Raw genomic sequence first — 107,002 nt, 5'->3', positions numbered from 1 at the left:
AGCCAGAGCCGACCCGAAGAGCCGGGGTCCTGCGCTTCGCTCCGGACTGGTTCGGGGTTTCGCTTCGCTCCACCCCGAACGGCCTGCTCCGCAGGGGCCTGGATGACCCCGTTTCACGGGGTCCGGGCCTACGGCCCGTTGGGGTGAGTCCGCTCCGCTCCCCCACCCCGTCCTTCCGGCTCCGCCTCCAGGACCAGCCCGCTCCGCGGGCAGCTGGCAGCTGGGGGTGGGGTTATGCCGCGGCCGGCTCCTGGCCTGCGGAGCTCCCTGGGCCGGCCAGGACGGTGCTGGACGCCTCCTGCCCCTCACCAGTGCAGCTGTAGCCGATGACGAAGTCCACTGTCATCTGCATGCCGATCCCTGCCCAGTCGGCAGGTGCAGGCTTACCAGGACCGGCCCCGCCATCCAGGGCGGTAGGCTGTTCGCGCCGCGGCGGGGAAGGTAGCGCAGAGGTCGACGCACCCTCTAGCTAAGAGGGAAGACGCTGGTTCGAATCCGGCCCACCCCGCCGCGCGCACTCTCGGCATGCTTCATTCTGTGAGTTGGATTGAAACTGGAAACCCGTGCTCGCACCCCTCCGAGTGGTGGGAGGTCAGCTACTGTCGCGGATCGGTGGAACTGCACACCACCCAACCAACCTGCACAACCAGGACCCGAACCCGGTGTTGGGGACCAGGCGGCTGAAGTGGGGGGCTCACGGTGGACCGCAGCCACGTTCCCGCCCCACACCGCCAGACGCGCACGGACATCCGCGCTCACACCAGTCCGCGCAGGCGTCCGGGCCGACAGACGCCCCTCACCCCGGGCCACCGACAGCCAGTTCCACACCGTCCGCTCGGACACGCCCAAAGCCGAAGCAGTCAACCGCACATGAGCAGAAACGAGTTCACCGCGACCATCGAGGGCCATCAGGCGCGTGAGTGCCGCCTCCCGCCCGACGACGGCCGACGCCACCCACTCAGCGAAGCAACCGGGACCGTCTTCAGCCATCAGCCCCTCCCGCCGACGCCCATGCCCGTCCCGGAAACGCTGTCCACGGCCACACACCCCACACCGACACGCCGGGCCACACCCCACCAACGAGTGACGACCACAGCGAGCCGAACCGTCAGGCCCTCACCCCAAGCCCTTACACACGCGACAGCCAACCTTCAGCGGGAAACGACACCGGCGTTCAGTAGAAAAACGACACCTCACAACCCACCCACCAGGCAAAACCCACCCTGAAAGCTCTGCCGCCAACCACTGCAACTCACACGTCGCCCATCACGCAGAAAGGCGCCTTACGAGTTGAATACAGCCGCCTTCAATCGGGCAATATAGTCATCGACTTCGGTCGGATTATATCCCGACCTGCCGATACGAGGAAAATCGGATGGTGTCGTCAAGAGAAATGTTTTCAGTTGCTCCATATCGGCCATGGCAAGCTTCTTTACCTCGGCTACATAACGATCGACTGGGTGCACTGAATAGTTCATGTCGAATTCTGGGTGCCCGTACACGAAGCGCACAGGCACCGAGTTGAGAAGCTCACGCCCTTGACGTTCTCGGCGACGCCGATCGGCTTCGGCAACAAGTTCGGCCTCGTACCTGGCGGCCTGGATCGTTGCCTCCATGTCACGCGCGGAGTGGACGACGGACAACACCTGCACCTTCTCCTCTAGTTCTGCCACTCGGCGCAGGGCATCCTCAAGCTTCTCCTCCAAGAGGGCGACCCGGTTCAGGGCCTCGACCAGCGGGTCGTAGGCAGCAGCCCCTCTTTCCGCCTTCGGACGAGCGTTGTTCACCCGATGCCAAGCTCTGGTCCAGGCAGCCTTGTCACCGCCGCAGATACGTACGAGCTCGTGGAGGGTCCCCTCCTGGGGAAAGCTCGTCCCTCTCGCAGCAGCCCGCACCGTGTTGGGCGCCAGGCCGGCAGCACTCGCGACCCGCTCCATGGTCTTGCCGCTGTTCAGGATCATCTCGTTGAGCGCCTGGGCCAACTGCTCAGGCGTACTCACCGTGTCCGGGCCAACCATGTCTCCCCCTCAGAGCTCCTCAATCCTGCGCAGATCGTAGGAAACTGAGGAGCCTCCCACCTGCGGTTTCAGCAGCTTGATAAGGGATCACGGCAACAAGGATCAGTTCTCCGCATCTTGATCCACACAGCCCCTGAGATGAGCGCACAAGCACTCGCACACCTCACGGAGGCGCTCATGACCTGGTCCGATCTCTGCAGCACCCTGCTCACCGGCCTGCTGGAACAGCTCCCGTCAACCGCGATCATGACCGTGGTAGGCACGGTCATCGCGTACCGACGACGCCAGAAGCCCAGTACTGAGGAACAGCGCGAAGCCGCGAACAGCAACACGGAACGTGCCGACTGACCCCTGGCCGGCGGTCCCGCCCAGGGGCCGCCGTCTCAACGCCGACCCCGCCGCTCCCGCCGCCCGCCCCGCCGACTCCCAGACGGCCACCAGCTGACCGGCCCCTCGGCAACGTTCTGGATCACGTCGCCGGGGTCACCTGCGATCTGCCGGTTTCATGTCAGTACACGACCTGCGCGCCTACCGCCCCATGCCCCCAAAAAAAGCACCGCCCGATGCCAATGAGACGAATCCGAGCACCACCTCCACCAGCACAAACGGCACTACTTGACACCATGTCACTGACACCCCCCACTGATATAAGGGCGGCGCATCGCAGCTGATCATGCGACAGCTTCCGCAGCTGCCCGGCCTCCAGCGTCCGGTGCGCGGCCCGGAGCGCCTCACCGAGCCGGAGAAGGCTGTCCGCTTCCTCGGGCCGGCGGCGGGGCGGCCGTCACGGCCGCGAGCGTCGGTTTCCGCAGCGCTCCGATCGCGGCAGCGAGCTGCTTGTCGCCGGCCTCGCGGGCCTTGGCCACGTAGGCGTCGCGGGCCGCGGCGAACTCCGACGGCCGCAGCCCGTACAACTCCAGCGCCACCGACTCCACGTCCATACCCGGAAGTCTCCCGCTACCGCCCCAGCCCGGCCGACACCCTCCAGGACACCGCGCGTCGGCCAGCCACACAGCGCCAGCAGCTGACACACGAGGGCCGCGCGCAGTGGGCCGGGGGCAGACACCGCCGTGGGCCGCCCGGCTCCAGGCTCACAAACAGCGCCGACCGCCCTGTCGGGCCACCACATCGGCAGCTCCGCCTTCTGACAAGGACAGGTGCAGGCACCAGGGACAATGACCCGATGGCTACCGAGCTTCGTCCTCACCAACGAGAAGCCGTCGACGCAGTCCTGCGCGCTCTGGATCTGCCCGCGACCCGTGCCGTTCCAGTCCACGGGCTTCGAACTCAGGTGATCATGGCAACCGGCTCCGGGAAGACAAGGGTGGCGGCAACCAGCGCGGAGGAGCTCCACGCGGGCCGTGTGCTGGTGTTGGTGCCCTCGCTGGACCTGCTCGCCCAGACGGAGGCCGCGTGGCGCGAGGGCGGCCGCCGGGGCCCGATGATCGGGGTGTCCTCGCTCCGGGGCGAGGAGGTGTCCTTCCCCAACACCACAGACGTGAGCGAGCTGGTGGAGTGGACCCGGGCTCTGGAGAAGGTCACCGTCTACGCCACGTACGCCTCCCTCGGCCTGGGCACCTTGGAGAAGGCACACAACGCCGGCCTCGCGGCCTGGGACCTCATCGTCGTGGACGAAGCGCACCGGACGTCGGGCCGGATCGGGAAGCCGTGGGCCGTCATCCACGACAACACCCGCATCCCGGCCCTGCGCCGGCTGTACATGACGGCCACGCCGCGGATGTGGCAGCTGGGAGACGATGAGGAGGCCGGCTCCCCCGGCGAGTTGGTCGCGAGCATGGACGAACACCCGGACAGCCCGTTCGGCAGCCGCTGCTACACCCTGTCCCTCTCCGAGGCCATCGACCGGGGCATCTGCGCTCCCTACCAGGTCGTCTGCGTGGACGTCACCGACACCCAGCTCCAGGCTGCGCAGCTCCTAGGCGCCGAGGCTCGCTCCGACGCGGTCCGCGGGGCCCGCATGGCAGCCCTGCAGACCGCGCTGGTGAAGGCGTCGGCAGAGGAGGGCTTCCGCAGGACGCTGGTCCTCCACCACGTCGTGAAGGAGGCTGAAGCGTTCGCGGCTGGCCTTCCCCCACGTCGCCGAGCAGCTCCACGCCAGCGACCCGGAGCTGTACCCGGCCACAATCTGGGCCAACTGGCTGTGCGGCGACCACAAACCGCTCCACCGCCGCCGCGTCCTGGCCGACGGCGGGGAAGGTGTTCCCGGACCGGGGTGCCCGCGCGGCCGCCTGCCGACTAATGAGCGCACCCCCGGCCCCCGCTTGGCTCCACTGCGGACACGGAGCCGATCCTGTGACGGACCCTGTCGGCTGCACGGGCGTTCATGTCGACGGCCACACCGGGTGCCTCGCCCACATCACCGCGCCTGACCGCCTTGGCCGCCGCGCGCCTTCACGTACGGACGCAGCCGGGGATCAGGCACTGCGGGGGCGGTAGACGCGCACCGTGCGCTCGGCGACGGCCAGGCGGCCGCCCGCCAGGATCATCGTGCGGGTGCCGCCGTGGCGGTAGCGCAGATCGGTGATGGCGACCAGGCGGCCGCCGGCCAAGACCTGGTCCCCGACGCGCAGTGGGCACGTGTCCCATCCTCTCTGATGGCTCACATTCGAGCGGCAGAGACGTCGGAACGGTTCACTTCGCGGCGACCGGGCCGCGCATCCGGTCGCTCATCCACTTCAGGTCACCGTTGAACAGGGTGTCCGTGTACTTGTAGCCGTCGTGGCCGCCCTCGAAGGAGGTCACCTTGGTCTCGATCGGGCCCTTGGTGATCTCCTGGCGGAGCTTGTCGAGCGCCGCGACCTCCGCCTTGGGCTCCTTCGTGCCCATCAGGAAGGAGATCGACACCTTGTAGCCGGTGGTGGGACCGGTCGCCGCCGAGGGCGCGGGGCTGTTCTTGGGCTTGGGGCTGGCCTTGGCGCTGCTGGACGGGCTGCTCGAGGGACCGCCCGCGCCGCCGCTCTTCTTGATCAGCTGCTCGGCCAGCCAGGCCGGGCTGTTCTCCTGCTTCTCCTTAGGGTGGCCGTTCCACAGCGGGGAGTCGGGGGCCGCATCGGGCCCGCCGGCGATCGCCACGCTGAACCGCTCGGGGTACTGGAGCACCATCTTCATGCCCACGTAGCCGCCGGAGGAGGAGCCGAAGAAGCCCCAGCCCTTCGGGTCGGCGTAGGTGCGGAAGTTCTCCCGCACCAGGTCCGGGACGTCGTCCGAGATCCAGGTGCCCATCTTGGGCTGCCCCGGTATGTCGCTGCCGTCGTAGTAGGTGTCCTTGTTGGCGTTCAGGACCGGCATAATCACGATGAAGGGCAGGCTCTCGCCCTTGTCGGCGGCCTCCCCTATCCGCTCCTGAAGGCGGAACTCCTTGGAGAAGAAGTAGTTCGTCGGGTAGCCCACGGCACCCGGAAGCGCCATCAGGACCGGGAAGGCGCTGTTCTTGTACTCGGGCCGGTCGTACTGTTTCGGGACCCAGGCCCACACCCGGCCGGTGAAGCCGGACTTCGCCCCCTTCAGGTCGACGTGCACCACCCGCGTCCCGTCCGCCAGCGTCCTCTGCGGGTCCCACGTACGCGGGTTGGTCGGCATCCGTACGTCACTGGCGACCTTGGTCTCCCCCGGCTTCGCCGACTCCTTCGGGGCAAAGGAGACGGGATCTCCGTCGCTGGAGCAGCCGGACAGCGCGGCGACGGCGGACAGGACGAAGGCCGCGCAGAGCGTGGCGGAACGGTGTTTCACTCGGACTCCGGCGCAGACTGAAGGATCTCGAACGCGGTCTCGAACGGACCTCGCAGGTAGAGATCGATACGGCCACATTTTGGTTCCATCGAAGCGCCATGAGGTTCGTCAGGGCGCGACCCGCTGCAGAACCGTGCGGGTGGCCGGGCCATAGGGGCCCGGGGGACGGCGGCGACGGCCGCCGCGACGGTGGACCGGCCGAGAGGATCGGACACCGGAGATAAGCAAGAGCATCAGCGACCCGGCCGGCCCCGCAATCACCGTGCCCACGCTGATCGTCGATCCGGAACTCCCCACCGACGTCCGCCACCAGCTCCACCACGCTGACTTGGCAGTCCTGCGGAACCCGGCCGCGTACCGGGGCAAGAGCCCTTGGCGGGGGGTGCTCGCTCCGGCGCGCCCGGCCGGAATCGCAGCGGCAGGGTGCACCGTAGCCTGGGCGACCCCGGAAGTCCGCGACGCCTTCGCCGCCCACCAGTGGTGGGGGCTGGGCATCGGCGCGGGCGTCACCATCCTGTGGTCCGCGGGAGCCGTGTTCGAACGGAAGACCGGGCAGGCGCGATTTGACCGGCTCCACGCGGTCCGGGACTGCGATCTCTCAGTTTCGTGTCAGTGCGCTACCTGCACGAATACCACCCGGTGACAGTGGCATCGCCCCGATCTCTCACATCAATGACAGCGAGCCCCACCCCGGAAACCGACACTGACCAGCACCAACGCACAGCCCCTCACTGTCTCTCACCCCACTGTCACGAAACCGAAAGATCGCACTTGGCGGCCGGGCTCGATGTTCGGGAAGCCGCACCGCCAAGGTGCTACGGATGCACCGCTCCCGGATCAGGCGGCGATCGGTTTGCGGTAGCGGACGTACTCGTTCTGGCGCCGGAACCCTACGCTCTCGTAGAGGTCGTAGGACCGGTGCGGATTCGCGGTCCCGGTGTACAACCGGGCGGTCTCTGCACCGTGCTCGCGAAGACATCGCAACCCGTCCAGCAGCAGGGCCCGCCCGAGGCCCAGGCGTCTCGACTCTGACCGGACACTCAATTCTTCGACTTCACCCACAGTGGGGTCCTGCCGGCGGATGGAGCACAGGGCGACCCCGGCCACATCTTCCCTGTCCCAACCAGCCCGCCAGCAGGTCGGGTCGGCAGTGGCGAGGAAGCTCTCGAACGTCCACCTCTCGGTGAAGGCGGCATCCGCATACGAATCGACGACCGTCTTCCAGGCCGCGCGGTAGCTGCTCGGATCGACCGCACCGACTCGGATGCCGGCCGACAACGGCTTTCCGTCGGGGAGTCGTCGGAGATCGGCCAGCTCCAGCTCCACCAGGCTGAAGACACGCCGGTATCCCGTTTCGAGCAGCAGCGCCGTTGCGTCCTGTTCAGAGGCCATGGCGTTCGCGCCGAGCACAGCCGTCTGTGTGGTTCCATGCTGCTGCACGAGCTGGCGGATACGGCTTTCTGCCCAGTTGAGCATGGCTGAGCCGATGCCCTGGCCTCGGTGCTCAGGCAGCAGGTAGCCGCGGTGCAGATACAACCACGTTCCCTCTCGCTCCTGCCACCACCTGATCGTCAAGTAGCCGACGACGCCACCGTTGTGCTCCACCAAGACCTGGTTCTGGGATGGGTCGTCGAGCTTGGCGGAGGCTTCGGCGATCTCGGCTGCCGTCGGGATTCCTTCCACAACCGAGCGGGCGTCGATCCGGTCCCGCTGCGCGCAGCCCAGCCGCACAGCGGCCATCGCGTCATGGTCGTCGTGGCCGCGATAGGGCCGGAAGACGTAGCCAGGCAACCGTTCCCACGATGCAAGGCCGCTGCCGCTGTTCACGTCCACATCAAAACCCCCGTTACGCTGGATATGTGGTGTCAGCGATCACGAAAGCGTAGGCCGTGGCGATCACACGGCAGAACCCGTTTTCCGCAGCATGACCGTTCGCGGGGACTTGACGGACGAGGCGTGGGACCGGCTGCAGCCGTTCCTGCCAATGAGTAAAGGTCGGTGCGGCAGGTGGCGGGACCACCGGCAGGTGATCGACGGCATCCTGTACCGGGTACGGACTGGGGTGCAGTGGCGTGACCTGCCGGAACTTTCTCGGCACCGTCACCGTCGCAGCCATCGTCATCTGGCTCCACACGTGATCGCCCGGACAGGTCCTTAGCCGGACTACGGCTACCCGGATGCTGACTACCGACCAGATCGCGGCTCGATGAGCAGTGCGTCCATGGGCTTGCTGCGATGCGGACGCAAGACCTCCACCCAGGTCACTCCATCGTCCAGGAGACGGCCCATGTATCCGAAGCCGTTCCACCCCAGATCGACGAAACAACGCTCGGCCTGCTGCTCCCGGCCGAACAGCCGCTGACCATGCAGCGTCACCTCCCCCAGATCCACGCCCCGCTGCTCCAACGCCACCAGGGCGCACGTCGCTGCGCGGCGCAGAGGGCTCGTCTCCACCCACCGCCGCCGTACATGCCAGGCGGCTTCAGGGTCTTCGAGCTCCCCGTCCACCAGCCTCAGCGGCGTAATGCTGATCTTTCCCTCCGTGTGCCGGCCGAACAGCTCGGTCCTCGGCGGGCGCGGCACGAGGCCCTCCAGCCCTTCGAACTCCGCAAGCATGTGGTCCCTGGGCGCAGTCCCCGCTTCCGGATCCGCTGTCAGGGAGGCAAGGCGCTCGCGAGCCAGGGAAAACGGCTCGCCCTTACGCCAGAGCAAGAACAGCTCGAAGCCCTCGTCCTGCAGACTGCTGCTGCCACGGAACTGGAAGGAAATCTCCGGGTGCGGCCCCTCAGGGCTTGGCGCATCCCCACGTACGAGTCACGCCCATTGATCGAGGCATGAAGCGACTCACCGAGCCAGCGCTTGTCCGTACCGTGCTCGATAACGACATCGACATCGTTCGGCTCCAGCGCGCCCCGCGCGTACGACCCGAAGACGTACACCTCCTCCACCAGACCCAGCGGCCAGCCGCCACCCTCGAGCCGCGTAATCATCCGCCAACAGACGCGTCGCACGCTCACCCTTCACCCGGCCGCTCCCTCGGCATAGGCAGCGCGGAACTCCTGCGCCACCACGAAAACAGAACCCGGCACCGCACGCGGCCTCCCGTCCTGCCACGTCCGCCCGATCACCTCCACCGAGGCCCTCCCCCGCGCCAACTGACACTCCTCGACAGCCGCGGCGAACTCCTCGGGAATCTCCCGCCGGTCCACCACACCCGCCACCGCAACCTGCGGAAAGGAACCCCCAAACGTCTCAAGCCGCGACCACCCCAGCGACCGGCCTGCCTTCCGCAGCGCCGAACGGATCAGATCTACCCCGCCCAACTCCTCCGCCTCGTCAACCCCGAGCCGAAGTTCGTACGACCCACCGAAGCCACCCCCGCCCGGCGGACACGAACGACGCAACAACGGCACCAACACAGCGACAAGACGCTCATGACGCGGATCACCCGCAAACGACGGCATCCACCGAGCGTAGCCAGACACAAGCCACCCCGACCCAGCGTTCCGCCACACCCACCCACAGGGACGACAAACACCCCACACACCAAACGACAACAGCCTTCACCGGTAAAACGACACCCCGGTACCGCCGCACCCCAGCCCAGCACCAGTGACAACCCATGACGCACACCCAGTGCACATCACACGACGCCCATCAGCCAGGAACTGCGCAGATTCAGTGAGCCAACACAGTCGCCAACTCACCCAGCCAACCTGCACAACCCCAGGTCAAAAGCATGGCGACTGGGCCGGCGACGACGGCCGCGAGGCCACGCACCGCCCCAAGATCAAGAAGGACCTGACGGAGTCCTGCTACTGGCCTCCTGCAGCGCGGCCCTACACAGGCAGCTCCAGACCACCCAGGGCTCGTTGGAGCTTCAACTCAAACTGCGGCAGGTGCCCCTGTTTCACGGGGTCTGAGCCTGCGGCTCGTTGGTCGAGTCCGCTTCGCCCTCCTGCCCGGGTCTTCCGGCTCAGCCTCCAGGAACAGCCCGTTCCGCGGGCGGCCAGCGCCAAAAGGACCCGCTGTGCTGGGACCGGTTCGGTAACGGCAGGTCCGATACCCCACCGCGCCAGGCAGACTCTTCAGACCGCGAGACCAGCCTCTCCGGACAGGGAGCCCCCGTGGACTTGACCTACGAAGACTTGATCTGGGCAGCCGCCCGCTGGCTCGCCTACGGAATCGGCGCGCTCATCCTCCTCGGAACCACCGTCATCATCGGCATAGCCATCGCGGTCACGATCAAAGAGCGCACGAAAACCCGACGGCAATGAGGGACACCCTCACGACCTCTCGAGTCCCGGCCTCATACTCGTGGGCCTGACCAGACCGAACAGCCACGCGTGATACCGGTCGCCACCGAACGACCAGGGAGAACCCAACCAGGACCACTGACACCCGCATGCCGAACAACCACTGCCAACCGAACACAGATCAATTGCCTCGCTTCTCTCCGGGTACCTGGGGCAGCCCCCGGAGAGGACTGCCTCGCTGCGCAAGCCACTGTGACCCCGTTTCACGGAATCCGGTCCCCCGCACGCGGGCCCTTCCGGGTCTGTCTCCGGGACCAGCCGGCTACGCAGGCTGAGGCCACCTCACGCGTTAACCGAAGCGATCGAGTGAAATTGGCATGTTTCCACCACTTGATGATCAATGCGGCGCTTCTGATCAGTAGATTCCCCACGATCGGCCCCACTCATTCAGGGCCTGATCGCAACGAACGCTCATGGACAGGAGTAACCAGCCATGACCACACACGGGTTGAAGCAGCAGATTTCCGCCCTCACGACCGTATTGGCACTCGGCATTGCACTGCCATTCACTCTTGCCACGCCCGCCCAAGCTGCACCGACCATGAGCATCAACAAGAGCCATGAAGGGACCTTCACACGAGGGGGGCAAGGCCTCTACCACATTGCACTGACCGTCAGCGGCGATGAGGGCGCCAGCGATATCACGGTCACGGACAACCTCCCGACTGGTCTCACAGTCGATAACCTCGGAGGGGACTTCGGGAGCGCCTGCCAAGCCATCAACGGCGGTACGGCGGTGCAGTGCAGCAACTTCGCCATCGGCAATTCCACTGCCACACTCGACGTCGTCGTCAACATCGCCAGCGACGCACCGTGCTCCATCGTCAACACTGTCACGGCCACCTCCCCAACCATTGGCTCCGCCTCGGACAGCGACCAGACCACGGTCGCCGGCGGCGACTGCAATGGTGGGGGAGGCAATGCCGGCTCGATCCTGCCGATCAACCTCAACGGCATCCTCACCGTGTTCAACAACATCAATACCAACAACAACATCAACAGCCCCGGAGCCGGCAACACCAACAACCAGGTCTTCGGCCTGAATGCGCCCTGACCTGTAAGCCGGCCCCTCAAAGCGCCAGCCTAAGTTCCACGGACCCTGCCGGCGCTGAAAGGACTGTCCGGACGGAAGACCACCAGGCTTCCGACCGTCCATGCATCTTCCTGGTAACTGCGCTCGTCTCTTTCGGATCTTGCCGGAGAGACGGCCTGGATCTCGTTGAAGCCGCGCGCCGCGTCGTAGATGTCGGTTCCGATGAAGAGCCTCGACCCGGTCTTCCCATGCAGCGCGCGTCACGGGGTCGTTCATGTAGGCGAGGTGACTGCCGGCGTCTTCCGGATCGGCGACGATCCTGTCGACGAGGCGCTGGAACTTCTCCCGGTCCGAGACAGGCATGTAGTCGCGAGACCGTGCGACCTGCTCGGTGAAGTGCACACGTCTCTTCATCGAGGCAGGAGCTCAGGGACACCGACCTTGCCGCGTTGGACGGCGACCGCCCACGCGACAACCACCAAGCGGGCTCGACCTACGACGAGCTCTACGAGCGCTGCCTGGAGGCGGATGTCGTCGTGCCTCCGGCGCCGCGCATCGCGCCTTCGCGGAAGCCCTCGTGCCGCGATACCCGGACGACGGTCTCAGTGTCGTATGGGCGTCACCGCCGGTCTTCGATGAGGTGGCGACCCGTTCACTCCTGATCCCTGCTGAGTTCAGGAGCCTTCGATCGGCCCTGCCCGGTCCCATCCTGGTGCCCGCACGTCGATCCTGAGGCTTCCCTGCTCGACCTCCTCGCCGCAGGTCCGGCATGTCGACTTCAGATCGAGGTCGTGCTCGGAGCCGGGGCCGCCGTGATGCCGGAAAGCGACCGGTGGGGTGTCCACCGCCCAGCGATCGCCCCAGGCCAGCAGCGCGTGCATGACCGGTGCGAGATCGCGGCCGGCCTCCGTGAGGTGGTATTCGAAGCGCAAGGGGCGCTCGCTGTAGGCGCGGCGCTCGACCACGCCCGCCTCTTCCAATGCGCGCAGTCTGGCGGCGAGGCGGTCGCGAGGGGCGCCGGTGTTGCGGACGATCTGGTCGAAGCGCTGGTTGCCGTAGAAGATCTCGCGGATCGCCAGGAGGGCCCAGCGTTCGCCGACGAGTTGCAGCGCGGCGGCCGCGGAGCACGGCCGACCGGGTACTTCGGGGTGCGGAACCGAGTTCTCGCCCTGCTTCGAGTTCGAGGTCACGTCCCCATCCTCTCCCGAGTCCGTTGTGTTTTCAAACTCGCACGGCTAGCCTCCGATCCATGACAGTTGGATTTTCAAACTCACCAAGAGCGTCTCGAGCCGTGTTCGCGACGGTCGCGGCCGCGGTCTTCATGTCGAACCTCGACCTCTTCATCGTCAACGCGGCCCTCCCGGCGATCGGCGGCTCGTTCGGCGGCAGCGGCCTCGGCTCCCTCTCCTGGATCCTCAACGGCTACGCGATCGTCTTCGCGGCGCTCCTCGTGGTCGCCGGCCGCGTCGCCGACCGCTCCGGCCACAAGTCGGTCTTCTTGACCGGATTGGCGGTGTTCACCCTCGCCTCGGTCGGCTGCGCACTCGCTCCCGGCGTCGGGACGCTGGTCGCGGCACGGCTCGTGCAGGCCGCCGGCGCCGCGCTGCTGATGCCGACGTCGCTCGCGCTGCTGCTCGGGGCGACGGCGCCCGAGAAGCGCGCCGGGGCGGTGCGGGCCTGGGCGTCGATCGGCGGGATCGCCGCCGGACTCGGGCCGGTGGCCGGCGGTCTGCTGGTCGAGGCCGGATGGCGCTGGGTGTTCATCGTCAACGTGCCGGTGGGGATCGCGGCGTTCGCGCTCGGTGCCAAGGTGCTGCCGTCGCCCGGACGCGCTGGGGCGGAGAAGGGTCCGCTGCCCGACCTGTTCGGCGCCATCCTTCTCACCGGATCGATCGCGACGCTCGCGCTCGGCCTGGTCAAGGCTCCTGACTGGGGTTGGACGAGTGCCGGCACCCTCGGCGGCCTGGCTGCCGCGGTGCTGTTCGGCGTCTGGTTCGTCCTGCGCTCGTCCCGCCATCCCGTGCCGATCGTCGAGTTGCCGCTGCTGCGGGTTCCGGCGTTCGCATCCGCCGCGGCCGCGCTGACGCTGTTCACCGTCGCGTTCGCCGGAATGCTGCTCGGCTCGGTGCTGTGGTGCCAGGGGGTGTGGGACTACTCGGCTCTGCGCACCGGCTTCGCCATCGCGCCGGGACCATTGCTGGTGCCGCCGGTCGCGTTGCGGATCGGGCCCGCCGTCGCCAGATTCGGTGCGGGCCGCATCGCGCTGGCGGGAACGGTCCTGTTCGCGGCCGGGATCCTGTGGTGGGCCGCGACGCTCGACACCGGCTCGGCCTACGCGGCCTCGCTCCTGCCCGGCATGATGCTGACCGGCCTCGGCGTCGGCATGACGCTGCCGGTACTGACCGGGGCGTCGGCGGCTGCCCTGCCGCCGGCCCGCTTCGCCACCGGCTCGGCCATCACCTCGATGGGCCGCCAGGTCGGCGCGGTCCTCGGCGTCGCGATCCTGGTCGGCATTCTCGGCACCCCGGCCCCCGGACACGCTGTCGCCGCGTTCCGGCACGGCTGGTACGCGGTCGCCGTGGCGTCCCTGCTCGCCGCGTGCGCGACGGTCCCGCTCGTCCGCAAGCCGCGACCGGCCGCCGCCGAGGTGGCCGACGTCGCAGAGGCCGCAGAGGCCGCCGCCTGAGAGACGGGTCCCGCCCTTCGCTGGACGGACGGGACTCGCACTCGCCCAAAGGGCCGCTGAAGGGCCGCGATCTCAGGAGCGGAGCGCCCGCGACCCGCATCAGCTCGCACGCGGAGCCGGCCGTTCCCCTGCCGTGCCGAGAAGTGAGAGCGGTGAGACACCCTCAAGCTGTGCAGAGACGACCTGCCACAGCGTGACCGGACCGGTCACGAGAGGAGCCTTGCTCGCTTCGCATGGCTCGCGCCAGGGGGAGGGGTGGGGTTCAGACCAGAGCCGCTACGGCGAGAGTGAGCGCGGAGCCGGCGAAGACCACGGTGTGGCGGGCGTTCTGCAGGATCCGGGTCCAGGCGGGGAAGGCGCCCTCGGCGGCTTGGAGGAAGGCGGGGACGTCGATGCGCAGCAGTTCCTGGTCGCCCTTGCGGCGGAAGGCGGCCCGAACGGACTTCGCGGCGCCGAGCTGGCTCTGCAGGATCGCGATGTTCGCGAGGAAGGCGATCGAGGAGAAGATCCAGGTCAGGGTGATGCCCCAGGAGCTGCCGGCCAGGTTGAACGCGGCGGCGGTGAGCAGGGCGGCGGCGAAGCTGCCCGGCGCCCACCACTCGTGGCCGCTCGCGTCGAAACGGAGCTTGTTCTCCTCCAGGACCTCGGGGCGCACGCCCTGCCGGCGGAGCTCGGCGACGGCCGCGGCCTTGGCGGCGGCGCCGAAGCGGTTGCGCAGCAGCGGGATGGAGGCGAAGGCCGCGGCGACGAGGATCTGGGCTGCGGCGGCGAGTGTGTTCACAGGGTTCTCCTTGTCGGTGGCGGCTGCGCGGCATGCGGGCCGGGGTTTCCCTCCAAGACTTTTACTTTGTTCAAGTCCCGGTGCCGAGAACTTTACGAGCGACTTGAACACTGTGCAAGTGTTCTCTTGAACTTAGTGCAAGTCGAGCTGTGGTGACCTATCGTGAGCGCATGCCGCGCGACACCCTGACCCGTGAACAGATCGTCCGTACCGCCGTCGAGCTGCTCGACACCGAGGGGCTGGAAGGCCTCAACATGCGCGCCCTCGGCAAACGGCTGAACTCGGCGGCCACAGCCGTGTACTGGCACGTCAAGAACAAGGACAACCTGCTGACCCTGGCCGGCGACCAGGTGTGGGACGAGATCCGGCTCCCCGACCTCGAGCAGGTCGGCTGGCGCGATGCGGCCGTCGCGATGGCCGGGGACCTGTACGCGATGTTCACCCGCCACCCCTGGCTCGTACAGGCCTTCGCAACACACCTCTTCCACGGCGTCGGCAAGGCCCGCCACGACGACCACAACCTCGCCGTCTACGAGAAAGCGGGCTTCGCCGGCCCGCAGGCCGACCAGGCTGCCGCCGCCGTCTTCACCTACGTACTCGGCAACGCGGCGCCCGCCGCTGCCACCACCTCACTCACCCGACGCATCGAAAGCGAGGGCGGCAACCCCGAGGAGGCCTTCGCCGCCGTGACGCGGGAGGCCATCGAGGCCGCCCGCGGGTTCCCCCGCCTGCGGGAGCGGATCGACTCCGCCGACTACGCGGACTACGCCGAAGCCCCGCCGGACACCTTCGCCTTCGGCCTCGGCTCTCTCCTCGACGGACTGGCAGCCCGACTGGAGAAGTACTGATGGAAACCTCACCCCCTCCCGCCACGGTCCACGACACCGGGCGGGCGCGCCGCGTCTCGCCCGGCATGCTGTGTGCTGCGCTGCTCGTCCCCGTCGTGGCCGCGCTCGGGGTCGTCACCTCCTGGTACGTCCAGGTCATCCACGGAGACTGGGTCGACAGGCAGCAGGAAGCATGCCGCCTCATGGCCCGCCCCCCGATGGAGTACGTCGCCGCATGGACGGGGCCGGCCCTCGGTGTGACGGCGGTACTCCTGTGCGTACTGGTCGCCAGCCGGATCCGGCGGCGCTACGGCCTCCGGGTCTGGGAGACCTGGCCGGGGCTCGTGGCCTACGTCGTGGTGTGGATCAACGTGCCGGCGATCCTGCTGGAGCTGTTCACGCTGTGGGCCACGTTCACCCCCGACGGATCGGGGTCGGTGCTGGGCGACTGCGGGTAGGCGCCACGGCGACCGGCGGCGCACCATCCATGAGCCGACAGCGCGAAGGGCCGACACCTCGAATGAGGTGCCGGCCCTTCGTGGCCATGAGTTCTTCGAGTTTCGCGCCTCAAGGATCGGCCACCGCACTCGATGGCGCCGCGGCAGTCCCGGAGGGCGGCGGATTACATGCTCAGCGCGTCAGCCTTGTCGTTCCACGTGCCACCGGTTACGTACCCGAGCGTGGTCAAGTCGTAGCAGGTGCCGGCCGGAATGGACATCGACGGGTCCGGCATGAAGTCCCGGAAGTCGATCAGAGTCCCGCCGAACTGCGGCCGGTTCACACAGATGGAGCTGGCCTGGTCGCGGAAGTTCCAGTTGCTGAGGTTCTTGGTGCCGCCTGCGCTCCACTGGAGGCGTCGACCGCTGTAGTCGGAGTGCTCCCACAGACAGACCCATCCGCTCCCACAGTCCCAACTCGAGGACGTCGACGCGGGCGCCTGCTGGCCGAGTGCCTTTCGGGTCTCGTTCGCCTTCTTGGCGACCGCGGCATTCTCCTTCACCAGGGACGAGTCGGCCTCGGCCTGGCTGTCGAAGCACTTGACCTCGCCACTCGGCACCTCGGCACAGACCTGAGCACCCTGCCAACCCTGGGCAAGGTTGATCTGCTTGCCCTTGTAGGTCGCGATGACGGGCTTCGACGCGGCGATCTCGCTGCTCATCTGCTGCTCTGCAGCCGGGCCGAGCGCCCCGGAAGCAGGCGCGGACGGCGACGGCGTGGCAGCCCCCGCCGAGGACGCCGTGATGAGCACGGCGCCGACTGCGGCAGTCACGGCAAAGCCGATACGTACGGAACGCATGGAACCACTCCCCCGGTTTCGAGCTACCTGACGGCAGCTCACATTCCAGACATGGGCGTGCAGTTGGGATCAACCCAGCCGCATGCAGCCGGAACAGTAACCAGGGAGTGCGGCGCTCCGCGTGACCGAGATCACTCAACAGCGTCCCCTGTGGGCGAGTCGGTCACACGATCGAATTCTTTGGCTTGAAGACGCCCTCTACTGCGTCGGCGTCTGTCCGGCCCTGTCCACGACCCCCCGGCCGACAATGGCCACGGATGTCACCGGCGTTCCGGCCTTCCCCCACGCACTGTCTTTGAGAAGCACGGTTCGCTCGCCCAGCAGGCGCAGGCTGCCCTTGTCGAAGATCCATTCGGTTCGCTCGCCCTTGTGGACACGGGCGATCGCGACGCCCGTCCGGCCGGCGGCATCCGTTGCCTCGGGCACCAGGATGACGCCGGGGATGCGCGCGGCAGCCCGGTAGAGAGCGGCGCTCACGCCAGGAGGGGCTTCCACGGTCCGCAACAGGTCACCGATCGCGACGAACGCCTCCTGGTCGGGGCCAGTGGTCGATCCCGAGTCGGCTCCGTGGTTGAGGCGGGTGTCGGCGTAGATCGTCTCCAACAGACGGTCGGGGTCAGTCGGGAGGGCTTCGAGAAAGCGGTAGGTGGGGCCGTTGAGGCTGGCCTTGTCCTTGCCGCGGGCCGGATCCGTCGCGTTGCCCTTCGCGTTACGGGTGAGTGTTCCGGCGGTCCCGTCCACGGACACCCAGCGCTCGGCCGATTCGTCCGTCCTGGCCGCTTCCATTCCTCCGCCCGCGGTCTCGGACAGGGACGTGGAGTGCCCGGTCGTCTTCGTGTACAGGAACTGGCCGTCCCGGACGGTCGGAGCGGGCACCTCCTGCGCCGCCAGAGCAACACGGTCCAGCAGCTGCACAGCCGCCGGCTCGGGCCGGGCGACGGGCGGGCGCTCGTCGAAGCTGTTCACGCCGAAGGTGACGGCCAGCGCTACGGCACATGTCGCGGCCCCGGCGGCGAGGAACAGGGCCAGAGGGCGACGGATCGGGGTACGGGCAGGTCGGGCGTCCCCTGCTGTTTCGCGCATCAGGTGCTCCTTGATCCGGCGATGTCCACTGAACGGCAGGTCGGTATCGGCAAGGCCGGGCAGGCGCCGGATGATCTCCGCGCCCTCGGACGGGTCGAGTCGTGCGTCGTCGGCGGCATTCACAGGTTTCCCTCCCGTGCGGTTGGCGACGCGGGGACGCGTCTGGAGGCTGGGGGCTCCGCGAGGTAAGCGGCTGCGAGTTTGCGCAGGCGGGCGCGGGCGCGGGAGAGACGCGAGCGCACGGTACCCACGGGCACCCCACATGCCTGCGCCACCTCGTCGTGGCTGAGGCCGGACCACACGTGCAGCAGGAGGATCTCGCGGTCCGCGCGTCGCAGCCGGTTCAGAACGGCAAGGGCGGCAGCGGCCTGAGCCGCGTCGGTGATGCGGGAGACGACATCGTCCGCCAGGTCGGGGACGGCGTCGGAAGGCGGAAGGCGGGCTATCGCGTCCCGGTGACGGCGCGCCGCCCTGCGGGTGTTCCGTATGACGTTGGTAGCGATCCCGAACAGCCATGCACGATGGCTGCTGACGCCGTCGAGCGTTTCGCGGAGCCGCCATGCCTCAAGGAAGGTGAGGGAGACGATGTCCTCCGCCCCGGCACGGTCGGCGGTCATACGGACGGCATGCGCGTACACGGCCCGGGCGTGTGCGTCATAGATTTCCGCGAACAGTTGGTGGTCCACACCGGGTAGTGTCCGCACCCGCGACTGCGTTGCATGTGACGTACGACACGCACCGGAAGGCTCCCGCGTGAACACGCCTCGAGCGTGTCTCTTTGATGGGCGGTCAGTCCAGGCGTGCCAGGATGCCGGGACACGACCGCGAGCACGTCGACGGGCAGGAGCCGGCCATGATCAGCGGTGCACATGTCATCCTCTACAGCCAGGACGCGGACGCGGACCGCGTATTCCTCCGTGACGTCCTCGGCTTTCCCGGCGTCGACGCGGGCGGCGGCTGGCTCATCTTCAAGCTGCCCCCGGCCGAGGTGGCCGTGCACCCGACCGACGGCCCGCCCCAGCAGGAGTTCTTCCTGATGTGCGACGACCTCGATGCCCAGCTCGCTGAGCTGCGCGCGCAGGGCGTCGAGATCACCCGCCCGGTCAGCGAACAGCGCTGGGGCAAGCTGACTGCGATCCGGCTGCCCAGCGGCGCCGAACTCCCGCTGTACGAACCCCTGCACCCCATCGCCCACAGCCTGTGACCCCACGGCACTCAGCTCGTCGTGACGAATCGGCCCGGCGCGCGACGCTCTGACGTCGTCGCACCTGCGCGAGCGGTTCGCCGTGTCTGCTGATGCTGATGGCGAAGTCGCGGCACAGGGCCCCGTGCGGACAGCTGACGAACGACACCGCGGAGGAGAAGCGATGGGCAGCATGCGGGACGACGGCGAACCGGGCGACAGCGGGGAGATGACCGCCGGAGCGGCCCGGATCGCTGCGGGGGCTGTCCGGTGACGGAGGGCGGTGCGGTACTGACGTTCGCCGGCGGCCTCCCCCCGGTGGACCTCGATGGCGCTCGGCTGTCCGTGTCCGCGCCGGGCAGCACGTCGCTGACCGGCTGGGCTCGGCCGGGTGCGCAGACTCCGAGAGGGGAACTGTGCCTGCCGCTGGTCGAGCACGGCGGCCGCCGCTGGGCGGTGGCGGACGTCCATGTAGCCGTCTCCTCCGGTGGAGGTCCGCGGGACCGGGTGGACGTCAGCTGGCACAGCGGCCATGAGCTGGAGGCGGTGGACCCGCACGGAAAGTTCCGCGTGGAAGTGGAGTGGCTGCTGCGGGCCCGGACGCTGAAACTGCTGGAGCTCGGCGACCTGATCGACCAGATCGCGCGGCACGCCGTCACCCTGGCCTCCGGTAACAGGGAGCCGCGGTGGGCGCGGCGCCTGGAGCTCGCCTGCAACGAGGTGGCCTCGCGGGATCCGCTCGTGACGCCTCGGCGGCCGCGCCGGTGCGCCGAGGCGGGTCCGGTGCGGCTGCTTCACGACGTCATGGCCGCCGGCGGGCACCTGGCCACCACCACGGGCACGGTGCGGGCCCGGGCCGAGAGTCCGGACCAGCTCGCGGGGCTGTCCCTGGTCACGGTTCCCCGACGGATGCCCGCTCTCCCGGACGCGCCGGTCCTGCTGGTCAACGCCCTGGCCCACACCCTGGGTCTGCTGCGGGCCTGCGAGGACGTGGCCAACGAGGAGCGGGCCCGAGCCCGGGCCCGTAGTGAGGGAGCGCCGGATCCCGTCACGTCGGCCGGGGACGCCTTCAAGGCGGAGTGCGAGGCGCTGCTTCGGCGCTACACGCCGCGAACCCCCTGGCTACGTCGGCCGTCGGAAGTGGGCCGGTGACACCCGGATTTCCCCGACCGACGCACGGGTTCAGAGCCGACCGGACAGGGCGCCGCACCGGGAACAGGTCGGGATGCCGGCCGCGACACCCGTCGTCTCCGGCGCCGGCCCTGCCGACCCTCCGCGCCGGGCCTGCAATGCGGCCACGTGCCGGGACAGGACGTCCTTGAAGTGTTGTGCGCGTCGTAGTTCTCGGCTGTCCGTGTAGTGCATACCGCCAACCCCTGATGACGTCCAAGCGGTGATTCCCGTACCCAGTGCAGCGCAGATCAGCACGATCCACGGTAGGGCGTCTGTCACAGCGGTTCCTTTCCGTGACTGAGGTGAGAGTGGCGCCCGTGGCCGGGGCCCGGGCGACACCTCGACATAACGCAGCGGCATATGACGAGTTGCGTTTTGTCAGCCGATTGCAGTCATGCGCGGCATTGCGTCGACCTTCGGCAGTTCGCATGCTTTGCATACGAACATTCAGGTTCGAGATGGGGGCGCGTGGCGGAACGTGAGCGCCGCGTCAGGGGCCGAGTGCGCTTCGCCGGCCGGCCCGGAGGCCGTGCGCCCATAGGTGGTCGCGGATTCCGAGGGCGCCCCGGCCTACGGCACTACTTGCTGCCGACGGGAATAACCGCAGCTCGCACGGGGTGCGGCTGCGGACTTCGCATGTGCATAACCGATAAGAGACACCTGTCAACCCGTGCCTGCCTCGCCACCCTCACCTGCATGGAGCACACCTTCCCAGGGTTCCGAAGCGTTGGGTGGACTATGACAACAGCAAACCACTCGGCAATTTTTCCGCAGGGCTCAGAGGGCGATGGCGGCAGGGTTCGCGTCGGGGCCACGAGGGTGGGGAAATGGACCTACACGCCGGTCTCGACGGACTGGGCACCGAACGAGAGCGCGACGCTGCACCGTGAGGGGAGGGAGGTCGACCTCCACTACTCGTCGTCGCTCTTCGAGGACTTCCTCGAGACGATGAGCGCGATCGAGAACGACTTCGGCCGACGGCTGCACGAGGCGGCTTCGATCAAGCCGTCCGTCGGCGAGCGATCCGGGCGGAACTCCCTTGTATGAGTACGGCCTTCACGACGCGAGTAGCTTCTACGGCCAGCCGGACGGGCCGGTGGCCTGGCCGGGGCCGGAACCCGCGCAGCACGCAACGCCCACGCAGCCGCCCCTCGGGCTGAGCGAGGTGAACTCCGGGTGGGATCCGGCGGAGGAGCTGGCCTACCTCCTGCAGGAATCCAGAGGAGCGAGGCACACAGAGCCGCTCGACCGGATCGGATTCCATGAATCCGCCGACACGATCAGCGCCGCCGACCTTGCCGCCGGACTGCCTCAGGGCACCCACGACGGGCCGCGCGCGGAGAACTCCCACGGGCACCGCCGGGTTCCACCGAAGGCGCCGATGCTGACCCTGTTCCGAACGGGCAGCCTCTTCTCCGCGTTGCTGGTCGCGATCATCGCCGCCGTGGTGAGCATCTTCAGCGGTCTGGCCATCTCCGAGGCCCTGCGCCAGAGCGCCGGACCGAGCACCGCGCACGACGTCGTCAGCTGGTGGCCCCTGCTGCTCTACGGACCGTGGATGGTTGCCTCCCTGTCCATCCTCCGGGCAGCCCTACATCAGCGTCGCGCCATCCATTCCTGGACCATCGTCCTCTTGTTCTCCACCCTCGCCACCCTGCTGTGCGTGGCCCAGGCGCCCAGAACCTTCGCCGCGCAGGCTGCTGCCACGCTTCCTCCCATCGCGGCACTGGCCTGCTTCCAGCAACTCGTCCGTCAGATCACACTCACGCGGCCACCCCGTCACCCCGTCCCGCGCCACCGGAACCGGACGGCCTCCCAGCTTCGGCCGCCGGCCACACCGAGCAGCCCGGGTACCCCGGTTTCCGAATACCCGGTGGTGGATCACAGGTCCGCGGGGCGTTCCACCCCCGGCTACAGATTCCGCTACGGGTCATGAGGGGGTCGCCGCTCCGGTGCGGGCGAAAGCCTGCTGCCCCCGCCGAGCGAGCCCCGTCGTCGTGGTCGTAGGGAGTCCCGCTGCAGATCGATGTGCGTCCTCTGCCGGGGGCGGCGTCGGAGGGGTCCGGAGCGAAGGTTCCACGGTGCACGGCGCCGTGGGGACGCGGTGCACAGCGGTCGAGCGTCGCTGATGTGTCGGACAACTCGATCCTTCCCGGGTTCCTACGCTCGTGATCACTTCCATCTCAGGAACGAAGATCGAAACCGATAGGTCACGGGCTGGGCACGGTCTCAGTCCTACGGGTCTACCGCACCGAACAGTCACGACCTGGGCATCAAGGCCCGAGCTGCACCCGGCGGAGCGCGGGGTGCCTCCTCGTGCTGTCGTGCGCCCGACCGCCCGAACCGTCCGCATCGGCAACGCGCTTGAGCGCCGCGCCCCGTTTCCCGTCCATCGCGAGAGGACAGCATCATGATCCACGACCTAGCCCGCGCGGAGCGAATCCGGTACGAGCGACGCCAGGAGGCCGCGTACCGGGCCGGCCAGGAAGCCGTCACCAACCTCCAGGCCGCACTGGCCCTCGCCGGCCTGGCCCTTCCCTCACTCAGCAACGACGGACCTGTGGGCTGCCGCGGTCTGGTCCGGCTCGGAGGGTGCAGCACCGACCTCGCCAACCAGCTCGCCGAAGTCATCGCGGCCGGGGCCCACGCCCTGCAAGACCGGTAACTCCGGGCCGTGACCGATCCCCGCCACAAGTGACACGCCCGCGGAGGTTCTTGCATGAACGCGTGGCAGCCTTCGTCCCACCTTCCGAGGGAGCCCCGAACGACACTCGACCCCTACCGGTTCCCGGGTATACGGGGCTTGTCGGACGCCGAGGAATCGAGCGCCCCGTGCCCCGGGGAGCCTCCCCCCGCCTCCGATCATCCTCCGGGCGGCCTGAGTCCCGCAGACCGCCGACGCCTCGATCTGCACGCTTGCCTCGTCGCCGCGGGCGTTCCGCCGCTCGTCGGCGACCTCCACGCCATCGCAGTACTCTCCACGGTCGACGACGAGACCAACGCAGCCGTCCGACGGTGGATCTCCAGCACGTTCTGACGCCGCCGTCCGTCCCTGCCATGCGCCCCACAGCACCGCAGCGGGGGCGCAGCCCCCGCCACCGACGGCCGCATTATAGGAACCGCGCCACCGTCAGCCTCCCGTCTTAGTCCGAACAGGTGGTGCTCATCATGCAGATGCGGACAGTGCCCGGCCGGGTATGCAGAATGCGATTTGCCGATGTCGGCCGTGGGGCGAGGGTGCCTGCGCGAGGTCCTTGAGCAGGAGGTGCACGGCCGGTGACGGCGAACGGAAGTCCCACGGTCAGAAGGCGCCGCCTCGGCGCGGAGCTTCGCCAGCTTCGCCGGGCGGCGGGAATGACGTCCGTCCAGGTGGCGAAGCACCTGCTCGTGTCACAGCCCAAGATCAGCCTCATCGAGACGGGGCGCCGCCCCATCAATCCGCGTGATGTGCGCGATCTGTGCCGACTCTACGGAGTCACCGAGCAGGACGTCGTCGAATCGCTGATGCGCATGGCGAAGGAGTCGGCTCGGCAGGGCTGGTGGGTGGCCTGCGGCGATGTTCCCTACGGCGTGTACATCGGGCTGGAGACGGAGGCCGCCGCCATCCACTCCTACGAGCCGCTGGTGGTCCCCGGCCTGCTGCAGACCCGCGCCTACGCAGCTGCGGTCATCGCGGAAACGATCCCTTGCCCCCCGGTCGAACAGGCCGCAGTCCGTCTCGACGTGCGGCTGCGACGCCAGCACCGCGCGCACCACCCTGCCCGACCACTGCGCTTATGGACGATCCTGGACGAATCCGTACTGCATCGCACCATCGGCAACCGAGAAGTCATGCGGGAACAACTCGAGCGTCTGAACACTCTCGGCGAACAGCCCCACATCACCGTGCAGGTCCTCCCCCACAGCGCCGGGGCCCACCCTGGGGTCACAGGGCAGTTCTCCACCCTCACGTTTCCCGACACCGACGCGGGAGTCGTCTATCTGGAGCGCTTCACCGGTGACCTCTACGTGGAGAAGCATGCCGACCGGCGCATGTACCACATCATGTACGACCACCTTCAGGCACAAGCCCTCAACCCTTGCGACACACGCCACTTCATCAACGACATGATCAAGATGTACGGCGGAGCGCCGGTGCCCCGTGAGCGTGCCGTGAACAGGTGGACGCCTGCTCGGGAGGCCCCGCGCGGCGACCTCGTGCACAGTCTCCGCTGACGCGAGTTGATACGAAACCGCCGCCGCCTCCGGCAAGGACCTCCCGAAAGGCCAGGCGGCCCCCCAGCCGTTTCGGGATCCCGCAGTCGAGACCTCGGCCCCTCGTCCACAGCCCCTCCGGACGGAACGCCTAGGCTCCGAGCACGGGGTAGTCGCTGTAGCCCTCCGGCCCGTGTACGTGCATCAGGAACTCCGGACGGATCTCGTTGAGCGGCGCGCCCGTGCGCAGCCGCTCCACGAAGTCGGGGTTGGCGAGGAAGCCCCGGCCCAGTGCCACGAGATCGGCGCCCTCGGACAGCAGGCGTTCGCCCCGGCGCTTGCCGCCGTCGGCCGCGACCTCCTCGCGGGAGAGCGCCGGGTTGGCGATCAGGGTGCCGGGCCAGTCCCGGCGGATCTGCGCGAAGCGGGGCCGGTCGGGGTCGGCGTGGACCTGGTGCAGGTAGGTCGGCGCCAGGTCGGCCAAGGCCTTGACCAGTGCCGGGTAGATCTCCTCGGTGTCGCCCTCCTCGATCCCGTTGACGTCCAGTCCGGGCGAGATGCGTACTCCGACCCGCTCCGGGCCGATGGCCTCGGCGACGGCGCGGACCACCTCGACGGTGAACCGGATGCGGTTCTCGACGGAGCCGCCCCACTCGTCGGTGCGGCGATTGGTGTTGCTCGCGAGGAACTGGTGCAGCAGGTGGCCGTTGGCGGAGTGCACCTCCACCCCGGCGAAGCCCGCCTCGACGGCGTTCCTGGCCGCGCTCGCGAAGTCGGCGATCGTGGACCGGATGTCGTCGGCGGTCATGGCGCGCGGTACGACGCCGTCCCGGAGGCCGCCGGGGGTGTGCAGCTGCTCGGGGAACGGCACCGCGGACGGGGCGAGCGGTACGTACCCGCTCGTCTCCGGGTGGCCGACCCGGCCGCCGTGCTGTAGCTGGAGGAACATCTCCCCTCCACCGGCGGCCCGCACGGCCTCGGTGACCCGGCGCCAGCCGGCGATCTGCGCCGGGGTGTGGATGCCGGGGATGTGCGGGTAGGTCTGCCCGACGGCGTTCGGGGTGCTGGCCTCGGCGATGATCAGGCCGGCCGAGGCGCGCTGTGCGTAGTACGTGGCCATGAGTTCGCCGGGGACTCCGTCGGCCCCGGCGCGATTGCGGGTCAGCGGGGCCATCACCAGGCGGTTGGGCAGTTCCAGGCTGCCCAGGCGGGCGGATTCGAAGAGGCGGGAAGCGGCGGGACCGTGCTGTGTCTGCGTCATGCCGGTACCGTAAAAGCTCACACTGGTGTCAGATTCAAGAGCAGGGGTGGGGCATGCGGATCGGGGAACTGGCGGCGCGCACCGGGGTCGGTGAGCGTTCGCTGCGCTATTACGAGGAGCAGGGCCTGCTGGCTTCGGACCGGACGCCCGGCGGCCACCGGGACTTCCCCGAGCGGGCGGTCGACCGGGTCATCCGGATCCAGGAGCTCTACGCGGCCGGCCTGCACAGCGCGAAGATCGCGCAGATCCTGCCCTGCATGCGGGACGAGGACGGCGGCCCGTCGGTGCGCGCCACCCCGGCGCTGGTGGCCGAACTGGCCACGGAGCGGGACCGGATCGACCGGATGATCGGCGATCTGATCCGCTCGCGCGAGGTGCTGGACGAGGTGATCGAGGCGGCGGCGGGCCACACGACGGCCGCCTAGGCCGTCTCTTCCGGATCTTGCCTGACCCGCGCGGTGCGGCTCGAGCGTCGAGCGCCTTCGGTGAATCCTTTTCCCAGTACGACTGATCCCCCCGCACGGGTGGTCCGTGTGCCGGACCTGGGCCCGGCCGATGGACGGCACCCCTATAAACAGGGTGCTTCCTTCTCCCGAATGCTTCGACTGATGGGTCGTCATACCATGCTGAAGGCCGCTCTGCGGGTCCTTGCCGCCACCTTCCTCCTCTCCGTCGTCGTCACCCCGTCCGCCACCGCGGCACCGGCGGCGGACGACGACACCACCACCGCGCCCTGTGGTCCGGTCGTCGAGTACCGGGCCTCGGACTGGTGGCGCACCACGACGAACACGCAGATCGCCCGTACGGTCGCGGCCACCGCGTCCAGCGAGCGCTGGCAGTGGCGCGAGGACGTCAACACGCTGTGGCGCGGCGACACGAGGGAGAACGTGGAGGAGATCTTCGGGACCGGCTTCACCCCGCGCGGCGACCAGCTGATCCCCCTCGCCGAGTACATCGTCAAGGGAGGCGGCCAGCTCAGCACGCACCTCAGCACCAGCTGCGACCAGTCGGTGGCCAAGAGGTTCGCGACGTACGGTGCGGAGAAGACCGGCTGGGTGTACGAGATCTACGCGCCCGGCGGCATCGACGTCAACGCGACGGCCCGTGTGAACAACTACCAGTCGCCGTACCTGTGGAACAAGGAGATCGACTTCCCCGGCGGCATCCAGGGCAACTTCATCAAGGGCGCGTGCAAGTACCGGCTGGCGTACACCGACCCGGTCACCAACGACAAGACCTGGGAGCAGCTCGGCTGCAAGGACAACGCCGGCTTCGCCCCCTACAAGACCGAGCCGGCCGCTTACGCCCTCGCACACTGACCGAGCCCGGCGGTCCGGCTCGTCGTGGCAAGGCGTCACGACGAGCCGGACCGCTGCGGCGGGGGCTGGACTGTCGGCTCAGGCGGTGCGGCTCTGGCGGCGTTGCGCGGTGATGGCGAGGAGGGGGATCGGCATCAACAGGCAGAGCAGCACGACGTGGCCCGGCAGTGATCCCGCGAGGTAGTCCGGCTGGCCGGCGATCGCCGCGCCGCGGACGAGCGTGAACGCCGCGACCGGGATGAGCCACCGGTAGTCGCCGGTGGCCGCCGTCATCACCCACGCGGCGGTCAGCGCGGCGACCTCGACGGCGAACTGGCCCCGCTGGAACCACGGATCGCCCGAGGTGATGTGCAGGGCCCCGGCCGCGAACAGGGCGGCCGCCACCGGGACGAGCCAGCCGTACGAGCGGCGGCGCAGCGGGCTCGGGCGGTGGGCCGCCAGTCCCGCGCAGGCGAGGAACAGGGTCCCCGAGAGCACCAGGTCATGGGCGCGCAGCGGAGCAGCCAGCCCGTAGTAGCCGACGCCCATCACGCCTTCGTCACCGAAGAAGGTCGAGCCGGCGATCCCGGATCCGACCACGAGCATCGCCGCTGAGGCCGGCAGCGCGATCCACCGCCGGCCGCGCAGCAATGCGACCAGGCAGATCAGCGGGAGCAGGCCGTAGGGCAGGAACCGCGTCCGGGTTCCGGGGCCCTGGGTCCAGGGGAACCAGCCCGCGCCCTCGAAGCCGACGGTGTGGCCGCCGGGCGCGGTGTGCAGGGCCCAGTGCCATACGTCCTGCAGGTACGGCACGAGCGCAAGGGCGGCGAGGACGAGGGCGGTCAGGTGGAAGCCGTCCAGCCACCACGGCCGGGACTTGTCCTCGCAGGCCGCGCGGGCGTGGGCCTGCACCCCTCCGCGGAGCAGTGCGACGACCTCCCTCGGGGGCGGCCAGGAGCGGCCCGGGTAGGCCTCGTCCAGGCAGCCCAGCACCTCCTCTCCCTGCCGGGTGCGGTAGTCCTTGGGGTAGGCGGCGAGCAGGATGCGGTTCATGCCTGGGCCACCCTGAAGGAGGGACGGCCGATGACGACGGCCGCCGCCTGCTGCATGCGCAGGGCCTCCTGCCGGAGTACGCCGTCGCCGTCCTCGGTGAGCCGGTAGTAGCGCCGTGCCCGGCCGTCCACGATCTCCTCGTGATCGGCTGCGACCCACCCGGACCGTTCCATCCGGTCCAGCGCGCCGTAGAGGGTGCCGACGGCGAGCTTGACCCGACTGTCCGTGGCCTGCTCGGCGGCCTTGATGATGCCGTAGCCGTGCAAGGGGCCCTCCTGAAGGGCCGCAAGGATGAAGTACTGCGATTCCGTCGGAGACGGTGATCGTTTCGTCATGTCCGCGAGCATATATCGGCCTCCGATATATGCATGACGGGGGGTCCGATCCGAGTCCGGGGTCAGCGGGCGCTGCCGATGGCGCGGTCGGCGTCGGAGCCGCTCAGCATCAGGGTGGTCTCCTCGATGCGGTGGAAGCGTCCGTCGGGGGCGAGTTCGGCGAAGACGTAGACCTCCATGGTGACGGTGGCGCCGTCGTTCTTGGTGATGTGGCAGGTGTGCCGGTCGGCGTACTTGTCGCCGTCGTACAGCTCGTCGTGGACCTCGACCGTGCCGCCGGCGACGATGCCGCGCAGGTGGCTGATGTGGTCGAGGAACTCGGCGCGGTCGGCCCACTCGCCGTCCGTGCGCTGGCGGTACCCGGGGGTGAAGTGGCGTTCGGCGGCCTCCTCCAGGGTGATGTCCCGGTTGAAGAGCAGGTCGTTCAGGGCGGCTTCGATTCCGGTGCGGGTCATGGTGATGGCTCCCTTGGGGGGTGGGTTCGGATTTGGGTTGGCGTTGGGGCGTTACGCGGTCTTGGCGAGGGTGGTGTCGAGCCAGTCGTAGATGCGGGCGAGGGCCAGGCGCATGGCGCCGGGGTGGCAGTGGGCGCCGGCGCCTTCTTCGGAGGTGAACAGCATCAGGGTCTTGGGGCAGGTCAGGGCCGCGTAGAGCTGCTCGGGCTGGCCCTTGAAGAACTCGTCCTCTTCGGCGTCGCACACGAGGGTGGGGCACTGGATCCGCTCGGCGATGCCGTCGGCGAGGGTGTAGTCGAGGTAGGAGGCGCTGAAGGCCCGGGGGGTTTCGACGCCCATCACGTACATGCCGTGGTGGATCGCCCAGCGTGCGGTGGCGTCCTCGGCCGTGATCTGCTCCAGGCGTGCGTCGAGCTCGGGGGCGGAGTCCGCGCGCAGGAGCCGTTCGGCCTCGTCGCGGTCGCCGGGGAGGTGGCGGGTGGAGACCTGGCCGAGGTCGTAGACGCCGTCGACGGCGATCAGGGCGGCGAGGCGGTGCTCGAAGGCGGCCGCCCTGGGGGCGAGCAGGCCGCCCATGCTGCTGCCGAGGAGCGCGATGCGGCTGTTGTCGACCTCGGGGAGCGTTTCGACGAAGTCGATGACCGGGGTGATGACGTTCTCCCAGTCCGGGCGGAAGACCAGGCCCTGGTGGTGGCGGGGGCCGGGCTGCCCCGGGCCGTCGAAGGTCAGGACGGTGTACCCGCGCTCGACGGCGGCCAGCGCGCCGCTGAAGTGGAGTTCCTCGGCGGTGCCGTCGAATCCGCTGTGCATGATCAGGGTCGGGCGGGGCGTGCCGCTGTCGTCGGCCCGGTAGAGGTAGCCGGGCAGGGTGGTGCCTTCGTAGGGGATGCGGACCGGTTCGATGCGGGGGGTGTGGAGCGCGGCCGCGGCCCGGAAGCAGGCGACGCTGCGGTCGTAGGCGTGGTCGTGGCGGGGGTCGCACGGGTGGCCGTGCTGGAAGAACTCCGCCGAGCGGTAGTAGTTCGAGGCGCGCAGGAATCCGTCCCGGGCGCTGATGGCGTGGCCGGCGTCGAGGGCCCGCTGGGCTTCGGCGGCGACCCGGTCGGCGGTCGCCATCCACTCCTCGTGCCAGCTGTCGTAGTCGCCCTCCTCGATGCGCTGACCGGTGGAGACGACCTCGCCGAAGTCGGCGCCGCCGTAGGCGATGTGGCTCATCGAGCGCAGGGTCTCGTACCAGAACTGGGTGTTGTCGGGGAACAGCAGCGGCTTCATCACACTCTCCTTAAGCACAGATCTGTGCGTACGGCAGGACTGTAGACCCTGCGGGCGGCGATAAGCAAATAGTTGTGCTTACGATGTGGGGGTGACTTCGAAACAACCGGCCCCGCGCCTTCGCAAGAGCCCCGAGCAGGTCCGCGCGGCGGTCCACCAGGCCGTCATCGACCTGCTGTCCGACCCCGAGGGCGCGGACCTGACCATCCCCGCCGTCGCGCAGCGCGCCGGGGTGAACCACACCAGCGTGTACCGGCGCTGGGGAAGCCGGGAGGCGCTGCTGGCCGATGTGGTCGTCACCCGCCTCGAACGGGACTGGCCGCTGGCCGACACCGGAAGCCTGCGCGGCGATCTGACAGCGTGGGTGGATGCCGGCGTCGCGAGCATCCGTACCGCCGAGGGGCGGCTGCTGATCCGCGCCGTCGCCCTGTCCATGCCGGGCAGCGCATCGGCTCAGGGCGAGCGGGCGCAGCAGTTCGAGCGCCGCATCGGCGCCATCGAGCGGATCCGCGACCGCGCCACCGCCCGCGGCGAGGTCCCCCCGCCCCTCGACCAGATCCTCGACCAGCTCGTCGCACCGCTCTACCTGCGGGCGATCTTCGGCATCGACCCGCCGGCCTCCGGCTACCCGCAACTCCTCGTGGACCGCCTCCTCGGCAGCGCGGACACGCCGCAGGCGACCTGAGCGGCGGGCTGCCCGGGGGCCTCTTCCACCGCTCGCTCCGCCGGTTCAGTGGGGGCGCCGGGTGACCCGGACTGCTTCACAGCGGCTTCCCGCTACCCCCGGGGGACGGCCACGTCCGTGAGCAGCGCGCTGCCCGCCCGGAGGTCCGACCAGGCGCCCTGCCAGCTCAGTACGGCCACCGCCGAGGTCGGGAACTTGGTGCGGACGCGCTCCAAGGCGTCCCCCACGGCCGCCCCGGCGACCAGCAGCACCAGATCCTCCAGGCCCGGGTTGTGCCCGACCAGCAGCAAGGTGCCGACCTCGGGAGGCACTTCGCGGACGACGCCGAGGAGGTCCCGCGCGTCCGCCGCGTACACGCGCGGGTCGTGCCGGACAGGCGGCGTGCGGTCCAGCTCCGCCGCGGCCAGGTCCCAGGTCTGCCGGGTGCGGTGTGCCGGGGAGCACAACACGAGATCCGGGACGCCGACGGAGCGGGCGAGCAGTCGGCCGGCGGCGGGCGCGTCGCGCAGCCCGCGGGGCCCGAGCGGACGGTCGTGGTCGGCAACCCCGTCCGGCCAGGCGCTCTTGGCGTGGCGCAGGAGCACGAGTCGGCGCGCCGCGCCTTCCGCCGCTGCGTTCCGTACGTCCTGAACCTCGTCGGCGGCCTGGTCGCGATGCCTCATGCCCCGAGGGTAGAGCCCAGGGGGCCCGATGCCGAGCAGTGGCTTCCGGTGGAGCGGAAACAGGGCTGAACCCGCCACGGGCGCCGGCGGCGCGCGCCCGCGCACCGGACGCCGCGAGCCCGGCGTGATCCACAAGACACCCCCTAGTCCTCGACCGGCCGGCCCTCGCCGGCCATGAAGCGCCAGACCAGGGCGTGCCCCAGCACGATCAGGCCGATCAGCATCAGTGCCTCGGCCTGGATGGGGCCCAGCCCGAGGGGGCCGGCGAGTTCGGGGGCGGCGCCGACCACGGCGATCAGGGCGTAGAGCAGCGTGGCACCGGCCTGCTGCCAGGTCAGGAATCGGTCTCCGCCCGACCGGGCCAGCAGCCGCAGGGTGCAGGCGCAGCCGATCAGCGCGAGGACGACGAAGGCCGCCCGCCAGATCTGCGGTTGCTCGGTACCGCCGACCTGGGCGAACAGACCCATCAGGGCGGGCAGCAGGAAGGACAGGTAGATCCCGCCGACGACGCGCCGCAGGGCGGGGTCGCGCATCCAGTCGTGGTGGCCCTGCACCACGTTCCACCACAGGCCCACCAGGGTGAAGCAGGTGGCGGAGAAGAGGGCGTAGAAGGTGCTGACATCCATGGACGACCAGAATGGCAGCATTTGTGTCCCCCGCGGCCGCGCCTCGCCCCCTCCTCGACCGGTACGCCGTCCTTCACCCGTGCGAGGCAGGACCCGCCGGAGCCGACGCCCGGGATTCGGCTCAGTCCTCCGCCTCCGCGAGTGGCTCGTCCGGGTCGGCGGCCATGGCCAGCTGGGTGATGTCGCAGCCGTCCGGGGTGCGGACGTCGATGCGGTACAGGCCCGGGGTCGGGGCGGTCGCCGTTGCGGTGGCCACGCCGTCCTCCCAGGTCAGGGTGAGTGGGATCGGGCGGGTGGGGTTCTCCAGGTCCGTGAGGCGGCAGGTCAGGCCCGAGAGGGTGTCGACGTCGCTGAGGCGGAGCTTCCAGGGCCGGCCCGCCTGGACCAGGTCGGGGGCGCTCAGGCCGCAGCCGGCTTCGCCCTGGGGCGGGCCGGGGTTGATGTCGTCGCGGACGATCTCGGTGACGGCTTCGAGGGCGGTCTGCGCCTTGGCGACGTCGCCGTGCTGGAGCGGCAGGTGGGTGACGATGTCGGTGAGGACCGCCGACTCCTTGTAGACGGTGCCGTCGCCGTACACCTGGAAGTACCGGACGCGGTCGTGCCGGTCGAGGATGAACGTCCCGTCGGAGTTCTGCCGGGCGCCGTCGAAGTGTGCCTCGACCGTACCGTCGGTGATCGTCAGGTTCTGCCAGGTGGGCTGGTTGACGCCGACGACCGAGCGGTGGCCGGGCAGGGTGATGCTCTTCTGGCCGTGGTGGAACCGGGCCGCGTTGCGCGTCAGTTCCGCGTTGCCGCCGATGGCCGCGACGTCGCTGGGGGTGAGGTGGCGTACGTCGTCCCCCGCGCGCAGGCTCCGGTACTGCGGCAGCAGGTCGTGCAGGCCCGGCATGGTGGCGCACATGGCGCGGAGTTTGCGGTGCGGCAGCCGTACGGGGGTGCCGCGGCCGGTGGCGAGGATGACGGCGGCCTTGACCGAGCCCTGGAAGGGCGTGCCGAGGGTGATGACGCCCCGGGTGTCGGCCTGGAGGTCGCCGTCGTAGCCGGGGTCGAGGGCCGCGCGGGTGACGAGCCCGCCCATGGAGTGGGCGACGAAGACGAGCCGCCCCTCCCGCTGGTCGGCGCGGTGCCGGCGGGCCTCGGCGTGGGCGGGGTGGCGCCGCCAGCCGGTCAGGTGGAGGCGCGCGGCGTCGGCCAGGAGACGGCCGTTGGCGGCGACGGGCAGACGCCAGTCGTAGGCGAACTCCAGGATCGCGGCGTCGTCGGCGACGCTGGTGCGGATCGTGTCGACCAGGTCGGTGTACGGCTCGCTGCCGGCGAGGTACGGGGTCCAGGCGGAGTGCTTCAGCAGGCCGGTCGCCTTGATCCGGCCGGTCTTGCCCGCCAGCTCGTCCTCGGTCATGGTCAGGGACTTCAGGCCGGAGGGCGTGGTCCAGGCCTTCAGCAGCCAGGAGATCCCGCCGATGCCCCATACGTCCTTGCCGGTGGTCGTGTCGTGCAGGGTGCTGCCCATGATCCCCGGTACGACGACCACCGCGTCCTGGGTGACGTGGTCGGGTAACTCGTCGGTGCGGTCCCGGTGTCGGCGCTGGTGCGGGTGCGGGTGCTCGTTCATGGCAGTGAAGAATAGGGACCGTGGACGGGGAGCGGGGCGAGATCGGCTTAGCCGATGCCGTGGAGGGGGCCGAGCTGCCGGAGACGGCGGCATCGCCGTCCGCCGGCACCCTGTACGTCCTGCCCATGGAGGACGGGACCGAGCCGCTGCGGCAGGCCCTCGGCGCGCAGCTCGAGGCGGTGTCCCTCTGGTGGGAGCGGCCGCCGCCCGCCGGGCCGGGCTTCGTGAAGGTGGCGCCCGGCGGGCCGGTGACCAGCCGTCACGACGTGGAGCGCTTCCTGGAGACGTCCGGGATCCGGGAAGCGGAGGCGGACGTCCCCCTGGTGCTGTACGTGTCGGGCCACGGCCTGACCTCGGGCGCGGCCAAGCACTTCGCGGTCCTGCGGGACACCGATGCGCAGCGGCTCCTGGCGACGGGGCTGCGTACGACGGAGATCGTGATCGCCGCCCTCGACTCGCACGCCCGGGACGTCCTGGTGATCGTGAACATGTGCGAGTCCGCCGACGTGGGAGGGGAGTTGCTGGACCTGGCACGGAGCCTGGACACCGCGCGCACCACGCGTGCCACGCTCAACGTACTGACCACCGCGGCGCCCAAGATGCAGGTGAGGGGCGGGGAGTTCGCGCTCGTCCTGCGCCGGGCCCACGAGTGGCTGCGCACGGCCGGCGGGATCACCCGCCCGTACCTGACGATGGACGAGTTCAGCCGGGCCCTGTACCAGGCGGCGCAGGCGGTCGGCGCGGAGCTCGGCCGGAGCCTGTCCCTCGACTGCCGTCCGCTGATGGGCGGCAAGCTGCACGTGGCGACCGCCGCGCTGCCGAACCCGGGCTACCGGCCGGAGCAGGCCGCGGTGGAGGAGAGCCGGCAGGAGGTGGCGGCGAGCCTGGAGGACCTGGACTACTGGCTGGAGAAGGCCAGTGGCCGCACCGGCGCCGACGACACCGGCTGGTACTTCTCGGGCCGCAAGCGCCTGAACGCCTCGGTGGTCTCCTTCCTGAAGGGCGCGCCGGGGGTCCTCGTCGTCACGGGCATCACCGCGAGCGGGAAGTCGGCGATCCTGGGCCGCGCGGTGACCTTGAGCGACGCGACGTTCAGGGCGTCGGACCTGTTCGCGGCCGCCGTCGGCCACTGCCCGCAGGACACCGTCCCGGACGAGGGCGCGGTGACCATCGCGGTCACCGCGCACAACCGGGAGCCACTGGGGCTGTTGACGGTCATCGCGAAGAAGCTGGGGGCCGCGGCGGACCCCTCGGGCAGGGACCAGCTGAGCCGCTGGCAGCTGGGGCTGCGCAGGTTCCTCGGCTCGCCCGGCCCCATGGTGACGGTCGTCGTCGACGCCCTGGACGAGGCGACCGATCCGGCGGCGGTGGTGCACCAGGTCCTGGTGCCGCTGGCCGGACACCTGTCCGGCGCCGCGCCGTCGGCGCCCGTGCGGCGCGGGGTACGGCTGGTCGTCGCCGTCCGCAGCAGCGACGGCGCCGCCGGTCTCGTCGCGGACGGTGGTGGTGGCGGTAGTGGCGGCGGCGGTAGTGGCGGCGGCGGGCAGGAACTGCTGGGCCGGCTGCGGGAGGCGTTCTCCGGGGCGGCCGTGCTGCGTACCGACGACGAGGACATGGGCAAGGACGTCGAGGGGTACGTACGCGCCCTCCTGGACGGGGAGGCCACCTGGGCGGGACACGATCTGACCGAGGTCGCGCGGACGGTGGCCGGGGCGGTGGGGCGGTCCTTCCTCGACGCCCGCGTGGCGGCGCACCAGCTGCGCACCGAGGGGCCGCGGCTGACGGCCGACGCCGACTGGCTCGCGCGGCTGGGCGAGGGCACGACGGGACTGCTGAAGGACGATCTGGCGAGGTCCGCGGAGGACGGCCTGGGAGCGGACGAGGCGCTGGCGCTGCTGCGCGCGACGGCGTTCGCGCAGGGGCGCGGCATCGCCTGGGGCGAGGTGTGGCCCGCTGTCGCGTCCGCCGTCCACGGGGAGCCCGTCCGGGATGCCGATGCCAAGATCCGGGTGCTGCTGGAAGGCCGCCTGGCTGGGTATCTCACCCGTGACGTGGAAGAGGACCAGCGGGTGTACCGGCCGGCGCACGAACGGCTGGCCGCTGTCCTGCGCGCCTGGCCCGTGGGCGGCGCGGCATCTCGTGGGGGGATGGGAATGACGGATGGTCAGGATGAGCCTGCCGATAAGCCTGATGAGATTGATGAGCCTGATACACCCGATACGCCTGATGCGCCTGCTGCGGCCGGCGGGGCTGATGGGGTGACGGGGACCGGCGCGACGGGGGACGCGTACGGGGACGGGTGCGAGGACGGCTTCGGGGACGGGTGCGGGGACGGCTCCGGGGACGGCTTCGGGGACGATGCCGCCGTGCACGCCTCCATCGCGCGGGCGCTCGCCGATCTGGCCGCGCCGCACGTCGCCGGCCGCGCCGCAGGCACCGCCCCGCACCCGTACGTACGGCACTACCTTGCGCGCCACGCCCGCCTGGGCGGGGTCCTGGACGACGCGCACGTGCCGGCCGACGTGCTGCCGTGGCTGACCGGCAGCCCGATCCGCGGGCTGCTGGGCCCGGCCCGGGGGCAGGAGGGCCGGCTCTGGCTGGAGGCGTGGGCCGTGGTCGAGCCGTACCTGCACCGGGCGGACCGGGAGGACCACCCCTCGCGCCTGGCCAGCCTGCACCTGGCGTACACGGCGCTGCGCCATCCCGGCCAGCCGCGCCCGCGCACCCCCGAAGAGGCCGCGGGGCCGCTGGCGGTGCTGTGGTCCCGGTGGGCGCCGCCCGTGAACGTGCTGGCCACCCTCGGCGCCACCGTGCGTTCCCTGACGGCGCTGCCGGCCCCCGACGGGCGCCCCGCCCTCGCGGCGGGCGACGACGACGGGGGCATCGAACTGATCGACGCGGTCGAGGGAACGGCGGTCCGCGAACGGATCGGCGCCCACGAGGGATCCGTACGGCACCTGCTCCTCGCGCCGCGCCCCGCGCAGTCGCCGCTGCTCGTGTCCGGCAGTACGGACGGCACCGTCCGCCTCTGGGACCCCGCGACCGGCCGCCTCGTCGACCAGGTCCACCGGCCCGGCGGGATGTGGATCGCCGACGTGTGCGCGTACCGCGACAGCGGCCACGAGCTCGCGGTGTTCTGCGTCAACGGGGACGGGGTGGTGGTCTGGTGGAACGAGCGGATGGGCCCGCTGGACCTGCTGACCCTGCCGGGGGACACACCGCGTACGGAGACCACCGCACTGGCGGCGGTGCAGCAGGAGGCGCCGCGCCGGCCGCTGCTGGCGATCGCCGACGGCGCGTTCCTGGCGTTCCGGGACGCGGCGGCCGAGGTGGAGGTGGCGCGCTTCGAGTTCCCGGCCGACGTACGCGTACTCGCTCCGACCACGCGGCCGGGGACGGTCGCGGCCGGCCATGCCGACGGGAGCGTCACCGTCTGGGACGCCGGCGGACCGCTCGCCACCCTCACCGGCGCCGGCGAGCCGGTGAGCAGCCTGGCCGGCCTCGTCCTGGGCGAACGCCACCTCCTCGCGGCCGGGGCGGGCAGCCGCATCGCCGTGTGGGACGTCTCCCGGTGGGACACCGCCGCCCAGGAGCCGCCGGGGCTGCTCGGCGGGCACACCGCCGCAGTGACCGCGCTCAGCCCCGTCGCCGCGCCGGATTCCGGGATCCTCGCGTCGGCCTCCTGCGACGGCACGCTGCGCCTGTGGAACCGGGAGGTCCTGGAGCGGGCGCTGACCGCCGCCCGTACGCCGGCCGAGCCGGCGCCGACGGGCGGGGTGCTGCTGCTGCCGGAGCCGGGGGACTTGGGCCTTCCGTCCTGGTTCGCGCTCACCGCCGACCGCCCCGGCATCGACGTCCGGGACATCGTCACGGGGGACGCGGTGGCCCGGATCGACACCGGGCGGCCGCCGTCCGCGATGGCCTGGGCGCACCGGCGGGAGGGGCGCGTACTGGTCTCGGCCGGATGCGAGGACCACTCCATCCGGCTGTGGGACGCGGGTACCCGGCAGGCACTGCCGGACGCCTTGGAGGGGCACTTCCTCCCCGTCCGCGCCCTTGCCGCGTGCAGCACCGCCGACGGCCGGCACCTGCTGCTGAGCGGCGGGGACGACGAGACGGTCCGGCTGTGGGATCTGGACCGCCTGGCCCCGCTGCGGGAGTGGACCGGGCACGGCCTGCGGGTCCGGGCGGTGGCTGCGGCGTCGTGCGTGGACGGCGGGGACTGGTTCGCCTCGGCCAGCTCCGACGGCACCGTACGGCTGTGGGACGCGGAACCTGGTGGCGCGCTGGGCGGGACCCTGCGCTGCGACCAGGGGCTCCTGCACGCCGTCGCCATCAACCCCGGTCCGCTGGGCGGCCTTGCGCCGCATCTGGCCAGCGGCGGCGACACGGGCACGGTGCGGCTGTGGGACCTGCGCGAGCGCCGCCCCCTGGGCGAGCCGCTGACCGGTCACACCGCGGCCGTGCACGCCCTGGCCCTGTTCGACGTGGAGGGCCACGGGAGCTTCGTCGCCTCCGGCGCGGCCGACGGGACCATCCGCGTCTGGGACGCCGCCACGGGGCAGTGCCGACTGCTGCTCGCGGCGGGGAGCCCCGTACGCGGCCTCGCCGCGCACCCGTCGGCGGCCGGCGGGCGCGTCGTGCTCTCGTTCGCCGGGGACGCCGGGGCCGCCGCGGTGGAGATCGACCTCGCCGAATGCCGGGCGGGCGGATCCTGATCATCCGAGCCCGATCACCCGGGCCCGATCACCCGTATGCGCCCCCTGCGTTCCTTCGTGCGCCCCCGATGACCACCGCAACGCGGTCGCGTTGGTCGTACCAGAGCATGAAAATGATCGTTCGGCATGTGCCACGGATCAATACGCCGTGGGGCGCGCGCCATCCGCTCATGAGCGCCCTCATGGGCATCACACCGTCACGAGACCGGCTCTCCCGGCGGCCGGACCGCCCCGCCGGCCCGGCCGCCCTCCGCGAGCCACGAGCATCACCGGCCCGCGCCTCGCGGAGGGCGGCCGGAGCAAGGAGAGCGGCCGCATGAGCCGGGACACCGCACAGCCGGACGTCGTCCTCGTCCCCGCGCCCGACCACGGCGTCTGGCGCCTGGGAAAGGCCAAGAACCCGGTCACGTACGAAAGGATCAGCCAGGAGGACGCGTCCCGGACGGGCGGAAACCGCTGGAGTCTGGTCAGCTACGACACCCTCTACTGCGCCTCCCAGCACGACGGGTGCTTCGCAGAGGCGTTAGCGCCCTTCCGTGTGGACCCCAAGATGAGGGAGGTCATCGGGGACGAGTGGATGAAGCCGTCCTACATGACCCCCGGCAAGATCCCCCGCGACTGGACCACGCGCCACATCCTGGTCCGCCTCCAGCTTCCCAAGGAGGCCCGCTTCCTCGACGTGGACGACGAGCGGACCCTGGAGACGCTCTCCCGTGAACTCAAGGACGAGCTGGCGGAACAGGGCGTGGACAGGCTCACCATGGAGCACATCCAGGGGTTCAACCGCCGGATCACCCGGCTGATCTCGGCGTGGGCCATCACCCAGCGCACCGGCCCCACGGAGCAGGAGCGCCTCATCCACGGCATCGCCTACCGCTCCCGCTTCGGGATGCGCCAGTGCTGGGCCGTCTTCAACGACGTGGAGCTCAAGCAGGAGGAGACCAGCCTGATCTTCCCCGAGTCGGAGGCGCTGCGGCGGGTGGCCGAGGAGTACGACCTGACGATGCTGTGACCGCTCCCCTCACTCCCCCCTTGACCCCCGCACGTTGCCCACCTGAAAAGGTGACTGAAACCGACCTGAAAGCCGCTGTGCAGCTGTCGTCCAAAAGAGCGAAACAACCCGTTCCCTGCCGCCGCCACGCGGCTGGCCACCCTCTCACTCCAACAACATACGCACAGGTCAAGACGTAAGTGCGGCTTCAAACCCGCCAGTTGACGTACCGTCGAGAACGTGCTGAATTCTGCCTAAGAGGTGGAGTTGGAAGGTGATAATGGGTAACCTAACTGGTACGTAGACCGACTTGGAGCATGTGGGGGATCTCATGAGCAACAGCCGTTGCGCCGTCAGTGCGTTCTTAGCCGTGGGGCTCGCGCCACGCGTCGCGGCGCCACCGCCCGCCACGGGCTCTGCACCCTCAGATCACCCCTGTCGTCCATGTGCCGGATCCCTGCGGACCGGAATACATCGATGCTGAGCGCCGACCGCTGACCGCTGGTCGGCACGCCCCACCGCACCCGCGCTGGTACACGCTTCCCGGCGGGTCGGGAACACCTCCACGAAGCGTTCACGGCTCGCCGAGACCGAGCGTCCCTTCCGTCTGCCCTCGCGGCAGTACGCGACAGCCAGGTCCTGCGGGCACACCCCGACACCCGTCGCCTGAACACGCGACCCGCCACCGGACGGGCGCGAAGTCAGGGCAACGAGGGAGACCTGACCATGCCTTCTGACACCACCACGCCCCCCGTCGCCGTTGCCGTCGCTGTTGCCGTCGCCAAGAGCGTTGCCAGCGCCGAAAGAGCCCACGTCGCCACCGTGCGCATGCACATCAGCGAGATCGCCCGCTTTCTCCAGGAGAACCTGGGGCAACGCCTGACCGCGCGGATCGCCAACATCAACGATCCCAAGCAGGTCGGCAAGTGGGCATCGGGCGACACGACGCCCCGGCCCGAGTCGGAGCAGCGCCTGCGCGCCGCCCTGCAGGTCTTCCAGCTCATCCAGGACGCCGAAAGCCTCTACACGGCACGCGCATGGATGATCGGAATGAACCCGCAGCTCGAGGACGAGGCGCCGGCGCAGTGCATCGCCGACGGCAGGATGCGCGACGTGATGGTGGCGGCCCGGGCCTACGTCGACGGCGGCTGACCCGCCGCGCACCGGATCGGTCATGCCGCGGGGCCGAGGTCCCCTTCGAGGAGCGTTTGTACGATCCGGGGCCGGTCCCAGAGGGCCAGGATCTCGTTGGCGATGTCCACGACGGGCAGGTGGTCCTGGTCGCGCACCTTGACGGCTGCCGCCTTCAGGGTGCGAGGGACGGCTCCGGCGTCCAGGAGGACGCGCCATTCCTCCGCGCCGAGTTCCAGGAACTCCAGTCCGGTGAGCCCGGCGACTTCCAGGGGGTCGGCCAGCGTGCCGGGGAACGCGGTGAGCGTACGCAGGCGGGGCAGGCAGGCGACGGGCGCGAGGCTGAACGGCCCGCGGCTGAACGGCCCACCGTCCCGGGCCTCGACGGACAGGACTTCCAGGGCGGGGTGGGCCGCGGCCTCGACGGTCTCGAAGTGTCCGTGTCCGTGTCCGTATCTGCTGCCGACCGTGGCCACGGCCGGGGGCCGGTCCCTGCGGCGATCCGGCTGCTCCTCTCTCATCCGGCCCAGGACGAAGTCGGTGAGGGAATCGGCCACGAGCTCGGCACCGAGGCTCTGCTCGTGATCGATCAGGATGACCTGCCCGAAGTATCCGCCCGGGCCGGGAGTCAGGTCGACCGCGAACTCGTCGCCGCCGTTGGTTCCGAAGCCGATCCAGCCCGGTGAGCCGGCCAGGCCCTGCACCGCGGCGTCGGGCGGGGTGTCGACCGCGTCCGTCGCGGCGAGATCCCAGCCGGGATGGCGCATTGCCCCGTCGGCGCTGTACAGGTGTTCCAGCGCGCTGAACTCGCAGCCGACCGCCGTGTTGACGCGCTCCATCGCCGCATGGTCGTCGCGCCAGTCCTCCCACCGGGGGATCACCCGGTAGAGCACCTTCATCTCGTCGGACAACGTGACGCCCAGACGCGCTTCGGCAGCGGCGATCTCCTCCTCCGTGGCACCGACCGCGTCGGGCAGCCGCTCGCGGAGCGTCCGCTCCAGCAGCTCGAGGTCCGCCGAAGGGGCCGACGCCACCCCGGGCAACGGGTCGGGGAGCTGTCGCCAGGGCTCGGCCCGGGCTCCTTCGACCAGCACGAGTACCCCCAGGTCCGGGTAGCCGAGGGCCGGTTCCACGGCCGGGCTGGGCCACACCAGGCCGAGTCCGGTCCTTCCGTCCGGCCGGACCTCCGCCCTGAACGCGACCTCCTCGACCCCGTCGCGGGCGAGCGCCCTCCGTATGTCCTCCACCGCGGTCTGCTGCGCCGCCGACATGCGTCCCGGATGGGCCAGACTCCAGCCGCTTCGGCCGATGCGTCCCGCCACGCGGGCGGAGCGGCCGGCACGCCTGTGCGCATCGCCGCCCAGCATGAGCCGCAGCACGGGCTCCCACGCCACGAAATCCCGTACCGAAGACGAACGTTCTTGATCAACCATGCGCAGACCGTACGCGCACGCTGTGACAGTGGATGCCAGCACCGTGTCTGCGGGGTCCGGCACGGACCCCATCGAGGACGAGCGGGCCTCGCCGGCAGGACGTCACACCGGGTCCGGCAGGTCCATGAGTGCGAGTTCGGCCGGATCGACCACGGCGGTGATCCCGGTGATGCGGCCGTCGGCGACGACGAAGACGAGGAGGGAGAGCGGGGTGCCGTCCTCGCTCCAGGCGATGACACCGGGGAGGCCGTTGACGGTCGCCGCGTGTCCGCGAGCCGCGCCGCCGGCCACGCGTGCGCGGGTGGCGACTTCGGTGGCTCCGAGCGTGACGAACCGACCGTCCGGGGTGTGGACGGCGAACTCCACTTCGGGGTGGAGAACCTCCAGCAGCTGCTCGAACCGGCCCTCGCGGGCGGCGGCCAGGAAGGCCCGGACCACCTCGCGTTGCTGTCGTCCGGAGCTTGCGGGCCGCTGGGCGGCCCGTACTTTCCTGCGGGCGCGGCTGGTGAGCATTTTGGTCGCGTCGGCGGACTTCCCGAGGATCGTGCCTATCTCCCCGTGGGGCACGGCGAACACGTCGTGCAGGACGAACGCCAGCCGCTCGTCCGGGCGCAGCGAGTCGAGGACCGTGAGGAGCGCGAGGCCTACGGCGTCCCCGAGCGCCACGAGGTCTTCCGGAACGGGGGAGTCGTCGAGCGTCACGGTGAATTCGGGCAGCCGGTCGTCGAGGGCGACCTCGGGGCGGGTCCGGCCCGACCGCAGGACATCGAGGCTGATGCGGCCGACCACGGTGGTCAGCCAGCCGCCGAGGTTGTCGATGGTGCCGGTGTCCTGGCGGGAGAGACGCAGCCACGCCTCCTGGACCACGTCTTCCGCGTCGGCGTGTGATCCGAGGACGCGGTGGGCGACGGCTCGGAGCCGGTCGCGGTGGGACTCGAAGGCATCGGCGACCGGATCCGCGGGATGGGCGTCGGGCATGTTGTTACCTTCCTCGAAACTGCTCCGTCATAGGGGTGACGGGCGCGAGCCCCGGAACGTAACCCCGATGAAGGAGTGCGCTCTCCCATGCAGAACCGGCTCAGGAACAAGAACGCGAACAACCCCGACGTGTGGACCGCGGTCCATCACCTCCAGAAGGCGATCGCCGCCGGGGGCGTCGACCCGAAGCTGCTCGCGCTGGTCCACCTGCGCGCCAGCCAGATCAACGGCTGCTCGGCGTGCGTCCACGCCAGTGTCGCCGCGGGGAAGAAGGCCGGTGACACCGACGAGCGGCTGCACAACGTGGCCGCGTGGCGTGAAGCGCCGTTCTACACGGATGCGGAGCGCGCGGCGCTGGCGCTGGCCGAGGCCGCCACGCGGCTGCAGGACGGTGCGGAGGGAGTCACCGACGCGATCTGGGAGGAGGCCAACGCCCATTTCACCGAGGAGCAGATCGGCGCGATCAACCTGGAGATCGCGCTGACGAACTTCTACAACCGGATCAACCGCACCATCAAGGAACCGGCCGGCCAGACCTGGGGCTGAGCGCGGCCCCGAGGCCGTGACCTCACCGGCATGCTCGGCACGGCCCGCCCGACCCCGGCCGGCCTTCGACGCATCAAAGCCGTGGTCGGTCGGCCGTCGGACGCCACCGGTCCGTCAGCCGTACCGTGCCGTAGTCCCCGGGAACCGATCAGCGATTCAGCCGGCCTTCACCGCGTCCGAGTGCGCACGAAGAGAGGCCACGCCCCGGGTGAGGCCTCTCTTCAGCACTGTGGACAGGGGTCGCTCGATGAAGCGGTGGACCAGCCAGGCGGCGACGACCATGCCAAGCGTCATGACGGCGACGAGCGCCCAGGGCGAGAGGTGGTTGCGGAGCAGCCGGATCCCGGTCCATCCGATGTGTTCGTGGAGGAGATAGAGGGGATAGGTCGTCGCACCTGCGACGGTGAGCCACTTGCCCCTGACCCAGTTCAGCCGGCCGAGGGCGAGCGCAAGCATCACCAGGTAGCCGAGGGTCATCAGGGCGATGGCCGGCTTGGCGTCCATGGTCCGGCCGAGGCTGACGGCGAGAGCGTCGTTGTAAAGGGCGACCTGGCGGACCGAGAAGAGCCACGAGATGGCGACGATGCCCCACAGCAGCAGGGTCGGCCGGAAGCGGTGCATCAGGTACATGGCCACACCTGCGATGAAGTAGGGCGAGTACTCGGGCATGACGATGTAGTCGGCGAAGGGCGCCCGGCCAGCCGTGACCAGCACCGAGGCAACCGTCCACAACGCGCAGAAGAGGACCACCCGGCGGTAGGTCACGCCCTTCCACACCACCAGGGCGAACAGCAGGTAGAAGCGGATCTCGACCCACAGCGTCCAGTACACGGCGTCCGCCGATGCGACGCGGAACGGCTCCTGCAGCATGGTGAGGTTCAGCAGCACGTCCTTCAGGCCCAGGGGCTGCACGACCAGCGGCCACAGCGTGACCACGGCGGTGGTGGCCAGGACGGCGAACCAGTACGCGGGATAGAGCCGCACCACACGGGACGTGAAGAAGTCACCCAGGCTGCGCCCCCAGCTGCTCATACAGATCACGAAGCCGCTGATGACGAAGAAGAACTCCACCCCGGTCCAGGTGTACGAGGCAAGCCAGGAAGCGGCGGGGAACACCACATCCACCGGCTTGGTCCAAGCGTTCTTGGATGCCTCAGCATTTCCGCCAAATCCGACATAATGATGAAAGACGACCATCAATGCCGCAATCAGGCGAAGTCCGTCCAAAGCCTCCAGCCGTGGGCGCTTCCCAGCCACTGGAACAAGCACCGGATCCGCTGCACGCCGCAGGCTGGGTATGAGGTGGTTCTGCATCCGGCAGATCCTACTGCCCGGGCCATGACCTGGGCCTTGTGGCTCATGCGGCGACAGCCTGGCCGGCCCTGTGCGGGCTGCGGCCGGCTGCGGAACCGCCCGTGGTCCCGCAGCAAGGGCTGCGGGACCACGGGCGGGTTCGGGTTTTCCCCCTTGAGCGGGGCCCTTAGGCCACGGCCCCGGGCTGTCCGACGGGCTGGGCGGCGGGTTCGGCGGACTTCTGGTCCTCGGCGTCGGCCGGGGGTGCCGTGAGCGTGGCGCGGGCGGAGAGCAGCGCGGGGCCGCACAGTGCGAGCGCCAGGAAGATGCCGCCACCGGCGATCACGAAGACCAGGCGGGCGTGGCTGTCGGGGCTGAGCAGGCTGCCGGCCAGGTAGCCGGCCGTGCTGCCGAAGAAGGCGGCGGAGGACAGCGTGCCGCCCACCCGGCCCAGCACCTCGGCGGGCACGGCCTTCTGCAGCAGCGTCTCCTCGCCGACGTTGGCCACACCGTTGCCCAGGCCCGCGATCAGCTGCATGGCGATCGCGGCGAGCAGCACCGGAGCGGCGGCCGTCAGCAGCAGGCCCAGGCCGGTGAAGAACCAGCCCGCGAGCAGCACCCACACGGGCGAGCGGCTCTCCGCGGTGCGGACCAGCCACAGCGATGCGGCGACCATGGCGACGCCGAACGATGCGGACAGGATGCCGTATCCGGTCTCGCCGGTGTCCAGGGTGTGCTCGGCGAGGAAGACCAGCGCCAGGTTGTCGAGCGAGCCGAAGAACAGGCCGAGCAGGAGCAGCAGCACGATGGCCCGGGACACCCGGTGGTGCCGTACGAACTTCAGCCCCTCGAGGGTGTCGCCCAGCAGGGTCCGCCGCTGGCCGGTGCGCAGCGGCTCGAGCGCCGGGATGCGGGTCAGCAGCAGGGCGGAGACGACGAAGCTGCCCGCGTTGACGGCCAGCGCGCCGTACTCGCCGCCCCAGGCAGAGAACACGCCGCCGAGCACCGGGCCGAGTGCGGCCTGGAGGTTGAAGGCGGTGCCCATCCACGCGTTGGCGGGCATCAGGTCCTTCTCGTCGACCAGGCGCGGCACCACCGTGCGACCGGCCGCGGAGAAGACGGTGGAGGCCGCGGCGGCCACCGCGACGAGCGGCACGAGGACGGCGAGTCCGGGCCGTGCCAGTACGACGACCCCGAAGACCAGGGCCTGGACGAGCTCGGCGGCGATCAGCAGGCGCCGCACCCCCATCCGGTCCGCGAGCGCCCCGGCGAGCGGTCCGAAGAACCGCGGCACGGACTCGGCCAGGAGGATCAGCGACACACCGGTTCCGGCGTGGTCACCGCGGCTGACCAGCAGGACGAGCGCCACCATGGCTGCGCCGTCGCCGACGAGCGAGACCGCGCGCGCCAGCCAGAACCGGCGGAACAGCCGGTGGCGTCGGATCAGATTGGGTTCTGCGGCCAAGGCCTTGAATCCTTTCAAGGGGAAAACGGTCGGTCCGCGCGCGCGGCGTGAGCGCTTGCGGCAGTGGGTCAGACCACGGCCCGGCCGTGGTCGCCGTTCCGGGATCCGGCGCTGCGCCGCAGATCGGCCGTGAGGTTGATGCGCTTGAGCCAGCGGTCGGTGCCGTCGTAGCGGGGCGTGAACGGCCGGCGGCCGTGCACGGCACGCTTGTTGTCGATGACGAACAGGTCGCCGCGGCCGATCACCACGTCGGTCAGCTTCGCCTCGATCGCGGCCAGCAGTGCGTCCTGCGCCTGCGCAGCCTCCGGGTCGAGCGGGTTGGTGTGCATGAACGGCGGGTCCACGCGCAGCCACGGGGCCGCGGGGTCGCCCTCCAGCAGGGCGATCGGCTCGGGCCGGTTCGCCATGGTGTCGATGCGGCGGAACTGCTCGGCTCCGGCTGCATCCGCCGCGTCGGCGGCGCCGGTGGCCACGTTGAAGCTCTTGGAGTGCGACTCGTCCGGAAGGATCGCGAAGCGCTTCTCGAAGAGGACGGCGCGGTGCTCGTCGCTGAGCTCTATGTCCTCCATGGCCGCGAAGGTCGTGGGGACCGCGTCGTGGTTGCGCAGGCCCAGCAGGATCATCCAGTCCGCGCGGTGCGGGTGGAAGGCGTCCTCGGTGTGCCAGTCGAGCATGGCGGTCGATCCCGAGCCGAGCTGGCTCAGCTCGTGCCCGGGCACCGGGTACAGGTCGAGGAGCAGTCGGCCGCGCTGCTGGCTGCTGAACGAGAAGGGCTCCCCGAGCAGGGAGCCGACCAGGCTCAGCACCGCGTCCGCGTGCCGCAGCTCGGGGCGGTCGGGCCGCTCCTGGTAGCTCATCGGGGTGGGGCCCAGGGCGTTCTCGTCGATGAGCAGCCCGCCGATCAGGAAGCCCGCGTGCGGGGACCCGGCCAGACGGAATTCGGTGAGCAGCCGCCGCAGCGAGCGCGGCAGCTCATGGGCCATCAGGGCGGCGAGTTGGAGGGATCGACGGGCATCCAGCGAGGCCGAGGCCCGCGCGTACTCATGGGCGAGTGCGGCCACGCTGTGGCGCTCGTCGGGCAGGAGTTCGATGCGCGGGACTCCCGGTCCCGGCTGTGCCGCGGTGGCCGGTGCGATGGGGGCCGGTGCGATGGTCTGCATGATGGCTTCCTTCCTCAGGAGACGTGAGGTTGCGGCAGCCTCTCAGGATCCACTCGAATGTCACTCAAGACGTCGCGCGCCACCGCAACCCGCCCAGCCTTCCATCCCGGCGAGCCGGCCCGCGTGCCGCCTCCACCGCGTCTCAAGCGGATCTGTAGTGAAGCGGGGTGTTCTGTTCTCGGGAAAGGCCGAGACCCCGAGCGGTACCGGCCCCGACCACACCGGAACCCCGCAACCTGCGGGTCCGGAGCTCCACCGGAACACGACTAGGAGTCGAAGTGACCCAGAACAAGATGGACCAGCAGTCCGTTCAGGCCAACAACAAGCCGGCGGCCCAGAAGAAGGCGTCGATCAGCTCCCGCATCAGCAAGTACGGGAAGTACGACCGCCTCGAGGGCTGATTTTGAGTCGTGCTCCGGGGTGTGAGTGAACAGCACTCACACCCCGGCACGCCTTTACAGGGGAGGTTTCCTTGAGCACCGCACAGCCCGTACCGATCAGCCCGGAGCAGTTCCGCAAGGTGTTCGGGGGTGACCTCGCTGACGTCTTCCTGCTGGTCACGTCGCCGGGCGTGCGCAGCGCGCTCACCGTCGAGACCGGCACCGTCCCGGTGCAGGAGTTCACCTGGACCGGCCCCGACTCCCGCGCGGGCCTCATCGCCGAGATGGCCGCCATCCGCGACTCCGGCCGCCGCGCCTCCGTCCTGTGGATCGCCGACGACGAGTTCGTCCACTTCGACGACGAAGACCTCGTGGGCATGGCCATGGGCGCCTTCTCCAGCTTCTCGGTGCCCTTCTCCGTGGAGAGCCTGCGCAACAACATCCGTGTCGTCGCCGATGTCGACTACGAGCGCGAGCTCGGCATCGAGGAGGAGTTCCTGACCCTCCTCGACCAGGCCGACGACATGCTCTTCCTCGGCCGCGAGTTCGGCACCGAGGCCGTCTTCCAGCACCAGCTCTCCGAGCACTGGTTCTCGCTGCACGGCCCGCTCCTGCCCGGCCAGCAGGTCGTCCTGCCCACCGGTGAGCTCAGCTCGCTGGTCAACGCCTCGGGCGAGTTCGAGCTCCACACCCACTTCACGCTGAACGGCGAGATCACCCTCCAGGGCGCGCCGATCGTCCACCGCGGCGGTCACGAGACCAGCCTCGCCGAGACCGAGCAGGTCTACCGCGACCTCGCCTCCATGGCGGACCAGCCGGCGATCATCACGCTGGCCGAGGGGCGCATCACGGCGGTGCGCCCGGCCGTCGCCGGACGCACCGAGTTCGCCGTCAACCTCGAGAAGCTGCTGGCCAAGGACGACCGCTACGCCAAGCTGCACGAGATCGGCTTCGGCACCAACGCCAGCTGCTCCCCGCTGCTCCCGGGCAACCACTTCGCCAACGAGCGGCACCCCGGCGTGCACCTGGGCCTGGGGCTGGGCACGTTCACGCAGTTCCACATCGACCTGATGAGCACCACCATCGACGTGGTGATGCGCGGCGTGGACGGCCGCGACGTGGAGCTGTTCCCGGCCCTCGGCGTGGCGCCGGCGCGGATCCTCACCGGCGTGTGAGTCAGTCCGACGACAGCATGTGCCCGGCCGCTTCCAGAGCGGTCCGGGCCTGCTCGTACTCCCCGGCCGGTACGAGTACGAGGTCCGCGTCGAACGTCGACGCGGCGAACACGCCGATCCCGGCCCCGGCCAGCGGCACCAGCACGCTCGCCAGCATGCCGGGCAGGTCCAGGGAGTGCGCGCCGGTCCCGTACAGCCCCCGCCACGGACCGCTCGCGCCGGACGCGCCGGGCAGCCGCTCGGCGCACACCACGGTGAGCCCGTCCCGCGCCCGGGTGACCGAGGACCACGGACGGCCGGGCAACAGGGGCACAGGTGCGTCCGCCGGCAGGCGGTGCACCCACAACTGGTCAGGGAGGACGTAGAAGTGCTGCGGAACGATGGTGACGGAGAGTTCGGCCATGCGGACGACTCTAGGGTGTCGGCCGCGGAGGCCGAGTTCTGGCTCCCGCGCCTGAACGGCGCCGGCCGCGAATCCCTGCTGGAGCCCGCGGACGCGCCCGGCGCCGTCGCCGCACCGCCCGGACGGGTGGCCCCGGAAGCCGCCGCCGCGCTGCAGGCGATGACCGGCGGCGCGCCCGAAGGCCTGCTGCTGCTCACCGTCGCCGCCGCCCGGATCGCCCTCGCCCGGCTCACCGGTCCCGCCGGGTCCGGCGGGCCGGGGCGGGTGCCGGTCCTCGTACCGGCCTTCGGCACACCGTCCGGCGGCGGCGAGTTCGCGCTGCTGGCCCCGCTGGACCCCGCCGCGCCCGCCACCGCCTTCCTGGAGGCCCTGCACGCCGAGCTGGAGCAGGCCTCCGCCCGCCCCTGGCGGGACCGGGACGCGCTCAGCGCCCGGCTGGACGCCGTCACCCCCGGCACGGGCTCCGCCCTGGCGCAGCTCGCCGTCGTCTGCCCGGCCCTGTACGGGGACCGCACACCGGCCCCCCGGGCCGCCCTGGTCCTGCGCGCCGAACCGGCCCCGGACGGCGCACTGTCGGTCACCGCCCACGGCACCGCCGACCTCACCGCGGCCCTGCCCCGCTGCGTGGCCGCCGTACTCGAGGCCCTCGCCGCCGATCCGCGCCGGACCCCGGCGGAGACGGACGTGCTCGGCGCCGCCCAGCGCGCCGAACTCCTCGCCCTCGCCGAGCTGCCCGCTCCCGCGGCCTTCGAGGCCGCCACCCTCACCGCCCTGTTCGAGGAGTCCGCCCGGCGCACCCCCGACTCCGTCGCCGTCACCGGCGAGGGCCGCACCCTGACCTACCGGCAGCTCGCCGCCCAGGCCGGGCGGGCCGCCGCCGAGCTCACCGCACGGCACGGCATCGGCCCCGGCGACGCCGTCTGCGTCATGGCTCCGCGCGGCGCCGACCTCGTCACCGCATTCCTCGCCGTCCTGCGCACCGGTGCGGCCGTCGTCCCCCTCGAACACCGCCACCCCGCCACCCGCGTGGCCCTGCTGGCCCGGCTCAGCGGCGCCCGCCTGGTGCTGCGCGCCGAGGGGTACGGACCCGCCGACGAGGAGCTGCCCGTCCCGGTGGCGGGCCTGACCTCCCTGCTCGCCGCGGCGCCGGCCGACGCGGAAGCCCGCGACGCCGCCGAGCCGGGGGCCCCGGCCATGGTCCTGTTCACCTCCGGATCCACCGGCACCCCCCGCCCGGTCGCCGTCTACCACGACCAGCTGTGCCACAAGATGCTGACCGGGAGCCGCGCTCTCGGCATCGACGCCGAGACCCGTACCGCCCTGCTCTCCGCGATCACCTCCGACGCCACCGCGTTCCAGGTCTTCGCCACGCTCCTCGCGGGCGGCACCCTCGTCGCCGTCGGCGACCCCGACCGGCTCGACCCGCACGCGCTGTGGCAGCGGGTGCGCGACGGCGAGGTCAACCTCGTCAACTGCGTGCCCGGACTCCTCTCCGTCCTGCTGCGCGCCCTGCCGGAGGGCGGCGAACTCCCGCTGCGCCACCTGCTGCTGGGCGGCGACACCATCGCCCGCGGGCTGCTGCCGCGTACCGCCGGGCGGCTGCGCATCGCCACCTTCGGCAATCTGTACGGGCCCAGCGAGGCCACCGTCGAAGCCACCATGTTCATCCGGGACGGCGCGCTCGCCCAGCGGCTCGACCGGGTGCCGGTCGGGCGTCCCTCGCCCGGCTACGGCGTGTTCGTGGTCACCCCTTCCGGCGAACTCGCCCCGCCCGGCGTACCGGGCGAGATCCACGTGGCCGGACCCGGCGTCGCCCCCGGCTACCGCGGGGACGACGAGGCCACCGCCGCCCGCTTCGTGCGCTCCCCGCACGCCGGGGACGCCCGCGTCTTCCGTACGGGCGACCAGGGCCGCTGGAACGCCGACGGCGAACTGGAGTTCCTCGGCCGCGCCGACGGCCAGGTACAGGTGTTCGGCACCCGGGTGGAGACCGGCGAGGTCGAACAGGCCCTGGTCCGCCACCCGGAGGTGATCGAGGCCGTGGTCGTGCCCCGCACCGCCGCCGATGCCACCGTGACCCTGCACGCCTGGTACGTGGCCCGCCCGCAGGCGTCCGGGGACACCCTGCTCGCCCCCGACTCCCTCGCCGCATGGCTGCGCGAGCAGCTGCCCTCCCCGATGGTCCCGGCCGGCCTGCACCGGCTCGAGACGCTGCCGCTCACCGTCCACGGCAAGGTGGACCGGGCCGCGCTGCTCGCGCTGCCCACCGCTGCGCAGGGCCCCGGATGGCAGCCCGCCGACGCCCTGGAACAGCTCGTCCACGACGCCTGGGCCGAGGTGCTGGGCCACCCGCCGCACTCCGCCGACGAGGACTTCTTCAAGGCCGAGGGCCACAGCCTGGCCGCCGTCCAGCTCGTCGCCGCGCTCTGCGAGGGCACCGGGCGCTCCGACGCGGCCCGCGTCCACGACGTGCTCGACCTGCGCACCCCGGGGGCGCTGGCCGGCGTACTGCGCGAACGCGGGGCGCTGCCCCAGGACCGCGGTGCGCGCGCCGCGGCCGAGGCGGCCGCGCGGGCACCCCGGTCCGGGAACACCTTCCCCGCCTCCAACGCCCAGCGCCGGATGTGGCTGCTGGACCGGCTCGACGAGTCGCCCGTCCCCCCGTACACGATGGTCGAGGCCTACCGGCTCGACGGCCCCGTGGACGAGGACCGGCTCGCCGCAGGCGTCGACGCGCTGGTGGCCCGGCACGAATCCCTGCGGACCGTCCTGCGCCAGACGCCCGAGGGCCTGACCCAGGTGGTCCTCGACCCGCCGTCCGCGGTCCTCGCCTTCGAGCGGGACACCACCGTGGACGAGGCCTTCGCACGGGCCTGCCGCCACCGCTTCGACCTCGCCGAGGGCCCGCTGGCCAAGGTCTCCTGGCTGCCCGACCCCCGGTCCGGGGACGGGCCGGCGACGGGCGGCGTGCTGCTGTTCACCGTGCACCACGCCATCTGCGACGGCTGGTCCTTCGGCCTGATGATGCGCGACCTCGTGCGCTCGCTGACCGGCCCGGCCGCCGCGCAGGAGCCGGCGCCCACGTACACCGAGCACACCGACCGGCTCGCCGCCCGGCTCGCGGGCCCGGCGGGCGCGGAGCACCGCGCGTACTGGCAGGAGCGCCTCGCCGGCCTGCCCGAACCGCTGGAACTGCCCGCCGACCGGCGCCGCCCCGCCGCCCGCAGCGCCGCCGGCGGCACCGTACGGATCACCCTCGACCCGGAACTCACCGGCGCCCTGGCCGAGCTGTGCCGCGCGAACGCGGCCACCCCCTTCATGGGATTCACCGCTGCGCTGCGCGTCCTGCTGTGGCGGCTGTGCGCGCAGCCGGACGTACTGCTGGGCACCGTGGTCGCGGGCCGGCCCGATCGGCGGTCCGCCGAGACGGTCGGGCTGTTCGCCAACACCGTGGTCCTGCGCACCCCGGTGGACCCCGCCGGCTCCTTCCGCGAGCTGCTGGCCGCCGTGCGCACCACCGCGCAGGAGGCCATGAGCCACCAGGAGCACCCGTTCGAGCAGCTCGTCGAGGACCTCGCGCTGCCCCGCGACCCCAGCCGCAACCCGGTCTTCGACGTCCTCGTCGAGACCGTCCTCGACGACGCGGTCGGCGCCCCCGGCGGCACCGGCCCGGCCGTGCGCCATCTCGACCTCGAACAGCCGGTCAGCGACTTCGACCTGGCGTTCAGCTTCCTCGACGCCCGGGCCGGGGCCCCGGGCGAGCTGTGGGTCGGCTACACCGACGACCTCTTCGACCGCGACAGCGCACGCCGCATGGGTGAGCGGCTGGTCCACCTGCTCGCCGGGCTGCTGGCCGGCCCCGATGCCCCGCTGCCCGGGATCCCGGTCCTGCCCGCCGCCGAACGGCGCTTCCTGCTCGAGGAGGCCAACGACACCGCCGCGCCCTTCCCCGAGCACCGCACCCTCCTGGACCTGGTCGAGGAGCAGACGGCCGCCGGCCCCGACCGGCCCGCCGTGGTGCACGGCTCCACCGTCCTCAGCTTCGCCGAGCTCGACGCCCGCGCCGAGGCCGTCGCCGCCCGGCTGCGGGCGGCCTGCGCCGCGGGCCCCGGAACGCTGGTGGCCGTGGTCACCGAGCGGACCGAGTGGATGGTCGTGAGCGCGCTCGCCGTCCTGAAGACCGGCGCGGCCTTCGTCCCGCTGGACCCCGAACAGCCCGGCGACCGGCTCGCGTTCGCCCTCGCCGACAGCGGGGCGCTCGCCGTGCTCGCCGACGGCCCGTACCACGCCAAGACCGCCGCCGTGACCGGCCTGCCCGTCCTCGACCCGCGCGCCCCCGAGGAGCCCGGCGCCGCCGCTGCCCCGCTGCCGCCCGCACACCGGGCCGGTCCGCACGACCTGGCGTACGTCATCTACACCTCGGGCTCCACCGGCCGCCCCAAGGGCGTCATGATCGAGCACCGCGGCATCGTCAACACCGTCCACTACCGGGCCGGCTACTACGGGTTCGGACCGGACGCGGCCGTGCTCCAGGTGCCTCCGCTGCACTTCGACAGCGGGGTCAACGACATCTTCTCCGCGCTGATCGCCGGCACCCGGGTGGTGGTCCTCGGCAAGGACCGCCTCCTCGACGTCGAGCACGTGGCCGAGGAGATCGGCCGCAACGCGGTCACCCACATCATGCTGGTGCCCAGCCTCTACCAGCTGATGCTGGAGCGCTGCGCGCCCCGGCTCGTCTCCGTCCGCCAGATCGTCCTGGTCGGCGAGAGGCTCCCCGAGGCCCTCGCCGCCCGGCACGCCCAGCTGCTCCCCGAGACCGTCCTCTACAACGAGTACGGGCCCACCGAGGACAGCGTGTGGACCACCGTCCACCGGATCACCGACCCGGGCGCCGATGTCCTGATCGGCCACCCCATCGCCAACAAGACGGTCGACGTCATCGACGCCCAGGGCGACCTCGCCCCCATCGGCGTCCCCGGCGAGCTGTGCATCTCCGGCGCGGGCCTGGCCCGCGGCTACCTCGGCAACCCGGAGCTGACCGCCGACCGGTTCGTACCGCACCCGCTGCGCCCCGACCGGCTCATGTACCGCACCGGCGACCGCGCCGCCCGCCGGCCCGACGGCAACCTGCTCTACCTCGGCCGCATCGACGACCAGGTCAAGATCCGCGGCCAGCGGGTCGAGCCCGGCGAGGTGGCGGCCGTGCTCGCCGAGCACCCGGACGTGCGGCGCTGCGCCGTCATCGCCGTGCCCGACGAGCGGGGCGAACTCGGCCTCGTCGCCTACGTGGTGGGGGCCGCCGCCCCGCACACCCTGCGGGCCCACCTCACCGAGCTGCTCCCGGCGGCGATGGTCCCCCGTACGTACGTGGCGGTCGACGAGCTGCCGCTGAACCCCAACGGCAAGCTCGACCGCCGCGCGCTGCCCGCCCCGCCCCGCGAGGAGCCGCTCGCGTGCGCGGACCTGAACCCCACCGAGGAGCGCGTGGCCAAGATCTGGGCGGACGTGCTCGGGAGCCCGGTCACCGACCCCGAGGCCGATCTGTTCTCCCTCGGCGGCCACAGCCTGACCGCCGCCCGTCTCGCCGCGGCCCTCCAGGAGGAGTTCGGCGTCCGGGTGCCGCTCGTCACCGTCTTCCAGCAGCAGACCGTACGGGCCCTCGCGGCCGTGCTCGAGCAGCCGGACGCCGTCCCGCTCGGTGCCCCGGCGGCCCCGGCGGCCGTGCCCCTGCTCGCGCCCGCCCCCGACGGCGCCGTCCTGCCGCTCTCCCGCGCCCAGCGCCGGATCTGGATGGCCGCCCGGACCAGCCGCAACCCCGTCGCGCTCAACATCAGCGACGCGGTACGGGCCGCCGGCCGGACGCTCGACCCCGGCGTGCTGGGGGCGGCCGTCACCGCCCTCGCCGACCGGCACGAGGCGCTGCGCACCCGGGTGGCCGTCATCGACGGCACCGTCCGGCAGGTCGTCATGGACCGCCTCCCCGACGGGCCGCCGCTGTCCGTGGCGCGCATCGAGGGCACCGACGAGGCGGTCGCCGGGGCGGTGGACGCCGCCCACGGCACCGCGTTCGCCCTCGCCGACGGGCCGCTGTTCGCAGTGCGGCTGCTGACCGGCCACCCCGGCGGCGACATCCTGGTGATCACCGCCCACCACATCGTGTACGACGGCGACAGCGCCGCCGTGGTGGCCCGCGACCTGCTGGCCGCGTACGACGCCCTCGCCGCCGGACGCGAGCCGTGGGACGGCCGCCCCGCCCACCAGTACCGCGACTGGGTGGCCGAGGAGGCCGCCTGGCTGGAGGGCCCCGACGCCGCCCGCCAGCGCGCGTACTGGACCCGTACCCTCGCCGGGCCGCTGCCCCGCCTCGACCTGCCGGACGCCGGCCCCCGCGAGGATGCCGGACGGCTGGGCGCGGGACTGGTCGGCCGCGCCCTGCCCGCCGCCGTGCTGCACGCTGCTGCCGAGTCCGGGGGCGCCACCCCGTTCACGGCCCTGCTGTCCGCCTGGGCGCTGGTGCTGCACCGCCGTTCCGGCAGTGCCGAGGTGGTCATCGGCTGCCCGGCCGGCACCCGCGACCGTGCGGAGACCGCCGAGACCGTCGGCTGCTTCGTCAACGCCCTGCCGGTGCGGCTCGCCCCCGGCGAGGCCGGCAACCCGGCCGAGCTGCTGGTCCAGGTCCGCGACCGGGTCGCCGAGGCGTACGACAACGCCCGTTTCCCCTTCGACACCATGGCCGTGGAGATCGCGGAGCGGCCCGCGCGCGGCCGCCGGCTCGTCTACGACGCCGGACTGAGCTGGGAGACGCCCGAGCGCTTCGAGGGCGGGCCGGAGTTCCTGCCCGCGGCTCCCGCGCAGATCCCGCTCACCGACGACCTGCGGATCTACGCGAACGAGCGTGACGGCCGGGTCCTGCTCGAACTCGCCTACGACCGGGCGCTGTTCTCCGAGGCCACCGCCGAGGCGCTGCTCGACGAGGTGGTGGACGTCCTGCGCCGCCACCCGGCCCGGTCCGGCGCGGCCGAGGACCGGCCGGCGCCGCCCCACCCGAGCGCACTGCCTGCCGAAACCGACCGACCGCACACTGCAGGGAGCGCACGGCCATGACCGCAGCACCTATGACCCGCCCCGACGAGCCCTGGCGGGAGCAGCGGTGACCACCTGGCAGCAGACCCTGGCCGCACTCAACGACACGGCCGCGCCCGTCCCGCAGGGCCCGGTGGCGCACCTGCTCGCCGAGCGCGCCCGCCCGGTCGCGGACCGGCCCGCCGTGCTGGCCCGCGACCGGGACCTCACCCACGGGGAACTGCACGGCCTCGCCGAGGCGCTCGCGGAACGGCTGCGCGAGCGCGGGGCGGGGCCGGGCGTCCTGGTCCGCGTCTGCCTGCCCCGCTCCGCCGAGCTGGTCGTCGCCGTTCTCGCGGTGCTGCGCGCCGGAGCCGCGTACGTACCGCTGGATCCGGACCACCCGGCCGAGCGGCTCGCCCAGCTCGTCGACAGCGCCCCCGCGCCGATCACCCTGACCAGTGCCCGGCTCGCCCACCTGTTCCCCGCGTCCGGTGTGCTGGAGGTCGAGCTGGGCGCGCCGGGCGCCGTCGGGACGGCCGTACCGGAGCCGGGCGGGGTGCAGCCGGGCCCGGCCGACCTCGCGTACGTCATCCACACCTCGGGCTCCACCGGCCGCCCCAAGGGGGTGGCCATCGAACAGCACTCCCTGGCCAATCTGCTGGAGGCCGCCGCCGTCCCGTTCGGCCTCGCCCCGGGCCGGCGCGTGCTCCAGTTCGCCAGTCCCGCCTTCGACGTCTCGGTGTGGGAGATCCTCGCGACCCTGTGGGCCGGGGCGGCCGTCGTCGTCTTCGACGAGCCCGTGGCCTCCGCCGAGGCCCTGGCCGCACTGGTCCGCGAACGGCGCGTCGACACCGTGTTCCTGCTCGCCGCGCTGCTGGCCCAGCTGGACCCTGCCGCCTTCGCGGGCGTACGGACGGTCGTCACCGGCGGCGAGTCCTTCAGCCAGGCGCTGGTGGACCGCTGGGCCCCGGGCCGCGACCTCATCTACGTCTACGGGCCCACCGAGGCCACGGTGTTCCAGTCCTGGCACCGGTGCCTGCCGGGGGCTCCCGGGGAGCCGGCGACGATCGGCCGCCCCATGGCCAACCTGCGCTACTCGGTGCGCGACGGCTCCGGCGCACCGGTCGGCCCGGGCGTCGAGGGCGAACTGTGGATCGGCGGCGCCGGCGTGGGCCGGGGCTACCTGGGCCTGCCCGACGCGGGCGCGCCACGCTTCGTACCCGACCCCGACGACCCCCGCCCCGGGGCCCGGCTCTACCGCACCGGCGACCTGGCCCGCCACCGCGCGGACGGCACCCTGGACTTCCGCGGGCGCGCCGACCGGCAGCTGAAGATCCGCGGCTTCCGCATCGAGCCCGGCGAGGTGGAGGTGGCGCTCACCGCCCTGCCGGGCGTCGCGGCCGCCGCCGTGGTCGTGCCCGAGGGGACGGCGCAGCCGCTGCTCGCCGGGTACGTGGTCACCGACGGGCCGCTGCCCGCCGACTGGCGGGCCAGGCTGGCCGAGCGGCTGCCGTACTACATGATTCCGGCAGCGGTGATCCCGCTGGACCGCATGCCGAGCACTCCCAACGGCAAGATAGACCGCCGCAGCCTCTCCGCCCGCCCGCTCCCGACGGCCGTCCCGGACCTCCCGGCCGGTGCGGGCCCCGACGCGTCCGCCGGGCTCGTGCCCCCGCCGGGCGCCGGTGCCTCCGGCGGTGCGGCGGACGCCGTCCGTGCCGTGCTGCGGGCCCTGTTCTCCGAGGCGTTCGGCCAACCGGTCCCGGACCACGGCGACTTCTTCCTGCTCGGGGGCAACAGCCTCAAGGCCGCCTCCCTGGCCATGGAGGCGGCGCAGCGGCTGTCCGTACCGGTCCGCGTCCGCGACGTGTTCGAATGCCCGAACGTCACCGACCTCGCCGACCGGCTGGCGTCACGCGCCGCCTCCGCGACGGCCCTGGCCGATGCCCAGGCCGATCCCCAGGCCAAGGCGGAGGCCGAGCCGGTGGCGGTGGCCGTGGCCCCGGCCGCCGGCGCCGACGGGTCGCAGGGCGTCAGTGGGGCCCAGCGGTGGCTGTGGTTGGAGGACCGGACCCGGCGTGCCGGGGCGCACGGGAGCTCCGCGTACCACGTGCCGATGTTGCTGGAGTGCCACGGCACCGCCGATCCCGAGGTGCTGGGCGCCGCGTTCGCCCGCCTCCAGGAGCTCCAGCCGCAGCTGCGCACCGTCTTCCGCGAGGAGTGGGGGGAGCCGGTGCCCGGCCCCGCGTCCGAGCGCGCCCGTCTGGCGGTCCTGGACCTGCCCGACGAGGCCGCCCGCGCGGCCGCCGTACAGGAGTGGGCCCACGCGCCGTTCGACCTCGGGCGCGGGCCGCTGGTGCGGGCCGCGCTGCTGCGCTGCCCCGGCGGCCGGGACCGGCTGCTGGTCGTCCTGCACCACATCGTCGGCGACCAGACCTCGCTCGAGATCATCGCCCGGGCCCTGGCCGGGGCCGGCCCGGACACGGACACGGACACGGACACGGAGACGGACACGGCTCCGGAACTGTCCGGCCGTGCCGCGTACGAATCCCCCTCCGGGGATGAACTCGCCTATTGGCGGGGCCGGTTGAGCCCGCCGCCGGCTCCGCTGCCGCTGCCCGTCGACCATCCGCGCACCGGCCCGGCCGGCCGGGCCACCGGGGTCGTGGCAGCGCACCTCGACGCCGCCGAGGTCGAGGCGCTGGAGGAGCTCGCGCGCAGCCGCCGTACGGGGCTGTTCCCGGTGCTGGCCGCCGCCGTCGCCGCCATGCTGCACGAGGCGACCGGCGTCGGCGACATCAGCCTCGGTACGGCCGTCAGCCGCCGCCCCGCCCTCGGGCCCGGCTCGGCGGAGGCGGTGGGCTGCATGGTCAACACCGTGGTCCTGCGGACCGCCGTACAGGGCGGATCGCCCTGCGTCGCGCTGGTCGACGACCTCGCGGACCAGGCGGTCGGCGCGATGGACCACGGCGGGCTGCCCTTCAGTGAGCTGGTGCGCACCCTGGACCCGCCGCGGAATCCGGGCCGCAACCCGTTCTTCGACGTGTGGGTGACCCTCTGGGACGAGATCGACACCGGGCCGGGCGAGCTCCGGCTCATCGGCGGCCCCATCCCGCTGACCGAGGGCCTGTTCGAGCTCTCGTTCCAGTTCTCGCGTCGCTCGAGCGGCTTGAAACTGCTCCTCCAGTACGACTCCGCACGCTATGAACCGGGCACGGCACAGGGACTGGCCGAAAAGGCCGCGGACGCCGCGCGCCGGCTGTCGACGGCCGGCCCGCAGGCCCTGGTCCGCTCGCTCACGCCCCGGGCGGAGGCGCCGCAGGCGTCCACCGGCCGTCCGGCGTTCGCCGGGTTCTCCTGGGGGGCCACCGGGCCCTGAACCCGGACGTCAGACCGACGTCCGGCCGCGCTCCACCGGCCGCCCCACCGCCGCGCCGGCGTCCGCGCCGAGGTCGGCGCGGGCGCCGTGTCCGCCCAGATCGCCTTCGTGCGGAGCCGTATCGGCGCCGCACCCACCGGAAAGCAGGAACACATGACCGCGTACGACCTCCCGAGCGACGCCGCTTCCGACGCCGCCGGCTCCGCCGCTCCCGCCGCTCCCGCCGCTGCCCCGGCGCCGCGCCGCCGCTTCACCGTCCAGCGCGGCGGCTGCGGATGCGAGAGCAAGCCGTCCCCCACCGCCCGGCAGAAGCCCGCGCAGACCAGCTGACTCGACCGGATCCCGGTTCCCCTGTTGTCGTGATCGCTGCCGGCGCGCCGTTCGCGGCGACACGACCGTGACCGCACCCGGCACCGGACGCTTGTTTGATTGCTGCCGGGCCCGGCTGACAGGATCACCTGACGGTGCGGCGGCTGGGTGCAGTGGCGCCGTCCGACGGGTCGAACGGGGAGCGGGGAGTGCAGTTGAGGTCCGGCATCGGTGCGAAGGCGGCCGCCGTTGTGGCGCTCGCGGCCTTGGTCACCGCCTGCGGAAACGGCGCGGACGGGGCGGGTGCGCAGAAGCCGGCGACGGCGGCCGACACGGGTGTGGGCGCGGGCAGTGCAGCCAAGCCGGCGGACGGCGCGAAGGATTCCGCCACCGTCCTCCGCACCGAGCAGCAGATCCAGTCGGCGCTGCCCGACCCGTCACAGATGCACGAGTGGACACCGAGGACCGGCCGTGCACACGTCGAGGAACACCCCAAGTCCCTGGCGGAGTGCGGCCCGGACGCGGACTGGGAATGCGCCACCGTCGCGACGGGCTCGGCGAAGTTCGAGGCATTCGGCGAGACCGTCGTCTTCGGCATCAGGGCCTATCCCGAGCAGAAGGCCGCCCAGGACGCGTGCGGCAAGGAGGCGGCCCGGTCGGCCAAGTACACCGAGGCGAACGTGCCTGCCCTCCCCGGCGTGACCAGCCACGCCTACTACCGCAACGCCGGCGGCCTCGACGGCCTGGACCTCGTCATGTGCACGGGCACGGTCATGGCGGAGATCCGGCTGGAAGGGCCGGGCAGCGACCTGGACCCGGCCACCGCCCACAGATTGGCCCAGGGGGTCTTCGTACCCCGTATCCAGGCGGCCGCCGCAGCCTCCTGAACCACGCCGAGGGTGCAGCGGAGGACCTCTCCCTCCGCTGTGGTGCCTCTCGGGTCCAGTGGCCGGGCGTACCTGCTCCTGCGTGACGCTCTACTTTGACGACACGACCTAGCGCAGGCGGGTGACGCGGGTGGCGAAGGAGGGTTCGGCCAGCTCGGTCCCGACCGCCACGGGCACGCTCTTCGCGCCCTCCCCGTCGCCGGCCGTGAGGACGCCTACCTCGGTTCCCGCCTTCGCGGTGTGCGGGGTCCCGGAGGCTCCCGGGCGCAGGGTGAGCTTCAGCTGCTGGCCCGGTACGCCGATCACGTTCAGGTCCTTCGTGGCCACCACCGGGGTACGCCCGCCGAGCCCGTCGTCCACGTGGCCGACCGTCTGCCCCTTGCGGACCACCGGAGCCGAGTCGAGCGCCTGCCGCACCGCCTCGATGATCTTCTTGCTGTTGGCCAGCACGAGCTTCAGGCTGTTCTCGCCGTTGAGGTCCGGGCCGTCCGCGTGCTGGTCCATGAGCGTGCCGACGATCAGCGGGGTCTCGTCACCGACCGACTTGTACGCCGCCCACATCAGCGTGCCGCCCGCGGGGGTGCTGGACCCGGTCTTGATGCCGCGGATGCTCAGGCCGTTGGCCGAGAGCAGGGTGTTGTTGTTGATGAGCGGCGTGGACAGCCCCTTGATCTCTTCTCTCGGCAGCGCGACCACCGAACGGAACGCCTCGTCCTTCATCACGGCCTCGGCCAGCTTCAGCTGGTCGGCGGCCGTGCTGACGGTCGCGGAGTCCAGCCCGCTGGGGTCCGTGTACGTGGTGTTCTCCATGCCGAGCTCCTTGGCCGCGGCGTTCATCTTCGCCACGAAGGCCGCCTCGGAGTCGGCGCCTGCGTCCCAGCGCGCCAGCAGCCGGGCGATGTTGTTGCCCGAGGGGATCATGAGCATCTTCAGCATGTCCTGCTGGCTGAACTTCGTACCGGCGGTGAGCCCCTCGACCCGGGACTCGTGCTCCGAGTTGCCGTCCGCCACGGTCTTCGCGTCGATCTCGATCTGGGGGCCGGCCTCGCCCTTGCGGAGCGGGTGGCCCTTGAGGATCACGTAGGCCGTCATCACCTTGGCGACGCTCGCCGTCGGGACGGGCTTCTGCTCGCCGAAGCTGCCGATGTCGCCGGAGCCGGGGACGCGTACGGCGCCCTGGCCCTTGCCGGGCCACGGTACGGAGAACTGCCCGTCGAGGGTGTGTGCCTGCTCGGCCGCGACGAGCTGCGGGGCGGGCAGCGGGCGCAGCAGCTGCGCGCCGGTGACCGCGCCGGCCAGGAGCAGCAGGATCGGGGTCCAGATCTTCACGCGCCGGACGGCGGTGCGGCGCGGGGTCTCCGGCGGGGGCGCGGTGTTGGTGAGCTCGGCCAGCAGATCCAGCGGGGGCTGCGGGGGCAGCGGGACCTCGCGGGTGGGCTCGACGACGTCCGCGGCAGCCGCCGCGCCCGGGGTCCGGGCCGGGGCCTGGGCCTGGGTCCGGTTCTGGGGTACGGCCTCCGGCCAAGGGGCCTTCCGCGCCGGGGCGTCCAGGTCCTTCAGGGCCACGAACTGGCTGGTCCGCTCCGCATCGGCCTCGCCGTCCCGAGCCCAGGACGGCACCGGCCGGGACTCCCGGCCCGCATCGTCCGCCGGACCGGCCCCTACGGGCTCGTCCGCCTCGACCTTCTCGGCCGTCTCGGCCGCCTCGGCCGCCTCGGCCGCCTCGGCCGCCTCGGCCGCCTCGGCATCCTCGTCAGGCGCGCCCTCGTCCTGGCCCGCACCACCGCCGCCCTCACCCCCGCCGGTGGCCTCCGTCTCAGACTTGGGCGCGGCCGCGTCCGTGGCCTCCGCGTCGGGCTCGGGAGCCGTCTCGTCGGCAGCCGCCTCAGACTCCGGTGCGGCCGCGTCCGTGGCCTCCCCGTCGGGCTCGGGAGCAGTCTCGTCGGCAGCCGTCTCAGACTCCGGTGCGGCCACGTCCGTGGCCTTTACGTCGAGCTGCGCCTCCGTGTCGGGCTGTGCTTCGGCCTCGGGAGCGGTCTCGTCGGCCTCTGGCTCGGCCTCGGAGCTGTCTTCGGCCTCCGCCTCGGATGCGTGCTCGGTGTCGGCCTCGGATGCGTGCTCGGTGTCGGCCTCCGCCTTGGGCTCCGCGTCGGTCTCCGGCTCGGCTTCGTGCTCCGCCTCCGGCTCGGCTTCCGCCTTGGCCGCGGGTTCGCCCGGCGCGTCCGCCTCGGGCTCGGTCTCCGTGGCGCCGTCGGCCTCGGCCTCTGCGCGCTCCGGGGTGGCCGAGCCGCCGGTGCCGGGGGGCGTGTCCTGCGTACCGGGATCCGTTCCCGGGACCTCGGTCCCTTCCGTCTCCGGAGTCTCCTGGCTCTCCGGGCTCTCCGGGCTCTCCGGGCTCTCCGGGGAACCGCCCGCCACCGCTACCGCCTTCATTCCTGCCCCGCCTTGCCGCTCACCCCCGGGCGGCAGCCGCCCGGTTCTTGCCGATACCGTCGGGCGAGGCCTCGCTGGAGCCTCGCCGACCGGCTAGATGTACACCGCGCCCCGGCCGTTCCCGGAGCCGGATCCTGTGACCGTCCGGTCATACTCCGACCCCGGACAGCAGCTGACGGGCGGGTCGGTCGGGTGGGTGATGAAGCGTCAGGGGGCGTTGTCAGTGGCTCCTCATAGTGTGGAGACATCACTCGGGGAGCTCGGAGAAGGAGCAGAGTCATGTCCGCCAACAGGATCCAGCACAAGGTGAATCACGTCGCGCTGGTAGTGGACTGTTCGGGTTCCATGCATCAGCACCAGAGTCAGCTCATCCGTGTCGTGGACGAGTTCGTGGCGGGCCTGAAGGCAGAGTCGGACAGCCTCGGTCATGAGACCCGGATCAGCCTCTACTCCTTCGACCACAAGGTGGAGAACCTGGTCTGGGACATGGACGTGAAGCACCTGCCGTCCATGCGGGGTCTCTACAAGGTCAACAACGGCGCTACCGCCCTCATCGAAGCCTCCCTGAAGTCGCTGGACGACCTGGGCCACATCTGGGAGGAGTACGGCGAGCACAGTTTCCTCCAGATCGTGGTGACGGACGGCGAGGAGAACGCCTCCGGCGGCGACCGGCGGCACGACGGCGACATGGCCATCCTCGGCCCCTGGCTCGACAAGATCGCGGCGAAGATGGGTGCGCTTCCGGGCCACTGGACCTCCGCCATCCTCGTTCCGAACTCCCTGGCGAAGCGGACCGCCCAGAACTACGGCTTCCCGGCCGGGAACATCGCCATCTGGGATGCCGATTCCCAGGAGGGTGTGGAGGAGGCGATCGGTACCGTGCGCGCTGCCGCCACCAGCTTCCTCCGCGGCCGCGAGAAGGGGGTGCGCGGTACGAAGAACCTGTTCGCGGTCGGCCAGGACATCTCGGTCGACGACGTGCGGGCGAACCTCGAGCCGGTTCCGGCGGACAAGTACCGCCTCCTGAAGGTCGACACGGAGATCGAGATCCGGTCGTTCGTCGACTCGCATCCGGGCGTGACGTACGAACGCGGCTCGTGCTACTACCAGCTGGGCACCCGGGTTCAGGTTCAGCCCGACAAGGAAGTCATCGTGGTCGAGAAGGACACCGACCGCGCGTACACGGGCGACGCGGCACGCAGCCTGCTGTTCGGCACGGGCGTCCAGGGGACCGTCTCCGTGAAGGCGGGGCGCAATCCCAAGCTGGAGGTGTACGTGCAGAGCCGCTCGGTGAACCGGAAGCTCAAGCCGAAGACGCGTCTGCTCATCATGCTCTGAGACTCGTGTGGAGGATCCGGAAGCGATCGGGTTCCGCCGGATCCCGGTCGACGACCTGGACCGGCGTCCACGCCCATTGCCACATGCTGATGCCCGGCGTGCGGGAGAAGCGGATCTGCCCGCGGGTGCCTTCGACTGCGACGCCCGGCCAGGATGCGGCAGTGCGCGCCCGGTCCGTGCCGTGAGAACGCAGCACATCGGCGAGGACGGCGACCGTGTCGTAGCCCTCGAAGGCGACGAAGGAGGGCGCCTGGCCCAACCGCTCGCGCAGGGCCGTCGCGACGCGTGAACCGAGTGGGCCCAGGCGCTCGGGCAGATAGCGCAGGAACGGGATCGCGGCACCGTCCTCGCCCAGCGACGTCGCCCATGAGGCGAACTCCGGCTGGCCGGCCGGGGCACCGATCAGGATCCCGGCGAGGCGCTGGTCGCGGCGGACGGCCTTGACGATCGGCACGGCCGGCTCCGGGTGGCCGACCAGAAGGAGCAGAGCCGTCGCACGGTTGTCGGCGAGTTCGTCGCACACCGCCGCGGGGGTGAGGGTGCTCATGTCGAGTTCGATGACGGTGCCGCCGCGAGGAGCCAGATGGTCCCGCAGAATGCGGGTCCCGGATGCCCAGTAGACACTCGGCTGGGCTGCCACGGCGATGCGGCTGTGGCCCGCGGTGAGGAGGAAGTCCGCGTAGACCTGCCAGCCGTGGGACTGGGCCGGGGCGAGGCGCGCGACCCATTGCGTCGGCTGTTCGGTGAGCGCGTCGAGAACCGCTGACGAACAGAGGAACGGCAGGCCGAGGGCGTCGGCCCTGGCGGCAGCGGCGCGGGCGACGACGCTGTGGTACTCCCCCGCCAAGGCGGCCACGCCCAGGCCGGCCAATTCGTCCACGGCCGCCGCGGCCCTCTGCGGATCGGCCGCGGTGTCCCGGACCAGCAGCTCGAGCGGTCGTCCGAGGATCCCGCCGGCCTCGTTGACTTCGCGGACGGCCAGCTCGAGTCCGGCGAGCAGGTGCCGGCCCGCCTCGACCCAGCCGGGGCGGGTCAGCGGAACGAGAGCGCCGATCCGGACGGACGATCCGTCGGTTCGCTCCGCTCCGGGCGGCGATGGCGGCGTGTTCATGTGTGGCTTCTCCCCGGTGGCGAGATGACGACGTGGTGGTGCAGTGGCCGAGGTCGTTCCCGACGGCGGCCAGGGCGAGGGACGCTACCCGAGAGGGGCCGCCAGCAAGCTGACGGCCCCTCGGGGAGATTTACGGTTCTCGCACCATTCGGATCGGCTGGATCTCAGCCGGCCCTCTTACGGTTCCTGAACCTTGCGGTGAAGAGCGCGCCGAGAGCACCGATTCCGAACCCCACGGCGAGCATTACCTCACCCCTGGTCGCAAACAGGGCGCAGAACGCTGCCATGATCGCTGCGCTGCAAAGGTCCACGATGAGAAAGACCTTTGCATTCTTGGCTATGTCGCCGTTCTTTGCCATTAGCACCTCCGGTGCCATGCGGTGGGCGCTGCGGGCCACCAATTGATGACGTATGTGTAAATCGATACGCAGGTCCTGCTCTTCGCCATTGCAGAGCCGGCGACCCACGAAATGTACCAGGCGTACGCTCGAAGAATTTCGAACGCTGTCCTCACCCATCCCGAGGTCCAGGGCAGGATGGCGGAGAAGAATCCGCCTGCCGCTCCCGCCCCCCAGGCGACACGCTGGGTTTCATTTCTGTTGAGGTAGAGCCAGACGTGCTTGTACGGGGACCACCAGCGGGTCCAGGTGCTGTACGACCATTTTCCGCTCAGGTCGGCGCAGTTCACCGGGTCGCCGTAGCAGTACTCGTACGCATTGGCATTTCCACCGAACATGGGGTCTACGGAAAGGAAACGACCCTCGCTCGGAGAATACAGGCGAACGCCCATGAGGACGGCGTCGCTCGTTGCGACCGTGGAGCGCTGCTCGGCTCCCAGCCATGAGTAGCGTTCCGCAGCGGTCGCGGCGGAGCGTGCGTTCCCGTACTCGTCGGAGTCGTACGCGCGGGGCGCGTACGCGCTGTCCAGCGGGAGCTGGAGGGCGACGTCACCGTGGATTCCGGAGAGGTTCAGCACGACACCACCGGTTTTCGCAGTGGTGGCGGCCATCGCGCCGGAGAGCGACTTCACGTTGCGGGTGATGACGGATGCCGAGGCGTCCTCTTCGATCCAGGTGGGGTTGTCCGATTCGTCGCCGTAGTGGTTCTTCTTGGCCTCCGTCTGGGACCACGTGCCGCCGTTCTGAGCCTCCACCGTCCAGGACCGGAAGCGCAGCTTGGGATCGATCTCCCAGGTCTGGCGCTTGTTGCCGGTGGTCTGGCGACGGACCAGGTCGTTGGCGAAGTACTCGACGCCGGTGATGCCGGGCTTGACGGTGGTGCGGCCGAACGCGTCGTAGACGTATCCGGTGTCGACGAGCCGGTCGGCGCTGTCGTAGACGGCGTTCACGGTCGTTCCGCCGGTCGGGCAGTCGGCGCCGGGCGCACTGGCGGCGGTGGTCTTGGAGGTGCGGTTGGTCCGGCTGTCGAAGCCGTAGGTGCGGCGGGTGCACACCGTGTCGGAGGTGTCCTCGACCTCGGTGAGGCGACCGCTCTTGTCGTAGCGGTACTTCTGGTTCGACCAGCCGCTGTGGCTGGACGCCTGGCCCTGGACCGACCTGGTCATGGTGTCGGCGTACACCTGGACGCCGTCGCTGTCGCGGGTATAGGTGCGCTGTGTGGCGGCTCCGGCAGGGTTGACGGCGGTGTTCAGGGTGTAGCCGCCGGGCAGTCGCTCGCTGGTGATCAGCCCGTCCGCGTTGTAGGTGGCCTGGAACGCGCCGGCCACGGAGTCCGTGGACGCGGTGGGCAGGCCGCGCGGTTCGGTCGTGTGGTCGTAGGTGTAGGTGGTGGTCGACGGAGCGTTGTCGGACGTCTTGACCGGCCGGTCGAGGAGGTCGTACTCCGTGGTGGTGACGCCTCCGTCGGCATCCGTGTAGGAGATCTGACGGCCGAGCTTGTCGAAGGCCTTGGTGAGGGAGCCGTTGGCGGTGGTCGTCCTGGTTTCCCGGCCGGTGACGCTGTTGTACTCGATCGTCGTCTCGGGGACGGCCTGGCCGGTGGCTCCGCTGATCGCGATCTTCGTGGGGCGGGGGGCGTCATCGTAGGTGGTCGTGGTGGTGCGGGTCACCCCGTTGGCGCTCTCGGTCACCTTGGCGACACTGCCCCACCAGTTGTACTCCGAGGTGGTGACCGGAAGCTGGTTCGGGTTGCTGCCGCCTCCGGTGATCGTGCCCCCGGGGCCGGTCGAGCAGAGGAGACCTGCCCACTCCGGGCGCCCCTTGCAGGCCCCTGTCCCGGTGGCGGACCAGTACGCGGTGACACGCGTCGAAGCAGAGGACGCCGTGCCCCCGGGCTGGATCTGCCGAACCATGCGGCCGTCCGAGTCGTACTCGGTGGTCGTGGCGAGAGCCAGACCGTCCGGGTCCTTGACGGACTGGGTCTTCACTCCCTTGACCCAGTCGTACACGCTCTGGATCACCAGGGTCTCGCCCTGGGCCGTGGGGTGTTCGCGGACCTGCGCACTGCTGAGCGTCTTGGTGACGACCCCCTTGATCGTGGCGGTTCCGTCGGTCGGGCGACCGGTGTCGTACTCGTTGACCGTCCGCGGCCGGGCCGTGACGGAGGTGCCGGCGGGGACGAGGACAACGGCTCCGGACTTGAGGTCCTCCGTCAGATCCACCCGGCGCAGCGGGTCGAGGGCTTCGAGCAGACGGACGCCGTCCTGGCTGTACACCGAGGTGTTGGACAGCAGGGCCGCACGTTCGGCGCTGGGCAGGCTGGCGATGCCGAGGTCCGCCTGGGCAGCGGTGTCGGCCGGGGTGAGGCCGAGGGCGAGGGCCCGGTTGGAGGCCGAGAGCTGCCGCACCGTGTTGCCGAAGCGGTCGTGTTCGGTGGTGGTGATGTGACCGCCCGGAGCGGCCGTGTTGTTGCTGCGGCCCGACGCGCCCAAGTAGTGGATCTGGGCACGCTTGTAGTCGGCCGCGGTGAGCGAAGCGCCGGCGTTGGCCGACGGCACGGAGTCCGCGGGGAACACGGCGGTCGCGTCCGTGGGGGCCGCGGTCTGGCCCCAGGCCTTCACATCCGCGGCGCCCAGCGCGTAGGGCGCCTTGGTACCGGTGATCGGTACGTCGTAGACGATGCTGGTGGCCGCGGTTCCTTCCGCGACGTCTGCGGTGCCCTGCTGGAGGCCGGAGCGGGAGGCCTTGAGGAGCATGCCTTCTCCGGCGGCGGAGCCTGCGCCGGCGGTGCCGTACACGAAGGACCAGGGCAGCTCGCCCGGGGTGGTGAGCTTGGTGACCCGGCCCGCGCCGTCGTACTCGTACTGGGTCTTCAGCGCCGGCGAGATCTGCGGGTTCCACGATTCACGCAGGCGCCCGGCGTCGTCGTAGCTGTAGGTCTGCACCACCTTGCTGGTCGCGGCGGCGGAGCCCGGCTCGGTCGCCCAGAGGCGGATCTCCTTGGCCTGACCGCTGATGTCGCCGAAGACGAAGGCGGTGGCGGTGGTCGTCGTGGCGTAGCCGTACTCCAGTACGCGGCAGCCCTTGGTCGAAGGGCTGGTGGCGCAGGTCGTGGCGGCGACTGCGGAGGTGGGGGCGATGACCAGCTTGGGGCGGGCCAGCGTCTTCCCGTTGGCCGTCACGGTTTCGCTCACCACGGTGGTGGTGGAGTTGCCGGCGCCGGCCCGCAGCGTGGTCGTCGTCTGCCAGGTGGTGGCGGCTGCGTCGGGCTTGGCGAACGCGGTGACGGTGCCGGCCGTGTCCGAGAGCGTGAATCCCGTGCTGAAGCCGCCCGTGAGGGTGAGCCCGCCGGATCCCGGCTCCGGAACCCAGGCGTTCTGCGCGGTGTTCGCGGTGAAGTGGATGCTCGGGCCGGCACTGGTCACCACGTCCAATGCGGTGTCCGACACCTTGCGGATGTGCGTGTAGTCGGAAGCGGTCACCTGGTCGGTGATGCCCGCGGTCCACTCCTTGCCGAAGACCGGGGACTGGCCCTCCTGCGCCCCCCTGGCAGGCTGGCGCGAGGACGCGCTGCGCATTGCGGCCAGGCCGAAGGCGTCGACATCGCTGCCCTGCAGGGCGAAGTCGCCCGTGAGGAGGTTGAGCGTGCCGGGGCCGATTTCCTGGGTGGCGGCTCCCTCGGCGTTGCGGTCGACGATCGCGGAGAGGGGCTCGGTGGACCCGCTGGCTCCGGGGCCGGTGAAGTCGGCCTTGATCTGGACCGTTCCGTCAGGGTCCACGGTGTCCGTGGCGTTCCAGACCAGCGGCGCGCTCTTGCCTGCCGTGAGCGGCACCGGCCACGTGGTCAGCGGCGTACCGGCGGCGGTCACGTGGCCGGCCGGAATCGCCGTCCAGGCGTCGGCTTCGGAGCGGCGCCAGGCGAAGGACACCTTGTCGTACTTGTTGCCGTCGGCTTCCGCCTCGAGCGGGAGGCGACGGGCAGTCCGCTCGTCGGCGGACGGCTGGACGAATCCGCCGGGCCCTGCGTGGAAGGTGTACGCGACGGCTTCGGACTTGTTGTCGGCCTTGTCCACGCTGCGGACCTGCAGGGTGTGGGTGCCGTCCTTCGGCGGTGCGAGGGAGAGCGTCTTCACGCCTCCTGTGCCGCCCGTCTCCACCTTCGTCCAGGTGGTCCCGTCCAGTGACCATTCCAGCCACTGGTGGTCACCGGCGGGCGGAGTGACGGTGAAGTCGCCGGCCTGCCCGGCGCCCTTGACCCAGGCGTTCGACGGGTAGTCCGTCGAGGTCAGGCCGGTGGGGGCGGAGGGGGCGGAGGTGTCGACCGTGAAGGTCTTCCAGGCCGACCAGCCGAGGTTGTAGTGGCTGCCGTCGTAGGGGGACGTACGGAACTTGTACGTCTTGCCGTTCGTCAGCACACCGGCGGGAACGGTCACCGAGGCGACCTGTCCGGAAGACACCCACGGGGAGACCAGGACGTTCCCGACCTGCGTGTCGGTCGCGGAGTCGAAGATCTGGAACGTGCCGTTGACCTTGTCACCGTTGGCGTCGACGAAGGTGTCCCGCAGGACGGGCGTGGCCGTGTTGACCACGTAGGCGCCACCGTAGGAGAAGAACGGCGCGCCCGCCTCCTGCTTCGTACCGGTACGGGGCCGGTAGTTGTAGGTGACGGTCAGCTTCGGCGGGTTCGAGGCCGCGTTGGCGGAGTTGACCCGCTTCCACTGCTTGGTGTTGTTCTCGTCGGTGGCCCGCAGGCCCATGCCGGAGAAGGCCCACTTGTTGTTCGCCCAGTGCTGGACCAGGCTGGTGACGTCCGCGTTGATCCAGCCGTCGGGGGCCGATGTGCAGCCGGGATTGCCCTTGGTCTCGGTGGACGTGGCCATCTTGGTGACCATCGCCGGCTGGTTCGTCCAGCGCGAGGCGGTCGAGGCGTTGTTGGCGGTCCACACCTCCCAGGGCTGGGTGGTGCAGTCGGTGTTGCCGGAGTGGAAGTTCCACAGCGACAGCTGGGCGCCGGAGATCAGCGCGTCGGCGACCGGGGCCGTGTTCCAGGTGATGAAGGACCGGGCGGTACGGAAGGTGCCGTCGGCGTTCTTGGTGCCCGGGTTGCCGAGGTCGAGCTCGGTGTCGTTGGACCAGTCGACGGTCTCGCCCTGCTGCACGTAGGTGTCGAACAGGTTGCCCAGAGAGGAGGTCGAGGGGTCGACGGTCACCGGGTACTTCGTCGCCGCGTCCGCGAGGAAGCCCGCGTCGGGGGTGACGACCAGGTCGACGCCGTCCTTGGCCTTGACGACCTTCAGGCCGACCTTCGCCCGCCGGGTGTGCTCACCGGAGACCGGATCGACCGTCGCGTCCCACATGACGGGCGCGGGCATCGTCGCGGTCTTCTTGGACTTCTTGTCCGTGAACTGCACACTGCCGTCCGGCAGTTGTTCGACCTTCAGCCCCTTGGCCTTCAGCGGCAGCGTGTACGAGAAGCCTGCCGAAGGCTTCGCCTTGACCTCGACGAACTGCTCGAACCCGGTACGCGTGGCCTCCACGACCACGTCCGCGCCCGGCACCGCGTCCGGATACGTCGCCCGGGTGCCGTCCAGAACCGGGGCGGGCAGTCCACCGCGCCACTGCAGCGTGATGGCCTCGTCACCCTGTCCCAGCGTCACGAGGTCCGTGGCGGCGGCGGACTGGGATGCGGCCAGAGACTGGGCCTTCGTTCCCTTCTTGCCCGACAGCCGCAGACCCTGCGGGTGGGCCTTGGAGACCACAGAGCCGTCGGCAGCGCTGGTGAGGTCCACATCCACGTCACGCCATCGGCCCTGGGCGTCCTTGAAACGGATCGGGCCGGCGGACACCTCAGAGGTCAGCGAACCATCCTTGTTGACCCATGTCGTCGACGTCTCGGTCCGTTCGGACAGAGCCTCGACCCGCTTGCCCGACAGACGGGCGGCCACGCGCGCGGAAGCGATGTCTGCGGCGGCCGTCGCCGCGGCGGCTCCGGCCTGGCCCTGCGGCTCGGGCCGAGGCGCGGCGATCGCCGGGTCGGAGCCCTGAAGCACCGAAACCGACATCACCACGGCCAGCCCCACCGCGATCACCCCGAGTCTGCCCGGAGTGCCTGTCACCGATCGGGGACGTCTCCATGACGTCCCCGGTCTGGTACGAGAATGCACGATCCCCCCAAGGGATGTTCCTGAGCGCTTGAAGATCGTCTAGCGCGAGCGAAACATAGCCACGGGTTCAACGCCCCAAAAAGGGGGCAGGCGGAACATCCTGCATGCCGAGACGGAAGTCGACTTCCACAGGGCGGATGACCTTGTGACGCTCCGTCACGATCACAGGGGGGACGGATACTTGGAGTCAGGACGAGCGGCCCGCGCGAGCGGCTCTGTCCCGGTACGGCTGCCCGGGTCAAGCCGTCAGGCTGCCGGGTTCCGCCAGACCGTCATGTCCACCGACACGAAGTCGGGTACGCCCTGCACGCGAACCGTCGACTTGATCTGGATGACGAGCAGCGCGATGTCCCCCGACGGGTTCCTGACGCAGATCTCGCTGCCGAGCGCCACCGCGGCCAGCGGAACGCTCCGGGCGCCGTTCGCCGTGAGGGCCCGGCACTCGTCGAGGGAGCCGCTCGGCTCGCCGTACAGCAAGGTCATCGCGCCCGAGTCGGTCACCAGCTCGCAGCTGGACCCCGCGCACTTCAGGCGGACGTCCCCCGTGCGGTCCTCGTGCCGGACCGGGTCTTCGAGGCTGATGGAGTTCTCCTCCGTCAGCATCAGCATGGTGTGGGGAACGGGCTTCGGCTGCGGGGGCGTGCTTGCGGATCCGGAGGCGGAGGCGGGGGCGGGGGCGGGGGCGGATCCGGAGGCGGACGGCTTGCGGTCGCCGGCCGCCGAGCCGGCCGGCCCTGACGGCGTCCGGTGGGCTGCCGCGGCGGAGTCCGCCGAGGTCGCCTCCCGGTCGCGCAGTCTGCCGGTCGCGTCCAGGACCGTCCAGGCCAGCCCCGTCAGCAGGAGTGCCCCTGCCGTGACCGCCGCGGCAGCGATCAGTGCGGTACGCCGCCTGCGCGGCCGCCGTTCCTGCGGCTCGTCCGGCGCCGGACGGCGGACCAGCGGCAGGGTGTGCACCGGGGTGGGATCCGGGACCGGCGCCGGAACCATCACCTCCGGCCCGGTCACCTCCCGCCAGACGGCCGGGCCGCCGCCCCCGTCGGCGTCCTCGCCCAGCCGCTGCCGGCACCACGCGACGATCTCCGCCGGGGTGGCCCGCTCCTCCGGATCGGCAGCCAGGCACCGGGCGATCAGCGGGCGCAGCGGCTCCGGCAGCCGGGACAGATCGGGCTCGGAGTGCACGATCCGGAACAGCACGCTCACGGCGGGGCCGTCCCCGTACAGCGGCTCGCCCAGCGCGGCGAACGCCGCCGTCTGGCCCAGCGCGAAGACGTCGGTGGCTGCCGTGACCTCGCCCGCCGACGCCTGTTCGGGGGCCATGTACTGGGGCGTGCCGATGGCGGTGCCCGTCGCGGTGTGTGCAGTGGTGCCGGACGCCAGCGAAATGCCGAAGTCGATGACACGGGGCCCGTCGGCGGCCAGGAGGACGTTGGACGGCTTCAGGTCCCGGTGCACGATGCCCGCACCGTGAATGGCCTGGAGGGCTTCGGCCACCCCCGCCACCAGCCACAGCAGCGCGGGCACCGGCAGTGGTCCGCGCCGGGCGACGGCCTCCGTGAGCGAGGGCCCGGGCACGTAGAGGGTGGCGAGCCAGGGCGGCACCCCGTCCGCCTCGGCATCGATCAGCTCGGCGGTGTACGCACCCCGCACCCGCCTGGCCGCCTCCACCTCGCGGCGGAACCGCCGCCGGAACGCCGGGTCCTCGGACAGCTCCGGCCGTACCACCTTGATCGCGACGGGGCGGCCACCCCGCGTGTACGACAGGTAGACCCGGCCCATGCCCCCCGCACCGAGCCGGGCCACGAGGCGGTAGCCGGCCACCGACGGCGGATCGTCCGCCTGGAGCGGCTGGAACACCTCGGTCGCACTGTTCATCGGTTCCCCCCGATCCCCTGATCAACCGATGAGTTGATCCACATCAGCCTAAGCGCCGGGCGGGGAAGGAGAGTTGCCGGGACGCGGACGGAAGGGCCCGCCCGAGAGGCGGTCCGTGGTCTCTCCAAGTATCGCGTTCACGCTCAACCCATTGCAACGAACCGCGGGCGGACGTTGCGTTAGCCTCAAGGGCATTGCAACGAATTCTTATCCCTGACCTGCATTGATGCCTATTTTGCGCAACGAGAGTGTTGCCAACTCCGTGAATGCAACGTAGCTTTTCCATCATCAGAAACAGCGGGCCGACAGAGTGCACGCTGAACCAGAAGGAGAGCACCATGCAGAAGTTCGACACCCCCGCCGGCAGCTCCACCGTCGTCGACATCCCCGCCGGACGCATCCGGTTCATCGCCGCCGACCGGGACAACACCACCGTCGAGATCCTGCCCGCCGACGCCTCCAAGAGCCGTGACGTGAAGGCCGCCCAGGACACCACCGTCACCTACATCGACGGTGTTCTGCGGATCGAGGCCGCTCCGGCCAAGAACCGGGTCCTCGGCTCCTCCGGATCCGTCGAACTGACCGTCCAGCTGCCCGCCGGCTCCCGCGTCGAGGCGAAGACGGCCAGCGCCGAGTTCCAGTGCGTCGGGCGCCTCGGCGACGTCGCGTTCGAGGGCGCGCAGGCCACGGTCACGATCGACGAGGCGGCGAGCGCCCGGCTGACCCTCATGTCGGGTGACGTCTCGGTCGGCCGCCTGAACGGGGACGCGCAGATCAGCACCCAGAAGGGCGACCTCCACATCGCCGAGGCCGTGCGCGGCACCGTCACGCTGCGCACCGAGCAGGGCGAGATCACGGTCGGTGCCGCCCGCGGAGTCTCCGCTTCCCTGGACGCCGGCACCACATACGGCCGCATCCACAACTCGCTGCGGAACAGCGAAGGTGTCGCCGGCCTGAACATCCACGCCAGCACCAACTACGGCGACATCACCGCCCGCAGCCTCTGACCGGCGCCACCATCCCCAGCCTGCCCGGCCGGCCCGAGGAGGCCGTCCGATGAGCTCCCTCCCCCTCGCCCTGCGCGACCCCTCCACGATGCTGCGCCCCGACCCCCTGCACGCGCGCCGCCACCCCTCGCTGACGCTGCCGGTTCTCCAGCGGACTGCGAGCACCCTTCGAGGACGGGGCGTGATGCTCGGTCATGAGCTCCGATACGGACGGGCGCGAGCCCTCACGGGGCATCGAACCGCCCGCCGGCGCCCCATCCCCCGAGGGCACCGGCGGGCTTTCGCTCTGCCCTCTGCCGGTCCGGTCGGTGTGATCAGCGGGGGCAGTGTTGCCGGCACAGACGAAGGGACACACCGACGATGAACAGCACGTGGTTCCGGCGCTTCACCACGACCACGGGAAACGGGCCACGCCTCTTCTGCTTCCCGCACGCGGGAGGCTCCGCGACGGCGTACGTGCAGTTGGCGCGCACGCTGCCCGCGGACTTCGACGTGGTGTCCGTGCAGTATCCGGGGCGCCAGGACCGGTACCACGAGGAGCCGTACACGGCCGTGGCGCCGCTCGTCGAGGCAGTGGCCGAGGAACTGGCCCGCGAACTGGCCTCGGAGCCCGGACGGCCGTACGCCCTGTTCGGACACAGCATGGGCGCGCTCGTCGCGTTCGAGACGGCCCGGCTGCTCGTCGCCCGGGGCGAAGTGCCCGGGCCCCAGCGGCTGTTCCTCTCCGGCCGGGGCGCGCCGCGACCCGGCACCAGCGCCCAGTACGAGTTCTACGACGACGCCGACGTGCTGGCCGAGCTGCGCAAGCTGGGCGGCACCGATCAGTCGATGCTCGAAAACCCCGAGGTCCTGGAGCTCGTACTGCCGGCGCTGCGAGCCGACTACCGCGCCCTCGCCGCGTACGACTGGCGCGGGGGAGAGCCGCTCGCCGCTCCGATCACCACCCTGATCGGGGACAGCGACCCGATGGTGACGGTCGAGGAGGCCGGGACATGGCGGGAGCAGACCACCGGTGACTTCGACCTGAAGGTCTTCCCCGGCGGCCACTTCTACCTCGTCGACCAGAACGACCAGGTCACTGCGGCCGTCACCGAGGGACTGCTCGCCTCCGCCGCTTCCTGACGACCTTCCCGGCCGGCCGTGCGCCGGCTGCGCAGACGTGCCGAGAGTCGAACGCCGTGCCCCGCCATGCGGTGATGAACCGGTCCCCGTCCACGGCCCTGCGCAGCCGGCCCGGCCGGCCATCGGCTTTCCGGTCCCCGCCGCCTGCCGCCTCCGTCTCGCCCCGGCCCCCGCCGAGGCCGTCCCGCCCCGCGGATCGATCGTGGAGGCCAGTGCCTTGCGTTCGTCGTACTGCCGGGGCACCGGCTTGATGTCGCTGGTTGACCTTGACCCTGGGTCAGGGTGGACGCTGATGGGCATGACCGATTCCACTTCCTCGTCCTGGACCGGCATGGTCCCTGTCGACGACACGGCCCTGGCCGTCACCGACACGCGCGGACCCGGCCGTCCCCTCGTCTATCTCAACGGCTCGTATGCCGACTCCCGGCCCTGGCGGCCCGTGATCGCCGAACTCGACTCCGGCTGGCGGCACATCACCTACGACGAACGGGCCCGCGGCCGGTCGAAGCAGTCGGCGGACTACTCCTTCGAGGCGTGCGTCCGGGATCTCGATGCCGTTCTCGGTGCGACCGGGGTGGAGCGGCCGCTGCTCGTCGGCTGGTCGTACGGTGCGGCCCTCGCGGCGCACTGGGCCGACCGGAATCCGGACCGCGTCCTGGGGGTCGTGGCCGTGGACGGCGGCATTCCGTACGGGCTGACCGGCGAGGAGGGCCGTGAGCGGATCCGGCGCCTGTTCCGCCGGATGCGGTGGCTGCTGCCGCTGGTGCGCCCGCTGGGCATGGCCGCGCGGATGACCGCCGACCAGCATGCCGACATCAACATCGAGGCCAACGAGGTCAACGCCGCCATCGGGCCGGTCCTCGACCGTCTGACCTGCCCGGTGCGGTACGTCCTCGCCACGGGTGGCAGCCTCGGCGGTGGGCAGGACGAGATGGAGAAGATGCGGGCGGCACTCGATCCCGTGCTCGCCCGGAACCCGAACGTCAAGGTGAGCGCGAAGGTCGCGAGCAACCACTCCAAGGTTCTGGCCAAGGACTTCCGGGCCATAGCCGCTGCCGTACGCGAGACCGCGGCCGCCCACGACCAGAGGGCCCGCTGAGCCGATGGTGTACGGACTCACGATCGGTCAGGCGGCCGCGTTCGCCGGCGTCACGGTCAAGACCGTGCGCCACTACCACCGGCTCGGCCTGGTGGACGAACCGGAGCGCGACAGCTCCGGATATCGCCGGTACGGATCGTCCGACATGCTGCGGCTCGTCCAGGCCCGGACGCTCGCCGAAGCGGGTGTGCCACTGGCCGAGGTCGGGGATCTGCTCGACGCCGATCCCGAGCAGTTCGCCTCCGCCCTGGACGACGTCGAGCGGCGGCTCACCGATCGGATCGAGGAGCTGATCGCGCGGCGCGCGGTGCTGCACCGGCTGGCGGCCGGCGACCGGCTCCTGCTGCCCGAGCGCGCGTGCGCGGCCCTGGACCGGTTCGCGGAGCTCGGCTTCGGTGCGGAGTACGTGGCCATCCAGCAGGAGGCCCTGATCCTGGCCCGTGCGCTGGTGCCGGAGGTCTTCGACAGCTTCCTGAGCCAGCTCGAGCGTCAGCTCGGCGACCCCCAGTACGTCGAGCTGATGAAGCTCTGCCAGGACGCCGAGTCGTGGGATCCGGACGACCCGCGGCTGGACGAGATCGCGTCCGCCCTGGCCGCCAAGGTGCTGGCCAACCGTGAACTGCTGTCGATGCCGGCCGAGTTCCGGGCCAGGCCCGACGCCGCCACCCGCTACGGCCTCATCAACCACCACCGGGCGGACCAGGCGCCGGCTGCTGCCCGGCTGACCGAGCTGCTCGAGGCGAACCTCCGGGCGGCCGGCGTCGACATCCCGCATCAGTAGCGGCCTGCAGGACGGCTGCCGGCGGCTCGGCCCGGAGACGACGGCCGGCCCGGTGGCTGGTGCCACCGGGCCGGCGGGGGTGCGGCTCCCTGACGGTCGGACGGGGGTCCGGTCCGCAGCGGGAGTCCGCTGCGCGTGTCCCCTTACGGGGATCCGCTAGGAGACGCGGTCCACGAGCTCGCGCTCGCGGGTCGGGACCGAGCGGGCGACGATGCGGTTGAGCTTCTCGCCCTCCACGTCGACGTTCGGCAGGAGTGCGTCGAGCCAGCGGGGCAGCCACCAGGCGGACTTGCCGAGCAGGGCGAACAGGGCCGGCACGATCGCCATGCGGACGACGAAGGCGTCGAAGAGGATGGCCGTCGCCAGCCCGAAGCCGATCATCTGGATCATGTCGTTGGCGTCCAGGATGAAGCCGGAGAACACGCTGATCATGATGGCCGCCGCGGCGGTGACGACGCGGCCGCTGTAGCGGAAGCCGGTGGCCACGGCCTCGTCCGGGCCTGCGCCGTGGACGTAGGCCTCGCGCATGCGGGAGACCAGGAAGACCTCGTAGTCCATGGCCAGGCCGAAGACGATGCCGATCATGAAGATCGGCATGGTGCTCATGATCGGACCGGTCTGGTCGATGCCGAAGACGTCCGCCAGCCAGCCCCACTGGAAGACCGCGACGACGGCGCCGAGGGCCGCGCTGACCGACAGGAGGAAGCCGAGGGCCGCCTTCAGCGGGACGAGCAGCGAGCGGAAGACCAGGACCAGCAGGACGAAGGCCAGGCCGACGACCAGGCCGAGGTAGGGCACGAACGCGTCGTCCAGCGTCTTCGAGAAGTCGATGAGCATCGCGGTCTGACCGGTGATCAGCACCTCGGCGGAGGTCTGCTCCTCCAGGCCGCCCGCGAGGGCGCGGAGGTGGTGGACGAGGTCCTCGGTCTTCTTGTCGGCCGGACCGGTGGTGGGGACGACGTTGAGGATGGCGGTGTCGCCGGCCTCGTTGGCGACGGCCGGGGAGACCGAGGCCACCCCGTCCACCTTGGCGAGGGCCTTGCCGACGGTGTCGCCGGCGGCCTTGGCGTCCTTGGCGCTGACCGTGACCATCAGCGGGCCGTTGAAGCCGGCGCCGAAGGACTCGGACAGCATGTCGTACGCCTTGCGCTGGGTGGTCTCCGTCGACATGGTGCCCTCGCCCGGCAGGCCGAGCTCCAGGCTGGCGGCGGGCACCGCGAGCGCACCGAGGCCCAGGACGCCGACGAGCAGGACGGCGACCGGGTTGCGGAGCACGTAGCCGGCCCAGCGGGAGCCGAGGTTCGGCTTGTTCGGGTCCTTCTTCGCGGCGCGCGCGGCGGCCTTGGCGGCTCGCTTCGCGGACACGCGCTGCTTGCGGGCCGACAGCGGACCGCTCCAGAACAGGTGGCGCTCGCGGCGGGGCAGCACCTTGAACGGGGCGAAGCCGAGCAGCGCGGGAACCAGCGTCAGCGCGATGAGGACGGCGACGGCGACCGTGCCGGAGGCTGCCAGGCCCATCTTGGTGAGCAGCGGGACGTTCACGACGGACAGGCCGGCCAGCGCGATGATGACCGTGAGGCCGGCGAAGACGACGGCCGAGCCGGCCGTGCCGACGGCGCGTCCGGCGGCCTCCTCGCGGTCGCGGCCCTCCGCCATCTCCGAGCGGTAGCGGGAGACGATGAACAGCGCGTAGTCGATGCCGACGGCGAGGCCGAGCATCATCGCCAGGGTCGAGGTGGTGGCGGAGAGCCCGAACGTGCTGCCGAGCGCGGTGATGCCGGAGATGCCGATGGAGACGCCGATGGTGGCGGTCAGGAGCGGCATGCCGGCCGCGATCATCGAGCCGAAGGTCAGCAACAGGACTATGGCGGAGACCAGGATGCCGATGCCTTCGCCGGAACCGCCCATCTCGGCCTTGATCTTGACGGCGTCACCGCCGGCCTCGACGGTCAGTCCGCCGGCCCGGGCCTTCTCGGTGATCTCGTCGAAGGCGTCGTGCGCCTCGTCGCTCACCTCGGGGCCGGGGACCTTGTAGGTCACCACGGCGTAGGCGGTGGTGCCGTCCTTGCTGATGGTGTTGGCCTGGTAGGGGTCGGTCGCGCCGATCACCTCGGGGGCCTTGGACAGGTTCCCGAGCAGCTCGGTGACGCCGGCCTTGGGGCCGTTGTCGGAGATCTTGGCGCCCTGGGGGGCGCGGATGACGACCCGGGCGCTGGCGCCGGTGGCGCTGGCCGCGGGGAACTTCTCCTTGAGCAGGTCGAACGCCTTCTGCGACTCGGTGCCCGGCATGGAGAAGGTGTCGGCGGGGGGCGGGGGTGCGGAGGACGCCGCGACTCCGACGCCGCCGAAGATCAGCACCCACAGGACGACCAGCAGCCATCGGCGCCGGAACGCCAGGCGGCCGAGTTTGTAAAGGAAGGTGGCCACGGCGAGTGGACTCCCATCGGATCGGCAGAGCAAACAGGCAGGACTCAAGGACAATAACAAACCGCTCGTGCGGTTTTCTTAGTAGCGATGGTTTTGCGCCACCACACCGGCTTCAGCCACGGAAGGCCGTGCGGAACCACTCACACGGCTCGGTCCAGCACGAGCTGAACCCCGTCGGAAGTTCACCGGAGGCCGGTGGTGTCCCGCTCGAGCCCCGCTCGAAGGCGGGCAGCACGAACGCCCGCGGCCCCCTGATGGTCAGGGGGCCGCGGGCGCTTCGGCGTGACGGTGCGGTCAGAGAACGGCGCCTTCCCTCGTCCTCCTGCGCAGAGTCGGCCGGCTGGACTGGGCGAGGTCCTTCCACATGTCCGACAGACCGGTGATGGTGCGCGCCGCGAACAGCCTGCGGATCGACACCTCCTGGTTCAGCTCCGCCCGGATCAGGCCGACCAGCCTGATCGCCCGCAGCGAGTTGCCACCGAGGTCGAAGAAGTCCTCGTCGATGCCCACCCGGTCCAGCTCGAGCACGTCGGCGAACGCCGCGGCCAGAACCCGCTCGGTCTCGTTGCGCGGTGCGCGGTACTTCGCGTCGAACTCGGGCTCCGGCAGCGACGCCCGGTCCACCGTCCCGTTGACCGTCACCGGCAGGCGTTCCAGCACCGTGAACACCGACGGCACCATGGACTCCGGCAGCCACCCCGCGGCGAACCGGCGCAGCTCTTCGCCCGAAACGGCCTGGCCGCGGACCGGGACCACGTAGGCCACCAGCCGCTGCTGCCCGGAACCGTCCTCCTTGACGACCACGACCGACTGTGCAAGGCCGCTGTGCTCGGACAGCACCTCTTCGACCTCGGCCAACTCGACTCGAACGCCACGTACATCGACCTGGGCGTCGGCCCGGGCCACGTACTCGAGCCGGCCGCCGGTACCCCAGCGCACGCGGTCCCCGGTCCGGTACATGAGCCCGCCGGCCGGACCGAACGGGCACGGCACGAAGCGCTCCGCGGTCGGCCCGGGCTGCCCGGCGTACCCACGGGCCACGCCGGGGCCCGCCACGTACAGCTCTCCGGTCACGCCGACGGGCACCGGCGCCAGCCCCGGACCCAGCACGTAGAGGGCGGTGTTGTCCATCGGGCGGCCGACCGCGGAGGCGAGGCGCACCGGTTCGTCCGCAGCCAGGCGCTGGTATGCGGCGAAGACGGTCGTTTCCGTCAGGCCGTGGCCGGTGACGATCGTCAGCTCGGGGCAGGCCTCGCGGACCCGGCGCAGCGCGGCCGTGGACACGCGGTCGCCACCGGTCCACACCTCGCGCAGCCCGGCGAAGCTCTCGGGGCGTTCCGCCGCGATCGCCGAGAACAGGCCCGCGGGCAGCCACACCGTGGAGATCTCGTGCGCCGCCCGGACAGCGGTCAGCGCGTCGATGTCGAGCTCTCCCGCGGGAGCCACGACCACGCGGCCGCCGTTCAGCAGGGGCACCCACAGTTCGAGGGCGAGCGCGTCGGCGGTGTGCGGCGCGTGCCACAGCACGGTGCCGTGGCCGGCCTCCTTGCAGTGGCGGTCCTTGACGAACCGCTCCATGTTCCGGTGCGTCACGGCGACACCGGTGGCCGCACCGGCCGTTGCGGAGCCGTGCATCACGGCCAGCAGGCCGTCCTGGTGCGAGGGGGCCGCAGCCTCCGGCGCAGCGTCGTTCTCGTCGGCGGCGCCGTCCGAGGGGATGTCGTCGAAGACGATCGCCGGAACGTCCAGGCCGGACGAGAGTGCTCCGGCCGTCGCCGCATCGGTGAGCAGGGCGCGCGCCGAAGAGCCGGCGACCTGCGACGTGATCTGCTCCGCCGGGAGCGCCGGGTCGACCGGCAGGTAGGCTCCGCCGGCCTTCACCACGCCCAGCAGGGCGACGGCGAGGTCCACCGATCGGGGCAGGGCCACGGCGACGACCGTCTCGGGTCCGACCTGCCGGCGTCGCAGCGCCGCGGCCAGACGGCTCGAGCGCTCGTCCAGCTCCCGGTACGAGACCTCCGAGTCGCCGGACACCATGGCCACGGCGTAGGGGTCCCGCTCCACCTGCAGGGCGAACAGCTCCGGAACCGTCAGCCCCGGCAGCGGCACGTCCGTGTCGTTCGGTGCCGTCAGCACGCCGTCGCGCTCGACACCGCCGACCACGTCCAGCGCGCCGATCGGCTGCGTGCCGGCGGCCACCACGGCACGGATGTGCGCGATCAGCTCCTCGCCGAGGAAGCGCAGCTCCGCGCGGTGGTACAGGCTCGCGGGGGCGTCGAGGCGGATGTAGAGGTCGCTGTCGGCGCTGCCGTCGGTGTAGACGCCGATCGACAGTTCCTCGAAGGTGCCGGTCGTCGCGCCGGAGTAGCGCGCCGGGCTGTCGGCGAAGTGGAGCTGCTCCACGAACTCGACGACGTTCATGACGGCACCGAAACTGCCGCGGCCGCTCAGGACGGTTCCGCTCGCGCGCTGGATGTCCGAGTAGTGGCAGGCGGTGTGGCCGAAGAGCTCGTACGTCTCGTCGACCATCGCGTCGGCGATCTCGGCGAAGGTCGCGCCGAGCGGAACGGCCACGCGCACCGGCACCACGTTCACGGCCAGGCCGGGCGTCCGGCTCGCCACGCCGACGCGGTTGCCCACGGCCAGCGAGAGGAGGAACTCCGGACGGTCGCAGCGGTGCCGGAAGAACACCGCCGCGGCCGCGGTGAGCATCTGCGACATCCACACGCCCATGGACGTGGCGGTCTCGGTCCACACGTCGGCCTCGGCGCGCGGAACGGTCAGCGTCCGGCTCACCATGCCGATGGTTTCGGCCACCTCCGACCAGCGGTCGGCGCTGCTCATCGGCTGGGAGAGCGCGGCCCGCAGCGAGTCGGACAGGGCGACGCGCGGGACCTGGGCGGGCGCCGGCGCGTCCTTCAGGTAGTCGCGCCAGAAGTCCATGTCCTCGGTGAACTTCGGGGAGGCGAGGTAGTCCGTGGCCTCGGCCGCGAACGACTCGGCGTCCCACGGGTGCGGCATCTCCGGTACGTCCTCGCCCCGCACCAGCGCCGTGTAGACCTCGGCGAGGCGCTTCGAGAGCAGGCCGCCCGCGCCGAACCCGTCGGATATGAGGTGGTGGTAGGCGATCACCAGGAGGGAGCGGGCCTCGGCGAGCTTGACCACGCCCAGTCGGAACAGCAGGTCCTTCGACAGGTCGAACGGCTGCCGCACCATGTCGGCCAGCGCTTCGCGCGCCGCCTGCTCGGGATCGGCCTCGGCACTGAGGTCCAGGAAGAAGGGCCGCCAGTCCCCCAGTTCCCGGGGTACGAGGCGCAGTCCGCTGCCGTCGTCGACGAAGTTGACGCGCAGCACCTCCGCCTCGCCCATCACGTGCAGGAATGCGGATTCGATGACTGCCGTGTCCAGCTCACCGTCCACATCCCACATGGTCAGCGCATGGTTCGGCGTGTCGGGAGCCATTTCCTGCGCCCGCCACATGCCTTTATGCGCAGACGACGCACCGAACGAACGCACACAGATCAACCCCTCAGCAAAAAACAGGCCCGGGAATCGGAGAACTTCACAGATCACCCCCACCTTCGGGGAAGTGGGTCAGCCGTTCAAGACAACTTGGTGCCGGGCGGGACAAACCGCTGTGGAGCTTGCGGTGTCCCGCCGGCGGGACATTCCTACGCGGCCATCGAGGACGTGACGTGCTCGGCGATCCGCCTCGGCGACGGGTACTTCAGGACCAGGTTCGCCCGCAGCTTGAGGCCGGTCGACGCGGTCAGGCGCTTGCTCAGCTCCACCGACAGCAGTGAGTCGAATCCGATCTCCTTGAACTCCTGGTCGGGGTCGAGGGACGCGCTGGAGGGGTGTCCGAGCACGACGGCGACCTTCTCGAGGACGTGCTCGAGCACGAGTGCCTGCGCCTCGTCGCCGGAGAGCACGGAGAGCCTGTCCGGCAGCGGGACCAGGTGGTCGTCGCCCGCCGGCGGCTCCGTCGAGGGAACCTCGGCCGCCACCGCGGTCTGCGAGGAGTTCAGCCAGTACCGCTGCCGCTGGAACGCGTACGTCGGGAGGTCCACGCGCTCGCGCGTCCCGAACAGGGCGTCCCAGTCCACCGATCCGCCCCGGACGTGGAGCTGGGCCAGCGAGCCGACCACTGCCTCGACCTCGTCCCGGTCCCGCCTCGACGAGGACAGGACCAGCGCGTCGTCCACGTCCTCGACGATCTCCTGCACCGGAACGGTCAGAACGGGGTGCGGGCTCATCTCGACGAACACCCGGAAACCGTCCTCGGCCAACCGCCGCACGGAGGTTTCGAAGAGGACCTTCTCGCGCAGGTTGTCGTACCAGTAGTCGCCGTTCAGCTGCGCGGTGTCGATGACCTCGCCGTGGAGGGTCGAGTAGAAGGGCAGCGTCGACGTCTTCGGGCTCAGGTCGGACAGCGGGCCGATGACCTGCTCGCGGACCCGGGTGACGTGGTGGGAGTGCGAGGCGTAGTCGACGGAGATCCTGCGGGCCTGGGCGCCGTCGGCCTTCATCTTCTCGACGAATTCGTCGAGTGCGTCCGGCTCCCCGGACACCACCACCGAGCGGGGCCCGTTGACGACGGCGATGCTCAGCTGGTCACCCCACGGAGCGAGACGTTCCGCTACGACGTCCGCGGACTCCGCGACCGATGCCATCCCGCCGTGACCGATCAGGTCCAGCAGGGCCAGGCTGCGGAGCGCCACGATCTTGGTGGCGTCCCTCAGCGACAGCGCACCGCAGACGTGGGCGGCGGCGATCTCGCCCTGGCTGTGTCCGACCACCGCGGCCGGCTCCACACCCCAGGAGCGCCACAGGGCGGCCATCGACACCATCACCGAGAACAGCGCCGGCTGGACCACGTCCACCCGGTCCAGGGACGGCGCCCCCTCCACGCCGCGCACCACGTCGAGCAGCGACCAGTCGACCCACTCGGACAGTGCGGCCGCGCACGCGTCGAGGCTCTGCGCGAAGACCGGGAAGGTGTCGTACAGCTGCCGGCCCATGCCGACCCACTGCGAGCCCTGTCCGGGGAACATGAAGGCGACACCGCCGAGTTTCCCGGCGGCCGCGCGCACCACCGCGGGGGACTCCGCGCCCTCGCCCAGCGACGTCAGAGCGCTCAGGAGCTCGTCGCGGCCGCGGCCCAGCACGACCGCACGGTGGTCGAACCGCGACCGGCTCGACAGCAGCGACGCGCCGATCCCGGCGATGTCCGCCTGCGGGTCGGCGGCGAGGAAGTCGCGCAGCTTGCCCGCCTGGCCCTGCAGGGCGGCCGCGCTCTTGGCCGACACCACCCACGGCACCAGCCCGCCGACGACGCCCGGGAGCGGAGCCCGCTCGTCCGCCTGCTCCTGCTGCGGGGCCTCCTCGAGGATCACGTGCGCGTTGGTGCCGCTGACGCCGAACGAGGACACCCCGGCCCGGCGCGGACCGTCCGCCCGGGTCCACTCACGGCCCTCCGCCAGCAGTTCGACCCCGCCGGAGGACCAGTCGACGTGCCGCGAGGGCGCGTCCACGTGCAGGGTCTTCGGCAGGTACCCGTGGCGCATGGCCATCACGGTCTTGATGACCCCGCCGACCCCGGCGGCGGCCTGGGCGTGGCCCATGTTCGACTTCAGGGATCCCAGGAAGAGCGGCCTGCCGTCGGCCCGGTCCTTGCCGTAGGTCGCCAGCAGGGCCTCCGCCTCGATGGGATCGCCCAGCTTGGTTCCGGTGCCGTGTGCTTCGACCAGGTCCACCTCGGAGGCCTTGACCCCCGCGTTCGCCAGTGCCCGCCGGATCACCTTCTCCTGGGCGCGGCCGTTGGGAGCGGTCAGCCCGTTGCTGGCCCCGTCCTGGTTCACCGCGGAACCGCGGACGACGGCGAGCACCGGGTGGCCGTTGCGGCGGGCGTCGGAGAGCCGCTCCAGGAGCAGCACGCCCACGCCCTCGGCCCAGCCGGTCCCGTCGGCCCCGTCCGCGAAGGCCTTGCACCGGCCGTCGGCCGACAGGGCGCCCTGGCGGGCGAACTCCACGAAGGCCGCGGGCGTCGACATCACGAGCGCCCCGCCGGCCAGTGCGAGCGAGCACTCCCCGGCACGCAGCGACTGCACCGCCATGTGCAGGGCCACCAGCGACGACGAGCAGGCCGTGTCCAGGGACACCGCCGGCCCGGTCAGCCCCAGCTCGTACGCCACCCGGCCGGACGCGACGCTCAGCGAGCTGCCGTAGAGCAGGTAGCCCTCCAGCTCGCTCTGGCCCGCCTCCAGGAAGCGCCACCCGTACTCGGTGGAGCTCACTCCGGAGAAGACGCCGACCTCCGCCCCGCGGACGTCGGCGGGGACGATGCCGGCGCGCTCGAAGGCCTCCCAGGACGTCTCCAGCAGCAGGCGCTGCTGCGGGTCGGTCGCCAGTGCCTCGCGCGGGCTGATGCCGAAGAAGTCGGCGTCGAAGCCGGCGACGTCGGCCAGGAACCCTCCCTGGCGTACGTATGCGCTGCCGACGGTGTCGGGGTCCGGGTCGTACACGTCCCGCCACCCGCGGTCCGTCGGGAAGGCGTCGACGACGTCCCGGCCGCTGCGGATCACGTCCCACAGCTCCTCGGGCGACGAGACGCCTCCCGGGTAGCGGCAGGCCATGGACACCACGGCGATCGGCTCGCCACGGCCGGCCTTCAGGGCGTCGTTCTCCTGGCGCAGGCGGTCGCGCTCCTCCAGCAGCGTACGGAGCGCCCGCTGGACCCGGTCCCCGCCCTCCGCCGTCTGATCCGCGGAGTTGGTCATGTCACTTACCTCTTCTCATCCAGAGCCAGGTCGAGCAGCGCGTCCAGGTCCATGTCCGACAGTTCGTCCGCACCGGTGTCCGCGTCGGCCGCGGCCGTGTCGCCGTTCGCCCCGGGCGGGTTGGCGCATGCCAGGACCAGCTCCAGGAGGCCTGCGCTGCGCAGGCTGTCGATCGACACGTTCCGCAGTGCTTCGCGGATCGCAGCGTCCTCGTCCGGGCTCGCGTCCGCCTCGGGGCGCAGCAGGCCGAGCAGGTACAGGCCCAGTTCGCGCGGTGTGGGGTAGCTGAAGACGAGGGTGGACGCCAGGCGCAGTCCGGTCGCGGCGGCCAGGCGGTTGCACAGTTCGACCGCGGTCAGCGAGTCGAATCCGAGCTGGGTGAACGCCTGGTCGGCGTCGACGGCCGCGCCGGACGGGTGTCCGAGGACGACGGCGGCCTGGTCGCGGATCCAGTCCAGGGCGGCTGCCTCCGCCTCGTCCGCCGGCAGGGTGACCAGCCTGGCGGCCAGGTCCACGGAGCTGCCGTCCTTGGGCGTGCCCGCCCTGCCCCGGCGCGGACGGCCGCCTTCGGCGAGGCCGCGCAGCAGCGGCGGCAGCTCGTCGGCGGCCTTGCTGCGCAGCCCGGCGAGGTCCACCCGGGCCGGGACGAGGACCGGCTTGCCGCTCGCGCACGCCGCGTCGAACAGGGCCAGTGCCTCGGGCGTCGGCATCGGGGCGATGCCCATCCGCCGGAGCCGGGAGAGGTCGGCCTGGTCCAGGTCCTCGGTCATGCCGCTGCTCTGCTCCCACCAGCCCCAGCACAGCGAGGTGCCGACGAGGCCGGATGCGCTGCGCTGCGCCGCCAGACCGTCCAGGAAGCCGTTCGCCGCGGCGTAGTTGGCCTGGCCTCCGGTGCCGAGCGTGCCGGCGAGGGCGGAGAACTGGACGAACGCCGACAGGTTGTGCTCCCGGGTCAGCTCGTCCAGGTTGACCGCACCGCCGACCTTGGCGCGCAGCACGTGGTCGAGGCTCTCCGCGGTCAGCGACTCGACGGTGCCGTCCGCCAGCACGCCCGCCGCGTGCACGACCGCGGTCAGCGGGTACCGGGGGGGCATGTCCGCGATCAGGTCCGCCAGGGCGTCGCGGTCCGCGATGTCGCAGGCCACGACCCGGACGGCGGCGCCCGCCTCCTCGAGGTCCGCGACCAGCTCGGGAACCCCGGCGGCCGCTGTTCCCCGACGGCTCGCCAGCACCAGGCTCCGTACGCCGTGTTCGGCGACGAGGTGCCGCGCCACCAGCGAACCGACGCCTCCGGTGCCGCCGGTGACGAGCACGCTGCCGCCGCCGAAGCCGCTGCTCAGGTCGAAGACCAGCTTGCCGACGTGGCGTCCCTGGCTCATCTCGCGGAACGTCGCGCGGGCGTCGCGGATGCTGCGGACGGAGATCGGGCTGAGCTGGAGCCGTCCGTCGGCGAACAGCTCCATGACGTCGGCGAACATCTCGTGGATGGTGTCCGGGCCCGCCGTGCCGTAGAGGTCGAAGGCCTGGTAGTCGACTCCGGGGTGGTCGGTAGCGACCTGCCGGGGGTCGCGGATGTCCGTCTTGCCCATCTCGATGAAGTTGCCGCCGCCGGGCAGCAGCTTCAGCGAAGCGTCGACGAAGGTGTGCGCGAGGGAGTTGAGCACGACGTCGACACCGCGGCCGTCCGTGGCGTCGAGGAACTTCTCCACGAACTCCAGGTCGCGCGAGGACGCCAGGTGCGCGTCGTCGAGGCCCATGCCGCGCAGCGCGGGCCACTTGGCCGGGCTGGCGGTGGCGTAGACCTCGGCGCCCACGTGCCGGGCCAGCTGGACGGCGGCCGTTCCGACGCCGCCGGCCGCGGCGTGGATGAGGATGCGCTGCCCCTTCTGCAGCTTCATCACGTGGAAGAGCGCGTAGTAGGCGGTGAGGAAGGTGCTCGGCACGGAGGCCGCCTCGGCGTGGTTCCAGCCGTCGGGGACGGGGGCCAGCAGGCGGTGGTCGGCCACGGCCACGCGGCCGAAGGAGCCGTTGAAGATGCCGGTCACCCGGTCGCCCGGGGCGAGGCCGGCCACGTCGTCCGCGACCTCCAGCACGATGCCCGCGCCCTCGCTGCCGAGCCCGGAGTCGAAGTCCGTCCGGTCGATGAGGCCCAGGGCGATCGTGACGTCGCGGAAGTTGAGGCCGGCGGCCTGGACGGCGATGCGGACCTGACCGGCCTCCAGGGGCGCCGCCACCTCGGGGCACGCGACCCACGTCAGGTCCTCCAGCGTGCCCGCCTTCGCGATGCCCAGCCGGTACGCGCCGTCCGCCGGGGCGTCGAGCCGGTGGTCGGCGGGCTGGGCCTGCACCATCCGCGGCACGAGGAACGCGCCGCCGCGCAGCGCCAGCTGGTCCTCACCGAGGGCGAGGGCGTCCGCGAAGGCCGCCCACGAGGTCTCCTCGTCGTCGATGTCGACGAGCCGGAACCGGCCGGGGTGTTCGGTCTGGGCGGAGCGGATCAGGCCCCACACGGACGCGCCGGGCAGGCTCTCGACGCGGTCCCCCGCGCCGGCGGCCTGCGCCAGGCGGGTGAGCACGACCAGCGTGGACGCGGCGAGCCGGTCCTCGGCGAGGACCTTCTGGACGGTCTCCAGCACGTGCTTGCCGGCGTCACCGACCGTGGTGAGCAGGTCGTCGCCGGGGGCGACGGCGTCGTCGAGGCACAGGACGAGGTGGCGGGGGGCGTCGGCGGTGAGGACCTCGCCGAGGGACGCGTACAGCGAGACGCCGCCGTCGCTCGCGGCGACGAGCCGGGCGGCCCGGCCGGTCTCCGAGCCGATGACGCCCCACTGCGTGCGGCCGGCGTCCGGCGCGGCCTCCGGGGCCGGGCGCCAGTCCAGTGCGTACAGGGACTGCTCGCGGCCGCCGCGCGCCGAGCGGACCTGCTCGGCGCTGGCCGGGCGGAACGTGAGCGCGTCGACGTGGGCGATCTCGCTGCCGTGCTCGTCGGCGATCACGAGGGACACGACGCCTTCGGCGGCCGGGGTGAGCTTGACGCGCACGGTCGGGCCGCACTCCCCGGCGAGGTGCACGCCGGACCAGGCGAAGGGCATCCAGCCCTGGTCGCCCGTCACGGTGATGACGCCACCGGCGACGACGGCGTGCAGCACGGTGTCGATCAGCGCCGGGTGCAGGGCGAACCCGCCGTCGGCGCCTTCCGGCAGGGTGGCGAGGGCGAACAGGTCGTCGCCCTTGCGCCAGACCTCGCGCAGGCCGCGGAACAGCGGGCCGTAGTCGAAGCCGCCGTCCGCGAGGGAGTCGTAGAGGCCGTCGAAGCCGATCCGCTCGGCCCCGGCCGGCGGCCACGCGGCGAGCGCGCGGGCGTCGTCGGCCCGGTCGGCGTCCTGCGGGGCGCCGGGCGCCAGGGTGCCCATGGCGTGCCGGGTCCAGCCGCCGCCACCGGCGGCGTCCTCGGCGGGACGCGAGTACACGTCCAGGGAGCGGCGGCCGCTCTCGTCCGCGGCGCCGGCGACGACGCGCACCTGCACGTCGCCCGTGTCGGGGAGGATCAGCGGGACTTCGAGGGAGAGCTCCTCGACCGCGGCGCACCCGACGTGCCGGCCCACCGACAGCGCCAGGTCCATGTACGCGGTCGCCGGGACGACGACCGAGTCGAACACGGCGTGGTCGGCGATCCACTCGTGGGTCCGCAGGGACCACAGGTCGGTGAACACCACCTCGTCGGTGCCGGGGTGGTCCACCACGGCACCGAGCAGCGGGTGCTCCGCGGCGGACAGGCCGGCGGAGGTCACGTCCGCGGACGCGAGGCCCGACAGGAAGTCCATCCAGTAGCGCTGGTGCTGGAACGCGTACGTCGGGAGGTCGACGCGCTCCTGCGTGCCGAACAGGGCGGCCCAGTCCGCGGCGGCGCCCAGGACGTGCAGCTCGGCAAGCGCGCCGGCCAGGCCCTGCGCGACACCGCGGTCGCGGCGCGAAGAGGCCACGACGACGGCGTCGTGCACGCCCTCCGCGGCGAACGCGTCCTTGGTGAGGCCGGCGAGCGTGGAGCCCGGGCCGACCTCGACGAAGACGTCCGCGCCGGCCGCGCGGGCGCGCTCCACGGCGTCGTGGAAGCGCACGGGCTCGCGGACGTGGTCGACCCAGTGGGCGACGGACGTCAGCTCCTGGAGGGTGGCCTCGCGGCCCAGCAGCGTCGACACGACCGGTACGGACAGCTCGCCGCCCATGGGCAGCGCGCGCAGCGCCAGTTCGAACTCCTCGAGGACCGGTCCCATCAGCGGGGAGTGGAACGCGTGGTCGACGGGGAGCAGCTTCGCCGACCGGCCGTCGGCGACGAGCCGGTCGCGCAGGTCGTGGACCTCGTCGCGCAGGCCCGAGACCACCACCGACTCCGGGCCGTTGACGGCGGCGATGCCGGTACGGGTGTACGGGCCCAGCAGCGCGGCGACTTCGGCTTCCGGGGCGCGGACCGCCAGCATGGCGCCCGGCTCGGTGACGGCCTGCATGGTGCGGCCGCGGGCGGCCACGATGCGGGTCGCGGTGTCCAGGTCGAAGGCTCCGGACACGTGGGCGGCGGCGATCTCGCCGACGGAGTGGCCGATCAGGTGGGTCGGCTGCGGGCCGTACTGGCCGAGGAGCCGGTGGAGGGCGACCTGCAGGGCGAACAGCGCGGGCTGCATGACGTCCGTACGCTCGCGGCCCTCGGGCTCGTCGGCGAGGAGCAGGGGCCCGAGCTCGAACGGGAGGTGCGCGTCGAAGCTCGCACAGACCTCGTCGAGGGCCTCGGCGAAGACGGGGAAGGTGTCGTACAGCTCGCGGGCCACACCGGTCCACTTCGAGCCCTGGCCCGGGAACATGAAGGCGATGCCGCCCGGCTCGCCGGCCGCGCCGCGCACCACGGCGGGGGACTCGGCGCCCTCGGCCAGCTTCGCGAGGGCGTCCAGCAGGTCGTCCCGGCCGCTGCCCAGCACCACGGCGCGGTGCTCGAACTGCGCCCGGCTGGAGACCAGCGAGGCGCCGATGGCGGCGAGGTCCGCCGCCGGGTCGGCGGCGACGAACGCGCGCAGCTTCTCGGCCTGCGCCCGCAGCGCCTGCTCGGACCGCGCCGACAGGGCCCACGGCACGATGCCCGCAGCGCCGGCCGGTACGCGGTCGGCGGCGTCCGGGGCCGGCTGCGCGTCGGGGGCCTCCTCGAGGATGAGGTGGGCGTTGGTGCCGCTGGCGCCGAAGCTGGACACGCCGGCCCGGCGGGGCCGGCCCGGGGCGGTGGCCCAGTCGCGGGCCTCGGTCAGCAGCTCGACCGCGCCGGCCGTCCAGTCGACGTGCGTCGAGGGCTGGTCCACGTGCAGCGTCCTGGGCAGGACGCCGTGCTGCATCGCCATGATCATCTTGATGATGCCGCCGACGCCGCCCGCCGCCTGGGTGTGGCCGATGTTCGACTTCAGGGAGCCCAGCCACAGCGGGTTGCCCGGCTCGCGCTCCTGCCCGTAAGTGGCCAGCAGCGCCTGCGCCTCGATGGGGTCGCCGAGCATGGTGCCGGTGCCGTGCGCCTCGACCACGTCGACGTCGCCCGCCTGTACGCGGGCGTTGGCCAGCGCGGCGCGGATGACGCGCTGCTGGGCCGGGCCGCTCGGTGCGGTCAGGCCGTTGGAGGCGCCGTCCTGGTTGACGGCGGAGCCGCGGATGACCGCCCAGATCTTGCGGCCGTTGCGCTGCGCGTCGGAGAGCCGCTCCAGGACGAGCATGCCGACGCCCTCGGAGAAGCCGGTGCCGTCCGCCGCGTCGGCGAACGCCTTGCACCGGCCGTCGGCCGCCAGGCCGCCCTGGCGCGCGAACTCGCGGAGCACCTGCGGCATCGCCATGACGGTGACGCCGCCGGCCAGCGCCAGGCCGCACTCGCCCTGGCGCAGCGACTGCACCGCCTGGTGCACCGTCACCAGCGAGGACGAGCACGCGGTGTCGGTCGACACCGCCGGGCCCTCCAGGCCCAGCGCGTACGACACGCGGCCGGACGCGACGCTCAGCAGGGAGCCGATCTGCGCGTAGCCCGAGATGTTCTCGGGGGTGAAGTAGTGGTTTCCGTACCCGAAGTAGGCGATGCCGGCGAAGACGCCGGTGCTGGTGCCGCGCAGGGAGTGCGGGTCGATGCCGGCCCGCTCCAGGGACTCCCACGAGGTCTCCAGCAGGAGCCGCTGCTGCGGGTCGGAGGCCAGCGCCTCGCGCGGGTTGATCTCGAAGAACTCGGCGTCGAAGTCGCCCGCGTCGTGGAGGAAGCCGCCTTCCCGCGTGTAGCAGGTGCCCGGCCGCTCGCGCTTCGGGTCGTAGAGGTCCTCCAGGTCCCAGAAGCGGTCCTCGGGGAACTCCGACACCACGTCCGCGCCCGCCTGCACCAGGTCCCACAGTGCCTCCGGGGACGCCGCCCCACCCGGGAAGCGGCAGGCGACGCCCACCACGGCGATGGGCTCGGCGGCGGCCTCGGTCAGCTCCTTCAGGCGCTTGCGGGTTTCGATCAGCTCGATCGACGTCCGCTTGAGGTACTCGAGAACTTCGGCGTTGTTGTCGTTTGTCATCGCTCTCCCCTAGCCGAGCTCTTTGTCCAGTAGCGCGAGAAGGTCTCCCGCCGAGGCCGAACTGATCTGGTCGACGATGCCGACCGGTGCTCCGGCGCTCACCAGCGAACGGACTCGGCCCTGCAGCTCGCCGAGCAGCGTGGAAATGGTGTTCTTGTCCTCGTCCCCGAGCTCGAGGAACGCCTCCTCCAGGCGGGCGCCCAGTCCGTTGATCTCCTTGGCCAGGTGATCGGCCGGAGATTCCGGGGCGGCGCCGGAGTCGGGGGTGATGCGCGCGTTCAGGAACTGCGCGAGGGCGGTGGGGTTCGGGTGGTCGAACACCAGCGTGGAGGGCAGCTTCAGGCCGGTCACCGCCGACAGCTTGTTCCGCAGCTCCAGCCCGGTGAGCGAGTCGATCCCCAGTTTCCTGAACGTCGCAGCGGGGGTGATCCGCCGGGCGTCCGGGTGGCCGAGGACGATCGCGGTCTGCGCCCGGACGGCGTCGAGCAGCACCGCCTCCGCCTCGGCCGGCGCCAGCGACGCCAGCTGATGCGCGAGTGCGCTGTCGGTGGACTCCCGGCTCCCCGGGCCGCCGGATCCGGCAGGCGTCCCGATCAGGGCGCGCAGGAGCGGCGAAGCCGCGCCCGGTGCCGCGAGGTTCAGTCGCGCCGGCACCAGGACCGGCTCGTCCAGCGAGATCGCCCGGTCGAAGAGCGCGAGGCCCTCCTGCGAGGCCATCGGCAGCACGCCCTGCCGCTGGAGGCGTACGACGTCCGTGTCGCCGATGTCGGCGACCATCTCGCTGCGTTCGGCCCAGAAGCCCCAGCACAGCGAGGTGGCCGGCAGGCCCTCGGCCCGACGGGTTTCCGCGAGGCCGTTGAGGAACGCGTTGGCGGCGGCGTAGTTGGCCTGTCCCGCCGTCCCGAGCACGCTCGCGATCGAGGAGAACAGCACGAACGCGGACAGGTCCAGATGGCGGGTCAGCTCGTGCAGGTGCCAGGCGCCGTTCACCTTGGGCGCGAGGACCGTGTCCACGCGGTCCTCGGTCAGCGCCTGGACGACTCCGTCGGCCAGCACGCCCGCGCAGTGGATCACCGCGGTCAGCGGGTGCTCGGACGGCACCGCGGCGAGGAGCTCCGCGACGGAGTCACGGTTCGCGACATCGCAGGCCACGACCTCGACCTGCGCTCCCGCCCCGGTCAGTTCCTCCTGCAGCCCTGCCGCCGCCGGGGCGGACAGGCCCCGCCGGCTGGTCAGCACCAGCCGGCGCACGCCGTGGCGCTCCACGAGGTGCCGGGCCAGCATCGCGCCCAGGCCGCTGGTGCCACCGGTGATCAGCACCGTCCCGGACCCGAGGGCGGGTACGTCTTCCGCCCCGCCGAGGGCTCCGGCACCGGCGGACGCGCCGTGGGCGCGGGCCAGTTCCGGCGTGGTCACCTCGCCGGCCCGGATCTTGAGCTGGAGTTCTCCGGTTCCGGCCGCTGCGGGGACGCCGGCCCACGAGGCGGGCAGGCCGTCCGTGTCCACGAGCGTGAACCGGCCCGGGTTCTCGGTCTGCGCGGTGCGTACGAATCCCCAGACGGCGGTCGCCGCGGGGTCGGGGCGGGGCACCTGCTCGTCGTGGATCGCGTCCTGCGTCACGAAGACCAGGCGGGAGTCGGCGAACCGGTCGTCGGCGAGCCAGTCCTGGGTCCAGCGCAGCACACGGTGGAGGTTGCGCTCGACGGCGGCGGGTGTGTCGTCGCCGTCCGTGCCGGTCCGTTCGACGGCGGCGATGACGACCGGGGGGATGCCGCTGCCGGACGCGGCGAGTTCGCCGAGGCCGGCGTAGACCTCTGCGCCCTCTTCCGGGGCACCGGCGGGTGCGCCCACCACCGCGTGGCGGACCGTGGGGTGACCGGAGGGAACCGCGAGGGGGGCCCAGTCCACCTGGAACAGTGCGTCCTGGTGGTCGAAGCCCAGCTCGGTCAGCTGCTGCACGTCCGCGGGCCCGAGGGTCAGCGATGCGACGCCGCCGACGGGGGCTCCGCTGCGGTCCGCGAGGGTCACGGACAGCGCGTTCTCCCCCGCGGGTGCGAGACGGACGCGCAGGGCGGCGGGCTCGGCGGAGTTCACGCGGATGCCGGTGCAGCGCAGCGGCAGCCAGCCCTCGGGCCGGGAGTTGTCGACGAACTGCCCCAGACCGACCGGGAGCAGTGCGGCGTGGAGCAGCGCCGGGTGGATCCGGTACCGGCTGCGGTCCGCACCCTCGGCGGCGGGCAGCTCCACCTCCGCGAAGAGGGCGTCGCCCTGGCGCCAGACCTTCTGCAGGCCGCGGAACAGGGGCCCGTGGCCGAAGCCGAGGGCGGCCAGCCGGGCGTACTCGTCCTCGACGGGCACGGCGACCGCGCCCGCGGGCGGCCACGCGACGAGGGCCTCCTCCACGGGGGTGCTCGCGGCGGCGGACCCGACGACGCCGACGGCGTTGCGCGTCCACCCGGTGTCGCCTTCGCCCCGGGAGTGCACGCTGATCACGCTCTTGCCGTCGACCACGACGCGGATCTCGCGCTCGGCCGTCCGGGAGAGCACCAGCGGCGTTTCCAGGGTGAGTTCGTCGACGACGTCGCCCCCGGCCTTGTGGGCGGCCCAGACCGCCATCTCCAGCAGCGCCGCCGCCGGCACCAGGACGGCGCCGTGGACCACGTGCTCGGCGAGCCAGGGGTGGCGCTCCAGGGACAGCCGCCCGCTGCCCACCACGCCGCCGTTCTCCCCGTCGTCGGGCAGATCGATCACGGCGTCGAGCAGCGGGTGGTCCGACGTGCTCCCGGCTGCGGTGGTCTCGTCGGGTGCGTTCAGCCAGTAGCGCTGCCGCTGGAAGGCGTACGTGGGCAGCTCGACCCACGGGCCGTCCCAGTCCTGGAACGCGTTCTTCCACGACACCTCGACGCCCGCCACGAAGGCCTCGGCCGCCGACCGGTGGAAGCGCGCGAGGCCGCCCTCGCCGCGGCGCAGCGTGCCCACGACGGCGGCCTCGACGCCCGCGCCGTCCAGGGTCTGTTCCACACCGATCGTCAGTACGGGGTGGGCGGACGCCTCGACGAAGAAGCGGAAGCCCTGCTCGGCCAGAGCCCGGGTCGCCTCCTCGAAGCGGACCGTCCGGCGCAGGTTGGTGTACCAGTACTCGGCGTCCATGCACGTCGTGTCCAGCCAGTCGGCCGTCACGGTCGAGAAGAACGGCACCTCGGACGTACGCGGCCGGAGCCCCGCCAGAACCCTGCGCAGTTCGCCTTCGATGGCCTCCACGTGCCGGGAGTGCGAGGCGTAGTCCACCGGAACCCGGCGGGCCCGCACCTCGTCCGCCTCGCAGCCGGCCAGCAGTGCATCGAGCTCGGCCACGTCGCCCGAGACGACGACGGAGGAAGGCCCGTTGACCGCCGCGACCGACAGCCCGTCCGTCAGACGTGCGCGCACGTCTTCCACCGGGAGCGCGACCGACACCATGCCGCCGCGCCCCGACAGGGCCAGGATCGCCTTCGAGCGGAGCGCCACCACCTTCGCGGCGTCCTCGATCGACAGCGCGCCGGCGACGCACGCGGCGGCGATCTCACCCTGGGAGTGGCCCACGACGGCCGCGGGCTGCACCCCGTACGAGCGCCACACCTCGGCCAGCGACACCATCACGGCCCACAGCACGGGCTGTACGACGTCCACGCGTTCCAGCGCTTCGGCGTCGCCGAGCACGTCGTGGAGGGACCAGTCGACGTGCGGCGACAGCGCGTCCGCGCACTCCTGCATGCGGCGCGCGAACACCGGGGAGGACTCCCACAGCTCGCGCCCCATCTCGACCCACTGCGATCCCTGGCCCGGGAACACGAACACCGTCTTGCCCACCGGCTTCGCGGCTCCGGTCACCACGGCGGCGGCGCCGCTGTCGTCACCCGCGGCAGCGGCGGTCAGGGCGGCGAGCAGCTCGTCCCGGTCGGCGCCGATGACCACCTGGCGGTGTTCGAACAGGGATCGCGTCGTCACCAGCGAGGGTCCGACGCCCGCGAGCGGGAGGTCCGCGTCCGCGGCCAGGCGGTCGCGCAGCCGCAGCGCCTGCTCGCGCAGCGCCTCCGGCGACCGCGCCGACAGCACCCACGGCACCGCGGCGGGCGCCGGACGGGCCGTGGCCTGCCCGGGTGCCTGCCCGGGGGTCTCGGGTGCCTGCTCGAGGATCAGGTGCGCGTTGGTGCCGCTGATGCCGAAGGCGGAGATGCCGGCCCGCCGGGGGCGTCCCGGCCGGGTGGTCCACTCCCGGGCCTCGGTCAGCAGCTCGACCGCGCCGGACGTCCAGTCGACGTGCGTGGAGGGTCGGTCCACGTGGAGGGTCTTGGGGAGCACGCCGTGGCGTATCGCCATGGTCATCTTGATGATGGCACCGACGCCTGCGGCCGCCTGGGTGTGGCCGATGTTGGACTTCAGGGAGCCCAGCCACAGCGGGCTGTCGTGGTCGCGGTCCTGCCCGTAGGTGGCGAGCAGGGCTTCCGCCTCCATGGGGTCGCCCAGCCTCGTGCCGGTGCCGTGCGCCTCCACCGCGTCCACGTCGCTCGCCTGCAGCCCGGCATCGGCCAGCGCTGCCCGGATGACCCGGCGCTGGGCCAGTTCGTTCGGCGCGGTGAGGCCGTTGGAGGCGCCGTCCTGGTTGGTCGCCGAGCCGCGGATCACGGCGAGGATGCGGCGCCCGTTGCGCTGCGCGTCCGAGAGCCGCTCGAGGACGAGCATGCCCGCGCCCTCGGAGAAGCCGGTGCCGTCGGCCGCGTCGGCGAACGCCTTGCAGCGCGCGTCGTCCGACAGGCCGCGCTGGCGGCCCATCTCCACGAGCAGGCCCGGGGTCGGCATGGCCGACACCCCGCCGGCCAGCGCCAGGGTGCACTCCCCGGACCGCAGGGAGCGGACGGCCTGGTGGACGGCGACGAGCGAGGACGAGCACGCGGTGTCGGTGGACACCGCCGGGCCCTCCAGGCCCAGCGCGTACGACACGCGGCCCGAGGCGACGCTGGGGAGCGTGCCGGTGAGCTGGAAGCCCTCGACCTCGCCGGATGCCGCGCCGCCCATCCGCGGGCCGTAGTCGGTGGTGTAGATGCCGGTGAACACGCCGGTCGCCGAGCCGCGCAGCGCGGCCGGGTCGATGCCCGCCCGCTCCAGCGCCTCCCACGACGTCTCCAGCATCAGCCGCTGCTGCGGGTCCATCGCGAGCGCCTCGCGCGGGCTGATGCCGAAGAACGGCGCGTCGAACTCGGCGAGGTCGTGCAGGAACCCGCCGGAGCGCGTGTTCGTCGTGCCGGGCGTCTCGGGGTCCGCGGAGTACAGGGCCTCCAGGTCCCAGCCGCGGTCCTGCGGGAACTCGGTGATCGCGTCCACGCCCTCGGACACGACTCCCCACAGTCCTTCGGGGGACGTCACCCCACCCGGGAAGCGACACCCCACACCCACGACCGCGATGGGCTCGCGCGCGGACTCCTCCAGCTCGCGCACCCGCTCGCGCAGGTCCTGCGCATCGCCGACGGCGCGTCGCAAGTAGGACCGGAGCTTGTCGACATCCTCCACCAGGGCCTCCCCCAACCAATTGCTTCGAAGAACAGGTGTGGCTACACGTATCCGCGTTCGATCATTTCGTACAAATCATCATCACTGCGACTTTCCAGACTCGGGTCCTCCGGACCCGGGCTTTCCGGATGCGCAGCCTCCAGCGATTCCGGGGCCTCGGCCGCCTGCGGCTCGAGGAGGGAGAAGACGTGGTGGGCGAGCTTCTGCGGAGTGGGGTAGGTGAACGCGACGGTGGCCGGGAGCCGTACTCCGGCCACCGCGGCGAGCCGGTTGCGGAGCGCCACGGCCGTCGAGGAGTCGAAGCCCAGCACCTTGAAGGTCTCGGTCGCCCTCGCCTCGAGATAGGCGAACGTGCGATCCGCGTCCTTCGCACTCAGCAGCGCCGCCGTTTCGGCGCACACGAGGGTCAGGACCGACGCTTCCGAGCCCAGGTACGCCGCCCTGGTGCTCGCGTCCGGTCCGCTCGCCTGCGCGGCGGGGCCGTTCGCGGCCCCGGCGCCGTCCGGCGCCGTCAGCCAGTACCGCTGCCGCTGGAACGCGTAGGTCGGAAGGCCGATCCGGCGCGGCCGGGCTGCGGCGAACACCGCCTTCCAGTTCACCGGCACTCCGCGCACGTGCAGTTCGGCCAGCGACGCCAGGACCTGGCCCGCGCTCCCGTCGCGCTTGTGCAGGGTGCTCACCACGACCGGCGGGGCCGCCAGTGCGTCGGCGGCCTCCTCCATCGCCACCTGGAGCACGGGGTGCGGGCTGACCTCGACGAACACGCCGCCGTGGTCCTGCATCAGGCCTTCGACGACCTCGCCGAAGCGCACCTTCGAGCGCAGGTTGTCGTACCAGTACGAGGCGTCGAGCACGCGGGTGTCGAGCAGTCCGCCGGTGACCGTGGAGTGGAACTTCACGGCCGACTCCCGCGGCGAGAGACCCGCCGTGTCCTCGAGCAGACGGTCACGGATGGCTTCGACGTGGTGGGAGTGCGAGGCGTAGTCCACCTTGACCCGGCGCACCCGGACGTCCTCGCCGGCCGCCATCGCCGCGAACTCGTCCAGGGCCGCGCCGTCTCCGGCGATCACCACCGAGGCCGGCCCGTTGACGGCGGCCACGGAGAGCCTCCCCGACCACTGCTCCAGCCGGTCGTGGACCCACGCGGAGGACGCGGCCACCGCGCTCATCCCGCCGCCCAGGCCGGCCAGGTCGATCAGTGCCCGGCTGCGCAGGGCGACGATCCGGGCCGCGTCCTCGAGCGACAGGGCGCCCGACGCGCACGCCGCGGCGATCTCGCCCTGCGAGTGGCCCACGACGGCGTCGGGGACCACGCCGAGGGAGCGCCACACCTGCGCCAGCGACACCATCATCGCGAACAGCGCCGGCTGGACCACGTCCACCCGCTCCAGCGAGGCGGCCGACTCCGCTCCGGTCAGCACGTCCACCAGGGACCAGTCCACGTACGGGGCCAGGGCCTGCGCGCACGCGTCGACCGAGCGGGCGAACACCTCCGACTCCGCGTACAGCTGCCTGCCCATGCCCAGCCACTGCGACCCCTGGCCGGGGAACACGAAGACGACGGGGCCCGGCGACCCCGCGGCCACTGCGCGAACGGCCCGCGCCGAGTCACCGCCCGCCGCGATCAGGTCGAGACCGGCCAGCGACTCCTCGCGGTCACCGCCGAGCACCACCGCCCGGTGGTCGAACAGCTGCCGTGTGGACACCAGCGAGTGGCCGACGTCCGCTGCCGACAGCGAGTCGTCCGCGGCGACGAGGTCGCGCAGGCGGGCCGCCTGCTCGCGCAGGGCCGGCTCCGAGCGGGCCGAGAGCACCCACGGCTGCACGCCGGAGGCGTCCGCCCGGCCCGGGTCGCCGGCTGCGGCGCCGGCTTCCGCCTGCGCCTGCGGGGCCTGTTCCAGGATCACGTGAGCGGTGGTGCCGCCCAGGCCGAACGACGACACGCCGGCGCGGCGCGGCCGCTCGGCAGTGCCCGGCCAGGCCCGCGCGGCCCGGACGACCTCGAAGTCCTCGTGGAAGTTCTGGATGTTGGGGTTCGGGGCGCGGAAGTTCACGCTCGGGACGAGGTGGCCGCGGTCCACGCAGAGCGCCGACTTCACGAAGCCGACGAGTCCGGCGGCCGGCTCCAGGTGCCCGACGTTCGCCTTCACCGATCCGATCGCCAGGGGACGGCTGCGGCCGCTCTCCCGGAACACCTCGCGCAGACCGGAGACTTCGGCGGGATCGCCCATCCGCGTGCCGGTGCCGTGGGCCTCGACGTAGTCGACGTCCTCGAACGCAACACCCGCGCGGGCGAGGGCGGACAGCACGGCCGAGGCCTGCCCGGTGGGGCTGGGGTCCGGCATCCGGCTGGACGCGCCACCGCTGGCGACGCCCCAGCCGCGCACCACCGCGTAGATGTGGTCGCCGTCGGCCACGGCGAGGTCGAGCCGCTTCAGCAGGACGAACGCCCCGCCCTCTCCCCGGACGAAGCCGTTGGCCCGTTCGTCGAAGGGGAAGCAGGTGCCGTCAGGCGACAGGGCGCCCAGGTTCGCCAGGCCGAGTCCGGCTTCCGGATCGACGACCAGCTCCACGCCGCCGGCGATCGCCATGTCGACCGCGCCGCTGCGGATCCGGTCGCAGGTCAGCGCCAGCGACACGAGGGAGGAGGACTGGCCCGAGTCCGCGCAGAAGCTCATGCCGCGGACGTCGAAGAGGCTCGAGATCCGGTTCGCGATCAGCGCGCCGCTCGAGCCGAGCGCGGCGTAGTGGTCGTCCTGGTCGCTGCCGGACCGCTTGCGCAGCAGCTCGTATCCGGAGGGCCCGCTGCCGACCACGACGTCGATCTCGCGGCCCGCGAGCGCGGCCGCCGGGATCCGGGCGTCTTCGACCGCTTCCCAGGCGAGTTCCAGGCCCAGCCGCTGCACGGGGTCCATGGCGGCCGCTTCCGCGGCGCCCGCCCCGAAGAACTCCGCGTCGAACCCGTCGATGGAGTCGAGGAACGAGCCCGCGTTCAGGGTGTCGGCGTCCGGGTGGGACATGTGGTTCGCGTCGGCCGCGCGGTGTTCGGGGAACGTTCCGACGGTCGACTCCCCGTCGAGCAGCAAGCGCCAGAACTCACCCAGGCTGTTCACACCGGGGAAGCGGCACGACATCCCGATGACGGCAATATCGGCGGCTGCGCCACTCATACGTATTCCTTCCGGTTCCCTCGGCATACGGCTCTTACGGGCTGCACTGCTTTCAGCGCCAACCGGTCAACAACTTCTGCAGCTCGTCCGGCGCGTCCATGAAGTCGTAATGGCCGCCGCCGACGACCCGGAATTCGACCGAATCCGAGTACTGACGCCAGCCCCGGAGCTCTTCGAGGCTCACGTCGGGGTCGTCCTGCCAGTGCAGGACGACGATGGGGCAGTCCACCTTGACCGGCTCCGGCCGCCGGTACGCGCCCGCGGCGGCGTGGTCGCGGAGCAGCACGAACATGCCCATGTCGATCATGTCCGGCCGCGGCTCGATCCCGCGGCTGCGGATGAACGACTCCAGCTCGGCGCGCAGCTCGGGCTCGGACATGGTGAGCATCCGGTCGCGCGAGGCGTCGTGCGGGGCCGGCTGGCCCGACACGACGAGGCAGTCCGGGCCGCGCAGGCCGAGTTCGGCGAGCTTGAGGACGGTCTCGTAGGCCGGTATCGCGCCCGCGCAGTGCGCGAAGAACGCGTACGGGCGGTCGAGCAGCGGCTCCAGCGGTTCGACCAGGCTCGCGGCCAGGTTCTCGTAGGTGCCGTAGTGCGGGTGGCCCAGCCGGTTCTCGCGGCCGGGGAACTGCACCGGGCAGATCTCGGCGTCGTCGATCGCGGCCGGCCAGGCGCTGAACGCCGAAGCCCCGGACCCGGAGAAGGGGAAGCAGAAGATCCGGGCGGGGTGGTCGGCGGACGGCGGCCGGACGAACCACGGCGAGGCGACGGTGGTGGAGCCGGTTGTCATGGCGTCTGCCGTTTCTTGCCGACGATGGGGAGGTGGGTCATGCCGGCGATGAAGTACGACCGCAGGTGCTGCGGTTCGCCGGCGAGCTCGATCGATTCGAAGCGCTGGAGCAGCTCCTCGAAGAAGATGCGCAGCGTCATGCGGGCCAGCGGCGCACCGATGCAGAAGTGCGTCCCGAACCCGAACGCGGCCTGGCGCTTCGCGCCTTCGCGCGTGATGTCGAAGGTGTGCGGGTCGGGGAACAGGGACTCGTCCCGGTTGGCCGAGCCGATCCACGCCACGACCGCGCCGCCGGCCGGGATCACTCCCCCGCCGATCTCGACGTCGTCGACCGCGTACCGCATGAAGTTGCACGCGGCCGAGGTCCAGCGCAGCCCTTCCTCGACCAGGTTCGGGACCAGCGACAGGTCGGCCGCCGCCTTGTCGTACTGCACGGGCCGCTCGATGAGCGCCTGCACGGTGCCCGAGACGGTGTGCGGCGTCGTCACGTTGGCGCCCAGCAGGATGCTGTAGCCGTCGAGGGCGATCTCCTCGTCGGAGAGCGGCGTGCCTCCCGGAGCGACGCTCATGAGGTGGTGGAGCAGGCTTTCGCCCTCCTCGCCGGTCGCCCGGCGGGTCTTGACCCACTCCTTGACGTAGGTGACGAGCTCGTGGTGGGAGATGGCCAGGGTCGCGGCCTCGCTGCCCAGCTGGAAGTGCGGGTCCGAGGGCGCCGTCACCATCGCGGTCAGCTGGACGAGCTCGGCCCAGTCCTTCTCCGGGATGCCCAGGAGCGGACCCGTGACCATCGCCGGGAGGAGCAGGGCCTTCTCGGCCAGGTCGAAGGTCTCACCGTCGAGCGCCGGCTCGAGGAAGCCCACGACCGTGCGCCGGATCGAGTCCTCCCAGGACTTCACCGCGCGCGCGGTGAGCTTGGAGCCGAGCGGGCGGCGGACCTCGGTGTGCCGCGGCGGGTCGGTGGACGTCATCAGCACGCCGGCCGCGACGTCGTCCGTCCCGAGGTGCGTGGGCACGGTGCCGCGCTCGGAGGTGAACTCCCGGTGGTCGCTGAGCACGCGGCGGACGTCCTCGTAGCGGGTCACCGACCAGAACTCTCGGCCGTCCGGCAGGACCTGGTGGTGCAGGGGCCGCTCGGCCCGCATCACGTCCCAGATCGGGTGCGGATCGCCCGACGTGTAGAGGTCCAGGTCGAACAGGTCGACGCTGTCGAGGTCGATGTCGCGCCCGGGACCAGGCGTCAACCTCACGCCGCCGCCCTCCCCTGCTCGATCAGCTCGGCCACCCGGGCCGGGGTCTGGGCCAGGTAGAAGTCGCGCACGGACAGCTGGACGCCGTAGTTCTGCGACACCTGATCGATGATCTTGATTCCGGTCAGCGAATTGCCGCCGAGCGTGAAGAAGTCGTCTTCCACCCCGACCTCGGGGCAGTCGAGGAGTCCCTTCCACAGCTCGGCGATTTCCTGTGCCAGCGTCGATTCCATTGCCACTCTTTCCTTCCTCCGCCGACCGGGAGTGCCCGCCCGCGTCATTTTCGGCCCGGTCTCCGGACCGTCACCGCCATCACGACCACTGGGGCCCTTTTGCGCTGTCCCGCCGGCGAGACAAATTGTTCGAATGGCCGAATCGAGTGTCGCGTGAATGCGCGACCGCTCACACCGTGTTGGTGGTCTCCGGTGCTCTTTGGCCGCTGGGGTTGAGCGTGGACCGGCGAGCCTGCACGCGACGCCCCTGTCCCGCCGGCGGGACAGGACAAGTTCGCCGGCGGCCCGTGTCGCCCCGGCACCGGCGTTCCTTGACCGGCTGATCCGCGTTCAGTGAACGTGGACGTGATTTAACGACGTTAGAGGCGCACTGGAACAGAGGGGGCAACGACGTGGGAGACACCGGCTTCGACACGGACGTGGTGATCGCGGGCGCCGGGCCGACGGGCCTGATGCTCGCCTGCGAGCTGCGGCTGGCGGGCGCCGATGTGGTGGTGGTCGAGCGGCTCGCGGAACGGACGGGCGAGTCGCGAGCCGGCGGGATCCACTCGCGCACCCTGGAGGTGCTGGACCAGCGGGGCGTCCTGGACCGCTTTCTCGCGGCCGGCGAACTGCAGCCGGTCGGCCATTTCTCCGGCCTTTATCTGGACTTCGACGAGTCGGAGTCGAGGCACCCCTACCCGCTGATGATCCTTCAGTCCGACATCGAGCGGCTGCTGGAGGAGTGGGCCGGCGAGCTCGGCGTGCAGGTCCGCCGCTCGTCCGAGGTGAGCGGGATCCGCCAGGACCAGGACGGAGTGACGGTCGAGCTGGGCGCGGCGCAGGCGACGCTGCGCGCCCGCTACCTCGTGGGCTGCGACGGCGGGCGCAGCACGGTGCGCAAGCTGGCGGGCATCGACTTCCCCGGCACCGATGCGACGATGACCGCGCTGATCGGCGACGTCGAACTCCCCGACCTGCCCGAGGACTACGTCTGGGTGCGGCGCTGTGCGGGCGGCGACTACTCGGCGATCGCCTTCGAGCCGGGCTGGTACCGGGTGATCACGTCCGAGTACGACCGCGTCGCGGACCGCGACGAAGCGCCGACGTTCGAGCAGCTCCGGGATTCCCTGATCAGGGTCGCGGGCACCGACTTCGGCATGCACAGCCCGCGCTGGGTCTCCCGGTTCAACGACGCCGCGCGGCAGGCCGCCACGTACCGGGAGGGGCGGGTGCTGCTCGCGGGCGACGCGGCGCACATCCACTTCCCGGCCGGCGGGCAGGGGCTGAACATGGGCGTGCAGGACGCGGTCAACCTCGGCTGGAAGCTCGCCTCGGTGGTCCGCGGCCGGGCGCCCGAGAGCCTGCTGGACAGCTACCACGCCGAGCGCCACCCCGTCGGGGAGCGCGTTCTGCACAACACCCGGGCGCAGTCCGCCCTGGCCCGCCCCGGCGCACAGACGGACGCGCTGCGCGAGGTGTTCGGCTCGCTCATGGTGTTCGACGACGTCAACCGGCATCTGCGTCTCATGCTCACCGCACTGGACATCCGCTACCCGGTCGACGTCGACCACCCGCTGGCGGGCCGCCGGGTGCCCGACGCCGACCTCAAGACGCCCGAAGGCACCATCGGCGTCTACGACCTGTTGCACGCCGCCCGCCCGGTACTGCTGGACCTGAGCGGCAGTGCCGAGCTGGCGGCGGTCGCCAAGGGCTGGGCCGATCGCGTCGACCTCGTGGAGGCGCGGAGCGAGGACGGCAGCTGGCCCGTCCCGGCCATCGACGAGGTCCCGGCTCCCGCCGCGCTCCTCATCCGCCCCGACGGCCATGTCGCCTGGGCGTCCGACGGCGGCGCGCCCGACACCTCCGCGCTGCGGGCCGCCCTCACCACCTGGTTCGGTCCGGCCCTGCAGGGCTGAGGGACGACATGGCGGCGGCCGCCAGGACCCGTTCGGGGTCTTGACGGCCGCCGTCGGTCATTCGGCCAGCTTGCGGTTGATGACTTCGAACACCTCCGCCACGG

The 107,002-nt window shown here is 71.5% G+C and carries 74 protein-coding genes, 1 tRNA gene and 2 pseudogenes (1 of these 77 running past the window's edge); 35 read left to right on the top strand and 42 right to left on the bottom strand.

What is annotated here, in order from left to right; genetic code table 11:
- Positions 1-435 precede the first annotated feature (435 nt).
- Positions 436-508 (top strand) — tRNA-Ser (locus ACFYXK_RS26125).
- Between the two features lie 775 nt (positions 509-1,283).
- Here ACFYXK_RS26125 and ACFYXK_RS26120 read toward each other — a convergent pair.
- Positions 1,284-2,018 carry a hypothetical protein gene (locus ACFYXK_RS26120; RefSeq protein ID WP_389413300.1) on the bottom strand — a complete coding sequence of 245 codons (735 nt, stop codon included), beginning with the start codon at positions 2,016-2,018 and terminating at the stop codon, positions 1,284-1,286.
- A 177-nt stretch (positions 2,019-2,195) separates the two neighbouring features.
- On the opposite strand from ACFYXK_RS26120, the gene ACFYXK_RS26115 reads away from it, so the two are divergent.
- Positions 2,196-2,366 (top strand): hypothetical protein, encoded by a 171-nt coding sequence (locus ACFYXK_RS26115; RefSeq protein ID WP_389413299.1) that lies wholly within the window; start codon positions 2,196-2,198, stop codon positions 2,364-2,366.
- Positions 2,367-2,749: 383 nt separating this feature from the next.
- On the opposite strand, the gene ACFYXK_RS26110 is transcribed toward ACFYXK_RS26115, so the two are convergent.
- Complete coding sequence (locus ACFYXK_RS26110; RefSeq protein ID WP_389413298.1) at positions 2,750-2,959, bottom strand: hypothetical protein; 210 nt, start codon at positions 2,957-2,959, stop codon at positions 2,750-2,752.
- A gap of 242 nt (positions 2,960-3,201) precedes the next feature.
- Between ACFYXK_RS26110 and ACFYXK_RS26105 the strand changes: the two genes are divergently transcribed.
- Positions 3,202-4,278: a DEAD/DEAH box helicase family protein gene (locus tag ACFYXK_RS26105; protein ID WP_389413297.1), complete on the top strand. Its 1,077-nt coding sequence runs from the start codon at positions 3,202-3,204 to the stop codon at positions 4,276-4,278.
- 175 nt (positions 4,279-4,453) lie between these two features.
- Here ACFYXK_RS26105 and ACFYXK_RS26100 read toward each other — a convergent pair whose 3' ends face one another.
- The 3 genes from ACFYXK_RS26100 to ACFYXK_RS26090 form a co-directional block, all read right to left on the bottom strand.
- Entirely contained in the window at positions 4,454-4,588 is a 135-nt protein-coding gene (locus ACFYXK_RS26100; RefSeq protein WP_389413296.1) for a hypothetical protein, read from the bottom strand.
- Positions 4,589-4,670: 82 nt separating this feature from the next.
- Positions 4,671-5,768, bottom strand: a complete 1,098-nt coding sequence (locus ACFYXK_RS26095; protein ID WP_389413295.1) for an alpha/beta hydrolase — start codon at positions 5,766-5,768, stop codon at positions 4,671-4,673.
- A gap of 837 nt (positions 5,769-6,605) precedes the next feature.
- Entirely contained in the window at positions 6,606-7,601 is a 996-nt protein-coding gene (locus ACFYXK_RS26090; protein WP_389413294.1) for a GNAT family N-acetyltransferase, read from the bottom strand.
- A gap of 91 nt (positions 7,602-7,692) precedes the next feature.
- Between ACFYXK_RS26090 and ACFYXK_RS26085 the strand changes: the two are divergent.
- Positions 7,693-7,854 (top strand): annotated as a pseudogene (locus ACFYXK_RS26085) (transposase); the annotation flags it as partial.
- 98 nt (positions 7,855-7,952) lie between these two features.
- On the opposite strand, the gene ACFYXK_RS26080 reads toward ACFYXK_RS26085, so the two are convergent.
- From ACFYXK_RS26080 to ACFYXK_RS26070, 3 genes are read right to left on the bottom strand one after another with little or no spacing between them, the layout of a single operon-like run.
- A complete protein-coding gene (locus tag ACFYXK_RS26080) occupies positions 7,953-8,384 on the bottom strand; it encodes a hypothetical protein (RefSeq protein ID WP_389413293.1) in 432 nt (143 codons plus the stop codon).
- Positions 8,385-8,422: 38 nt separating this feature from the next.
- Positions 8,423-8,758 (bottom strand): nucleotidyltransferase domain-containing protein, encoded by a 336-nt coding sequence (locus ACFYXK_RS26075; protein WP_389413306.1) that lies wholly within the window; start codon positions 8,756-8,758, stop codon positions 8,423-8,425.
- Between the two features lie 30 nt (positions 8,759-8,788).
- Positions 8,789-9,232, bottom strand: a complete 444-nt coding sequence (locus ACFYXK_RS26070; protein WP_389413292.1) for a hypothetical protein — start codon at positions 9,230-9,232, stop codon at positions 8,789-8,791.
- Positions 9,233-9,895: 663 nt separating this feature from the next.
- On the opposite strand from ACFYXK_RS26070, the gene ACFYXK_RS26065 reads away from it, so the two are divergent.
- Together ACFYXK_RS26065 and ACFYXK_RS26060 are read left to right on the top strand one after the other, a co-directional pair.
- Positions 9,896-10,045, top strand: coding sequence for a hypothetical protein (locus ACFYXK_RS26065; protein WP_389413291.1), 150 nt, complete (start codon positions 9,896-9,898; stop codon positions 10,043-10,045).
- A 472-nt stretch (positions 10,046-10,517) separates the two neighbouring features.
- On the top strand, positions 10,518-11,138 hold the full coding sequence (locus tag ACFYXK_RS26060) for a hypothetical protein (protein ID WP_389413290.1): 621 nt from the start codon (positions 10,518-10,520) through the stop codon (positions 11,136-11,138).
- Positions 11,139-11,791: 653 nt separating this feature from the next.
- Here the strand turns inward: ACFYXK_RS26060 and ACFYXK_RS26055 are convergent.
- Positions 11,792-12,307 carry a winged helix-turn-helix transcriptional regulator gene (locus ACFYXK_RS26055; RefSeq protein ID WP_389413289.1) on the bottom strand — a complete coding sequence of 172 codons (516 nt, stop codon included), beginning with the start codon at positions 12,305-12,307 and terminating at the stop codon, positions 11,792-11,794.
- 101 nt (positions 12,308-12,408) lie between these two features.
- Between ACFYXK_RS26055 and ACFYXK_RS26050 the strand changes: the two genes are divergently transcribed.
- Positions 12,409-13,803 (top strand): MFS transporter, encoded by a 1,395-nt coding sequence (locus ACFYXK_RS26050; protein ID WP_389413288.1) that lies wholly within the window; start codon positions 12,409-12,411, stop codon positions 13,801-13,803.
- 262 nt (positions 13,804-14,065) lie between these two features.
- Here the strand turns inward: ACFYXK_RS26050 and ACFYXK_RS26045 are convergent, their stop codons facing one another.
- Positions 14,066-14,584, bottom strand: coding sequence for a hypothetical protein (locus ACFYXK_RS26045; protein ID WP_389413287.1), 519 nt, complete (start codon positions 14,582-14,584; stop codon positions 14,066-14,068).
- Between the two features lie 170 nt (positions 14,585-14,754).
- Between ACFYXK_RS26045 and ACFYXK_RS26040 the strand changes: the two genes are divergently transcribed.
- Both ACFYXK_RS26040 and ACFYXK_RS26035 read left to right on the top strand, forming a co-directional pair.
- Positions 14,755-15,432, top strand: a complete 678-nt coding sequence (locus ACFYXK_RS26040) for a TetR/AcrR family transcriptional regulator (protein WP_389413286.1) — start codon at positions 14,755-14,757, stop codon at positions 15,430-15,432.
- On the top strand, positions 15,432-15,869 hold the full coding sequence (locus tag ACFYXK_RS26035; protein ID WP_389413285.1) for a hypothetical protein: 438 nt from the start codon (positions 15,432-15,434) through the stop codon (positions 15,867-15,869). Before ACFYXK_RS26040 ends, ACFYXK_RS26035 begins: the two co-directional genes overlap by 1 nt.
- Positions 15,870-16,033: 164 nt before the next feature.
- On the opposite strand, the gene ACFYXK_RS26030 is transcribed toward ACFYXK_RS26035, so the two are convergent.
- The 3 genes from ACFYXK_RS26030 to ACFYXK_RS26020 form a co-directional block, all read right to left on the bottom strand.
- Positions 16,034-16,708 carry a peptidase inhibitor family I36 protein gene (locus ACFYXK_RS26030; protein ID WP_389413284.1) on the bottom strand — a complete coding sequence of 225 codons (675 nt, stop codon included), beginning with the start codon at positions 16,706-16,708 and terminating at the stop codon, positions 16,034-16,036.
- 198 nt (positions 16,709-16,906) lie between these two features.
- The gene (locus ACFYXK_RS26025; protein WP_389413283.1) at positions 16,907-17,914 is read right to left on the bottom strand and encodes a CU044_5270 family protein; all 1,008 of its coding nucleotides are present in this window, start codon (positions 17,912-17,914) and stop codon (positions 16,907-16,909) included.
- Positions 17,911-18,477, bottom strand: a complete 567-nt coding sequence (locus tag ACFYXK_RS26020) for an RNA polymerase sigma factor (RefSeq protein ID WP_389413282.1) — start codon at positions 18,475-18,477, stop codon at positions 17,911-17,913. Before ACFYXK_RS26020 ends, ACFYXK_RS26025 begins: the two co-directional genes overlap by 4 nt.
- Before the next feature lie 167 nt (positions 18,478-18,644).
- Between ACFYXK_RS26020 and ACFYXK_RS26015 the strand changes: the two genes are divergently transcribed.
- The 6 genes from ACFYXK_RS26015 to ACFYXK_RS25990 all read left to right on the top strand — a co-directional run bounded on the left by ACFYXK_RS26015 (position 18,645) and on the right by ACFYXK_RS25990 (position 24,362).
- Positions 18,645-18,995 carry a VOC family protein gene (locus ACFYXK_RS26015; RefSeq protein ID WP_389413305.1) on the top strand — a complete coding sequence of 117 codons (351 nt, stop codon included), beginning with the start codon at positions 18,645-18,647 and terminating at the stop codon, positions 18,993-18,995.
- Positions 18,996-19,244: 249 nt separating this feature from the next.
- The gene (locus ACFYXK_RS26010) at positions 19,245-20,126 is read left to right on the top strand and encodes a hypothetical protein (protein WP_389413281.1); all 882 of its coding nucleotides are present in this window, start codon (positions 19,245-19,247) and stop codon (positions 20,124-20,126) included.
- Between the two features lie 717 nt (positions 20,127-20,843).
- Positions 20,844-21,194, top strand: a complete 351-nt coding sequence (locus ACFYXK_RS26005; protein WP_389413280.1) for a hypothetical protein — start codon at positions 20,844-20,846, stop codon at positions 21,192-21,194.
- Positions 21,187-22,083, top strand: a complete 897-nt coding sequence (locus tag ACFYXK_RS26000) for a hypothetical protein (RefSeq protein WP_389413279.1) — start codon at positions 21,187-21,189, stop codon at positions 22,081-22,083. Before ACFYXK_RS26005 ends, ACFYXK_RS26000 begins: the two co-directional genes overlap by 8 nt.
- 474 nt (positions 22,084-22,557) lie before the next feature.
- Positions 22,558-22,812, top strand: coding sequence for a hypothetical protein (locus ACFYXK_RS25995; protein ID WP_389413278.1), 255 nt, complete (start codon positions 22,558-22,560; stop codon positions 22,810-22,812).
- Between the two features lie 611 nt (positions 22,813-23,423).
- Positions 23,424-24,362: a helix-turn-helix domain-containing protein gene (locus tag ACFYXK_RS25990; RefSeq protein ID WP_389413277.1), complete on the top strand. Its 939-nt coding sequence runs from the start codon at positions 23,424-23,426 to the stop codon at positions 24,360-24,362.
- Positions 24,363-24,492: 130 nt separating this feature from the next.
- Here the strand turns inward: ACFYXK_RS25990 and ACFYXK_RS25985 are convergent, their stop codons facing one another.
- Positions 24,493-25,602 carry an alkene reductase gene (locus tag ACFYXK_RS25985; RefSeq protein ID WP_389413276.1) on the bottom strand — a complete coding sequence of 370 codons (1,110 nt, stop codon included), beginning with the start codon at positions 25,600-25,602 and terminating at the stop codon, positions 24,493-24,495.
- 53 nt (positions 25,603-25,655) lie between these two features.
- Between ACFYXK_RS25985 and ACFYXK_RS25980 the strand changes: the two genes are divergently transcribed.
- A complete protein-coding gene (locus ACFYXK_RS25980) occupies positions 25,656-26,027 on the top strand; it encodes a MerR family transcriptional regulator (RefSeq protein ID WP_389413275.1) in 372 nt (123 codons plus the stop codon).
- Positions 26,028-26,210: 183 nt separating this feature from the next.
- Positions 26,211-26,921 (top strand): hypothetical protein, encoded by a 711-nt coding sequence (locus ACFYXK_RS25975; RefSeq protein WP_389413274.1) that lies wholly within the window; start codon positions 26,211-26,213, stop codon positions 26,919-26,921.
- 78 nt (positions 26,922-26,999) lie between these two features.
- On the opposite strand, the gene ACFYXK_RS25970 is transcribed toward ACFYXK_RS25975, so the two are convergent.
- The 4 genes from ACFYXK_RS25970 to ACFYXK_RS25955 all read right to left on the bottom strand — a co-directional run bounded on the left by ACFYXK_RS25970 (position 27,000) and on the right by ACFYXK_RS25955 (position 30,015).
- Positions 27,000-27,953: a hypothetical protein gene (locus ACFYXK_RS25970; RefSeq protein WP_389413273.1), complete on the bottom strand. Its 954-nt coding sequence runs from the start codon at positions 27,951-27,953 to the stop codon at positions 27,000-27,002.
- Positions 27,950-28,288, bottom strand: coding sequence for a PadR family transcriptional regulator (locus ACFYXK_RS25965; protein ID WP_389413272.1), 339 nt, complete (start codon positions 28,286-28,288; stop codon positions 27,950-27,952). Before ACFYXK_RS25965 ends, ACFYXK_RS25970 begins: the two co-directional genes overlap by 4 nt.
- Positions 28,289-28,350: 62 nt before the next feature.
- Positions 28,351-28,743: a nuclear transport factor 2 family protein gene (locus ACFYXK_RS25960; protein WP_389413271.1), complete on the bottom strand. Its 393-nt coding sequence runs from the start codon at positions 28,741-28,743 to the stop codon at positions 28,351-28,353.
- 51 nt (positions 28,744-28,794) lie between these two features.
- Positions 28,795-30,015: an alpha/beta fold hydrolase gene (locus ACFYXK_RS25955; protein ID WP_389413270.1), complete on the bottom strand. Its 1,221-nt coding sequence runs from the start codon at positions 30,013-30,015 to the stop codon at positions 28,795-28,797.
- Positions 30,016-30,106: 91 nt separating this feature from the next.
- Between ACFYXK_RS25955 and ACFYXK_RS25950 the strand changes: the two genes are divergently transcribed.
- On the top strand, positions 30,107-30,700 hold the full coding sequence (locus ACFYXK_RS25950) for a TetR/AcrR family transcriptional regulator (protein ID WP_383520354.1): 594 nt from the start codon (positions 30,107-30,109) through the stop codon (positions 30,698-30,700).
- Between the two features lie 92 nt (positions 30,701-30,792).
- Here ACFYXK_RS25950 and ACFYXK_RS25945 read toward each other — a convergent pair whose 3' ends face one another.
- From ACFYXK_RS25945 to ACFYXK_RS25935, 3 genes are all read right to left on the bottom strand, one after another.
- Positions 30,793-31,362, bottom strand: a complete 570-nt coding sequence (locus ACFYXK_RS25945) for a SixA phosphatase family protein (RefSeq protein WP_389413269.1) — start codon at positions 31,360-31,362, stop codon at positions 30,793-30,795.
- 143 nt (positions 31,363-31,505) lie between these two features.
- Positions 31,506-31,988, bottom strand: coding sequence for a hypothetical protein (locus ACFYXK_RS25940; RefSeq protein WP_389413268.1), 483 nt, complete (start codon positions 31,986-31,988; stop codon positions 31,506-31,508).
- Positions 31,989-32,109: 121 nt separating this feature from the next.
- A complete protein-coding gene (locus ACFYXK_RS25935; protein WP_389413267.1) occupies positions 32,110-33,600 on the bottom strand; it encodes an esterase/lipase family protein in 1,491 nt (496 codons plus the stop codon).
- A 20-nt stretch (positions 33,601-33,620) separates the two neighbouring features.
- Between ACFYXK_RS25935 and ACFYXK_RS25930 the strand changes: the two genes are divergently transcribed.
- The 3 genes from ACFYXK_RS25930 (at position 33,621) to ACFYXK_RS25920 (ending at position 40,461) form a co-directional block, all read left to right on the top strand.
- A complete protein-coding gene (locus tag ACFYXK_RS25930; RefSeq protein ID WP_389413266.1) occupies positions 33,621-38,318 on the top strand; it encodes a hypothetical protein in 4,698 nt (1,565 codons plus the stop codon).
- Positions 38,319-38,634: 316 nt separating this feature from the next.
- Positions 38,635-39,330, top strand: a complete 696-nt coding sequence (locus tag ACFYXK_RS25925) for an RES domain-containing protein (RefSeq protein ID WP_389413265.1) — start codon at positions 38,635-38,637, stop codon at positions 39,328-39,330.
- A gap of 705 nt (positions 39,331-40,035) precedes the next feature.
- Positions 40,036-40,461, top strand: coding sequence for an XRE family transcriptional regulator (locus tag ACFYXK_RS25920; RefSeq protein ID WP_389413264.1), 426 nt, complete (start codon positions 40,036-40,038; stop codon positions 40,459-40,461).
- A 20-nt stretch (positions 40,462-40,481) separates the two neighbouring features.
- On the opposite strand, the gene ACFYXK_RS25915 is transcribed toward ACFYXK_RS25920, so the two are convergent.
- Complete coding sequence (locus tag ACFYXK_RS25915) at positions 40,482-41,873, bottom strand: SMI1/KNR4 family protein (protein ID WP_389413263.1); 1,392 nt, start codon at positions 41,871-41,873, stop codon at positions 40,482-40,484.
- Between the two features lie 102 nt (positions 41,874-41,975).
- A complete protein-coding gene (locus tag ACFYXK_RS25910) occupies positions 41,976-42,851 on the bottom strand; it encodes a sigma-70 family RNA polymerase sigma factor (RefSeq protein WP_389413262.1) in 876 nt (291 codons plus the stop codon).
- Between the two features lie 87 nt (positions 42,852-42,938).
- On the opposite strand from ACFYXK_RS25910, the gene ACFYXK_RS25905 reads away from it, so the two are divergent.
- Complete coding sequence (locus ACFYXK_RS25905) at positions 42,939-43,397, top strand: carboxymuconolactone decarboxylase family protein (protein WP_389413261.1); 459 nt, start codon at positions 42,939-42,941, stop codon at positions 43,395-43,397.
- A 156-nt stretch (positions 43,398-43,553) separates the two neighbouring features.
- Here ACFYXK_RS25905 and ACFYXK_RS25900 read toward each other — a convergent pair whose 3' ends face one another.
- The 3 genes from ACFYXK_RS25900 to gntD all read right to left on the bottom strand — a co-directional run bounded on the left by ACFYXK_RS25900 (position 43,554) and on the right by gntD (position 47,315).
- A complete protein-coding gene (locus ACFYXK_RS25900) occupies positions 43,554-44,594 on the bottom strand; it encodes an acyltransferase family protein (RefSeq protein ID WP_389413304.1) in 1,041 nt (346 codons plus the stop codon).
- A 283-nt stretch (positions 44,595-44,877) separates the two neighbouring features.
- Complete coding sequence (locus tag ACFYXK_RS25895; RefSeq protein WP_389413260.1) at positions 44,878-46,155, bottom strand: MFS transporter; 1,278 nt, start codon at positions 46,153-46,155, stop codon at positions 44,878-44,880.
- Between the two features lie 68 nt (positions 46,156-46,223).
- A complete protein-coding gene (gene gntD, locus ACFYXK_RS25890; protein ID WP_389413259.1) occupies positions 46,224-47,315 on the bottom strand; it encodes a guanitoxin biosynthesis L-enduracididine beta-hydroxylase GntD in 1,092 nt (363 codons plus the stop codon).
- Positions 47,316-47,593: 278 nt separating this feature from the next.
- On the opposite strand from gntD, the gene ACFYXK_RS25885 reads away from it, so the two are divergent.
- On the top strand, positions 47,594-47,716 hold the full coding sequence (locus ACFYXK_RS25885; RefSeq protein ID WP_389413258.1) for a hypothetical protein: 123 nt from the start codon (positions 47,594-47,596) through the stop codon (positions 47,714-47,716).
- A gap of 71 nt (positions 47,717-47,787) precedes the next feature.
- Positions 47,788-48,870, top strand: coding sequence for a hypothetical protein (locus tag ACFYXK_RS25880; protein WP_389413257.1), 1,083 nt, complete (start codon positions 47,788-47,790; stop codon positions 48,868-48,870).
- A 1-nt stretch (position 48,871) separates the two neighbouring features.
- On the opposite strand, the gene ACFYXK_RS25875 is transcribed toward ACFYXK_RS25880, so the two are convergent.
- Positions 48,872-49,273, bottom strand: a complete 402-nt coding sequence (locus tag ACFYXK_RS25875) for an ACT domain-containing protein (RefSeq protein ID WP_383520326.1) — start codon at positions 49,271-49,273, stop codon at positions 48,872-48,874.
- 15 nt (positions 49,274-49,288) lie between these two features.
- Between ACFYXK_RS25875 and ACFYXK_RS25870 the strand changes: the two genes are divergently transcribed.
- From ACFYXK_RS25870 to ACFYXK_RS25855, 4 genes are all read left to right on the top strand, one after another.
- Positions 49,289-56,377 carry an amino acid adenylation domain-containing protein gene (locus tag ACFYXK_RS25870; RefSeq protein ID WP_389413256.1) on the top strand — a complete coding sequence of 2,363 codons (7,089 nt, stop codon included), beginning with the start codon at positions 49,289-49,291 and terminating at the stop codon, positions 56,375-56,377.
- Between the two features lie 46 nt (positions 56,378-56,423).
- Positions 56,424-59,717 (top strand): amino acid adenylation domain-containing protein, encoded by a 3,294-nt coding sequence (locus tag ACFYXK_RS25865; RefSeq protein WP_389413255.1) that lies wholly within the window; start codon positions 56,424-56,426, stop codon positions 59,715-59,717.
- 153 nt (positions 59,718-59,870) lie between these two features.
- Positions 59,871-60,047, top strand: a complete 177-nt coding sequence (locus ACFYXK_RS25860) for a hypothetical protein (RefSeq protein WP_389413254.1) — start codon at positions 59,871-59,873, stop codon at positions 60,045-60,047.
- Between the two features lie 188 nt (positions 60,048-60,235).
- Positions 60,236-60,913, top strand: coding sequence for a hypothetical protein (locus ACFYXK_RS25855; protein WP_389413253.1), 678 nt, complete (start codon positions 60,236-60,238; stop codon positions 60,911-60,913).
- 108 nt (positions 60,914-61,021) lie between these two features.
- On the opposite strand, the gene ACFYXK_RS25850 is transcribed toward ACFYXK_RS25855, so the two are convergent.
- A complete protein-coding gene (locus tag ACFYXK_RS25850) occupies positions 61,022-63,346 on the bottom strand; it encodes a serine hydrolase (protein WP_389413252.1) in 2,325 nt (774 codons plus the stop codon).
- 279 nt (positions 63,347-63,625) lie between these two features.
- Between ACFYXK_RS25850 and ACFYXK_RS25845 the strand changes: the two genes are divergently transcribed.
- The gene (locus ACFYXK_RS25845; protein ID WP_389413251.1) at positions 63,626-64,684 is read left to right on the top strand and encodes a VWA domain-containing protein; all 1,059 of its coding nucleotides are present in this window, start codon (positions 63,626-63,628) and stop codon (positions 64,682-64,684) included.
- On the opposite strand, the gene ACFYXK_RS25840 is transcribed toward ACFYXK_RS25845, so the two are convergent.
- The 4 genes from ACFYXK_RS25840 to ACFYXK_RS25825 form a co-directional block, all read right to left on the bottom strand.
- Positions 64,674-65,795, bottom strand: a complete 1,122-nt coding sequence (locus ACFYXK_RS25840; protein WP_389413250.1) for an ABC transporter substrate-binding protein — start codon at positions 65,793-65,795, stop codon at positions 64,674-64,676. The genes ACFYXK_RS25845 and ACFYXK_RS25840 overlap by 11 nt on opposite strands.
- 164 nt (positions 65,796-65,959) lie before the next feature.
- A complete protein-coding gene (locus ACFYXK_RS25835) occupies positions 65,960-66,154 on the bottom strand; it encodes a hypothetical protein (RefSeq protein WP_389413249.1) in 195 nt (64 codons plus the stop codon).
- Positions 66,154-72,255, bottom strand: coding sequence for a DNRLRE domain-containing protein (locus ACFYXK_RS25830; RefSeq protein ID WP_389413303.1), 6,102 nt, complete (start codon positions 72,253-72,255; stop codon positions 66,154-66,156). The genes ACFYXK_RS25835 and ACFYXK_RS25830 overlap by 1 nt, the downstream gene beginning before the upstream one ends.
- Positions 72,256-72,603: 348 nt before the next feature.
- Complete coding sequence (locus ACFYXK_RS25825) at positions 72,604-74,229, bottom strand: serine/threonine-protein kinase (protein ID WP_389413248.1); 1,626 nt, start codon at positions 74,227-74,229, stop codon at positions 72,604-72,606.
- Positions 74,230-74,567: 338 nt separating this feature from the next.
- Between ACFYXK_RS25825 and ACFYXK_RS25820 the strand changes: the two genes are divergently transcribed.
- From ACFYXK_RS25820 to ACFYXK_RS25800, 5 genes and pseudogenes are all read left to right on the top strand, one after another.
- Entirely contained in the window at positions 74,568-75,236 is a 669-nt protein-coding gene (locus ACFYXK_RS25820; RefSeq protein WP_389413247.1) for a DUF4097 family beta strand repeat-containing protein, read from the top strand.
- 49 nt (positions 75,237-75,285) lie between these two features.
- Positions 75,286-75,384, top strand: a pseudogene (locus ACFYXK_RS25815) (ABC transporter permease); the annotation flags it as partial.
- Between the two features lie 212 nt (positions 75,385-75,596).
- Positions 75,597-76,358 (top strand): thioesterase II family protein, encoded by a 762-nt coding sequence (locus tag ACFYXK_RS25810; protein WP_389413246.1) that lies wholly within the window; start codon positions 75,597-75,599, stop codon positions 76,356-76,358.
- 298 nt (positions 76,359-76,656) lie between these two features.
- Positions 76,657-77,457, top strand: a complete 801-nt coding sequence (locus ACFYXK_RS25805; protein WP_389413245.1) for an alpha/beta fold hydrolase — start codon at positions 76,657-76,659, stop codon at positions 77,455-77,457.
- Positions 77,458-77,461: 4 nt separating this feature from the next.
- The gene (locus ACFYXK_RS25800) at positions 77,462-78,238 is read left to right on the top strand and encodes a MerR family transcriptional regulator (RefSeq protein WP_389413244.1); all 777 of its coding nucleotides are present in this window, start codon (positions 77,462-77,464) and stop codon (positions 78,236-78,238) included.
- A 156-nt stretch (positions 78,239-78,394) separates the two neighbouring features.
- Here ACFYXK_RS25800 and ACFYXK_RS25795 read toward each other — a convergent pair whose 3' ends face one another.
- The 9 genes from ACFYXK_RS25795 to ACFYXK_RS25755 form a co-directional block, all read right to left on the bottom strand.
- Positions 78,395-80,665: an MMPL family transporter gene (locus tag ACFYXK_RS25795; RefSeq protein ID WP_389413243.1), complete on the bottom strand. Its 2,271-nt coding sequence runs from the start codon at positions 80,663-80,665 to the stop codon at positions 78,395-78,397.
- Positions 80,666-80,959: 294 nt separating this feature from the next.
- Positions 80,960-84,181 carry an amino acid adenylation domain-containing protein gene (locus ACFYXK_RS25790; protein ID WP_389413302.1) on the bottom strand — a complete coding sequence of 1,074 codons (3,222 nt, stop codon included), beginning with the start codon at positions 84,179-84,181 and terminating at the stop codon, positions 80,960-80,962.
- Positions 84,182-84,336: 155 nt separating this feature from the next.
- Positions 84,337-87,444, bottom strand: coding sequence for a type I polyketide synthase (locus ACFYXK_RS25785; RefSeq protein ID WP_389413242.1), 3,108 nt, complete (start codon positions 87,442-87,444; stop codon positions 84,337-84,339).
- Positions 87,445-87,449: 5 nt separating this feature from the next.
- A complete protein-coding gene (locus tag ACFYXK_RS25780) occupies positions 87,450-94,013 on the bottom strand; it encodes a type I polyketide synthase (protein ID WP_389413241.1) in 6,564 nt (2,187 codons plus the stop codon).
- 9 nt (positions 94,014-94,022) lie between these two features.
- Positions 94,023-99,560, bottom strand: a complete 5,538-nt coding sequence (locus ACFYXK_RS25775) for an SDR family NAD(P)-dependent oxidoreductase (protein WP_389413240.1) — start codon at positions 99,558-99,560, stop codon at positions 94,023-94,025.
- Positions 99,561-99,601: 41 nt separating this feature from the next.
- Positions 99,602-102,730, bottom strand: a complete 3,129-nt coding sequence (locus tag ACFYXK_RS25770) for a type I polyketide synthase (protein WP_389413239.1) — start codon at positions 102,728-102,730, stop codon at positions 99,602-99,604.
- Positions 102,731-102,782: 52 nt separating this feature from the next.
- The gene (locus ACFYXK_RS25765; RefSeq protein WP_389413238.1) at positions 102,783-103,520 is read right to left on the bottom strand and encodes a thioesterase II family protein; all 738 of its coding nucleotides are present in this window, start codon (positions 103,518-103,520) and stop codon (positions 102,783-102,785) included.
- Complete coding sequence (locus ACFYXK_RS25760; RefSeq protein WP_389413237.1) at positions 103,517-104,767, bottom strand: cytochrome P450; 1,251 nt, start codon at positions 104,765-104,767, stop codon at positions 103,517-103,519. Before ACFYXK_RS25760 ends, ACFYXK_RS25765 begins: the two co-directional genes overlap by 4 nt.
- A complete protein-coding gene (locus ACFYXK_RS25755) occupies positions 104,764-105,000 on the bottom strand; it encodes a phosphopantetheine-binding protein (protein ID WP_389413236.1) in 237 nt (78 codons plus the stop codon). The genes ACFYXK_RS25760 and ACFYXK_RS25755 overlap by 4 nt, the downstream gene beginning before the upstream one ends.
- 392 nt (positions 105,001-105,392) lie before the next feature.
- On the opposite strand from ACFYXK_RS25755, the gene ACFYXK_RS25750 reads away from it, so the two are divergent.
- The gene (locus ACFYXK_RS25750) at positions 105,393-106,898 is read left to right on the top strand and encodes an FAD-dependent monooxygenase (protein ID WP_389413235.1); all 1,506 of its coding nucleotides are present in this window, start codon (positions 105,393-105,395) and stop codon (positions 106,896-106,898) included.
- 57 nt (positions 106,899-106,955) lie between these two features.
- Here ACFYXK_RS25750 and ACFYXK_RS25745 read toward each other — a convergent pair whose 3' ends face one another.
- A protein-coding gene (locus ACFYXK_RS25745) for an amino acid adenylation domain-containing protein (RefSeq protein WP_389413234.1) crosses the window boundary here: on the bottom strand, positions 106,956-107,002 show its 3' portion. It continues 3,772 nt past the right edge of the window; the window shows 47 of its 3,819 coding nt (coding positions 3,773-3,819); its start codon lies beyond the right edge, outside the window; the stop codon is at positions 106,956-106,958.

The sequence above is a fragment of the Streptomyces sp. NPDC002209 genome (genome assembly GCF_042890265.1).
Taxonomy (GTDB): domain Bacteria; phylum Actinomycetota; class Actinomycetes; order Streptomycetales; family Streptomycetaceae; genus Streptomyces.
The sequence above is the reverse complement of the archived record's forward strand: the minus strand, read 5'-3'. Positions and strand labels throughout refer to the sequence as shown.

Coding starts and splice junctions, on each gene's coding strand:
- ACFYXK_RS25825 (WP_389413248.1), bottom strand. CDS start 74,229: ATGAACAGTGCGACCGAGGTGTTCCAGCCGCTCCAGGCGGACGATCCG.
- ACFYXK_RS25920 (WP_389413264.1), top strand. CDS start 40,036: ATGCCTTCTGACACCACCACGCCCCCCGTCGCCGTTGCCGTCGCTGTT.
- ACFYXK_RS25850 (WP_389413252.1), bottom strand. CDS start 63,346: ATGAAGGCGGTAGCGGTGGCGGGCGGTTCCCCGGAGAGCCCGGAGAGC.
- ACFYXK_RS25805 (WP_389413245.1), top strand. CDS start 76,657: ATGACCGATTCCACTTCCTCGTCCTGGACCGGCATGGTCCCTGTCGAC.
- ACFYXK_RS26120 (WP_389413300.1), bottom strand. CDS start 2,018: ATGGTTGGCCCGGACACGGTGAGTACGCCTGAGCAGTTGGCCCAGGCG.
- ACFYXK_RS25910 (WP_389413262.1), bottom strand. CDS start 42,851: ATGCCCGACGCCCATCCCGCGGATCCGGTCGCCGATGCCTTCGAGTCC.
- ACFYXK_RS25820 (WP_389413247.1), top strand. CDS start 74,568: ATGCAGAAGTTCGACACCCCCGCCGGCAGCTCCACCGTCGTCGACATC.
- ACFYXK_RS25995 (WP_389413278.1), top strand. CDS start 22,558: ATGATCCACGACCTAGCCCGCGCGGAGCGAATCCGGTACGAGCGACGC.
- ACFYXK_RS26080 (WP_389413293.1), bottom strand. CDS start 8,384: ATGCTTGCGGAGTTCGAAGGGCTGGAGGGCCTCGTGCCGCGCCCGCCG.
- ACFYXK_RS26115 (WP_389413299.1), top strand. CDS start 2,196: ATGACCTGGTCCGATCTCTGCAGCACCCTGCTCACCGGCCTGCTGGAA.
- ACFYXK_RS25860 (WP_389413254.1), top strand. CDS start 59,871: ATGACCGCGTACGACCTCCCGAGCGACGCCGCTTCCGACGCCGCCGGC.
- ACFYXK_RS25935 (WP_389413267.1), bottom strand. CDS start 33,600: ATGAACGAGCACCCGCACCCGCACCAGCGCCGACACCGGGACCGCACC.
- ACFYXK_RS25985 (WP_389413276.1), bottom strand. CDS start 25,602: ATGACGCAGACACAGCACGGTCCCGCCGCTTCCCGCCTCTTCGAATCC.
- ACFYXK_RS25940 (WP_389413268.1), bottom strand. CDS start 31,988: ATGGATGTCAGCACCTTCTACGCCCTCTTCTCCGCCACCTGCTTCACC.
- ACFYXK_RS25965 (WP_389413272.1), bottom strand. CDS start 28,288: ATGACGAAACGATCACCGTCTCCGACGGAATCGCAGTACTTCATCCTT.
- ACFYXK_RS25780 (WP_389413241.1), bottom strand. CDS start 94,013: ATGACAAACGACAACAACGCCGAAGTTCTCGAGTACCTCAAGCGGACG.
- ACFYXK_RS25765 (WP_389413238.1), bottom strand. CDS start 103,520: ATGACAACCGGCTCCACCACCGTCGCCTCGCCGTGGTTCGTCCGGCCG.
- ACFYXK_RS25810 (WP_389413246.1), top strand. CDS start 75,597: ATGAACAGCACGTGGTTCCGGCGCTTCACCACGACCACGGGAAACGGG.
- ACFYXK_RS26035 (WP_389413285.1), top strand. CDS start 15,432: ATGGAAACCTCACCCCCTCCCGCCACGGTCCACGACACCGGGCGGGCG.
- ACFYXK_RS25905 (WP_389413261.1), top strand. CDS start 42,939: ATGCAGAACCGGCTCAGGAACAAGAACGCGAACAACCCCGACGTGTGG.
- ACFYXK_RS25975 (WP_389413274.1), top strand. CDS start 26,211: ATGGGTCGTCATACCATGCTGAAGGCCGCTCTGCGGGTCCTTGCCGCC.
- ACFYXK_RS25960 (WP_389413271.1), bottom strand. CDS start 28,743: ATGACCCGCACCGGAATCGAAGCCGCCCTGAACGACCTGCTCTTCAAC.
- ACFYXK_RS26075 (WP_389413306.1), bottom strand. CDS start 8,758: ATGATTACGCGGCTCGAGGGTGGCGGCTGGCCGCTGGGTCTGGTGGAG.
- ACFYXK_RS26040 (WP_389413286.1), top strand. CDS start 14,755: ATGCCGCGCGACACCCTGACCCGTGAACAGATCGTCCGTACCGCCGTC.
- ACFYXK_RS26015 (WP_389413305.1), top strand. CDS start 18,645: ATGATCAGCGGTGCACATGTCATCCTCTACAGCCAGGACGCGGACGCG.
- ACFYXK_RS25845 (WP_389413251.1), top strand. CDS start 63,626: ATGTCCGCCAACAGGATCCAGCACAAGGTGAATCACGTCGCGCTGGTA.
- ACFYXK_RS26070 (WP_389413292.1), bottom strand. CDS start 9,232: ATGCCGTCGTTTGCGGGTGATCCGCGTCATGAGCGTCTTGTCGCTGTG.
- ACFYXK_RS25785 (WP_389413242.1), bottom strand. CDS start 87,444: ATGACCAACTCCGCGGATCAGACGGCGGAGGGCGGGGACCGGGTCCAG.
- ACFYXK_RS26005 (WP_389413280.1), top strand. CDS start 20,844: ATGGAGCACACCTTCCCAGGGTTCCGAAGCGTTGGGTGGACTATGACA.
- ACFYXK_RS25800 (WP_389413244.1), top strand. CDS start 77,462: ATGGTGTACGGACTCACGATCGGTCAGGCGGCCGCGTTCGCCGGCGTC.
- ACFYXK_RS26060 (WP_389413290.1), top strand. CDS start 10,518: ATGACCACACACGGGTTGAAGCAGCAGATTTCCGCCCTCACGACCGTA.
- ACFYXK_RS25830 (WP_389413303.1), bottom strand. CDS start 72,255: ATGTCGGTTTCGGTGCTTCAGGGCTCCGACCCGGCGATCGCCGCGCCT.
- ACFYXK_RS25945 (WP_389413269.1), bottom strand. CDS start 31,362: ATGAGGCATCGCGACCAGGCCGCCGACGAGGTTCAGGACGTACGGAAC.
- ACFYXK_RS25755 (WP_389413236.1), bottom strand. CDS start 105,000: ATGGAATCGACGCTGGCACAGGAAATCGCCGAGCTGTGGAAGGGACTC.
- ACFYXK_RS26110 (WP_389413298.1), bottom strand. CDS start 2,959: ATGGACGTGGAGTCGGTGGCGCTGGAGTTGTACGGGCTGCGGCCGTCG.
- ACFYXK_RS26105 (WP_389413297.1), top strand. CDS start 3,202: ATGGCTACCGAGCTTCGTCCTCACCAACGAGAAGCCGTCGACGCAGTC.
- ACFYXK_RS25915 (WP_389413263.1), bottom strand. CDS start 41,873: ATGGTTGATCAAGAACGTTCGTCTTCGGTACGGGATTTCGTGGCGTGG.
- ACFYXK_RS25770 (WP_389413239.1), bottom strand. CDS start 102,730: ATGAGTGGCGCAGCCGCCGATATTGCCGTCATCGGGATGTCGTGCCGC.
- ACFYXK_RS25840 (WP_389413250.1), bottom strand. CDS start 65,795: ATGAACACGCCGCCATCGCCGCCCGGAGCGGAGCGAACCGACGGATCG.
- ACFYXK_RS25900 (WP_389413304.1), bottom strand. CDS start 44,594: ATGGTCGTCTTTCATCATTATGTCGGATTTGGCGGAAATGCTGAGGCA.
- ACFYXK_RS25875 (WP_383520326.1), bottom strand. CDS start 49,273: ATGGCCGAACTCTCCGTCACCATCGTTCCGCAGCACTTCTACGTCCTC.
- ACFYXK_RS25925 (WP_389413265.1), top strand. CDS start 38,635: ATGAGCCGGGACACCGCACAGCCGGACGTCGTCCTCGTCCCCGCGCCC.
- ACFYXK_RS25955 (WP_389413270.1), bottom strand. CDS start 30,015: ATGAAGCCGCTGCTGTTCCCCGACAACACCCAGTTCTGGTACGAGACC.
- gntD (WP_389413259.1), bottom strand. CDS start 47,315: ATGCAGACCATCGCACCGGCCCCCATCGCACCGGCCACCGCGGCACAG.
- ACFYXK_RS25980 (WP_389413275.1), top strand. CDS start 25,656: ATGCGGATCGGGGAACTGGCGGCGCGCACCGGGGTCGGTGAGCGTTCG.
- ACFYXK_RS25835 (WP_389413249.1), bottom strand. CDS start 66,154: ATGGCAAAGAACGGCGACATAGCCAAGAATGCAAAGGTCTTTCTCATC.
- ACFYXK_RS25970 (WP_389413273.1), bottom strand. CDS start 27,953: ATGAACCGCATCCTGCTCGCCGCCTACCCCAAGGACTACCGCACCCGG.
- ACFYXK_RS26030 (WP_389413284.1), bottom strand. CDS start 16,708: ATGCGTTCCGTACGTATCGGCTTTGCCGTGACTGCCGCAGTCGGCGCC.